Raw genomic sequence first — 81402 nt, forward strand, 5'->3', positions numbered from 1 at the left:
GAAATCGGCATCCACGCGCCCCTCGGCGGTGGTCACGCGGGCGGGCGAACCACGTTCCAGCCCAGTCACGGCGCTGCCCTCGTGAATCTCCGCGCCGGCGCGTTGGGCGGCAGCGGCGACGCCCAGAGTGTAGTTCAGTGGGTGGAGATGACCGGCCTCGGGTTCGTGCAGGCCGCCGATGTAGGCGTTGCTTCGGACCCGCTCGTGGAGCGCTTCCCGGTCGAGCCAGTGCAGGCCATGGTAGCCGTAGACCTCGGCCATCTCGCGCTGCCAGGCTTGGAACTCACGCAGGTGGCGGGGCTTAAGGGCGGCGTGGACCGCGCCCCACTTGAGATCGCAGGGAATGTCGTGGCGCTCGACGAGCTCCGCGGTGAGCCGCACCGCTTCGCGTGACATTTCCCACGCCTGCTGCGCGCCGGCGGTGCCCACGGCATTGGCGATGACCTTCAGGTCCGTGCCGAATCCCGGCATGATCTGCCCGCCGCTGCGCCCGGAAGCGCCCCAGCCGATACGCTGGGCCTCCAGCAGCTTCACGCGGTAGCCGCGCTCGGCGAGATGCAGCGCTGCCGCGCTACCGGTGACGCCACCGCCGACGACACAGACATCGGCACGGTGCGTACCGTGCAGTGGTTCAGTATTGCTGAGCGACACGCGCTGGGTGTCGCGATAGTACGAATCGACGTAAGCAGCCATGTAATCCGTCCGAGAGTTTGTCTCGTGGAACTTTGTATTTAGCTACCGACCGGCCACTTGACGACTCGCTTTGTGATCACATTTACCCGTCCACTTGGATGCTGTCAATCCTCCGCGGGCAATCTCCGATGAGCCGGCGGACGTGCGTAGAGAGCGTCGAGGAACGTCTCCAGCACCAGGTGTGGCCGTCGGCCGCGGCGCGTGATGGTGCTGTAGTCCACCTGGTAGTGCCAGGCGTCCGGGCGCAGCGCGCGTAGCCGCCCCTCGTCGACCCATCGCGCGGCGAAGTGCTCGGGCAGGAAGCCGATGTATCGCCCGGTGAGCACCAGGAAGGCGATACCTTCCCGGTCCGTTGCGGTTGCCGTGCCCTGTAGCGGCTCGTGGCAGCGCTGGCCGTCCGGGGGGAGCGCGAAGGAGGGCACCACCGCGTCGGCTGCCGCGAGCTCGGCATCGGAGATCCCGGCGTCGTCGCGCTGGAACAGGGGATGCGCCTCGCCACAGTAGAGCTGTACCGTCTCGCCGTAGAGCGGACGGTAGTCGAGACCGGCCAGCGGGCCGATGGTCGGCACCACGCCCACGTGGAGGTGGCCGTCCATGACCCCCACCTCCACCTCGCTCGGTGGGATCATGTGGATGTTGATGCGTACCTCCGGTCCGGCCTCCTTGAGCGCGGCGAGGGCGTGGGTGATGCGCATGTGGGGAAGGCTCACCAGGTTGTCGGTGATGCCGATGTTGAGCTCGCCGCGCAGGTGGCGATGCAGGGCGTTGACTTCGGTGCGGAAGGTCTCCATCGCCGCGAGGAGCTGCAGCCCTGCGCGATAGACCTCGCGGCCCTCCTCGGTGAGGGCGAAGCCCGAGCGCCCGCGCTGGCAGAGCTTGAGCCCGGTGCGCGCTTCGAGATCCCCCATGTGGATGCTGATGGCCGAGCGGCTGATGCCGAGCACCGCCTCCGCCGCGGTAAAACCGCCGCTGTCCACCACCGCCTTGAACACGCGGATCAGGCGCAGGTCGAAATCACTGATCTGGCCGAGCTGGGCGCCCTGACGTCTACTCATATGCACACCGGAAATTGTGATACCAAATTCGTTTACCAATTCTTAACGTAATCGCCAACTCGTGCCACTCCTCCCCCGACCGTTCACGTTAACCGGGACTAACGTGAAGGTGCGCAGTCCGGGATTTAACCGGCGCATTGCCCGCAGTAGCGTGCTTATAACGCCCCGTATCGCCGAGAGGAGGAGGAGTCATGAGTAATACCGCACGCCTGCATCCGGCCGTGAGCGATCTCGATGCCCGCGCCGACGCGCTCACCGCGGAACAGCTCGATGCCTACTGGATGCCGTTCACCGGCAACCGCCAGTTCAAGGACAGCCCGCGGCTGATTACCGGCGCGCGGGGCTGTCACTACACCGCCAAGGGGGGCCGGCGGGTGTTCGACAGCCTCTCCGGCCTGTGGTGCTCGAGCTTCGGTCACGGCCGTGAGGCCATCGCCGAGGCCATTGGCCGTACCGCTGCCGAGCTCGACTACGCACCCCCGTTTCAGTTCGGCCACCCCCTCGCCTTCGAGCTCGCCGCGCGTGTGCGCGATCTCACGCCGGTGGGGCTCGATCACGTGTTCTTCACCAACTCCGGTTCCGAGGCGGTGGATACCGCGCTCAAGGTCGCCCGCGCGTACTGGCACCGCCGGGGTGCCCCGGAGAAGACGCGATTGATTGGCCGTGTGAAGGGTTACCACGGCGTGAACTTCGGCGGCGTCAGCGTGGGCGGTATCGAGCCCAACCGAACCGGTTACGGCGATCTGCTCGCCACGGACCATCTGCCCCATACCCTGCTGGAGGAGAATCGCTTCAGTCGCGGTGTGCCCGAGCACGGTGCGGAGCTCGCCGACGCCCTGGAGGAGAAGATCCTCGCCCATGGCGCGGACAATGTCGCCGCGGTGATCGTCGAGCCCATGAGCGGGTCCGCGGGCGTGATCGTGCCGCCCAAGGGGTATCTCGAGCGCCTGCGCGCCATTTGCGATCGTCACGATATCCTGCTGATCTTCGACGAGGTGCTCACCGGTTTCGGCCGCATCGGGGCGTCCTTCGGCGCCGAGCGTTTCGGCGTCCGCCCGGACATCATGACGCTCGCCAAGAACCTCACCAACGGTGCCATGCCCATGGGGGCGACCGTGGTGAGTGATGCCATTTACCAGGCATTCATGGAAACCGGCGGCCCCGAGTACCAGATCGAGTTCTTCCACGGCTACACCTATTCCGCGCATCCGATTGCCTGCGCAGCAGGCCTGGCCGCTCTCGACATCTACGAGAAGGAGCGCATGGTCCAGCGCGCGGCGGAGCTGGCGCCGTACTTCGAGGAGCAGGTCCACAACCTGCGCGGACTGCGCCATATCACCGACATTCGCAACCTGGGCCTCGCCGCCGCCATCGAGATCGAGACCGTCGACAACGAGCCCATGCGCCGCCCGTGGGGCATCTCCATGGCGGCCTGGGAACGGGGCGTGTACCTGCGTTTCGGCGGCAACACCCTCCAGCTCGGCCCGCCGTTCATTACCGAGCGCGCGCAGATCGACGAGCTGTGCAATGTGCTCGCGGACGTCATCCCGGCGGTGAAGTGACGCGGAACGCGGTTGCCGGTGAGGATTCCGCGAGCTGCGGAGGGTGTTCGGGTGTCACGATGGAAGGCAAGGGGGCGCGATGGGCCGGGAGACGCTGTGAATACCTCAGCTTCGGCGGCTGGAAGCGCTCGCGCTTAGGCGTGCTTCACGCCCACGGCCCGGAGGCGGAGCGCTTCTATACCCGGATGGAGACCGTTAGCCAGCGCTGGCCCAAGGGCGCGCGCGAGGCGGGCAACCAGTTCGTGATGCCCACCATGGTGTAGGCGAGCCCAAAGCTGAAAGCTGAAAGTTGAAAGTTGCGGGTGGCGGCTGCCGTGCATCGCTTTGAGGCGGTGCACGGCGCCGCCACTTGCATCTTGCCACTCGCTGTTGCCTAGCGCTCAGCATCCGCGGTGACGATGTCGCCCTTGGTGGAGCCGATGATCTCCACCAGCTCGCGGGTTTCGCGTTCCGGCACGTCGTGTTCGGCGAGCACGTCCCGGAAGATTGCCACCATCCGGTCCCACTCGCGCTCGGTGATGTTCAGGTGAGCGTGGGAGGCCGCCATGGAACGGCCACGATACTCGCAGGGACCGCCGGTGACCTCGCACACCATCGAGGTTACCCGGTACTTGAGATAGGGAGCCGGGACCCGCTCCCGGGCGGCAGCGATGGCCGGATTCCGGTTGAGCAGCTCATCCGGGAGCATGGCCTCGATGAAGTCGTCCACAACTACCGAGATGGGCCCGAGCCCGCCCAGGCGATCGTAGAGAGACCGCTCGTCGTCGTTGCCCTGGCCGAATGCCAGCGCGGGGAGCGTGAGGCAAAGAGCGAGAAACGTCGCGGTTGCCTGGCGGCGTAGGTGGGTCGCAGCCATTTTCGTCTCCTCCTTCGGGGCATCACCCCGTGTCATCGAATGTAACGAGCCGGTGCCTGTTCGGTCTGCGCGGATCGCGAGCGGGTCTCGTCTCACCCGGGGTCGGTCAGCCGGTTTGGCGTCTTCCGGCGCAGGCGGCCGTCGTGAAGCACCGCTGCGGCGAGCAGCAGGAAGCCGGCGAGCTCCACCTCCAGCCGGTAGTCCACGAGCAGCGCGTAGAGAATCAGCCCGCCGCCGGCGAGCGCGCCAACACCGGGCAGCATTCCGCGGTGCATGCGGTAACCGGGGAGAACGGCGAGCACGGTGAGCACCGTGAAGAGCGTGATGGCGCCGCTCCAGACGGCGTCGTCGAGCACCAACCGCGCACCCACCAGCGGCAGCAGCAGGGTCAGTGCCAGCACGCCGTAACAGCTCAGCACGGCCAGCCCCATGGCGGCGGCGCCGATCGCGCCGCGCAGCCACAGCCGTGCGAGCGAGCGCCCGGAGAAAACCCGCAGTGCGCTCACGGCCGTGCCCCCCCGGTGCCGCGCTATGCCCGGGGCCGCTTCGCCGTGATGCTCCACGAGCTCGAGGGCATGACCACGCCCTCCTGCCCGTAGTAAGGAGCCAGGGCCTCGCGCATCGCGTGCTCGATCTTCCCACGCTGACGCTCGGCCTCCTCGCCCGCCTCACGGAAGACTTCCCCGGCGGGCCCGATGGCCAGCTGAAAGCGCACGGCATTCTCCAGCGAGGCGCCCACGGTGACGGGGCCGTCGATTCGCTCGAAGTGAACGCTGTCGAAACCGGCGATTTCCAGCTGCTTGGAGACCATCTCGGGATTGGCCATGGAGAACGGTCCGGGGCCGCAGGTGCGGGCGTCGTCGCCGGGCGGCTCCAGAAAATCGAGTACCACCTGCTTGGGCAGGCCCAGCCAGGGGTTGTCGTCGATGGTCCGCCAGACGATGAAGATCAGCTCGCCGCCGGGGCGCAACCCGCGGCGAATGTTGCGCATGGCGGCCACGGGGTTCTCGAAGAACATCATCCCGAAACGCGAGAAACACAGGTTGAAAACCGGCTCGAAGGGGTAACGTTCCACGTCCGCGGCCTCGAAGCGGACGTTGCGCACGCCGGCGGCTTCGGCGTCGCTTCGCCCCGCCTCCAGGAACTGCTCGACGCAATCCAGCCCCAGGACGAACCCGTCCGGCCCGGTTTTGCGGGCGAGCTGGATGGCAGTGTCGCCCCAGCCGCAGCCCACGTCGACGATCTGCGCGCCCGGCTGGACGCGGAGCGTTTCCAGCGGTATGCGGCTGTGGTAGCTCAGGCCATTCTGGAGAATCTCGCGAAAGCGGTTGAACTTCTCGGCGAGCGTGTCGTTCCAGAACGCCACGTAGGGGGTTTGTTCGGTGGTGGCTTCGACGGTCTGGTTCATGGTTCTCTCCTCCCGGCTTTGTATGTCCCGCCCGGTGCCGTATCGGGCGGTCGCCGCCAAGGACGCAGCGCAGGCGCGGATTGTTCCCGGGCCGGAGGCGGGAACCGTTCGGGCGCCGCATGCGTCCCTGGTCACGGGCGCTGTGCCAGCGCTGCGGCGTTGGCGATGGACTTCCGGGCCGGCAGCGCGCATGGTGCAAGGAGGCCTCGCCGCGGGCAGCCGGATCACGCCGTAAGGCGTCGCGGAGGGAGCTCCATGCCAGGAGCGAACGCTGACAAGCCACGATGCACCGAGCAGCGGCGCCGGTTGTTCCAGCGGGAAGTCGAGCGTCTGACCGACCGGCTGTACGGCACCGCGCTGCGGCTTACCCGTCATCCCGACGATGCCGAGGACGTGGTCGCGGAGGCCGTTGGCCGGGCCTGGAGCCGGCTGGACGAGCTACGCGATCCGCAGCAGCTCGAAGGGTGGCTGTTCCGGATACTGAACAACACGTTCATCAGCCTCTGGCGCCGCAGACGTTGCCGCCAGGATCGGGAAACCGAGCTGGATACCCAGGCTCAGGAGGCCGTCGAAGCGGGGCAGTTCTCGCTGTTCCAGCAGTTGCACCAGCCGTTTCTGCTGTGGTGGGGTACTCCGGAAGACCGGGTTGTCAATGGCTTGCTGCGCGAGGACATCCAGCGCGCGCTGGATGCTCTCCCCGACGCATTCCGGGTGATCATGGTGATGGTGGAGGTGGAGGGCTTTACGTACCGGGAAGTCAGCGAAACACTGGATATCCCGCTGGGTACCGTGCGTTCCCGCCTCAGCCGCGCCCGTTCGCTGCTCCAGGCCTCGCTGTGGGAACAGGCCCGGGAAGCGGGCTTGGTTCATGGCGCCCGGCAGTCGCCCGCCGGCGCGCATGGAGGTGATCGATGAGCGTGCACGACATCGATTGCGAGGCGGTCATCGAGCAGCTGTTCGACTTTCTCGACCGGGAGCTGGACGAGGAGCTCAGCGCCCGCATTGACCATCACCTGCAGCGTTGCCGGGACTGCTTCTCGCGTGCGGAGTTCGAACGCCGGCTGCGGGCCCGGGTTGGCGAGGCCGCGGAGCAGGAGGCACCGGAGAGGCTGCGGCGGCGTCTTCGTGCGCTGATGGACACGTTCTGAGGCAGGCTGCCGCGCGGGGAGGGAAGCCGCCATGGTCGCCATACTCGGTTACTCCCGCGAGCAAATCCTCGCCGCCGTCCAGGACATGTACACGGCGGTCGCCAGGCGCCCGGATGTTCCTTTTCACTTCCCGGTGGGACGTTCCGCCGCGAGTGTGCTGGGCTACTCGTCGGAGCAGCTGGACTCGTTGCCGCCGTCGTTGCTGGAGTCGTTCGCCGGCGTCGGCTATCCCTTTCGTGCCGGTGCGGTGAGGCCCGGAGACACCTGTGTGGACATCGGCGCCGGCGCCGGCGTCGACACCCTGATCGCAGCGCAGCAGGCTGGCCCGTCCGGCCAGGTCATCGCCGTGGACGTGACGCCGGCCATGTCACGAAAGCTCCAGCGCACCGCCAGCGAGGCCGGCATCGACAACGTCGCTGCGGTCGAGGCTTCCGCGGAATCCCTGCCGCTGGTCGATGCCTGCGTGGACAGCATTACCAGCAACGGCGCATTCAACCTGATTCCGGACAAGCGCCGTGCGGTGACGGAAGCGTTTCGCGTGCTGCGCCCCGGAGGGCGGTTGCAGATCGCTGACGTGGTCATCGGCAGGCCGGTGACCGTCGACTGCCATTCCGATCCGCGATTGTGGGTGGAATGCGTGGTAGGGGCGACTATCGAGGAGCGGTTCCTGGCCTTGTTCCGTGACGCCGGCTTCGAGGACATCCGGGTTCTGCGCCGATTCGACTATTTTGCCCACAGTCCCAGCCGGCAGACGCGCGAGATCGCCGCCTCCTTCGATGCCCGCGCCGTGGAGGTGGTCATGCGCCGCGGCAAGCGCAAGCCGACGTGGCTGTGGCAGTGGCTGCGCCGGCTTGATCCGCGGCGAATGGCCGTCTCGCTGTGGCGGCGCGGGTTGGCCGGCGTAGCCGTTCTCGGCCTCGCGGTGCTGTCCTGCTACGGGGTCGTCGCCACCATGGGACTGTTGGCGCTGCTGGGGATCAGCATGGCCCTCAACGAGATCATCTGGGCGGGCACGATCGCCGTGTTCACCGTATTGGCCACATTGTGTATTGCCGCCGGCGCCAGACGGCATCGCTCGCTCGGGCCGCTCGCCCTGGCGGTCGCCGGGGCCGCCGGCGTGCTCTACACCCAGGTCGTCAGCTACCAGGTGCTGGTGGAACTCGCCGGATTCCTGTTGCTCGGCGGCGCGGTTGCCTGGGACGTATGGCTGCGCCGTCGCTGGCAGGCGCGCGTGCTCGGGCTCGAGTAGGGTCTCGGCAGGGCGTGTGACGCCGGAGCGGGGCCGACGGGGGCCAGGGAGCCCCCCCTTCGACGCCGCGCGCTCAGGCGGTGGCCGCCTGCCGGCCCACCGCCGCGTGGATGGCCTCGCGGAGGATGCCGCAGGCGCGGTCGACGTCCTCGTCGGTGGCGGTCAGCGGCGGCAGCAGGCGGATGACGTTGCCGTGGATGCCGCAGGAGAGCACCAGCAGGCCGCGTTCCCGGGCCGCGGCGACCACCGCACCGGTGTATTCCGGGGAGGGCCGGCCATCGTCGAAGAGCTCGAAGGCGACCATGGCGCCGAGGCCGCGCACGTCGCCGATGGCGTCCACCTCGCCGGCGACGGTCTTAAGCGTCTCGGTGAGGCGCTCTCCGATGGCGTTGCTGCGTGCAACGAGCCCTTCGTCATCGATGACGTCCAGCACCGCCAATGCCGCGGCCGCGGAGAGCGGGTTGCCGCCGTAGGTGCCGCCGAGCCCGCCGGCATGGGGGGCGTCCATGATCTCCGCGCGGCCGGTCACCGCGGCGATGGGCATGCCGCCGGCGAGGCCCTTGGCCATGGTGGTGAGATCCGGCGCCACCCCGCTGTGCTCCATGGCGAAGAGCCGGCCGGTGCGCGCGAAGCCGGTCTGCACCTCGTCGGCGATGAGCACGATGCCGTGGCGGTCGGCGATCTCGCGCAGGCCCTGGAGGAATTCCGCCGGCGCGGCGTAGAAGCCGCCTTCGCCGAGCACCGGCTCGATGATCATTGCGGCGACACGCTGCGGGTCCACGTCGAACTTCAGCAGCTCCTCCACCGAGCGCAGGGCGTCGGCGACGGAGACGTCGTGCACGTCATTGGGGTAGCGGGCGTGGTAGATCTCCGCCGGGGAGGGGCCGAAGCTGGTCTTGTAGGGGTGAACCTTGCCGGTCAGTCCCATGGTGAGCGTGGTGCGGCCGTGGAAGCCGCCGCCGAAGGCGATCACTGCGGAGCGCCCGGTGTACGAGCGGGCGATCTTCACGGCGTTCTCCACCGCCTCGGCGCCGGTGTTCACCAGCGCGGTCTTCTTGGCGAAGTCGCCGGGTACCAGCGCGTTGAGGCGTTCGGCGAGCTCGATGTAGGGCTCGTAGGCCAGCACGTGGAAGCAGGTGTGGGTGAACTGCTGGAGCTGCTGCTCTACGGCCGCCTGCAGCCGCGGATGGCGATGGCCGGTGTTCACCACGGCGATGCCGGCGGCGAAGTCGACGTACTCGCGGCCTTCCACGTCCCACACACGGGCGTTCTCGGCGCGCTCGGCGGCGACCGGATGAATGCTGCCCACGCCGCGTGCGACGGCGTTGGCGCGGCGCTCGAAGATCTCGTTGTTCGTGGTCATGACGGGGTCTCTCCTGGGTTCGTCTGTTGGTGATTGCGCGTCGGACGATGTCGGTAACCCGGCGGTCTTCTCGCGACACGTCCGCGGTCTCCGGGGTGACGGTTAACACCGAGGCAAGGGCCGGAGGCGGACGTTGCGGCGGGAGACGCGGTGAATCCGTCCCTGGACGCTCGAATGCCGCCGTCCGTGGCGGCATACGCTCCCGCCGCAACGCCCGCCTCCGGCCTCCGCAACCGCATCGGGCGCGTCCGCGAGCTTGGTGGCACGGCCGCGTTGGGTCCGGCACTTTGAACTTGAAACTTACGACTTGCCGCTTAGTAGCTGCGGCAGGCACTGCGTTGCGGCATCGACCCTGCCGGTCGCGGCTCCGGGTCCGCTGTTGTCAGTCAGCGGCTATTGAATACCCCCGAAGCACAGGTACTTGGTCTCCAGGTACTCGTCGATGCCGTGGTGGCCGCCCTCGCGGCCGAGCCCGGAGGCCTTCATCCCGCCGAACGGTGCCTCGGCAGCGGACATGAGCCCGGTGTTGATGCCCACCATGCCGTATTCCAGCCCCTCGGCGACCCGCCACAGGCGGGCGTTGTCACCGCTGAAGAGGTAGGCGGCGAGGCCGTACTCGGTGTCGTTGGCGAGCTGGACTGCCTCGGCCTCGGTGTCGAACCGGAACAGCGGTGCCACCGGGCCGAAGATCTCGTCGTTCGCGAGAGCCATGTCCGCATTCACGTCGGCGAGCACGGTAGGCTCGAAGAACGTGCCGCCCCGGTCATGGCGGCTGCCGCCGCAGAGCGTGCGCGCGCCCTTGTCGCGGGCGTCGCCGAGGAGGCGCTCGACCTTGTCGATGGCCGCCGAATTGATGAGCGGCCCCTGATCGACGCCTTCCTCGCGGCCATCGCCGACGGTGAGCCCCGCCTTCACCGCTTCGGCGAGACGCTCGGCGAATTCCCCGTAGATGCCGGACTGCACCAGGATGCGGTTGGCGCACACGCAGGTCTGGCCGGAGTTGCGGAACTTGGAGTCGATGACGCCCTGAATGGCGGCGTCGATGTCGGCGTCGTCGAAGATCAGGAAGGGCGCGTTGCCGCCGAGTTCCAGGGACAGCTTCTTGATGGTGTCCGCGCACTGCGCCATCAGCTTCCTGCCCACGGCGGTGGAGCCGGTGAAGGAGAGCTTGCGCACGGTGGGGCTGGCGCAAAGGGTTTCGCCAATGGGGGCGGGCTCGCCGGTGACCACGTTGAGCACGCCTGGTGGGATTTCCGCGCGATGCGCCAGCTCGGCGAGTGCCAGAGCCGTCAGCGGGGTGGCCTCGGCGGGCTTGACCACCATGGTGCAGCCGGCGGCGAGCGCCGGGGCGACCTTGCGCGTGATCATCGCCGCCGGGAAGTTCCACGGCGTGATCGCCGCGCACACGCCCACCGGCTCCTTGCTCACCGCGATCCGCCGGTCGGCCGCAGGGGTGGGAATGAGCTCGCCATAAGTGCGGCGGGCCTCCTCGGCGAACCACTCCACGTACGAGGCAGCGTAGGCGATCTCACCACGGGCCTCCGCCAGGGGCTTGCCCTGCTCGGCGGTCAGGATCTCGGCGAGGTCGTCCTGGTGGCTCAGGAGCAGCTCGTGCCAGCGGCGCAGCCGCGCCGCGCGCGCCTTGGCCGTGAGTGCCCGCCAGGCAGGATAGGCCCGTTCGGCGGCGTCGATGGCACGATGCGTCTCGGCGGCACCCATCGCTGCCACTGCAGCAAGGCGTTCGCCGGTGGCGGGGTCGTGGACTTCGAAGCTGGCGCCGCTGTCGGCGTCCCGCCAGGCACCGTCGATGTAGGCCCGTTCGCGCAACAGCGCGCCATCGGTGAGCTCGCGCATTATCTCCTCCCGTCTCGGATTCAGGGCTGCCGGCCGTACCGGTGTGTAGACGGCATTACAACGCATTTTGGCTCCTCCAATGGGGCCAATGCGTTAGACTAAACGGAACCAATCGCTTCGCCGTGGACGCATCGTGCTGATCGCCGATCTGGTGCTGCAGAGTCTCCAGCAGCAACGTGACCACCGCCGTTTGACCCTGAAACGCCGCGTCTATGCCGCTCTGCGCGCGGCCATTCTCGATGGTCGGCTGCCGGCGGGAACCCGCCTGCCGCCGACCCGTGAGCTGGCCCGGGATCTCGGCATCGGCCGCAATACGGCGCTGCGCGCCTATGACATGCTGCTTGCCGAGGGCTATGTGGAATCCCGCGTGGGGTCCGGGACGTTCGTCAGCGAGAGCCTGGTGGAGCCGCCCCCCGCCGGGCGGCGAGGCCTGACCCATGCGGCGCCCGTGGTGCCGCGGCTATCCCGTCGCGGCCGGGCCATCGCCCGTCACTCGTCGAGCAGCGAGATACAGTACGGCGCGTTCATGCCGGGTATTCCCGACGTCGAGGCGTTTCCGCACGCCACCTGGCGCCGGCTCGTCGGTCGCTACCTGGATCGCCGCCACGCGCGACTCATGCAATATGCTTCCGGCGGCTATGGCCCGCTCAAGACCGCCCTTGCCGAGCACTTGCGGGTGTCCCGGCTCATCGACTGCGAGCCGCGGCAGATCATGATCGTCGACGGGGCCCACCAGGGTCTCGATCTCTGTGCGCGCATGCTCGCCGATCCCGGCGAAACCGCGTGGATCGAGGATCCGGGGTACTGGGGCGCGCGCAACGTGCTGCGCGGCGCCGGCTTGCGCCTGCGGCCCGTGCTGGTGGACGGGGAGGGCATTGCGCCGGCCGACGACGACTGGGCGCGACCGCCGCGGCTCATCTTCACCTCACCCTCCTACCAGTACCCCACCGGTGCGGTTCTGAGCCTCGCGCGCCGGCGCCTGCTGCTGGAACGCGCTGCCGCCACGGGCGCGTGGATCGTGGAGGACGACTACGACAACGAGCTGCGCTATCACCGCGAGCCCATCGCCTCTCTCTACGGTCTCGCCCCGGCGGGGCAGGTGATCTACGTGGGCACTTTCAGCAAGGTCATGTACCCGGGCCTGCGACTGGGCTACCTCGTGGTGCCGCCGGCGCTGGTGGATGCCTTCGCCACCGCCAACGCCGAGCTCTTTCGCGAAGGCCGGCTGGTGGAGCAGGCGGCGCTCGCCGAGTTCATCGAGGAGGGCCACTTCGACGCCCACATCCGTCGCATGCGGGGCCTCTACGCCGAACGCCAGAGCGCCCTGCGCGAGCGCATGGATGCCCTGCTCGGCGACCGCGTGAGCCTGAGCGGTGGCCAGGCCGGCATTCACCTGCTCTACCGCCTGCCCGACACGGTGGACGACAAGGCGCTCGCGCGCGAAGCTCTCGCCAATGGCGTCATCTCCCGTCCGCTGTCCCTCTACTACCACGACGCCGGTGCAGCTCGGCCCGGCCTGGTGCTCGGCTACGCGGGGGTGTCGACCGAGCGTATTCCGCTAGCGGCGGAGCGTTTGGTGGAGGTGGTGGAGCGGTATATCGGTGGTGGTCACTGACTGGTCGCCGTCTCGACGTAGCGGCGGTCGTACGCGTGTCGCTGTCGTGCGGCACATGACCGCGGCGCCTGCCAGTGCAGATCGAATCGTCGGTCTTGCCTGGCCGCCGGCCGCATGCACCGCAGTAGCCGGGTGCTTACCAAGAGTACCGGCCGCTCGGTGCCCATGCGCTGGACAAAAAAAAGCCGACCTGTGTCGGTCGGCCAAGAGGAGGAGAGGCGGTGTTGGCGGGTCGTCCCCGCCAAGATGATGCGCATGGTAACGATCGGGCTTCGGGCTGCGAAGCCCGTTCCCTGGAAGAAGTCCTGTGCCGCCTGGTTGAAAATGGGCGACGTCGTCGACCGGCTGTGCGCGACGAGCACGCGCATCGTCACCCTGACGGTTATCGAGAAGGGGTACTTTCTCTCCCCCGCCGAAGGCCGGCTGCTGCACGAGGATCCCGCGATCGCCGCCGACACTGAGCAACCCGCGGCGCCGTGCACCGCGCTGCGCTGCGACAACATGCCTGACAACGGCAGGCGCACCCGCGCCGTCGTGACCCAGCTGGCCGCCTGCCGGGACCCCGCGCTGGCGCGGTGGATCGAGCAGGAGGTCGCTTTCCCCGGCAGCATGGTCGACCGCATCGTGCCCGCCACCACGGCCGCCGACCGCGAGCGACTCGCCGAGCTCGGCGTCGACGCTCCCAACGCCGTCGTCTGCTACAACTTCACGCCGGTGCTCGACTGGACACGCACCGACCTGGCGTATCGACTGCCCGATGGCGGGCTCGCGCTGCGCTTCGACCAGACCGCGTTCGCTGCATTCGACCTCTTCCTCCTGGAGCGCCCCGGTGCCGGGCAGGAATACGACGATGCCGAGAAGCAGGCCGCGAGGCACAATCTCGACGGGCTGACCCTTGCACAGCGCGAGCGGCTGGTGAACAACGTCATTGCCGGACTGCCCGGCGCCGAGGAGCACTACACCCTGGAGCGCTTCCGGGAGGTCCTGGCGGCGTATGCCGACATCGACGGTGAACGCCTGCGCGAGCATCTCGGCTATTTCCTGAACGCGATCATTCCGGTTGCCGACGAAGTGGGCGTGCGCATGGCGATTCATCCCGACGACCCGCCACGGCCGATGTTCGGGCTCCCGCGCGTCGTTTCCGGTCCGGAGGACGTGCAGTGGCTGTTCGACGTCGCTCCGGGCCCGGCGAACGGGCTGACCCTGTGCTCCGCCACCTATGGCCTGAGGCCGGACGTGGACGTGGCCGGGATGACGCGGCGTTTTGTCGCGTGCATCTACTTCGCTCATTTGCGCCCCACCCAACGTGAGAGTCCGGATCCGCGCTCTTTCCATGAAGCCCATCCACCTGGGCGGGGGCACGGACATGGTGGCCATCATGCCGCGCTGGTGGCCGAAGAGTGGCGCCGGGAGCGGGAGGGTGGTCCGCGTCTGCCGCTGCGCCCGGACCATGGCCACCACATTCTTGACGACCAACGTCGCGACACCCGTGCCGGCTATCCGCTGTACGGGCGGCTCAAGGGTCTGGCGGAGCTGCGCGGGGTGGACTGCCGCCACCTGCACGCCGATGCGATGTATCCCACCGGGTTGATGTTCAAGGAGCGCGCCGAGGCCGGCGCCGATCCCCGCACCGAGTATTTTCGCCGCGGCAGTGCCGCCAGCCACCTGTCGCCGGCGGACGCGGTGGGTGTGGATTTCGCTGCCGCCCGGCATCTGCATGCCACCGGCATTCCCCCGGCGGTCTCGGCGAGTTGCCGTGAGTTGTCATGGCACATGCTCGATCAAGCCAGAGCCGCCGGTGCCAGCATCTCTTTCGATCCGAATCTGCGCCCGGGCCTGTGGCGCAGCGAGGTGGAAATGCGCGATACCCTCAACGCGATGGCGGCTCGGTCCGACTGGGTGCTGCCCGGGCTGGCCGAAGGCCAGCGGCTGACGGGCCGGGAAACGCCCCAGGATATCGCCGGCTTCTACCTGGACCGGGGCGCCAGGGCGGTATTCATCAAGCTGGGCCCGGAGGGTGGCTATTACCGTGGCGAGTTCAACGGGGGAGGCGAGCAGAGTGGCACCGTGGCGGGCTTCCCCGTCGTCGAGGTCGTGGATACGGTGGGCGCCGGCGACGGCTTCGCCGTCGGCGTGATCAGTGCCCTCCTGGACGGCGTCGCGCCCCGGGCTGCGTTACGGCGCGGCAACCTCGTCGGTGCCGAAGCGGTTCGGGTGATTGGTGACATGGAAGGACTGCCCGGCCGGGAGCGCCTGCATGCGCTGGAGGCCGGGTACGGCGACGCGAACACATCGATCGTTTCCGATGACGCATAATGCGCCGACTTTCCGACGCAATGAACACGAGGCCGCGATGACGCCACCGCTCTGCCTGCTCTTCGATTCCGACGGCACGCTGGTCGACAGTGAAGGCCTGCTGGCGACTGTCATGGGGACGGTGCTACCGCAGTACGGTCTGCCGTTCAGTGCCGCCGAGTACATGGGGGATTTCCGCGGGGTGCGTTTTCTGGACATCGTGCAGACCCTGGAAGCGCGCCATGGCGACCTGGCGGCGAATGTCCGGCAGAGCCTGGAGGATGACGTACGTGGCCTGATGGAAGCTCGCATGCTCGAAGAGCTCCAACCCATGCCCGAGATGCCCCAGGTGCTGGAGACGCTCGCGGATTATCCCTGCGCCGTGGTGTCCAATGGGCCGGAGCGCAAGATCCGTTGCGCTCTCGACAGCACCGGCCTGGCCCATCACTTTCGGGACAACCTGTTCAGTGCCTACACCCTGGGTTGCTGGAAGCCGGATCCGGCCATCTATGCGAGGGCCGCGTCCGCCATGGGATTCGCGCCAGAACGTTGCGTGGTGATCGACGATGCCGCAGTCGGCGTTGCCGCCGGACTGGAGGCCGGCATGCAGGTGGTGCATTTCAATCACCTCGGCGAACCGGAGACGACGCCTGCTGGCGCGACTGCCATTGCCCATGCCAGCGAGCTGCCTGCTGTCGTCGCCATGCTGGCGGGGCGCCAGGTGCCGGCTCCCGCCAGTGCCGAATAGCCCGGGCAAGGCGGATCGTATTACGTCGGCCGTGTGAGACGGACAAAAAAAAGCCGACCTGTGTCGGTCGGCCAAGAGGAGGAGAGTCGGTTCGGACGGGTCGTCCCCGTCAAGATGGTATGCATGATAACAATCCAAGTCGGGACCGCGAAGCCGGTCGCATGGAAGAAGTCCTGTGCACAGCGGTTGAAAATCCGTGAGACGGTCAGCCGAGCACGACGTTGCCATGGGGGTAGCGGATGCGTGCGGTGGCGGGGGTGGCGAGCACGAAGCCCAGGGCGAGGGGACCGAGGCGGCCGACGAACATCACCGCCATGATCAGGCACTTGCCCAGCGCGTCCAGCTCGGGGGTGATGCCCTGCGATAGCCCCACCGTGCCGAAGGCGGAGGTCACCTCGAAAGCGATGGGCAGGAACTCACCCGGGTGGTGCATGACCAGTACGAAGGTGGCGAGCATCACCAGCAACAGACTCATGAAGGTGAGCGCGAGGACCTTGAGCACGTCCTCGCCGCTGATGCGCCGTCCAAGCATGCTGGGTTCGCGGCGCCGGCGCAGGAAAGCGAGCGTTGCGCCGATGAGCACCATGAGCGTGCTTACCTTGATGCCGCCGGCGGTGGAGGTGCTGCCGCCGCCGACGAACATGAGCGACATGTAGGTGAGCGCCGTGGCGTCCCTGAGATCGCTCAGGTCCACGGTGTTGAATCCGGCCGTGCGTGTGGTCACGCCCTGAAACCACGCGGCCCACAGGCGTTCGCCGGTACCGGCGAGTCCGCCGAGCGTGGCCGGGTTGTCCCATTCGAGCCAGGCGGTGGCGACCACTGACCAGACGATCAGTATGCCCGTGCCGAGGAGCATCAGCCGGCTGTGCAGGGTCAAGCGCCGCCACGGACGGCGCTCGCGCAGCTCGCTCAGGACGTTGAAACCGAGTCCACCCAGGATGAACAGCGCCGGCATCACCAGGTTGATCACGGGGTCGGCGACCCAGCGACTGAGGCTGTCGGGCCATAGCGCGAAACCCGCATTGTTGAACGCCGAGACCGCGTGAAACAGCGCGAGCCACAGGCCGTGGGCGAGGCCGTATTCGGGCACCCAGCGTAGTGCCAGCGCCAGCGTGCCGATGCCCTCGAGGGTAAGCACTACCGCGAGCACCAAGCGGATGAGGTGGGCGAGACCGCCGAGAGAGGTCTGGTTGAGATCGGCGCCGAGCATTACCGACTGCCGCAGGGACAGGCGCTGGCCGAGCAGCAGCGTGGTCATCACGGCGAACGTCATCAACCCGAGTCCACCGAGCTGGATGAGCAGCAGGATCACCGCCTGACCGAACGCGGTGAAGTGGCTGGCAGTGTCCACGACCACCAGTCCCGTGACGGTGATCGCCGATGTGGCGGTGAATGCTGCCTGCAGCCAGGTCAGCGGCGCGGTGGTCGCGAACGGCAGCTGCAACGCGAGAGTGCCGGCCGCGATCAGACCGAGAAACAACAGCGTGAGCACAGTCGGCGCCGGCAGGCGCAGGCGTCGCGTCCGGCGCTGCGACGGTGTGCCGCGGCTGGGCAGCCAGCGTTTCAAAGCTTCTTCCCCAGCGCGCGCAGATTGTCGAGCGCGCCGATGAGCACCAAGCGTTGACCTTTCTCCAACGGCTCGTCGTCGGGTTCGTACTGGGGCTTGCGGGCGCGTTTGAGTGCCACCAGGCGGATGTCGAGCTCGTCCAGGCCCAGCGCGCTCACGGGCTTGCCGGCGACGGTGTCGGTGACCTCCAGCTCGACCACGTAATAGTCGTTACCGAGGGGGATGTAGTCGAGCACGTAGGGGTAGTTGAGGGTCTGGGCCACGTGCACGCCCATCTCGTGCTCCGGATGGACGATGCGGTCGGCGCCGAGTTTGCCGAGAATGCGGTGGTGGCTTGGCGTCACCGCTTTGACCCAGACCTGGCGCACGCCGGCGCTCTTCAGGCCGAGGGTGCAGAGGATGTTGGATTCCAGATCCTCGCCGATGGCCACGACCACGGCGTCATAGTCCGCCAGGTCCAGCTCCTCGACGGTGCGCTCGTCGCGCACGTCGGCGACCACGGCGTGGGAGAGGCGGTCGGCGAGGTCGTCCACCCGGGCCTGGTCCCGGTCGATGCCCAGGACCTCGTTGCCCAGTCGTTCCAGCTCAAGCGCTACGGTGGTGCCGAAGCTCGCCAGCCCCACCACCGCGTATTTGCCATGCCCGGCGCGTGCCATAGCGGGCGCTCCCTGACGTCAATGGCATATCAGCATACTAAATGTATGCGGCGATTCTGCGCGTCTGTGGATGATCTGAGTCAGGTCGGCGCTGCCGCGAGGCGCGTTAGAATGTTTCCATGGGGCGTGGGATTCGACCTATTTGCTGGCTGTTGATGATCGTGGTGGCGCTGCACGCGGCCGCCGCGGCAGGTGGCGTGCCGCCGGACGATGAGTCCGTCGTGCTCGCTCACGTCGCGGGCTGTCACCGCCAGGCGCATGGTCCCGGCCTGCTGGGCATCACGGTTGTTTCGGCGACCGCCCCGCCGGCCATGTTGCCGTGCCACAATGAACCGAGTTCGCGTGGCCGGGGTTTGCGCCCGCCGCTGCCGCCTCCAGCCCCTTGAGCTTCCGTCTGCGCTCCCGCGATTCGAGAACCCAGGAGGCTCAATGCATCATCACCAGCACGATCACTCCAACGGCGGCCACGAACAGGGGGGCAGTGGCAGCCGCGCGTTGCTCATCGGGCTGCTGGTCACCCTTGCCTTCGCGGCGGTGGAGCTCGTCACCGGCGTGCTCGCCGGCTCCCTCGCGCTCATGGGCGATGCCGGGCACATGGTCACGGATGCTGCCGCGCTCGGTCTCGGCGCTATCGCGGCGCGGTTGAGCGCGGCGCCCCCGTCCAGCCGTCACAGTTTCGGGCTGCAGCGTGCGGAGATCGTGGGGGCGTTGGTCAACGCCGTGTTCATGCTGGCCGTGGTGGGCTGGATCGCCTACGAGGCCATTGAGCGTCTGCTCGAGCCGCAACCGGTACAGGGCGTTGCCGTGCTCGCCGTGGCCGCGCTCGGCTTGGTGATCAACCTGGTGGTGTTGAAAGTGCTCCACGGCGGCGCGCAGACACTCAACACCCGCGGCGCCATTCTCCATGTGATGGGGGATCTGCTGGGCTCGGTAGCGGCGCTGGCGAGCGGTCTGGTGATTACGCTTACCGGCTGGACACCCATTGACCCGATCCTCTCGCTGGTGATCTCGGCGCTCATCCTGCTGTCCACCTCGCGCTTGCTGCGCGAGGCCGTGCACGTGGTCATGGAAGGGGTGCCGCGCCATATCCGCCTGGCCGAGGTGGGGCGGCGACTGGCCTCCGTGCCCGGGGTACTCGACGTGCACGACCTGCATGTGTGGACGATCGCCTCGGGCAATCACGCCCTGGCCGCCCACGTGCGGGTCCAGTCGCTGGAGCGCTGGCCGGAGCAGCTCGCCGCCATGGAACGGCTGCTCGCCGAGGAGTTCGGCATCGATCACACCACACTCCAGCCGGAACCGCCGTATCAGGTGACGCTGGTGGACCTGCCGGGGACGTCGGCGCGACGTGGCGGGGAACCCAGCGGTCTCGGAGGTGGTCGGTGACAAGCGAGGGAGCTGCAGGCGTGAATGACGGTCGGATGCGAGGCGCTGGACAGCACGGGTGCATTTTCGCACACTGGCGCCGCACCGCGAGTGGAATCATGTACCTGCGCCGATTGTCGCCAGCAAACGCCGCCGCAGTGGCGGTGTTGGCGCGGGGGTCGCCCGGCGGAGCCGGCGCGACAGTGACCGTGTTCGGGCGCCGTGCGTGCTGCCGGCCAGACCTACCCCGGTCCGTAGCCATCGAGGGCTCCTTCTTCCAGAAACAGCGGGGCGCGCCGCGGGCGCGTCAGCGCACCGATTGCCACCATCGGTGTCCGCCAGCATGCGGCGACAGATCGAGACGAGCGAATGAGCAGACAACGACCCCTGCGCCGATGTCCGAGCGCGGCATCCGGAGGTAATCGATAGCACCATGTGGGCCTGGTTTCACCGCCTCGGATCACCCCCGCACTTCTATCGCACGGCCGGACGCTGGGCGCGCTGGTTCGGCGTGGCGAGTGCGCTGCTGTTCGCGGTCGGCCTCTACGACGGGCTCGTGCTGGCGCCGCCGGACTACCAGCAGGGGGAGAGCTACCGAATCATCTTCATCCACGTGCCGGCTGCCTGGATGTCGCTGATGGTCTACGTACTGATGGCCATCTCTGCGGCCATCGGTCTGATCTGGCGAATGAAGGTGGCCGAGGTGATGGCGCGCGCGGCGGCACCGCTCGGGGCGTCCTTCACCTTCCTCGCGCTCGCCACCGGCTCATTGTGGGGCAAGCCCATGTGGGGCACGTGGTGGGTGTGGGATGCGCGGCTGACTTCGGAACTCATCCTGCTTTTCCTCTATCTCGGCTACATGGCGCTCAATGCCGCCATCCCCGACCCGCGTCAGGCCGCGCGCGCGTCGGGTGTGCTGGCGCTGGTGGGTGTGGTGAACATTCCCATCATTCATTATTCAGTGGAGTGGTGGAACACGTTGCATCAGGGGCCCACGGTCACCCGCCTCGATGCGCCGGCGATCGATACCGCCATGCTGATTCCGCTGCTGACCATGGCGTTCGCCTTTATGGCCTACTTCGCCGCGGTGTGGCTGCTCAGAGCACGCTGCGAGCTGCTCCAGCGCGAGCGCCGCAGCCGCTGGGTGGAACGGGTCGTCCTGGAGGAGTCGGCATGACGGAGTTTCTCGCCATGGGCGGCTACGCGGTCTACGTATGGCCGTCATACGCCCTCGCGGCGGTCGTCCTGATCGCCAATCTGGTGGTGCCGTTGCGCCGCCGTCGTGTCATCGTGCGTCAGCTCTCGCGCAGGAGGCGTTCATGACTCCAGCACGCAAGAAGCGTCTGACCCTGGTCGGGCTGCTCGTCGCCGGCATGGGCGTTGCCGTCGCGCTCATGCTCTCGGCGTTCCAGGAGAACATGCTCTACTTCTACGCGCCCAGCCAAGTGGCTGCCGGCGAAGCGCCCACCGGCTATCCGTTCCGCATGGGCGGGATGGTGGCCGACGACAGTGTGGAGCACGGCGAAGGCGTGCAGGTGCGCTTCGCCGTGACCGACGGGGCCAAGGTCATTCCGGTGACCTATGAAGGGGTGCTGCCGGATCTCTTCCGCGAAGGCCAGGGCGTGGTCGTGCGCGGGCGTCTCTCCGAGTCGGGGCGCTTCACCGCCGACGAGGTGCTCGCCAAGCACGACGAGAACTACATGCCGCCGGAAGTGGCGGAGTCCATGGAGGCGGCCAAGGCCGCCGAGGCAAAGGCGGCTCGAACGGTCGAAGGAGGCGGGCAATGATTCCCGAGCTTGGACAGTTCGCATTGGCACTGGCGCTCGCGCTGGCGCTGGCACAGGCGGTGGTGCCGTTGCTCGGCGCCTGGCGCGGACAGGTCGCCTGGATGGCCGCTGCCCGGCCGATAGCCGCCGGCCAGTTCGTATTCCTTGTGACGGCGTTGGGCATGCTGACGTGGTCGTTCTACGCGAACGACTTCTCCGTACTCTACGTCGCCAACAATTCCAACAGCGCCCTGCCGTGGTATTACCGGCTCTCGGCGGTGTGGGGCGCGCACGAGGGGTCGTTGCTGCTGTGGGCGACGGTGCTCGGCGGCTGGACCGTGGCCGTGGGCGCATTCAGCCGCGAATTGCCGCTGGCCTTCAGCGCGCGGGTGCTCGGCGTGCTCGGCGCGGTGGCGTTCGGCTTCCTGTTGTTCACCATTGCCACCTCGAACCCCTTCGAGCGGTTGCTGCCGGCTGCCGGTGACGGACGGGATCTCAATCCGCTGCTCCAGGATCCGGGCCTGATCTTCCACCCGCCCATGCTCTACATGGGCTACGTGGGTTTCTCCGTGGCATTCGCCTTCGCCATCGCGGCGCTGCTGGGCGGGCGCCTGGATGCAGCGTGGGCTCGGTGGGCGCGGCCATGGACCTCCATGGCGTGGATCTTTCTTACCCTCGGCATCACCCTGGGGAGCTGGTGGGCGTACTACGAGCTCGGCTGGGGTGGCTGGTGGTTCTGGGATCCGGTGGAGAACGCCTCGTTCATGCCCTGGCTGGTGGGCACGGCGCTGATCCATTCGCTGGCGGTCACGGAGAAACGCGGCGCTTTCCGGAGCTGGACGGTGCTGCTGGCGATCTTCGCCTTCTCCCTGTCGCTGCTGGGTACCTTCCTGGTGCGCTCCGGGGTGCTCAATTCCGTGCATGCTTTCGCCACCGATCCACAGCGGGGGCTGTTCATTCTCGCACTGCTCGCCGTCGTCGTGGGCGGCTCGCTCGCTATCTACGCCTGGCGGGCGCCGCGGCTGGCCGGCGGCGGCAGCTTCGACCTCGTCTCCCGTGAGACGACACTGTTGCTCAACAACGCCGTGCTCACCGTGGCTGCCGCCACCGTGCTCGCCGGCACTCTCTATCCGCTGGCCACCGACGCGCTCGGGCTCGGCAAGATCTCGGTGGGGCCGCCGTACTTCGACACGGTTTTCGTTCCCTTGATGCTGCCGTTGCTCGCGCTCATGGGTGTCGGTGTCCTGATCCGGTGGAAACGTCACGAAACCAGCTCCCTGGCGCGCACCCTGCGATGGGGACTGCTCGCCACCGTCATCGCCGGCGTGATCGCGGCGTGGTGGCTCGGGGGGCTGCATCCGTTGGGCGTGATCGGCATCGCCCTGGGTATCTGGATGCTTTGGGCGAGCGTTCAGGCCATCGCCGAACGGGTACGCGGCCGTCGCGATCCCTGGCGGGCACTGCGCGCCATCCCACGCGGGTTCTGGGGCATGAGTCTCGCCCACATGGGCGTCGCGGTGTTCGTGCTCGGCGTGAGCGCGGTGGGGAACTTCGACGTGCAGGCGGATCTGCGCCTCGCTCCCGGGGAGGCGCACAGCGCCGCGGGCTATACGTGGCGGTTGGAGGCGGTGCGGGACGTGCAGGGTCCGAACTACACGGCCAAGGAGGGCGAGGTGACCATTCTCCGCGACGGAGAGCCGGTGACCACCCTGTACCCCCAGAAGCGCCGCTATCCGGTGCAGGGCAGCGTCATGACCGAGGCCGGCATCGACGGCGGGCTCACCCGCGATCTCTTCGTGGCGCTGGGTGAGTCTCTCCCCGATGGCAGCTGGACCTTGCGTGTGCAGTACAAGCCGCTGCTGCGCTGGATCTGGGGCGGAGCGATGTTGATGGCACTCGGTGGTTTGCTCGGCGTCACCGACCCACGCTACCGCCGCCTGCGCGCCCGGGAACAGCAGACCCGGCGCGCTGCCGGTGGTGAGGTGGCGGCCGCATGAAATGGGGGCTGATTCCGCTCGCCGTCTTCGCGGCCCTTGCCGCGATGCTGTACGTCAGCCTCGGCGGGAACAACTCGGAGGTACCCTCGCCGCTGGTGGGCAAGGCGGCGCCCGCAATCGACGGCCCGCGCCTGTTGCAGCCGGACAGCCGGCTGACCCTGGCGGATCTGCGCGGCGAGGTCGCGCTGGTCAACGTGTGGGCGAGCTGGTGTGCGGCCTGCCTGGACGAGCACGCCTACGTATCCGCGCTCTCCGAGCGCGGCGTGCCGGTCTATGGGCTCAATTACAAGGATGAGCGTCCTGCCGCGAAGGCCTGGTTGGAGCGCTACGGCAATCCGTATACCGCAAGTGTGTTCGACGGCGATGGTGCGATCGGACTGGATTGGGGCGTATACGGGGTTCCCGAAACGTTTCTGCTGGATGCCAGCGGCACCATTCGTTACAAGCACATCGGCGCGATCACCCAGCAGGCCATGGACGAGGAGATCCTGCCGCGTATAGAGCGTCTGCGCGAGGAGGCCGGGACATGAAGCGGTTCGTCGCCGCCATGATGGTGGCATGGCTGCTGGCGACGGCGACCGCCGTGCTCGCCGCCGGCACCGTCTACGAGTTCGACACGCCGGTCGAGCGGGAGCGTTACACCGCACTCATCCACCAGTTGCGCTGCCTGGTCTGCCAGGGTCAGAGCATCGCCGAGTCCAACGCGGACCTCGCCAAGGATCTGCGCGCGAAGGTCCACGAGCTCATCCAGGCCGGAAAGGGTGACGAGGCCATTATCGACTACATGACTGATCGCTACGGGGACTTCGTTCTCTACCGTCCGCCGGTGGATGCGCGCACCTGGTTGCTGTGGTTCGGCCCGTTCGCGCTCATCGTCACCGCAGCAGCAGCGATGATCGTCGCCGTGCGCCGCCACCGCGCCCGCGGTAAGCCCGCCGGCCTCACGCAGGCAGAGCACGAGCGCGCCGAACGACTGCTGCGCGGCGACGAGCCGGACTCCGGGGAGCGCGGCGAATGAGCGGTGTCATCTATGTTCTGGCAATGGCGGTCGCCGCAGTGGTGGCCGTCGCGTTCGTGGTCACGCCATTGCTGCGCCGGCGCCGTGCGGAGGCCGTCAGCGAGCGCCAGGCCGAGCTGGCTGCGCACCGTGCCCGCTTCGTGGAGCTGGAGGCGGACCGCGAGGCGGGCAACCTCAGTGAGGCGGAGTATCGTGAGGCCCGCGAGGAGCTCGAGCGCCAGCTCCTCGACGGCGTCGAGACGGCGGCAGGGGATCGCGGGCGCGGCGGGGGTCGGGCCATGGCCGTGGTTGCCGGCGTGGTCGTGCCGGTGTTCGCGGTCGGCGTGTACCTGCTCGTTGGCCGGCCCGAAGCGGTCTGGCCGCCCTCGACGCCACAGCCGCAGATGGCTGCCGGTGAGCAGTCCCCCGAGCGCAGCCGGGCGTTCATCGAGGACAACCTCACGGAGTTGCAACAGCGTGTCGAGCAGCGTCCGGAGGATGTCGAGGCGGCGCGCATGCTCGCGCGTGCCTACCTGGTCCTGGATCGACCGAGCGAGGCCGCCTCGGAGCTTGATCGCATCATGGCGCGAACCGGCGAAGAGCCGGTGCTGCTGGTAGACCGGGCGCGGGCGCTGGCTCTGGCCGACCAGGGGCGTTTCACCGGTGAGGCGCGAAAATTGCTGGAGCGCGCCCTGGAGCGTGCTCCGGCTTACCCGGATGCGTTGTGGTTCGGTGGTCTGGCCGCTGCCCAGGCGGGTGACACCGCCCGTGCGCGAGCGCTGTGGCAGCGGTTGCTCACGGAGATGCCGCAGGGCAGCGAGGCCGCCCAGCGTCTGTCCACCGCCATCGAGCAGCTCGGTGGCGGCGCGAGTGGATCGGGGGCGGATGCCGATCCCGCGGCACGGGTCGCGGTGCGTGTCCGTGTGGATGACGCACTGGCTACCGACCTGCCGGCGGACACCACGGTGTTCGTGTTCGCGCGCGTGCCAAACGGGCCCCCCATGCCCGTTGCCGCCCAGCGTCTCACACTGGGGGACCTCCCCACCCGCGTGACACTGGACGATTCCATGGCGATGGCGGGCCGATCGCTGGCGGACGTCGAGGAAGTCGAGCTCATCGCCCGTGTCTCGCGCTCCGGGCAGCCGACCCCGTCGCCAGGGGACCTGGAAGGGCAGATCGGCCCGATCACGGTGAATGCCGAGGGGGCCGTGGAGCTGGTGATCGACCGGCGCCGCTAGTCACGACCGGCATCCAACAGGGACGTTCACATGATCGAGTTCGTCGCGGTGCTAGGTGTGATCCCGGTGGCGGCGTTGCTCGGGCGCCGCTTCCGGCGACTCGATGTCCCCATCGCGCGACTGCTGCTCTTCGTATTTGTGCCCGTGGTGATCGTGCACGCCATTGCGACTTGGCAGGGCAGCGTGGCCAAGATCCTCGGCTTCGCCGTCGCGCTATCCACCGTCATGGGCGTGGTGGGCCTGATGTTGCCGCTGCGCGTTCGCCCGTCCCTTCGGTTCGCGGCATTCGCGTACTACAACATCGGCTGGCTCGGCATACCGCTCGCTCATCTGCTGCTTGGCCCGCCGGCCGTACCCGTCATGGCATCGGCTTACATGGGTGGGCTGCTATTCGGCAACAGCGTCTGTCTCGGCGCGCTCGCCGGGGAGGGCGTTATCGGCGGTATGCGCCGGGTGCTCGCATTGCCGCCACTTTATGCGTTCGCGCTGGGACTCGTGGACCGGCACTTCGGGATGCTGCCGTGGGCGGCATTCGAGCCGATGATCGTCGCCGCCCGGGAGGTGATGTCGGTGCTCGGTATGGCGCTCATCGGTATCGGCCTGGCGCGCGTGCCGCGCGCGGGGTGGCTTGATGCGGTGGTGTTTTCGGTCAGCCGGCTCGCCGCTTCCGTCGTCGTGGGTGTGGGCGCGCTGTGGCTGCTTCGGGGCGTCTTTTCATCCGTGGAGTGGCAGGCGCTCGCCTTGCTGTGCCTGCTGCCCGTGGCCGCCAACGTCGTCGCCTTGAGCCGCGCGCTGGGTCACGACCTCGCCGCCCCCGCCGCGTTGGTGGGGGCCTCGACGCTGGTCTCGGGGGCCGGTATCGCAGCGTGGGCGTTCGTGACTGCGATCTGACGAGCTCCGAGTCCCGAGTTGAACGTTTCGAGTTTCGCGCGGCCATGTCATGGGGGCGACCCAAGGCCGAAGCCTACCGTGCGCCCGTCGGTCGAGGCCCCGCAGTGGCTGATCGCGCTGGAAACACGACGCGTTCAACTTTCTGCTCGGATCCCCCGCTTCAGTCCAGGCTGATGCGCAACCCCGCGGCGGCGGCGATGGGGGCCAGGGTGAGCGCGAGCACGCTCATGGCGCCGAGGAGCTCGAGCTGACCGATGACCGGCAGGCCGCTCGCAGCGGCGTCGGCGGAGCCTGCCCCGAATATGAGCACGGGGATGTACAGCGGCAGCACCAGCAGCGCGAGCAGCAGGCCGCCGCGGCGTACGCCCACGGTGAGTGCCAGGCCCACCGCCCCGAGCGCGCCGAGCACCGGTGTGCCCAGGGCGAGTCCCGCCATGAGCTGTGGCACTGCCGTCCACGGATAGTTCATGAACAGTGCGAGCAGCGGCGATACGAGCACCAGCGGCAGACCGGTCACCAGCCAGTGCGCGAGGAGCTTGGCGAGGACGAGCCAGGCGAGCGGTTGGGGGGCCAGGGCGAACTGCTCGAGCGTGCCGTCTTCGAAGTCCCCACGGAACAGCTGCTCCATGGAGATGAGCGAGGCCAGCAGCGCCGCCACCCAGATGACGCCCGGGGCGATCTGGCGGAGCGTCTCCGGTGCCGCGCTCACCCCGAGGGGGAACAGCGAGGCGATCATCAGAAAGAATATCACCGGGTTGGCGAGCTCTCCGGGGGCGCGGAGGGCGAGCGCGAGATCGCGGCGCAGGACGGCGAAAAACGCGCCGAACAGTGGAAAGTCACCCATTGCCGAGCTCCAGGTGGCGCACGGTGAGGCCGTCGAGCTGCACGGGTTGGTGCGAAGTGAGCACGGTGATGCCGCCAGCGCCGGCGTGTTCCGCCAGCCGCGCCTCCAGGGCTGCCACGGCGCTGCGATCCAGCGCGGTGAACGGCTCGTCCAGGATCCACGCCTCCGCGGGCTCGCACAGCAACCGGGCAAGGGCTACGCGCCGACGCTGGCCGGCGGAGAGGTGACGGCACGGTAGTGTCAGCCGTTCGCCGAGGCCGATGCGGGTAAGTGCCTCTTCCGGTGCCAGCGACGGGCTGCCGTGCAGGTGGGCGAAAACCCGCAGGTTCTCGGTCGGGGTCAGCTCGAGCTTGATACCGGGCTGGTGTCCGACCCACAGCAGTGCCGCACGAAACGTGCCGCCGTCGCGTCGAATGTTCTCGCCATGCCAGCACACGGTCCCTTCTTCCGGGAGGGTCAGGCCGGCGAGTGTGCGCAGCAGCGTGGTCTTGCCGCTGCCATTGGGGCCGGTGACGTGTAGCACTTCGCCGGCGTTGACCCGGACGTCGAGTTCGTCGATGAGCAGCCGTTCGCCGCGGGAGATGATGAGATCGGTGGCTTCCAGCACGGTTGTCGTTCTGCTGCGTGCGCGATTATGGGGTCATGCCTGCGCAGGCCCCGGAGCGTGACCAGTGGCGCCGAAAGGGTACCACTTCACTCTTCCACGGTGTCGACGGCAAGCCCGTGTTGCATTGATGTTTGCCCGGTTCGGCCGGAAAAGTCCTGGTTGCCCGGCCGGTGTGGTCGGCGCACGGTACGTGCAGGAGGAGAGGCCGCCATGCTGGTCGGGGCCGCTTGCAGCGGTGCCGTTGGCCTTGCCAGGGCGATTGCCGGCCCATGGGGCTCGCCTCAAGCACTGCCACCCATCGCCGGGGCGGGGCTGGTGACCCGGCGGCGGCCGAGCCAGAGCAGGGCGCTTGCGGCGAGCGCGAGTAGCGGCACTGGCAGCAGATTGACCGCCGCCCAGCCCAATCCCGTTTCCACGGCGCCCGAGGCGAGGCTCGCGCCGGTCACTGAGCTGAAGATCAGGAATTCGTTCACCGCCTGTACGCGGGCCCGCTCGGCGGGTCGGTAAGCATAGGTGAGCAGGTCGGTACCGCCGATGAAAAGGAAGTTCCAGCCGACACCGAGGAATACCAGGCCGATCCAGAAGTGAGTGACACTGGTGCCCGACAAGTTGATCGTGACGGCACCGGCTAGCAGCACGACTCCGGCCCACAGAACACGCATCAATCCCAAGCGATGGATGAGGTGGCCGGTGACGAACGATGGTGCGAACATCCCGAGCACGTGGCTCTGGATGACGAACGCCGTACTCGCCATGGTGTGGTCGTGGTGACGCATGGCAAGTGGGGTCGCCGACATGACGAAGTTCATCGCGCACCAGCCCACCACGGCACAGACCACGGCTACCACGAACACCGGCTGGCGGGCGATTGCGCTGAACGGCCGTGCCTCGCCGTCCGCCGTGCGGGTGCGGACGTCGGGCAGGCGCATGCAGGCAACCGCGGCGAACCCGACGGCGTAGACCGCGAGCAGCGCGGCGAAGCTCGCGGCGAACGGACGCTCGAGCAGCGTCCGCGTTGCCGTGGCCAGATTGGGGCCGATGAAGGCGGCGGCAACGCCGCCAGCGAGGACCAGGGAGATGGCACGGGCGCGGTAACGCTCCGGGGCGACTTCCGCGGCGGCGAATCGATAATACTGGCCGCTCGAATTGAACAGGCCGAGCAGCATCGACGCCAGACAGAACGCCACGAAGTCGTCGGCGAGAATCGCCATGGTGGCGAGCCCCGCACCTGCGGTGGCGCAGGCGAGACCGGTGAGGAAGCCGGCGCGCCGTCCGATACGTCCCATGAGCAGCGACATGCCCACGCCGCCGGCCATCATGGTGAGAAACTGCAGCGCCACCGGCAGCGTCGCGAGCGCGGGCGTGGGCGCGAGCAGTTCTCCCACAAGCGCTGCGGCCGTGATGAACAACGACGAGCTGGTCAACAGCACGGCCTGGGCCAGCGAGAGCAGTCCGATCTGGCGCCGATAGGAACCTGACATCGCTAGGCGCCCAGCATGCCGCGGCCACCCACCCAGAGCAGGCGCATGCCCGTGATAATGAGAAATCCGTAGCACAGCGCGTAGAACACGGATTGCGAAACCCGATGATGCATCCACGCGCCCAGGAGCACGCCAACCGGGGCGAGCGGGAGCAGGATTGCGGCACTTGTGAGGTTGGTGACGTCGAACTCGCCGAGCAGGGCGTACGGAACCAGCTTGAGATAGTTGACCACGGCGAAGAACACGATGGTCGTGCCGGCGTAGAGCGTGCGGTCGAGGCGCTGGGGCAGCAGATAGAAGTTCAGCGGCGGCCCCCCGGCGTGGGCGACGAAGCTGGTGAACCCGGATACCGCCGACCAGATGCTACCACGCAGGCGGTTTGCCGGGCGCGCCGGTGGCGCGGGGGTCAAGTAATACAGGGCACCGAAGATCACGGCAATGAGCCCCAGACCCACGCGGATGGCCGCTTCGCTCACGTAGCCGAAGGTGAAGGTGGCGATGACGATGCCGAGCGCCGCCCCCGGCAGGATGATGCGCAGGTTACGGGCATCGACCCGGCCGCGAAACGCCCAGAGACCCACGAGGTCCATGACGCAGAGTATCGGCAACAGGATGGCCGCTGCCTGCAGCGGCGGTATCGCGAGCGACATCAGCGGTACCCCCACGACACCGAGACCGCCACCGAATCCACCCTTGGAGATGCCCACGATGAGCACTGCCACCGCGGCGATGGCGTAGAAGAACGGATCCGTGATCATGGCTCGCGCACCGGCCCGTGCGACCTCTCGGTCGTGGTGGCTGCGTGCCGGGAAGGGGCGTCGGCGTCCGCGGTGGTCGGAATGTCGATAAGCACGGTCATATAGGATCATGGGTCGGCGCGGAACGCCGATAGTAACCGAACGGCCTGCGGGATTCATTGGCGCGGTGGCCACTCCGGGGCCCGGCCCTGGTGAATGCATCGGCGCGCGATGGGCCAGCCGGCGGGAATCAATCGCCGGCGGGCTGACGTCCGTACGGTTTCAGCGCGCAGTGTCTTCCGCCATCACGGCGTCGCGGCGCGCGAGGCTCTCTGCGGGCCAGTAGTGGTCACGGTCATAATACTCGGCCACGGCCGGAACGTCCGCGGGCAGGGGGACCCAGCGCTGCTTGTATGCCGTGAAGATATGGATATCGGGTGGCAGATGGTCCGGCTCATCCAGACTTCCCACGCGAACGAAGCGGATCCGGTCGCCGGAGCCGGCGTAGTTGCTCCACACGGCGATACGGCAGTATGGGCACCGCGCGATTCGCTGCCCCCTGCCACTGGCCGACGGCGTGATGACGATCTCCGGCGTGTCGTCCAGGGAAACCACCCGGTCCGCCTCGATCAGGGCATTCACGGCGAATGCCGCGCCGCTCTCGCGCTGGCACCACCGGCAGTGGCAGCAGTGAACGAAAAGCGGCGGGGTTTCCAGTCGATAGCGGACGCGACCGCAGTCACAGCCACCGTAAAGCGGATAGACGACCGACTGTGGCACGGCGATGACTCCTCTTCTATCCACCCACGTTTTCTGCCGCTGTCCCAGGGCAGCAAACCGGACTGTAGCAGCGTTGTGTACGCCCAGGCAGGTGGCCGCGACGTCTTGGGCGGTTCGGTCGACGGTGCATCAGCCTGCACAACGCCGTCCGGCGTCGTGGACAGGCGCGCAGACGTACTGGGATGTGGCAGTCCCCATCCCTGCGTTAGTATGCTAAGCGTCCGTCACCCTGGCATCGTCCGGGGGACGCATGCCTGCCCATGGCTGCTGTAGCGATCCGCAGGGCGATCACAGAACCGGCCGGTCACGCCGGGTGTGGCAGGCAGACGGTCGCTTGGCATCCGTCGGCGATGTCGAGTCAGCCCGGATGTACATCCTGCGTACCGGCACGGTGCCCGAAAAAGGGCGGTAGTGATCACTCCACAGGGAACAGTGAGGTGTGTCTTGTCTCCGATAGCCGTCATTCAGCGTCTGATCGAACGTGTCCGTCGTCGGGGAGAACCGCACGGCAATCGTGAGGGCGCCGGTATCCCGCCGACGCCCGCGCCGGGTCCCCGGTCCGGCAATGCCGAATCGAAGCGCTCGCGGACTGGTGATCACCAGTCGGTGCCGAGCGCCAGTGTGCGCCAGCCGACCGCCACGCCCGGCGATTTCGAGGCGCAGAAGGACAAGGCCTGGGCGCTGCTCGGGCTCGGCAGGCTGGACGAGGCGGAACGGGCGTTCGAATGCCTGGTGGAACGCCACCCGAACAAGCCCAACGCGTATCTGGGTCGCGCGGAAGTTGCGATGCGTCAGAAGGACTGGACATCCGCGCTCGAGCGCTGGAGAGCCGCCCTGTCGCGCTTCCCGGGCAATGTCCGGTTTCAGGTGGGCGAGGCGAGGTCGTTGTGGAAGCTCGGCTATGCCCGTGAAGCGGAAATCCTGTTGAAACGGACGGTGGTGGAGCGTCCCGACAAGCCCATCGCTTATTTCGCGCTGATCGACGTGGCCACGGGGCATGGCAACCACGCGCTCGCCGCCGAGATGTCCCAGTCTGCCCTGGATCGTTTTCCGAACGACAGCCGAGTGTGGCTCGCGCGGGCGAGGGCCCTTATGGCGATGAAGGAGTACGAAGCGGCATTGGCGTGTATCGCCGAAGGCAAGCGCAGGTTGCCGCATTCGCCGAACCTCTTCCTCGCGGAAGCTTCTTTGCACGAGCGCCTATTCGAGTACTGTGAGAGTATCCGAACGCTGGAAGAGGCCGCCGATTGTTGGCCATCGGATGTGGCGATAGCGCTGCGCCTGGCCCTGAATTACCTCAACGTCGGCGCCTACGACGACGCCCGCGCGCGGCTGGAGCGGATCGAGCCCGACGTCGATGCCGACAGGGAGGAGCCGTTCGCGCGTGCCTATCTCCGTGTGCTGAGCCACAACGGTGATATCGATCGAATCCAGGGTTGCCTGAATCACTGGTTCCGGCAGGGCAAACAGTGGCCGACGCTCTACGAGTGGCAGGCAACCGTGTGCGTCAGGCGTGGCGATTATGGGCAGGCGCGGGCGAAGCTGACGGAGTTCCTGGATATTCGCGGCGATAGTGCTGACGTATTCGGTGCCCAGCTTCGGTGTTTCACGCTACGCGAGCGGGTCGACGGTGTGCGCAGGCTCGTGGAAGCAAGCGATTACGGGGATTTCGCGCACGCGTTTTCCGGCTGGAAGGCGGATGCGTATCAGCGACTGCGCCGCTATCGGACACGGCAGCCCGATCACGCGCGGATCAATCCTCATCTCGATGAGGTCGCCGGCCGAATCGCGGATATCGCGGGTCATTTCGATAACGACTATTCGGATGCATCGGTCTGTCCGATGCAAGCCTACGAAACCGTGGTGAAGGTGCTTCAGTGCATTTCGGTTGGTGTGCCGATGTCACTGATCCGGATAGGGGACGGTGAAGGGAATTTCCTGGACTATCGCCGGGAATGGTCCGAATTCGAGGCGAGCGACCGCGAGGAAGTACAGAAGCTGTGGTGGGGAAGCGTGCGAATCGGAGCCCACGAGTGGCAGCGGTTGCGTGGCTCCTACCTTGGGGCCGTGAGCCGTGCTGACATCCTGGGTGTGCCCGATTTCATGTGGCGGTTTCTGATAACCGCGCAGGAGTTCATTCGATCGGACACGCTAATGCCCGCCCAGCGGGGTATTCTCAATGCCGTGGACAGGTTGGGTGAAATCGAATACGCCGCGGACGAGCCGGCTGATCCCCATGGTGGCCGGTGCATCACGACGGCCCACCTGCACTACGACCTCGCTTTCTGGGGGTTGTACGAGCTCATCTTCGAGTATTGTCAGCGATGCTCGTTCATAACCTGTCACAACGACATGGAAGGCGTCATGCGGGCACGCTACGGCGTCGAGGTCGACCGGGTATATCAGGTGCCTGCCGAGTTCCGCTGGCGGGAAATGTTCAGACGGGATGACGAACGGCGTCCGAGCCATTACCCGCATGCTTTTGAACGCCTATGCGAAAGTGTCGAGGTGGCGTACCCGGGCGAGGTCTTCTTCGTGGCCGCCGGCTTTCTCGGCAAAATATATTGCGACGTGATAAAGGCCCGTGGCGGTATCGCGCTGGATGTCGGGAGCATCGTGGACCAATGGGTCGGCCACGACAGCCGGGGCGCTCAGTGGTATGACGAGTTTTCTGGACAGTATACGGAGCATTTCCGGCGGATCGTCGCAAGTGACCCGAGGATGAATGCCGGAGGCGGGACGCAGCGGCGGGCCACCGTCGCCGGGGGGTGAAGCACTACTAACGCGCGTGATAGCGCGAAAGGGCGGCGGTGGCGTCCGTCGAGGCGTGCCGGCTGAGCATCGGGGACGACCGGCCACCCGGGTGGACGTCGATACGGCGGGACGGCCCATCTTCGTCCGACGGTGGCGACGCAAGCGCAACTGCCCTAAGCTCACCCGACCAAATCGCCCGTCGCCATGCAGGCCTTTGCGCGCGTGGCGGCTGGGATCCGGGGATTGACTCGAAACATGAGGAGGGGGCATGCGAAGGACGGCACGTTTGCCGTTGTGGTGGGCGGCTTTGATCGCCGCGCTACTGCTGGTGGCCGGCTGCGGGAACGACGTGGTCGGCAAGAAGGCCGCGCAGATCGATGCGGAGATCGAGGTGCTCAACGCCGATCTCCACGGCGGTGAGCTGCTCTATGCCACGCTGCTCGAAGGCTACGCCAACTGGGTGATCCGCCATCGGCCCGAGCACGCGGATTTCGCGCGCGGCGCGCTGGCGCGCACCCGAGCCGGCAATGCCTTTATTCGTCAACTCAAGCAGCGCCTGCGTCAGATTCCGGATCGGTATCGATCCACCAACGGCCAGATGGATGCGCTATACGCCGTGGAGGCGGATGTGCGCAACTACGAGGCGGAGCTGCGGGACAACGCCAACACGCTGGCGGCGTTCTCCGATGGTGAGTTGCCGGAAGTTCCGCCGCTGGAACGCCTCACTGCCGAGGAGCTGCGCGGCAACCCGGCATTCGGCGAATACCGTGAGGACGCCTCGGGCAATTCCTTCTGGGCCTGGTACGGCCAGTACGCCCTGTTCTCGGCGCTCATCGACGGGCTGGACGATCTCGTAGACGCCAAGCACAAGTACAAGGGGCACTATGCGCGGATCCCGGGTGCCTATCGCAAGGCTTACCGGCGGGTGAGCGACCAGCGCTACGTCCGTGACGACCCCAGCCGCTTCAAGTCCGTTTACTCGAACGACGGTGGCAGCGGCGGCGGTATGTTCGCCTCGAGCTACAGCCGGGCGGACACCCGCTACAGCAACGCGCGCAGCAGCTCGCGGTTCACCTCGCGCAGCTTCGGCGGCTTCAGCGGCAAGTAAGGGGGCAGGGATGAACTGGCTGGATACGCTAACGCTCTACTTCTACGACAGCTACGGTGCCTTTCCCGCGGTCGCGCTGGTGAACCTGGCGGTGGCGCTGCTGGTGATGGTCTTCGCCCGGGCGGTCGCCGGGCTCACTCAGGGCGTCAGCGCCCTCGCCGAGCTTCACGAGCGCGACAACCCGGCTTTCGGGATTGCCGTCGCCGGCCTGCTGTTCGCGCTGGCGACGCTGCTCACCGGTGCCATGTACGGCGAGGCCGCCGATACGCTCTGGCTGGAGTTCGCGGTCATGCTCGGCTATGGCGTCTACGCCCTGGCGATGATGTTGTTGGCGGGGCTGGTGCTCGAGCACGTCACGCTTCATCAGTTCTCGGTACGTGCCGAGATCCAGGGGCGCAACGTGGCCGTGGGCATCGTCCACGCGGGGAACCTGATCGCCACGGCGCTCATCATCCGTTCGGCGATGCAGTGGCAGGCGGCTTACGGCTGGGCGGACGTGTTGCGGGTGCTCGGTGCGTTCGTCGTCTCCCAGGCGATTCTCCTCGCCGTGGCCCGTTACCGGGGCCTGGTGTTCGCGCGACGCAATGCCGGGGCGGACTTCGCCGAGGCGCTCAAAGACGGCAATGTGGCGCTCGCGTGCCGTTACACGGGGCATCAGATTGGCGTGGCTCTGGGCATCACCGCGGCGAGCTCTTTCGCAGACATCGAACTCGGCTGGTTGAGCGCCGTCGGGACCTGGGCGATCGCCGCGCTGATCGCGACCGTCGCGGTTTCACTCATGGCGATCGTGCTCCGGCATGCGGTGCTCTTCCGCGTGGACGTGGGCGACGAGGTGGATCGTCAGCACAACGTTGCCGTCGGCGCCATCGAAGGTCTCGTGTATCTCTCCGCCGGCTGGCTGCTGGTGGGGTTGTTCGCCTGAGGTAGCAGTGGCGGTGCGGCGATTGCGCGACGTTTACCTGATCGTCGCCACCGGCCTTCTCGCCGGTTGCGGACTGGTCTATGAGTATCTCATGGCCGCCTATGCCGGCCGGGTGCTCGGGGCACTGGAGACCGTCGTCTTCGCCATGATCGGCCTGATGATCCTGGCGATGGGTATCGGCGCCTTCGCCGCCCGCTGCTTCCGCCGTCCGCTTACCGCCTTCGCGGTGTTGGAGCTCGCCATCGCTTTCGTCGGCGGCGGTGCGGTGCTCGCCATCGCCGCGGTCAATGCGCTCGCCTACCTCGCACCCGTGTGGTTCGCCGACTTCCTCGGGCTGCCCGACGGTGTCGATTTGCGCGGCGGGGCCATGGCGGCGCTGGAGTCGCTCGCCGGGGTGTTGCCCTATGCGATCGGCGCGCTGCTCGGGATGCTGGTTGGCATGGAGATCCCCCTGATCGCGCGCATCCGCGAACAGCTTCATGGGCATGCGCTCTCCCACAACGCGGGCACCGTCTACGGAGCGGACTACATCGGCGCCGGTGTCGCTGCCGGCGTGTGGATCGGCGGCATGATGCTGCTGCCGGCGCCGGTGGCGGCAGCGCTCACCGCGGGCGTGAATCTGCTCGTGGGAGTGGGGTTCCTCGTGCTCTTCGCCCGCTGGCTGGGTCGGCGTACCGTGGTGCTCGCCGTGGGCCATGCGGCGGTGGCGGCGATGGCGGTCTGGGTGGGGGTCAACGGCCAGGATCTCGAGGCACGCCTGGAGGATATGCTCTATCTCGACCAGGTGGTCTACAGCAAGAACACGGCGGTGCAGCGTTTCACTGTCACGCGGCGGTACGTGGGGCCGGAGCGCGCCCCCGTGTATACGCTCTATCTCAACGGCCGGACCCAGTTCGCCTCGGTGGACGAGTACATCTACCACGACCTCCTCGTGCACCCGGCGCTCGCCGCCAGCGCCCGCCAGGAGCGCGTGCTGGTCGTCGGCGGCGGCGACGGCCTGGCGCTGCGGGAGATCCTCAAGTGGGATCCGCAGTCGGTGACCCTGGTGGATCTCGATCCGGAGCTCGTTGAGTTCTTCAGCGAGCCGGTGCGTGCCGGCGCAGAGGTGGTCAACGCGCCACTGCTCGCGCTCAATGAGCACAGCTTCAACGATCCCCGCGTGAAGACCCGATTCGGCGACGCTTATCTCATCGTCGACGAGCTCATCGCCGCCGGGCGTCGCTTCGACGCGATCGTGGTGGATCTGCCCGACCCCTATCACCCGGACCTGAACCGTCTGTACGCGAGCCGTTTCTACGCGAAGCTGCGTCATCTTCTCGCCGGTGATGGTGCACTCGCCGTGCAGTCCACCTCGCCGTATCATTCGCGTTCGGCGTTCATGTCCATAGGCCGGACCCTGGAGCATGCGGGGTTCGCCCACGTGGAGCCCTATCACGCCAACGTGCCCACTTTCGGGGAGTGGGGCTGGCATCTCGCCGTCCCCCGTGGACGGCCGGGCAGCGCGCGCGTCGCCGAGCACGAGCGCCTCCCCGTGGAGACCCGTTGGGCGGAGCCGGCGACCATCGCCGCGGCGTTCGCCTTTCCGGGCGATTTCTTCGCCGGGCGCGATGACATCCTGATCAACCGCCTGGGCAACTACGCTGCCTATCGCTATCACCAGCGTGCCTGGGAAGAAGGTGCGCTGCTGCCCGAAACTCATGCGGTGGCGCAGGCGCCGCCGGCCGAGATCCCGTGAGCCAATGACCAGGGAGAGGAGCCCATGACCGAGAGTCTGCAAGCCGTCGAGCAGCGCCTCGCCGAACACATTGCCGCCGAGGCGCTGGCGTTGACCGTCGAAAGCCCTGACGAGGGTGAGGTGTTGCGCGTACGTCTGGCCGAGTACGAGGACCTGCCCGTTACCGTCGTCGCGCAGCCGGCGGAAGTGTTGTGCATGGTGCCGCTTTTCGAGCGTGGCGAGATCGCACCGGGCAAGGAGGCCGAATGCATGCAGGCCATGCTCGAGCTCTCCACGGCGCTGCCGCTGTCCTTCTGTGCCGCCTACCGAAGCCGCTACTGGCTCATGGGCGCGGTGAAAGGGGATGCCACCGGTGAGGAAATCGCTCACGAGGTGATCACCCTTGTGCACAATACCGAGGACGCCGTCGTGCGGCTCGCCGAGTACATGCAGTAGGCCAGCAGGGAGACATTGCGATGAGCCTTATCAGCAAGCTTTTCACCGCCATCCGCGGTGCCGGGCGTGAGGCCGGCGAGGCGGTGGTGGATGCCAATTCGCTGCGGATCCTGGAGCAGGAGATCAAGGACGCCGAGCGTGATCGCGATCGTGCCAAGAACGCTCTGGCCGACCTCATGGCCAAGCAGATGGCCGAGGAGCGCAAGGCCAACGAGCTCGCCGAGCAGATCCGCGAGTACGAAACCCATGCCAAGAAGGCCCACGAACAGGGTAACGCGGAGCTGGTCGAGGACGTGGTCGGCCGTATCTCGGAGCTGGAGCAGCAGCATGGTGAGCATGATGCCGCGGCCCGCGCCTATGCCGAGCGCGCCGAAACCATGAAGGCGCAGATCCGCAAGGTCGACTCGCGTGTGCGCGAGTGCAAGCGCGAAATGGAGATGGTCCGTTCCACCGAAGCGGTGCAGAAAGCGGAACGTTCGCTCTCCGACAACGTGCTCAACTCCGACTCGAGCATGAATTCGGCGATGGGGTCGCTGGAGCGCATCAAGCAGCGCCAGCAGCAGCAGGCCGATCGCCAGAAGGCGGCCAACATCCTCTCCGAGGAGGAGACCGACGATCTCGACCACAAGCTCAAGGAGGCGGGCATTAGCGGCGACAAGCGCGCCAGCAGTCAGGAGGATATCCGGGCACGCCTGGGGCTGAAGTGATGTTCGCCAAGCTCGCACGCCTGTTTCGGGGCGCGACCGCCGGCAGTTCCACGCCTCGCGGGCTCGACCGTGTCGAGGACCTCCAGGCGGGGGATCTCGTGCAGTTCGCGTTGCTCGACCTTCCCGAGCTTTCCGGTCAGCGTCTCGAGGTCACTGCCGTGAACACCTATCGCTACGGCGGCGGGCCCGAAGAACACGAGTGGCAGCTCACCGGCCCCGCCGGAGAGGTCCTCTATCTGGCGGTGGAGGCTGACGACGAGCGCTGGCTCGCCGTCAGCCGCAAGCTCTCGCGCGCGGAGGTTGCCGGACTGTTCGATCTGGATGCCTTCGCCGGGGTTTTCGACGGCCCCGGCAACATCGAGCTGCGGCGCAACGCCGGGGTGGCAGCGCTCGCGGCCTGGACGGTGGACGCCTATCACCAGGTCGCTTCGGCCCAGCGAGGCGAATTCCGCAGCGGGCGAGGCGGCGTCGAGCGTTTCGATTACTACGCCCTCGAAAGTGCGGATGAGCGCTTCTTCGTCGACGCCGAGGTCTACGCCGACGGCGAGACCGAAGTGGCGGCCGGCTGTTATCTCCCGCCGCGGGCTATCGAGCAGCTCTGGCCGCGTGCCGGTGGCAGGGGCTCTCGGTGATGTTGCATCTGCTCAAGCGCCGCCGCCACCGGTTGCCGGTGGTAACGACGCAAACGCTGCGGCACAGCCTCATCCGCACCGGCGTGATGCTGGCGGCCGTGGTGGTCGCCCACGTGCTCGCCATGATGGCCTTCGAGGGACTGGCACCGTGGCCGGCGGTGTGGCTGACCGCCACCACGCTGACCACGGTGGGTTACGGTGATCTGTCGGCGACGACGCCGCCCGGGCAGTTCGCCACCGTGGCGTTGTCGTACGCGCTGGGCATTTTCCTGCTGGCGAATCTCGCCACCTACTGGATCGATTACCGCGCCGAGCGCCGCGCACGCATGCTGCGCGGCCAATGGAGATGGGGCATGGAACATCACATTGTCATCCTCAACGCGCCGGCGCGCCGTCCGGCGCGCTATTTCGAGCGCCTGGTGCAGGAGATCCGGCACTGGGATGGGTTTTCGGAAACGCCCGTGCAGATCGTCACGGAGGCGTTTCCCGACGGCCTGCCGGCCACGCTGCGTGAGAATGGCGTCGTTCACTACCACGGCAATCCGGACGATCCGGACGTGCTGCGCGCGGTGGACATCCATGCCGCCGATCATATCGTCGTGCTCGCCGAGGCGGAGGACGACGCCCGTGCCGATACGCTCTCCCTCGGTCTGGTGGACCGCTTGAGCGATGCGGGCGTTACCGGGCATGTCATCATCGAATGCGTGACCGACCGCAACCGCGCCCGTTTCAAACGTTTCATGCCGGCTGCCACGATCCTGCGGCCGGTGCGCGGTTACCCCGAGATCCTGGCGCGCGCACTTGCCGCCCCCGGTACCGAGCGGGTGCTCGAGGATCTGTTCCAGCACCAGGGCGTGCACCCGCGGCGGTACGATGCCACCTTTGACAGCCTGCACTGGGCGGAGCTCGTCACCCGGTTCGTCAACGCGGGCTATGGCACGCCGCTGGCGTATCTCGATCGTTCCGGCGAGGTTGTCTCCAGCCCGTGTACGGCGGAAATGCTGTCCGGTTCAGCGGTGTTCGTGTTGGTGGACGAAGCCCGCGCACCCGGTGCCGACCAGGTCCGGGCGCTGCTCGGGTGATCCCGGCCCACTCGATGCGTGCACTCGGCTACATTGGGGGAAACACCATTGCTGCGGCGCGAACGATGTGCCGGAAGCGCTTCAAGGAGGATTCCATGACGAACATGCGCCCCATTGCACTGGCGGTTGTGTTGCTGCCGCTGGCCGCCTCCGCCGACACGGGGCTCGACAGCGCCTTCGGCATCGCCTTCGGTGAAGCCTATGCGCCTCCGGAGACGGCGACGGACAAGGCGCTCCCCGATGGCGGTCATCTCTATCGGCTCGACAATCCGCCCCGGCCCTATCCAGTGCTCGACGACTACCGCGTGCGCACCGGCAGCGACGGCCGCGTCGCCGAGATCGTCGCTACCGCGAGCCTGGCGTCGGCCGAGGCGTGTGCCCGCGAGCAGGACGTCATCGCCGATGCTGTCGCGAACAAGTACGAGGAAGTCGCGCGCGTGACCACCGGCGACGAGCTGTTGCGGCGCACCGCACTGCGCATCGGCCCGGACCGCGTGGAGGTCGTGTGCGTTGACGATGCGCTGGAGCTGCGTTACTTGAGTGCGTCCGCCGGTGCCGCTGACTCGACGGAGGCCGTCGGCGCGCAAGACGAACGAAACGCCGAGGATGGGCCACCGGCCCGGGACACCTCTCCACTGTAGGAAACAGCGGTCCATGGGTCCCTGCCACGCGCTTTCGTGGCAGGGCAAGGCGCCGGTGCGGGTCATTCAACCAGGTTGCGGCGGTGGGGCACGGCTTAGGCGTTCGCGGAACCCGCCATCTCCGTTTCCTCGCGTCGAATGCTTACGCCCGGTAAGCTGACGGTGGTTTATTGAGCCATCGATTGCGTCCGAAGCGTTGCGTCAAGCGCAACACACACAGCGTTGAGGGGGCAACGAAGGCGGCATTACGGTTGTCCGAGGTCCCGGCGGGGCCGGGTTGTATGGGGCGTCTCGGGAGGCTGTGCGTGCACGTTCTGGTTATCGGCGGTGGCGTCATCGGGGCCACCACGGCGTATTTTCTCACCGAGGCGGGTCACGAGGTCACGCTGGTGGACCGCCAGCCCTCTCTGGCCGCCGAAGGCAGCTTCGCCAATGGTGGCATGGTACACGCCAGCCACACGGAGCCCTGGAATACCCCCGCGGCGATCCGTCAGCTCGTGCGCTGGATCGGCCGCGAGGAGTCACCGCTGCTGCTGCGGCCGTCACAGATTCCCAACCTGATCGGGTGGGGGCTCGGTTTTCTGCGTTACAGCAGTGCCCGTCACCATGAGCGCAGCACGCGGGTGAACACGCGTCTGGCCGTCTACAGTCAGCGCATGCTCGCCGACATCCGCGCGCGTACCGGCATCGATTACGAGGCCGAGCAGCGCGGCATCATGAAGATCTTTCGCGACCGTGCCGAGCTCGAACACGCAATCACCGCCTCCGCGCTCACCGAGTCCCTCGGAGTGCGCTACGAGGCGCTGGACGTCGACGGCGTGGTGGCGCGGGAGCCGGCGCTCGCCGACGTACGCGACGAGCTCGCTGGCGGCATTTACTACCCCGATGACGAGTCGGGAGATGCCCACCTGTTCACCGAGGCGCTCGCTGCCGTTGTCAGCGAGCGTGGCGGCTCGCTGCGGCTCGGCGAGCAGGTGCTGCGGCTGGAAGGCGGTGCCGGCGGGGTCGACCGCGTGGTCACTGACCAAGGGGAGATCACCGCCGATCGCTACGTGCTCGCCGCCGGTGTGGAAGCGCCCGTGCTCGCCAAGCCGCTAGGGGTGCGACTGCCCATCAAGCCAGTAAAAGGGTATTCCGCCACACTGCCGGCGGCAGGGCATCCCGGGGTACCCGCCACACCGATCATCGATGAGGGCCAGAAGGTGGTGATCACCCGCCTGGGCGAGCGCCTGCGGGTGGCCGGAACCGCCGAGTTCGCCGGTTACGACCGCAGCATTCGCCAGCGACGCGTGGAGATCGTCGTGCGCCAGGCGCTGGCGAACTTCCCGCAATACGCCGGCAGCGTGGATACGACGGCCGCGGAGCCCTGGGCCTGCCTGCGCCCGATGACCATGGACGGGCCGCCGCTGCTGGGCGCAAGCGGCGTTCCGAACCTGCTGCTCAACACCGGACCGGGACATCTCGGCTGGACGTTCGCCGCCGGTGCGGGCCGAGTCGTCGCCGACCTGGTGGACGAGCGCACGCCGGAGATAGACCTGGAAGGCCTCACGCTCGCGCGCTACCGGCGATGAACCACGCGGTGGCCCACGGCGCCCGGGAGACGCACTCGTGAACCGCCTTAGCCCGCGTGCGCTGCGCTATCTCTACGAGGTGGATCGCCTGTGCTCCCTGCGCCGGGCCGCCGCCCATCTCGGCGTGGCGCCGTCGGCGGTTAGCCGTGCGATCGCTGCGCTCGAGGCGGAGCTCGACACGGTGCTCATCGAGCGCTCGCGGCGTGGCGTGCGCCTGACCAGCACCGGTGCCATGGTCGTCGATTACTACCGCGACAGCCGTGCCAGCGAGCGGGCGTTGCTCTCGCGCATTCAGGCGGTGCAGGGACTGCGCCAGGGCGAGATCAGCATCGCCCTCGGTGAGGGCTTCATCGCCGATCTCATCTCGGCACCTCTGCGAGCATTCATGGCCGCGTATCCGCAGATCGTTCTCACCGTCACCATGGCCGGTGCCCATGACGCGATCCGCCAGGTGGTCGACGATCAGGTGGACTTCGCGCTGGTCTACGCGCCACCGCCGGACAGCCGTTTGCACACCCACGTCGCGACCCGCCAGCCCCTGGATCTCATCGTGCCACCGGGACATTCGCTTGCCGGCGGCGGCCGTGCGGTGACGCCCGCGGCGGTGCAGGATTATCCGCTTGGGGTGATGGAACGGGGCTTCGGCATGCACCAGCTCATCGACGTGCTCGCTTATCAGGATCGCCTGCGCTTCGCACCGGCATTGCGCACCAACTCCGTCGCGGTGCTCAAGAATTTCGTGCAGTCCGGCATGGGCGTGGCGTTCATGCCGCAGCTGACGGTGGAGGCGGAGCTCAACCGTGGCGAGCTCGAGCTGGTGTTGGTGGATCATCCGGTTCTCGCGACGGCAGAGGCCTGCATCGTCAGCCGCCGCGGTCGCCCGCTCAGCGTCGCCGCCGAGCGCATCATGACCCACCTCACCGAGGGGATGCGCTTTTTCAGCGCGGATGCACCCGTACGCCTGGGCTGAGCGGGCGCTGCACGCGGTGAAGGCACTGTGCAGAGAGCGTGTGCGCCTCTGAGTAATGCGTTGCGCACAAGGCAACACGTAAAGCATTGCAGAGGCAACAACGTGCACACTACGGTTGCCTACAGTCCTTTGGCTCGTGCGGCCGCAACGCTCGGTTCGCAGGGCCCGGGGCTAATCGTTGGATGGAGGAGGAAGAACGACATGGCCCTTAACCGCCTGCTCAAGCGTCTCGCCGTTGCCGGCGTGGCATTGGCCCTCAGCGCCGGTGCCGAGGCTGCCACTACGGTGAATCTCAGCTATAACGGCGCCCCGGACGCGGACAAGAACGCCGTTCACTTGTTCGCCAGCAATTTCAAACGCCTGGTCGAGGAGAAGACCGACGGCGCCATCGAGATCAAGCTCTACCCCAACAGCATGCTCGGCGAGGAGCAGGCGCGCATGGAGCAGGTGATGAACCAGCCCATGCTCAACGTCGCCTCGTTCGCCGGCGTTTCCCCACTTTTCCCCGAAATTTTCGTCACCTCGATTCCGTTCCTGTTCGAGGACTTCTCCGCCGCCCGCCGCTTCTTCGACGAGGGCGAGTTCTGGCGGACCGCCCGCGAGGAGTGGCGCGATCGCACCGGCACGCGCATGCTCGCGGTGGTCGAGGAGGGGGGCTTTCTCGCATTCACCAACAACGAGCACCCGATCCATGACCCCTCGGACTTCGATGGGCTGCGTTTCCGCGCCATGGACAAGAGCCAGGTGGCACTCTTCGAGGCCTTCGGCGCCTCGGGCACGCCGATTCCTTGGACGGAGGTCTACATGGCGCTGCGCACCGGTGTGGCGGATGGGCAGATGAATCCGCCCATGTACATTATCCTGGGCAGCCTCCATGAGGTGCAGAAGTACCTCACCCTCGCCAACATCCAGTACTCCGACCAGTTCCTGGTGGCCAATGACGCCCTCATGCAGGGGCTCTCGGAGGACGAGCGCCAGGCCGTCGAGGCCGCCGCCGCCGAGGCGAATCGCATCAACCGTGAGGCGGTACAGGCGAAGGTCGCAGAGCGCGTGGACTTTCTCGCCGAGAACGGCATGGAGGTCTATCGCCCCACCGACGAGGAGCTCGCGCGTTTCCGCGAAGTGGGCCAGCCCGCCTACATGGATTGGTTGCGCGACCAGGGCATCGACGAGCGCTGGATCGAGATGGCCCTGGACGACGCCGGCCTCGACGCCATCGCGGCCGAGTGACCGTCCGCGGGGGCTTCTGCCCCCGCGCCCCCGCTGGACAGCCGACGGACTCCACTGATGCGTGACCGAGTCGCCAACTATCTGCGCATGGCTGCACTCGCCATGGCCGGCGTGCTGCTAGTGATCAACCTGGCCGTCGTGAGCCACGGTGTCATTACACGCTACGTCATGGGCGGTTCGCCGATCTGGAGCGACGAGCTCTCGCGCTACCTCATCATCGCCACGGTCATGCTGGCCGCGGGTGCGGTATGGAGCGAAGGGCTGCACATGCGCGTGGGCATCCTCGAACGCCTGCTGCCTGGGCCCGCCGGACGCGTGGTCCGGGCCTATCAGTGGCTGCTGACCCTGGCACTCGCCGGCTTCGGCGCCTGGATCGGCTGGCAGTACGCGTGGTCGGTGAGCGCATTCCGGACCATGGGCCTGGGCATCAGCCGTACGGTGCCGTTGTTGTGCGTGCCCGTCGGCTTCGCCCTGCTGTTCGCTCACGCGCTGCTGCGCGGACCGCGGCCGCTGCCCAGTGCCACCGACACTGATACCGACACGCCGGCGGATGGGGAGGCGACATGATCTGGACCATGCTCGCCACCTTTTTCGCCCACATCCTGCTGGGCGTGCCGCTGTTCCTCGCGTTGCTCGCCACCGCCGTGGTGGGGTTCGCGTTCGTGGATTTCTCGCTGCTGCCACGCATGCTGCCGCAGCAATTCTTCGGCGGCATCAACGCGTTCTCGCTCATGGCGATCCCGCTGTTCATTCTCGCGGGCAATCTGATGAACGCCACGAGCCTCACGCAGCGGTTGATGGATCTGGCTCGCGCCCTCGTGGGGCATCTCCGCGGCGGGCTGGGTTACGTGAACGTGGTCGCGAGCGTGTTTTTCGCCGGCGTCAACGGCTCGGCGGTGGCGGATACCTCCGCGCTCGGCACGCTGCTCGTACCGGCCATGCGCCGCGAGGGCTACAACGCGCCCTACGCGGCGGGGCTGACGGCGGGCAGTTCGCTGATCGGGCCGATCATCCCGCCGAGCATCTTCATGATTCTCTACGCCGCGCTCACGAATACGTCAGTGGGGGATCTCTTCCTCGCCGGTGTCGTGCCTGGGCTGGTGCTGGGCGCGGCGTTCATGGCCATGAACTACGTCTACGCGCGCCGTGCCGCGATACCCGTGCGCGCGCAGCGTCCCGCCGCCGGCGAGCTCGGCCGCGCGTTCGTGGCGGCGCTGCCGGCGCTGGCGGCACCGTTCATCATCGTCGCCGGCATTGTCGGCGGCGTGGTCACGCCCACCGAGTCCGGTGCGCTGACGGCCCTGTACGTGCTCGTGGTCGGCAGCCTCATGGGCGGAGCCTCGTGGCGCGCGGTGATCGCCGCGGTGATGGATACCGTGCGGCTGACCTCTGCCATCTTCCTGATTATGGCGGCGGCGGCCGTGGTGAGCTGGCTGTTGTCCTACGCTCAGGCCCCCGAGCGCTTCGCGGCGATGCTCGCGCCACTCGCCGACCGGCCCGTGCTGGTGTTGTTCGCGTTGAGCGCGATTACGTTCGTCACCGGCATGTTCATGGAAGAGATTTCCGCGCTCATGCTGTTGACCCCGGTATTTCTGCCCGTGGCGATGAGCGCCGGCATCGATCCGGTGCACCTGGGGATCGTGGTCACGCTCAATATCACCATTGCGCTCATCACGCCCCCCATGGGGGCCTGCGTATTCGTCGCTGCCGCGGTGAGCCGCCTCGATATCGCAGCGCTGTTCCGTACGATCTGGCCGTTCGTGCTGGTGGCGCTCGCGGTGCTGGTTGTGCTGATCTGCTTTCCCGCGTTGTCGCTCACTTTGCCGGGGCTGTTTCACTGACCCACTGCCGAGCAATACCTCGTTAACTGCACTATGGACATGACTTTCCCCCCGATTCCCGAGTTGTCCGAGCCCGAGTGGCCCGCTGTCGGCCGGGTGCCGATTGACGAGTGCGACGAACCCCTGGTGCCGCTCGGGCTCGCCCCGGAGCGCATCCAGGTGCTGCCCGCGTATTACGTCGACGGTATTCCCGGGGCAGTGCCCGTGTGCTATGCCCGCGCGAGCGTCCGCGAGCGCCTGCTCACCGTGGCGGACCGCCTGCCCGCGGGCTTGCGCCTGGTGGTGCTCGATGCCTGGCGGCCTTTCGGCGTGCAGCAGTATCTCTACGATCATCTCCAGACGGTGCTGCGTGAAATGCGCCCGGATCTGGACGACAACGAGATCGCGCGGCGTACCCGGGAATTCGTGGCACCGCCGAGCCGTGACAGGAGCGCGCCGAGCCCTCATCTCACGGGCGGCTCGGTGGACGTGACCGTATGCGACGCCGACGGCCGCATGCTCGCAATGGGCAGCGATTTCGACGAGATTACGCCGCGATCGCATACGCGCCACTATGAAGGGAGCGGGGATGCGTCGACGGTGCGCGAATACCGGCGCATGCTCTACCACGCCATGACGGCGGCGGGCTTTACCAACCTGCCGAGCGAGTGGTGGCACTACGACTTCGGCAACCAGCAGTGGGCCTGGTATCACGGCGAGCCCCGCGCCCGTTACGGCCTGGCGCAACCCGAGGGCATCGCCGAGAGCTGGCGGCGCCAGCTATCCGCAGGCGATGCCGGTCGCTGATCGCAAGCCGGTGTGCAACGGCGCCCGGGCTGGGTGACAATGATGGATCGACGGTGGCTCATCCGGCCACCGGTCATCATTCATCGTTACCCGGGAGCGCTTCATGGCCGACGACGGCGCGCTGGTGTTGTTCTCCGGCGGGCAGGATTCCGCCACCTGTCTTGCCTGGGCGCTCGACCGTTTCGAGCGCGTGGAGACGGTGGGCTTCGACTACGGTCAGCGCCATGACGTGGAGATGCGCTGTCGTGACGAGGTGCGCGCCCGTCTGCCGGCGGTGACGGCTGCGTGGCGCGACCGCCTTGGCGATGATCACCTCGTCGACGTGCGCGGGCTCGGTGCCTTGAGCGAAACCGCGCTGACCCGGAATGCCGAGATCACCATGGGCGAATCCGGGCTGCCCACTACCTTCGTGCCCGGGCGCAATCTGCTGTTTCTCACTTATGCCGCAGCACTCGCCTACCGGCGCGGGCTCCGGCATCTGGTGGTCGGGGTGTGTGAGACCGACTACTCCGGATATCCCGATTGCCGTGATGACACCATGAAGGCCATGCAGGTGGCCCTGAACCTCGGCATGGAGCGCCGTTTCGTGGTCCACACGCCGTTGATGTGGATCGATAAGGCCGAGACCTGGGTGCTCGCCGAGCGCCTCGGCGGCACCGATCTGGTCGACCTCATCGTCGAGCACACCCATACTTGCTACATCGGCGACCGCGACCGGCGGCACGACTGGGGCCATGGCTGCGGCGAGTGCCCGGCCTGCCGGCTGCGCGCCGAGGGCTGGCGCGGCTACCGTCGCCGGAGCTCATGACATACAGCGTCAAGCACGTTTTCTACACGCTCCAGGGCGAGGGCGCACAGGCCGGTCGGCCGGCGGTGTTCTGCCGCTTCGCCGGCTGCAATCTGTGGTCGGGCCTCGAGCGTGACCGCGCCACCGCCCGCTGCACGTTCTGCGACACCGACTTTGTCGGGGTGGACGAACCGGGCGGTGGCAAGTATTCCAGTGCCGGTGAGCTCGCGGCCGTCGTCGCCGCGCACTGGCAAGGGGCGGGCGGCCGCCCCTACGTGGTGTGCACCGGCGGTGAGCCGCTGCTGCAGCTCGATGCGCCGCTAATCGATGCCTTCCACGCCGCTGGCTTCGAAATCGCCATCGAAACCAACGGCACCCTGGCGGTTCCCGCCGGGGTGGATTGGATATGCGTCAGCCCCAAGGCAGGCAATCCGTTGGTGGTGGAGGCGGGCGATGAGCTCAAAGTGGTCTACCCACAACGCGATCAGAATCTGGTGGCCCTCGCCCGGCTGGCGTTCCGGCACCACTTCATCCAGCCAATGGACGGCCCCGAGCGTGCGGCCAACGAGCGCGCGGCGGTCGAGTACTGTCTCCGCCATCCCCAGTGGCGATTGAGTCTGCAGACCCACAAGTACCTGGGTATCGAATGAGTCAGCACACCATTACCCGGCGTCTCGAGATCGACGCCGCTCACCGGATTCCGGGTCACCACGGCAAGTGCCGTCATCTGCACGGCCACCGCTACGTGGTCGAGGCCACCTGTGCCCAGGAACATCTCCAGTCCACCGGGGCGCAGCAGGGCATGATCATCGATTTCGCCTTCCTCAAGGAGGAGATGCTCGAGCTCATCGATGCGCCCTGCGACCACGGCCTGATCCTGAGCGTCGCCGACGAGGCCCTGCTGACGCTGTTCGCGCCGGGCGACCCGGAGCAGGCGCGGGCCTGGTTCGAGTCATTGCGCGCCGAGGTGGCGAACGCGGGTTTCTGCGCCACCGTCGAGCCGCGTCTCGGTGGGCGACTCTACGTCATCCCGGACCCGCCCACCGCCGAGGTTCTCGCGCGGCACTGGTTCGAGCGTCTGGCCCCACGCGTGGGGGCTCGCAGTGACCAGGCCGCTCGTCTCACGGCGGTGACCGTCTGGGAGACCCCGAACTGCCGCGCGTGCTACGAGGGTATGGACTAACCCGGCGGTGGTCGTGCGCCGACGGCCCCGGCAGGGGCAATCCGGACCGGGGAATTGCGCATGGCCCGACTGGCCGGCATCCTAGTCCCTTTCCAGGGGATCTCGCCCGTGCTGGGCGGGCAAGGATGCAGGGCCGAGCCATGAGCGCTTCACCACAAGCACAACTTTCCCAGCTCTACAAGAACATCGCTCAGGTGATCCTCGGCAAGCGTGACGCGGTGATGCTCACCATCGCCGCCTGTATCTGCCGTGGACACGTGCTCGTGGAGGACGTGCCCGGCACCGGCAAGACCATGCTCGCCCGGGCGCTTGCGAAATCGATGAGCGCGGAGTTCAAGCGCCTGCAGTGCACACCGGACATGCTGCCCACCGATGTCACGGGCGTGTCGGTGTTCAATCAGCAGGCCGGTGAGTTCGAGTTCGCCCCGGGGCCGGTATTCACCAACATCCTGCTGGCCGACGAGGTCAATCGCACGACCCCGCGCACGCAGTCCGCGTTGCTGGAATGCATGGCCGAGGGACAGGTCACCGTGGAGGGGCGTACCCACCGCATGGAGGATTTCTTCATGGTGGTGGCCACCCAGAATCCGGTGGAGTTCGCCGGCACCTATCCGCTGCCGGAGGCGCAGCTCGATCGTTTCTTCATGCGCATCCGCCTCGGCTACCCGTCGCTGGATGACGAGGTCGGGGTCATGAGCGCCCAGCGGCATACGCACCCCATCGACAGCCTGCAACCGGTCCTCGGACCGGATTCGTTGCTCGCGATCCAGCGCGCGGTGGCCGATGTCACCGTGAGCGCGGACGTGCAGCGGTATATCGCCCGCATCGTGCGCGCCACGCGGGAGCACCCGGATCTGGAGCTGGGGGCGAGTCCGCGCGGGTCCATCGCGCTCATGAAGGCCGCCCAGGCGGTGGCTCTCATTCGCGGGCGGGATTTCGTCGAGCCGCGCATGGTCAAGCAGGCGGCACTGCCGGTGCTCGCCCACCGTCTCATCCCCAGGGCGGGTATCCAGGCCACCGGCAAATCCGCCGAGGCGGTACTGCGCGGTATCCTCGCGGAGATCGAAGTCCCCGCCTGATGAACGCACAACGCTGGCTCAGCCTGCGAACGGCATTGCCCGTGCTGGCAATGGTCGTCTTCCTCATGGCCTGGAACCGGGGGATCGCGCTGCTTTACGGGATGTTCGCGCTGGTGGTGGCGACATTCATGGTGGGCTATCTCGCGCCCTGGTGGAATCTCCGGGGGCTGCGGGTGTCCCGGTCGCATCCGGCGACGGTGAACGCGGGAGAGGCCCTGCCGCTACGTCTGACCCTGTCCCGGCAGGGGCGCCTCAAGCGTTACCTGATCGCAGCCACCGATCGCATTCCGTGTGCCGAGCCGGGAGAGGAGGCGCCGATGATCTTCGTCGAACGCGTTGGCCGCGCCGTCGAGGTGGCGTTCCCGGTGCCCTGCGATTGGCGTGGGGAGCACCGCCTGGGGCCGCTGGCGGTGGAGACGGCCTTTCCTCTGGGCATCCACCGTGTCCGGCGGGATGTACCCGCCAGTACTTCCTCGGTGCTGGTCTATCCGGCTGCCCGCGAGATCCCGTGGTTTCCGGGTCTGGCCGCCGCCCAGGCGGCTCCCAGCGGTGGCGGCCGCACGGCGGTGGCGGGTGGGGCCACCGAGTTCATGGGCGTGCGCGAGTATCGTCGCGGGGACAGCCCGCGGCACGTGCACTGGGGACTGTCCGCCCGTCGCGGTGAGCTGATGGTGCGGGAGTTCGAGTTCGTGAGTACCGCGCAGGTCTGCCTGCTGCTGGATCTTGACGCCGGTGCGGTCCATGGCGAGGGTCGCAACTCATCGTTCGAGCACGCCGTGACCGTCGCCGCCGCCGTCGCCCGATATGCCCTGGCGCAGGGGCATCGTGTCCAGCTGCTGGGCTACGGCGAGCAGCCGGTTACGGTACCGCCGGGGCATGGCGAGAGCCAGCTGCATCGCATCCTGGAAGCCCTCGCGCGAGTGCAGCCCAACGGAGAACTGCCCTACCGGCAGGCGGTCCTCCGGGCCCAAGGCACGATTCCGCCCGGGAGTACGCTGGTGACCTTCGAGCGGGCGAACCGCGACGGTTCGCCGGTGGAGGTGTTGCCCCTGTCATCCAGGGTGCACCCGGTGCGCCTGCTCTTCGACGGCTACAGTTACGATTATCCGCTCGCGCGGTCCGAGCCGGTCGCCCAGCAGCCCACCGCCAGGGTGCCGCAGTACGTGCTGCGCCACGGCGACGACCCCGCCACCGTGTTCAGGAGGCCCGCATGACCCTGCGTGGCGGCGGTCTTTACGCGAGCCTCTGGGCGTTGATGACCGTCGCTGCCATGGCCCGCGGCGCCGTGGGCGAGGGGCTGTTCGGTCTGGCAGCGGCCGCCGGATTCTGGGCGCCGCTGTTCGCGGTGGGGCTGTGGATCGGCCATGCCAATGCCCGTGCTGGCCGGAAACCGCTCAAGCGGGTCACCGAAGGCGTTGCGGCCGTGGGGTTGGGGGTGTTTCTGCTGCTGCTCGCGATTGCGGGTCTCGTGCCGGCGTTGCTCACGCTGGTGCTGTGGATTCAGGCGGCACAGAACTTCTCGCTTGCCCGGGAGCGCGATGTCTACTTTGCGCTGGCCATTTCATTCGCCGTGTTTATTTCCGCCGCTGCCGAGAGCAAGACTACGGTCTTTCTCGTGTGGGTGGTGCTCTACGCGCTGGCGGCGACGTTCGTGTTGGTGGGGCTGCACAGCGAGCACGAAGGCGGTCGTGCGCGGGCGGTGGCAGGGGCGAACCGCCGCCTGCCCCTGCCGGCGGGCACCGCCTTTCTGACCACGAGCATCCTCGCCATCGCGTTGACGCTGTACCTGTTCGTGCCACAGCCACCGGCCAAGGGCGTCGGCGGTTTCTACGCCGGCGGAGGCCCGTTCTACGAGAACGAGCAGTGGGAATCCGAGGCCGAGGCGCGGGAGAGCGGTGGCAGCGACGCTATGGGTGACGGTTCCGGTGGTGGTGGTAGTGGTCCGGAAGACGCATCCGGCGATACACGTGGCGAGGAGGGACAGGTACCCCGGGCTGGTGACCAATCCCGGGGCGAGGCGAGACAGCCGTCGGACTACCGCGGATTCGACGACACCCTGCCCATCGAGAACCCGGGCCGTGGTGGCCAGGGCGGCGAAAGCGGTGGAGTGGGCAATGGCATCGTCATGTACGTCCGCGCCGATCGTCCGCTCTACCTTCGTGGCCGGGTCTTCGACACCTTCGCGGACGGGCGTTGGAGCACCCGCCACACGTGGGAGGAGAAGCTGCCGGTGGACACAGGCGGCCTCAAGCTGCGCCCGCATCCGGACGGCGCCGGCGTCAGCTACACGGTGGAGGTAGCGTCACCGAGTAGCGACCTCGTCTTCGTGGTGCCGCAGGCGCTGGCCCTCAAGTTTCCGGGCACGGCCATCGCCCGCGATGTCCACGGCAGTCTGCGGGCCCCGGATACGCTCGAAGCGGGCACACGCTATTCGGTACGCTCGCGCATCGAGACAGTCGATGGCCACCCCAAGGGCGCCCAGGCGTCCATTACCGACCCGGCGGCGTATCTCCAGCTGCCACCAGGGCTCGACGCCCGTATCGAGCGGCTCGCCCGCGAAGTGGCGGACGGCCGCGACGGTCTGGAGGCCGCGCTCGCCCTGGAGTCGCACCTGCGTACGAGCTACGAGTACAGCTTTCGCAGCGTCTTCACGTCGCAGGGCTACACCCCGCTCGAATACTTCCTCTTCGAGGCCGAACGCGGACACTGTGAGTACTTCGCCAGTGCCCTGGCCGTGATGCTGCGCACGCTGGACATCCCCAGCCGCCTGGTCACCGGCTTCTCGGCCACCGACCGCAACCCGGTGACCGGCTACTACGAAGTGCGCGGCCTCGATGGCCATGCCTGGGTGGAGGCGTACTTCCCGGAGCATGGCTGGGTGCAGTTCGAGCCCACGCCTTTCTACGCCCTGCCGAATCAGGAGCGCCAGGCCGATACCGTCGGTGCCGGTTTGCTGGACTACCTGCGTGCGATGACGCGCAATGCCCGACAAGTGGCGCCCGAGGCGGAGAGCACGCAATATCTGGTCTCGCTGAACGACTGGCTGGAACGTCTTCAGGCCTGGTACCGCAGCGCGATGGAGACCCTGCGCGCTGCCTTGCCCGCGCTGGGGCTTTGGCTGCTGCTGCCCGGCGTATTGGCGGTGGCGGTCCTCGCGGGGCTGTGGGCCGGCTGGCGCCACCTGCGCCTGCCCATCGTGCGCCGGCTCGCACGCTGGCGCGTGGAGCGGGCCCGGCGTGCCGGGCCAAAAGCGCTGGTGCTGGCTTGTTTCCGCGAGGCGGAACGGATGCTCGCCTGCGCCGGCTACCCGCGGGACCGGGCTACGACGGTCAGCGAGTACACCGAGGGCATTATCAACACCGAAGTCCGGGGTCTTGCCGACCCACTCGCGGTGATCGGCGAGGCGTTCATTCTCGCCCGCTACAGCGACCGGAACGTGGCCGCCGAGGACGCCGATCGGGTTTACCGGGCGTTTCGGGCTCTCATGCAGGGCACGGGCGCCGGCCGGCGCCGAAGCGTCTAGCCGCGAGCCCGGGGCATCCGCTGCAATCGCCTCGGCCGTTTCCCTTGACCCGCGGTGCCGAGCGCTGGGGCACGTTGTACTTGGTTTACGCCTAGCTCACCCTTTTGAGCTTGCCTTGATGCCGGCGACCAGCTCGTCCGGTGGCGTGACACTCTCGTGATGGCGTCCGCGGCCGGCCACGCTAGGCTTGTCACTGACCCGCACTATGCGGCGTTGGCAGCCTGCGGGGAGGCGTAGGGGTCATGGGCGAGGCGCATCGGATCCTCTGCATCGAGGACGATTTGCAGATCGGCACCCTGGTGCGCGATCAGCTCCGGGATCTCGGCTATCGCGTGGAGTGGCTGGTGGACGGCGCGGCCGGGTGGGCACGGTTCAACACCGGTGGCTACGATCTGGTAGTACTCGATCTCATGCTCCCGTCGCTCGACGGTCTCGAGATCTGTCGGAGGATCCGGCGCACCGACGGCTACACCCCGATTCTCATGCTCACGGCCAAGGCGTCGCTCGAGGACATTGTGGTGGGCCTGGAGCTGGGGGCGGACGAATACGTCACCAAACCGTTTCGCGTTGCCGAGCTGGTCGCGCGCATCGGCGCGCTGTTTCGCCGTCTCGAGGCCGATCACCGTCATGGCGCGGCCGCCCCGGCCGAGCCGATGTTGCGGCGCGGCGCGCTTATCATCGATTCTGCCAAGCACCGGGTGACGCTGCACGGCAAGGCGGTGGCATTGACCGCCAAGGAGTTCTCCCTGCTCGCCACTTTCGCCCGGGAGCCGGGACGCAGCTTCAGCCGCGGCGAGCTCCTCGAACGGGTATGGGGCTCGGAGTTCCAAGGCTTCGACCACACGGTGAATACGCACATCAACCGCCTGCGCAACAAGATCGAGCCCGATCCCGGCTGCCCGCACTACATCCGCACTGTCTGGGGGGTGGGCTACCGCTTTGCCGATCTCGGTGAGCTGGAGGCGTGATGCGTCCATGGAGAAGCCTCTACGCGAGAATCGCAACGGTCTACCTCGTGCTTCTGCTGCTGCTCGCCGTAATCACGGTATGGGTGACATTACGCGAGTTCGATCGTTTCAACCTGGAGCTCGAGCAGCGGGTGAACATTCCGTTGGCCGAGAATCTCGCAATGATCCTGGAACCGCCCATTGCCGCGTCCGGTGTGGACAGCGAGCGTACTCGCGAGGTCGCCGCCCACATCACCGCCATCAACCCGGCCTTGGAGCTCTTCGTCCTGGATGGAGGCGGTCGGGTACGGGCGGCTTTCGCCCACGAGGGGTGCGGAGCGGGCGCACGCGTTCCTCTCGCGCCCATACGCGACTTTCTCGCCGGTGAGGCCATGTTGCCGTTGATGGGCACGATGCCCTGTACGGGTGCCTCGACCATCTTTACCGCCGCGCCCATCGCGTTGGCGAACGGCGGTCGTGGCTACCTTTACGTCGCGTTGCACGGCCGCCCTTATCGCTCCGCCGCGGAAATGCTCGAGGAGAGCTACATCGCGCGTAGCCTCGCGGTATCCGGACTCGTGGCGCTGCTGCTCGCCGTGACCATCGGGCTCGTATGGTTTGCCTGGCTGACGCGGCGTCTGCGTGGACTCACCGCTACCGTCGAGGCGTTCTCGGCGGGTGACTATACGCGGCGCATTGCCCGGCCGGGTGGTGACGAAGTCGGTGTGCTGGGGCGAGCCTTCAACGAAATGGCCGGTACCATCGAAGCACAGGTAAACGCGCTACGCCGCAGCGACGAGCTGCGCCGCGATCTGGTGGTCAGCATCTCCCATGACTTTCGCACCCCGCTTACCTCGCTGCGCGGTTTCGCCGAACGCCTGGCCGCGGAAGGTGACGCGCTGCCGGCTGCCGATCGCGCTCAGTACCTGCGCGGCATGATCAAGAGCTGCGAGCAGCTCGCACGCCTCGCCGGTCAGCTGTCGATGCTCTCGCAACTGGATCCCCACCACGGGGCGCTGCGGACCGAGCCGTTCTCCGCGGCGGAGCTGGTGCACGATATCGTTCTCAAGTTCCAGCCCCAGGCGCAGGCGCTGGGCGTGCAATTCTCACTCGCGCCGGTGCCCGAGCTCCCCGCCGCGGTCGCCGATATCGGGCTCATCGAACGGGCCGTTTCGAACCTCGTGGACAACGCGCTGCACAATACCCCGCCGGGCGGTGAAGTGGTGTTGACGCTCGGCGAGCGTGGCGGGCGGATCATGGTGCGGGTGCGCGACACCGGCTACGGTATTGAGCCCGACGAGCTCGCGCTGGTCACGCAACGCTTCTACCGCACGCGCCGCAGCCGCTCCCGCTCGGGTGGTGGCACCGGGCTCGGGCTCGCCATCGCCGGCGAGATTGCCGACATGCACGGCGTGCGCCTGGACCTGACAAGCGATCCGGGCCGCGGCACCGTCGTGGCCTTCGAGTTGCCCACCGACGCTAGCTGAGTATTCGCTGTGTGTGGACGCCAACGCATTGCCATTGCCGGATTCCCGCGTGGGTACGGGTGTGCGGTGCAGGGGGTGGCCCGCCCCGGCGGTGCCGGGGCGGACGTCGGGACTATCGCAGGCGGGTGATCGTGACCTGGATCGTGGGGTTGTCCCAGCGATTGAGGCCCGTGAGCACGGAGCTGGTGAGGCCGTCGTCGGCGGTGACCACGCCGCTGTGTGCACGCACATCGTCCACCGGGTCGTCACGCACTGCGTTGAAGCCTTCCTGCACGCCGCCCGCCGCGGCCGGCCCGGGCACGGTGTCGGCGGTCTCCGTGTTGGCCTCGGTGCCGGCATCATAGCTGTTGCCGATGAGGGTGACCCGATCGCCAACGACGAGCTCACCCACGGGCACGGAGTCGAGCCCCGTGAAGGCGTCGTTGGTATTCACCAGCATGCTGGCGAGGCTCAACCACAGGGTGCGCGGGTTCCTTGTCGTTGCTTTGATGATCAGCGTTCCGCTTCCTCCCGGGCCTACCGGGCCGCCGGCCGACTGGGTCGCCAGTACCGCCGTCGAGCCCTCGGCTTCGGCAAGGAAGTCGCCGTTCGCACCGCCCTCGGCGAGCACTTCCAGTCCCTGTGAGGCAGTCATGCCGGTGGTGAACGGGGTATAGTCCGCACGGTGCAGCACGAGCGCTGGCGGCGAGAGCGGCTGTCCGGCGGTCAGGTTGGTGGTCGTGACCTCGAAGCGGGCGGTGACGGCGAACGGGTCGTCGTCGCCGTTGCAGCCGGCGATCGCAATGGCCGCTAGAGCGGTGAGCCCTGCGCCGGTCAATGGGTGTGTTCGCGAGCCCATGACCCTTCCTCCCTCACCGCCGACTCACGGTGATCCGAACGACCGGGTTGAGCCACCGTTGCCGGCGGCTGTCGACGTCTGTGGCGCCTCCGGTGGGATTCGTGTCCCCGAGCTGGCCGCGGTGGACATGGACGAAGCCCTCCGCCGCCGCGGCCAGGCCGCTGCCGCCGCTGTCGACGACCGGGTCCATGGGCGGCGGTACCGGGATGCCCGGCTCGTTGGGAACCCCGCTTCCCCGCACCTCGTCGTTGCCTTCGGTGCCGGCGTCGTAAGCATTGACGTGGAACACGTGAGTGCCCGGCTTCACCGGCAGGGAAACGGCATTCAGGCCGATGAAACCGTCGTTGGTCGGCAGCATCATTGCCACGATCGACAACTGCGTGTTGGCTGCCGCGTTGTCGGTTGCCAGCACCAGCGTCGTGGTAGTGCCGGGCTCCGTGACCGGTGCGCCGGAGGGGTTCGTCACGACACTCGCCCCGAGCGCTTCCAGGTCGTCGGCCAGAGGCGCGATGTTGCCGCCTTCCGCCATGGCCTGAAGGCTCAGCGACGCGCTCGTTCCGGGCTCGAATATGCCTGTGTCTGAGCTGTGCGCCGCCACCAGCAGTGGCGTCAGCCAGATGCCGCGGGTGAGGTTGTGAATGCTGATGTCGAACTCGGCGGCTGTCGCGCCGCCCGTGCCCAGCGCCAGAGCGACGCCGATGCCCACGATGGACGTTCGTACGCGTTGCATGATGAGACCCTCCGTGACCGCGGACTGTCGTGCCCACGCTGTCAGTCTCGAAGAATGCGGTGCGTCATGTATCACGGAACCGTCACGACTACCCGCCACCGCCGCAATGGCACTGGCTGGTCCCGGGTCGGGCGGCTAAGCTCAGGAACAAGGGGAGCTCTCGCTCCGCCGAGCACGGGGGCACGGGCGTACCGGGTACGTGCGTGACCGGCAAGTTGGGGGAGAGGTTGACATGAAGCTGACGCGGTATTTCTTCATCAGCGATGACCTCGACGATCTGGAGCGTTTCGAAGAAGAGCTCGAGTCGGCAGGGCTGGTGACGCCCCAGATCCATGTGCTAACGCTCGAAGAAAGCGAGGCCGACCATCACCATCACCTCCACAAGGTGACGGCGTTCATGAAGAAGGACGTCATTCATTCGACCCTCATGGGCGCGGGCGTCGGCGTGGTCATGGCGATACTGGTGCTGGTGATCGCGTATCTTGCCGGCTGGACGGACACGCCCGCGGGCTGGCTACCGTTCACCTTCCTGGCACTCATTACACTCGGCTTCTTCACCTGGGAAGGTGGCCTGTGGGGTATCGATACGCCTAACGTGCACTTCCGCAATTTCGAGAACGCCCTGCAGCAGGGCAGGCACGTATTCTTCGTGGATGTGCAGCCGCACCAGGAGGAAATCGTCAGAAACCTGGTCGACAATCACCCCACCGTCGAGGCCGCCGGCACCGGACGCGCGTCACCGCACTGGATCGTGCGCTGGCAGGACGGCATCAAGCGCTTCTTCACGCAGACGTTTCCGTAGGCGCAGCCGGGTTCACCGATGCGGCGAGCCGAAGAGGGTTGCGGCCTGGTGCTGGGGGGATGCGCGGACTGAGTGCCACGCAGGCTGCGAGTCGAAAGTGGAAAGTATCAAGTGAAAAGCGTGGAGCCACTGGGGCGTGGCAGCCATATGGCACGATAATCGACGCTGGCTCTTGAAACTTTCGACTTTTGGCTTACCGCTTCTTTCAACGTCAGTTGAGAAAGAACACCAGCCGCGTGAAGAGGGTGTAGTTCGCCTCCAGCGCCATCAGCAGCGTCATCACGAGCAATACCCCGGGCGGTACCAGGACGGCAGCCATTATCGCGAGCCGTTCCCAGGCCATGTGCATGAACACCGCCACGATCAACGCTGCTTTCAGGATCATGAACAGCGTGATCAGAAACCACCGGAGAAAGCCCTCGAAACCGGCGTAATCGACCAGGTAGGAGAATACGCTGAGGACGAACAGCAGCCCCCAGATGGCCAGATAGATGCCAATCGGGTGTTGCTGTTGCTCGGCTTGTTCTTGGGCCATGACCCACCTCCTACCAGAGATAGAAGAACGCGAAGATGAACACCCAGACCAGGTCGACGAAGTGCCAGTACAGACCGAGCGTCTCCACCATCTCGTAGCGGCCGCGACGACCGGTGAGAAAGCCCGGGCGCTCATCGTCGAGGGCGCCGCGGATCACCTTGGTGGCCATGATGATGAGAAAGATCACGCCGAAGCTCACGTGGGTGCCGTGGAAGCCGGTGATCAGGAAGAATGACGCACCGAACTGTGGCGCCCCCCAGGGGTTACCCCACGGGCGTACGCCTTCGTGGATGAGCTTGGTCCATTCGAATGCCTGCATGCCCACGAACGAGGCCCCGAGTATCGCGGTGAGCACGAGCAGGATCGCGGTCATGCGGCGGTTCTTCTCATAGCCGTACTTCACCGCCAACGCCATGGTCCCGCTGCTGCTGATGAGGATGAACGTCATGATCGCGATGAGCAGCAGGGGAACGTTCTGGCCGCCGAGGTGCAGGGCGAACACTTCGCTCGCGTTGGGCCACGGCTGCGTGGTGGCAATGCGCACCGTCATGTAGCCGACCAGGAACAAGGCGAAGATGAAGGTATCGCTCAGCAGAAAGATCCACATCATTGCCTTGCCCCAGGGCACGTTCTTGAACGCGCGCTGGTCGGAGGACCAGTCCTCCACGAGCTCCCTGACGCTGGGCGGGAGCGAGGTGTCGGTGGGTTTCGTCTGCGCCACGGCGTCTGCCCTCCCCCTAGGTGTTCAGGAGCAACGCGAACAGCACTGCCCAGAGCACCAGCAGGTAGTGCCAGTAGATCGCGCACAGCTCCACGCTCGCGCGCACTTGCGCCGGCGAGGCACCTCGCCACACCGCCGCCACGGTGCGGCCCCAAGCCACGAGTCCGCCGAGGAGATGGGCGGCGTGCAACGCGGTGAGCAGGTAGAAGAACGCGTTGGCCGGGTTGGCCGCGAGTCCGTAGCCGGCGGCGTCGAGCTGGCGCCAGACAAGGTACTGCCCCACCACGAATGCCACGGTGCAGGCGCCGCCGGCGGTGAGCGCCCGCCAAAGGGCCCGTGCACGGCTGCGCTTCGCCGCGCCCCAGGCCCACTGCAGGGCGACGCTGGCGAGCAGGAGAACCCCGCTGTTCAGCCAGAGCAATGACGGTTCGGGCAGAGCGCGCCAGTCGCCGCCGAACTCCATGCGTATGGAGTAGGCGCTGATGGCGAGCGCGAACAGCGAGCTGACCACCGCGAGAAAGACGGCCAGCCCGACGCGGGGGGCCGTAACGCCCTGCGGCATGTCGTGAACGGGCGCGGTACGCGCCGATTCGGCCACCCACGGCTGCACATTCACCGACTGGCTCACGAGCCAGCCGGCGAACACCGCCATGAGCACGGCGAGGAAAACCAGCGTTACCGTCATGAGCGCTGCCCCTCGCCGTCGTCGGGTTCGACCTGTTCCGGCGGTACGTTCTGTGGAATGAAGTCATCCCGCGCGCCCGGCACGCCGTAGTCGTAGGCCCAGCGGTAGACTACCGGCAGCTCGTCGCCGAAGTTTCCGTGGCGTGGCGGCGTGTGCGGTGTCTGCCATTCCAGGGTGGTGGCGTGCCACGGATTCGGGCCCGCCTCCCGGCCACGGAAGTAGCTCCAGACCAGGTTGTAGAAGAACAGCGCCTGGACCAGGGCCACCACGATGGCGGCGATGGTGATCGCGACGTTGAGCTGTGCCACCGAATCGGAGATGAAGGCGGTCTCGCCGTAGGCGTAGTAGCGCCGCGGTACGCCCTCGAGGCCGATGAAGTGCATCGGATAGTAGATGGCGTAGGTGCCGAGGAAAGTGACCCAGAAGTGGATCTTGCCCAGGGTGTCGTTGAGCATGCGTCCGGTGATCTTCGGGTACCAGTGATAGATTGCGCCGAAGATCACCAGAATCGGCGCCACGGCCATCACCATGTGGAAGTGACCGACCACGAAATAGGTGTCCGACAGCGGCACGTCCACGGTCACGTTGCCGAGGAACAGGCCGCTCAGTCCGCCGTTGACGAAGGTGAAGATGAATCCGATGGCGAAGAGCATGGGCACGGTGAGGCGGATGTTGCCGTGCCAGAGTGTGAGGACCCAGTTGTAGACCTTCAGTGCCGTGGGCACCGCGATCACCAGGGTCGTGGTGGCGAACAGGAAGCCGAAGTACGGGCTCATGCCGCTGACGTACATGTGGTGCGCCCACACCACGAAGCTCAGCGCCCCGATGATGATGATCGCCCAGACCATCATCCGGTAGCCGAAGATGTTGCGCCGCGCATGAGTTGCGATGAGATCGGATACGATGCCGAATGCGGGCAGGGCCACGATGTAGACTTCGGGGTGGCCGAAGAACCAGAACAGGTGCTGGAAGAGAATGGGGCTGCCGCCCTGGTGGGAGGTGGTTTCTCCGCCCATGGCGAGCATCTCCGGCATGAAGAAGCTGGTGCCGAGCAGCCGGTCGAACAGCAGCATGAGCACGGCGACCAGCAGCGCCGGAAAGGCGAGCAGCGCCAGTACCGTGGCCATGAATATGCCCCAGACGGTGAGCGGCAGGCGCATCAGGGTCATGCCGCGGGTGCGCGCCTGGAGCACGGTCACGATATAGTTCAGCCCGCCCATGGTGAAGCCGATGATGAAGATGATCAGCGATAGCAGCATGGTGATCATGCCGCCGCCGACACCCGGTGTGCCCTCGCTGATCGACTGGGGCGGGTAGAGGGTCCAGCCGGCGCCCATGGATCCGCCGGGGACGAAGAATCCTGCCGTGAGCACCAGTACCGAGGCCAGGTAGAACCAGAAGCTCAGCATGTTGACGTACGGGAAGACCATGTCCCGCGCGCCGCACATCAACGGGATGAGGTAGTTACCGAAACCGCCGAGAAAAAGGGCGGTGAGCAGGTAGACCACCATGATCATGCCGTGCATGCTCACCGACTGCAGGTAGCTCGACGGGTCGATCAGCGAGAAGGTGTTCGGGAAGGCGAGCTGCAGGCGCATCGCGATGGACAACACCAGCGCCACCAGGCCGATGGCGATGGCGGTAATGCCGTACTGGATCGCGATGACCTTGGCGTCCTGGCTCCAGATGTATTTCCCGACGAAGGTCTTGGGGTGGACCAGCTCCATGTCCTCCGTCTCGGCCGGCGGAGCGTGCGAGACGGCGTCGTGCGCGCGTTCAACCATCGTCATTCCTCCCCGCGAGCGTGGCTCCGCCCGCCTTTGCCGGGGTCGGCGGCAACGTGTCGATGTAGGCGATCACATCGCGCACGGCCCGCTGGTCGGTGAGCATCTCCGACATCGAGGCCATTTGCGCGCCGTAGAAATCCTCCGGGTGATGGCCGCGGACCCCCTGGCGGAAGTGCTCGAGCTGGCGCAGCAGGTACCAGTCGCTCATGCCCGCGAGTCTCGGGGCGTTGGTGGTCCGCCGCCCCTGCCCCTGGGGGCCATGGCAGGCGCTGCAGGTCCGGTAGAGGCTCTCACCGCGCGCGGCATTGGCCGAGACGGTCTCTTCCGCGGGGTTGTCGGGCAGGGTGGCCACGTAGGCGGCGATGTCCGCCATTGCGGCGCGGTCGGGCAGGCGACCGGCGAACGGACGCATGCGCTGGCCCGGCGCGTCCTGCTTGTGGGTGCCGCGCAGCCCGTCCTTGAACTTCTGGAGCTGGCGGATCAGGTACCACGGCTCGAGCCCCGCGATCTTCGGCGCTTCCACCGCCGGGTTGCCTTGCCCCTGTTGACCGTGACATCCGGCACAGGCGGCGAATTGTGCTTCGCCGGCCTGTGGGTCGCCGTCGGGGCGGGCTGCGACCTCGCGGTAGGTGGGGTGCGAGGCCAGCCACTTGTCGAACGCCGGGCGTTTCACGACTTCCACCATGCCCCGCATGGCGAAGTGGGCGATGCCGCAGAGCTCCGCGCAGAGGATCTCGAATTCACCCGTGCGGGTGGGCGTGAGCCACAGATAGGATACCTGACCGGGCAGCAAGTCCATCTTGGCCCGGAACTGTGCCACCTGGAAATTGTGGATTACGTCCTTGGAACGCAGCAGCAGCTGCACCGGCTCGTCCACGGGCAGCACGAGCCTGGGGCTGCTGACCAGGACATCGTCCTTGCCCGCCGGGTCGTCCGGATCCATGCCGAAAGGGTTGTCGGCGCTGACGAGCCGTGCATCGACGCGGCCGAGCTCGTCGTCTTCGCCCGGGAACCGAAAGCTCCAGTGCCACTGCTGACCCACCACTTCCACCTCGTGGGCGTCCTCCGGAACGCTAACGAATGCCCCCCAGACGAACAGCCCCGGTGCCAGCAGTGCGGCAATGCCCACGGTAGTGACCCCCGTGAGCCAGATTTCCAGCTTCTTGTTCTCGGGTTCGTAGCGGGAGCGGCGGTCACGTTTGTAGCGGTAGCGGATGATGGCGTAGGCCATGAACAGATTGACTGCCGCGAAGATCAGGCCCGTCACGGCCCAGGTGATGTCGATGGTCCCGTCCATGGCCCCCCAGTTGGATGCCAGTGGCGTCAGGTGCCAGGGACTGACGAAGTAGAACACCACCGACGCCACGAGCAGGACGATCAGTACGATCGCAATGACCATTCACAGCCCTCCGCGTCCGCCGCACGGCCGAGGTACGTTGAGACGGCGCTCCCACTCCTGAGCATAGCGGGGCATTGGCCGGCGGCCACCCGCGGTGGTCCGCGGTATCGGCGCCAGGTGGTTGCCGGCACGCAGCCGCAACGCACTTGCCGGGAATGATCCGGGGTGGAGGAGGTTGTCCGCGAGGCGCCGCCGGAGCGGGCCGCACCGGCGGCGTGTGCGCGACTGCACCCGCGCCCGTTGCCCCCGCGGTGTCGGGGGCAACGGGCACGCGACCGCCTCGTGCGCCCCCGGTCTCGAAGGAACCACCGTGGCGTCAGCCACCATGTCTCCCCTCCTCACGCGTCGAAGTAGTGGATGTAACGACGCGTGGCTACTGAAAAAACTAGAGGGCGGCGGGGGGGAATGCAAACGACACCCATGCTGGTGTCCTGAATCAGAAATCCGCTGTATTCCTGCGCGTCATGGCGCCGCCGTCGCTAGGCGTCGGCGCCCGGCGCGGGGGATCGGGAAGTCCACGCGGGAACGGAGGGCGTCTCTCGCCGCCTCGAGGTCCTCATCTCGATGTCGGGAAAAGCACGTGGCCACTGCCGGAGGCGCCGGCAGCTGGTGCTGCATGGGCGCCACGGCGTTGACGTGCATCAAGGCCGGGAATCGCAGGGGCGCCTAGCCTCCACGACCAGGCGCCGGTGTGAACACGTGACCCGCGTTAGTATCATCCGCGGCTGTCTCGTAGTGACTAATCAGGGAGGATGCGATGGCCATCGGAAAAACCCGGCTTGCGCTGTACGCGCTGTACGCGCTGTCGCTCGTCTGCATGCTGTTGGTGCCGGTTGCTTCGGCGAACGACAGCGGCCTCAGCGACGCCGAGGCGGTTAATGTCGCGGGCCGGCAGAGGATGCTGATCCAGCGGATGGTGCTGTCTTACGCGGAAATCGGCCAGGGGGTCGACACCGCCAACGCTCGTGAACGCCGCGAGAACGCGGTCGCCCGTTTCCAGGACCAGTTGACCGCCCTGGAAGCGTACACGCGGGGATCCGATGCGGCAGAGGCGTTCGCGCGGGTGGCCGAGCGGTGGGCGCCTTTCCGGGTGGCGGTCACGGCCGAGCCCAAGGCGGCTGCCGTGCAGAGGCTCCTCGAGCTGGAAGCGCCGTTGCTCGCGTCGGCAGAGGCGCTGGTCAAAGCCCTGGAGGAGGCGCACGGGCATGCACTCGCCCACCTCGTCAACGTATCGGGGCGCCAGCGCATGCTCTCCCAGCGCGTGGCGAAGTACTACCTGATCGAGGCGTGGGGTACGCGCACCGAGGCGATCCGTGAAGCGCTCGAAACCGCTACCGCCGAGTTTCGTGCCGGGCTCGAGGAGCTGCTCGACGCCCCGCAGACGGATCCCGAGCTGCGCGAGCAGCTTCGCCGCCTGGACGATGGCTGGTACGCCTTCGAGAAGATGCTGGCCCTCGAAGAGGGCGAGTATGCACCGCTGCTGGCGACCACGCTCGCCGAGCGCATCCTCGACTCGGCGGAGAAGGTCACCGCGCTGTATGCCCAGCGCCTGGAGGGGGCGAGTTCCTGAACCCGAGCCGCCCCTGGCGCGGCGGGCTGTCCCGCCCGGCGAGCCGCTTCCGGCATGCGCTACCCGGACGGTGCGTCCGGTGCCACGCGCACGGCGCACATCTTGAATCCGGGGATCTTCGCGTATGGGTCCAGGCTCGGGTCGGTGAGGGCGTTGGCCGCTGCCTCGCGGTAGTGCATGGGAATGAATACGGTGCCCACGGCTACGTCCGTGGTCACCCGCACCGGCAGGCGTACCTCGCCGCGGCGTGAGGTGACCCGTGCGAGCTCGCCGTCGGTGACGCCGAAATGGGCGGCATCGTCGGGGTGGACCTCGACGAAGGGGTCCGGCGAGAGCGTATCCAGTGCCCGTGAGCGCCGCGTCATCACACCGGTGTGCCAGTGCTCGAGCACGCGGCCTGTGTTGAGCACCAGCGGGTAGCCCTTGTCCGGCAGCTCCGGCGCCGGAGCGAGCTCGGCGGGCACGAAACGGCCGCGGCCGATGGGGAACGTCTCGGCAAAGAGCACCTGCTCGCCCTCGGAGTCCGGGTCCTTGCAGGGGGTGAATTTCCCGTAGGCGCCCAGGGTGGCGTGGCTCAAGTTCGCGTAGAGCGGCGTTACCGCCACCATCTCGTCGAATACCGCCGCCGGGTCGGGGTAGTCCCATTCGTGGCCCAGGCGTGTGGCGATCTCGCCCAGGATCTCCCAGTCCTGACGCGCATCGCCGGGCAGGGCGCGCACCGGCCGGCCGATCTGAACGCGGCGGTCAGTGTTGGTGTAGGTGCCGAGCTTCTCCATGAACGAGCTCGCCGGCAGCACTACGTCGGCGAACTCCGCCGTTTCGGTAAGGAATATGTCCTGAACGGCCAGAAAATCCAGACAAGTGAGCGCCTCGCGCACGCGGTTGACGTCCGGGTCGGAGAGGAACGGGTTCTCGCCCATGCAGTAGAGCGCGCGAATGCGCCCCTCCAGTGCGGCGTGACCGATCTCGGCCGTGGTGAGCCCCGGTCGATCGGAGAGCTCGACGCCCCATTGCGCCTCGAATTTCGCCTTCACGGCCGGGTCGGCCACGGATTGGTAGCTCGGGTAGTACATGGGGATGAGCCCGGCGTCGGAGGCGCCCTGGACGTTGTTCTGCCCACGCAGGGGGTGCAGACCGGTGCCGGGGCGGCCCACGTTGCCGGTGAGCAACGCCAGCGCGATCAGGCAGCGCGCGTTGTTGGTGCCGAAAACGTGCTGGCTGATACCCATGCCCCAGAAGAGCATGGCCGAGCGGGCCTCGCCGAAGGTGCGGGCGAAGCGCACGATCTCCCCGGCGGGCACGCCGGTGTGCTCGGCGGCCATCTCCGGGGTGTAGCGCTCGACGGTCTGGCGCAGCGCCTCGAAGCCCTCGGTGCGCTCGGCGACGAACTCGCGGTCGTACAGCCCCTCGTCGATCAATACGTGCATCACCGCGTTGTAGAAGGCGACATCCGAGCCCGGTTGGAACTGCACATACTGGTGGGCGTAATCGGCAATGCCCGGGCGGCGCACGTTGGCTACCAGGAGCTTCGTGCCGTTGGCCGCCGCCTGCTTCATGAACGTTGCCGCCACCGGATGGTTGGCGGTGGGGTTGCAGCCGGTGACAAGCGCCACGTCCGCCTTGGCGACGTCGCGCACGACATTGGTCACCGCGCCGGAGCCGATGCCCTCGATGAGTGCGTAGACAGACGAGGCGTGGCACAGCCGCGTGCAGTGATCCACGTTGTTGGTGCCGATCACCGCGCGCATGAGCTTCTGGAAGAGATACGCCTCCTCGTTGGAGCCCTTGGCCGAGCCGAAGCCGGCGATGGTGTCGGCGCCATGGCCGTCACGCACCTCGCCCAGGCGGCGGGCGAGGAGATCCAGCGCTTCCTGCCAGCTCGCCTCGCGGAAATGGGGCAGCACCTCGTCGTAGTCGACGATGCCGCCGGGCTTGCGTGGCCCGCTGGAGTCCGGCCGGGAAAAGCCCGACAGCGGTCCCTTGGGGTAGCTGTCGTCGCGGCGGATCAGCGGCTTCGTCAGCCGCTGCGGGTGCTGAGTGTAGTCGAAGCCGTAACGGCCCTTCACGCACAGGCGCTCGGCGTTGGCGGCGCCGTTGCGCCCGCGAGCGTAGAGAATATGATCGTGCTCGTCGACGCCATAGGCGAGGGCGCAGCCCACACCGCAGTAGGGGCAGAGGGTATCCACCTCGCGCACGGCCACGGGTTCGGTGACGGCCGCGGCGGCGTTGAACTGCTTCATGGCTCGTTTCCTCCCACTGCTCGTGGGATGAGCGTGCTGTGGGTGAGCGCGCCGGTGGGGCAGACCGCCACGCACTCGCCGCAGGACACGCAGGTGCTCTCGCCCATGGGGGTGTCCAGGTCGAAAGCGATGCGTGCGTCGTAGCCCTTGCCGGTGCGGGTGATGACGTCGTTGTGCTGGATCTCGTCGCAGCCGCGGATGCAGCGGTCGCAGAGAATGCAGGCCTGGTGGTCGACGGTGATTACCGGCGAGGAGTGGTCCTCCCCCCGGCGTCGCCCGGAGCCGCCGTCGGGCCAGGGAATCTCCGTGATACCTTCGGCCCGGGCGAGGGCGTAGAGGGCATCGTCGCCGGTGGTGAGCTCGCGCCGGCTCACCTCGGGCTGCTCGCTCAGCAGCAACTCGGTGAGCACGCGGCGGTGCTCGATGACCTCGTCGGTGGCCGTCTGAACGGTCATGCCGTCCTCGCAGGGGCGCACGCAGCTCGCCGGCAGGGTGCGCTCGCCGGTGTCCACCGCGCACACGCGGCAGACGCCCACCGGGCGCAGGCGCGGGTCGTGACAGAGCACGGGAATGTCGATACCGATATCGCGTGCCGCCTCCCAGATGGTGGTGCCCGGCGGTACCGTCACCTCGTGGCCGTCGATGGTGAGCGTCAGGCTATCGGTCATGCCGTCTCCCCCCGCAGGCGCCGGACTTCCGGCGCATCCGGGAATTTCTCGAAGAGATCCACCAGCGGCAGCAGCGCCACCTGGCCGAGCCCGCAGATCGAAGTGCGCGCGAGCGTCGCGTTGAGGCGTTTCAGTTCGTCACCGAGCTCGCTGCCTTCGGTGTCGAGGACTGCCTCCACCATCTCCACGGCTTTGTGACTGCCGATACGGCAGGGCACGCACTTGCCACAGCTCTCGTTGCGGAAGAAGCGCACCTGGGCCAGTGCGACGTCGACCAGGTCGCGGCCTTCCCCTACGAACACCAGCGCGCCGGTCCCGAGTCCGCTGCCGGCCTCGCGCAGGGCAGCGAAATCCAGCGGCGTGTGCATCTTCTCCGCTGGCAGGAACGGCGTGGACGCGCCACCGGGGGAGAACGCCCGCAACGCGCGGCCGTCGGCCATGCCACCGGCCTCTGCCAGGATCTCGGATACTGGCGTGCCCCAGGGCACGCAGTAGACGCCGGGCCTGGTCACGTCGCCGCAGACACTCACGTACTTGAGCCCCGTGTGCCCGCCTCGCCCCTGATTGCGCCACCAGTCGGCACCGCGTGCGACGATGGCGGGTACGGCGGCCAGGGTCTCGACGTTGTTGATGAGCGTCGGTTTGCCGTACAGGCCCACGTTGGTTGGAAACGGCGGCTTGTTGCGGGGCTCGCCGCGGCGGTCCTCCAGGGCCTCGAGCAGCGCGGTCTCCTCGCCGAGGATGTAGCCGCCCGGCGAGACGAACAGCTCCACGTCGAATCCGGAGGCGCTGTCCGCCCCCAGCACACCGCGGTCGTAGGCGTTCCCGAGCGCCGCCTGCAAGGCGCGGCGCGCGCGAGTGTACTCGTGGCGCAGATAAATGATGCCCCGGCGGGCGCCGATCACCGCCGCCCCCATGGCCATGCCCTCGATCACCAGGTGGGGTTGGTCCTCGAGAATGGCGCGGTCCTTGAAGGTGCCGGGCTCGCTCTCGTCGGCATTGCAGACGACGTACTTCTCCTCGCCGGCGGCCGCCCGGGTGAACGCCCACTTCTTCCCCGTGGGGAAGGCGGCGCCGCCGAGCCCGGCGAGCTTCACCTCGTCCAAGGTCGCGATCACCGTCTCGATGCGTGCTTCCCGCCCTGCGGTGTCGCCGGCGTCGCCGAGCAGCCACGCCAGCGTCGCGTAGCGCTCGCTCGCGTCGCGGTATGGATCGGTGGGCCAGGGTGGGCCGGGGCGAGCGTCGTTCGCGGTCGCGGACTCGTCGTTCGCAATCAGGGCAGCCACGGCCCGGGGCGCACCGTTGACGGGCTCGTCGTCCAGACTCACCGCCGGAGCGCGGTCGCACTGCCCGAGACAGGAGACCTCCTCGACCGCAACGTTGTCGTAACCGGCTAGGGCGGCACGCACGCGATCACAGTGGTCGGCCCCGCCGCGCAGGCGGCAGACCACGTCACGGCACACCCGTACCCGCCGCGACGGTCCGGGGGACTCGCGGAAGGTCGGATAGAAGCCGCGCAGCCCCTCGAGGCGGTAGAGCGGCGTGCCGGTCTCGGCGGCCAGGTGCCGCAGTGCGGCGTCGTCCACGGCGCCTTTGGCGTGCTGAATGGCCGCCATCCGCCTGAGTAGGTCCATCGTCGCTCGCTCCTCCCGGGCATCCGACGTCGGGATGCCGCTCGTGCCTTTGCGATGCCACGCCCGCCGGTGTAGTCCGCCTCCGCCCCAAAAATAGTCCACACGTCAGGACTGCGCCGCTTGGTCGCGGCAGTCCATTGCCATTATCGCCGCGACATCCAGGCGGGGAGTTTGCCGTGTGCGCCGCCAATGATGACGTGCGCGACAGCCGGTAACGTCAGGCGTTGTACCGCACGGTGGCGCAGCGGCTGACGTCATAGCCGCCGAGCGCAGTGGCGCGTTCGCGGAACGTCGTGCTTTGAACGAATGCCATCAGCCGCTGCATTGGCGCTTCGAAGTAACTGCGCCGGCGCATGGCGAGATCGAAGCGCTCCCGGGCGAGGGGGAGAAAGTCCAGGCCGTGGCGCCGTGCTGCCGCCTCCACGGCGAGTCCGCAGTCGGCACGTCCGTCGCGTACTTCCAGGGCGAGATCGTCCTCGGTCAGGGCCGGCCGCGGAGCGAGGGCGAGCGAACGCGGATCGATACCGGCCGTCTCCAGCAAATGGTGAAAAAGCGTTGCCGCGCCGGCGCCGTGCTGGCGCCGGGCAATGCGCACGCCGGGGCGCTGGAGATCGGCGATGGCGGTGAGGCCAAGCGGGTTGCCCGGTGCCACTACCAGCCCCTGCTCGCGCTCGGCCCATTCGATCATCACCAGGTCGCGCATGCCGCCGAGTCCGAGGCGCACCGGGTCGTTGTAGGCACCGCTCGCCGGATCGAGCACATGCAGGCCCGCGAGCTGGGCGCGTCCGTCGAGCAGTCGCTCCACGCCGTCACCGCTGCCCTGGCAGAGCAGCCCAAGGTCGGCATGACTCTCCCGCAGGGCCCACTCCAGCAGCGGGTCCTGGCTGCCGGCGTAAACCGGCGGGGGCGGGGTGGAGGTGGCGCTGTCCCCTTCCAGGTGGCTCATCACCCACAGATCGATCGCCTGGCGCGGAAACAGCAGCTTACCGGTGATACGAGCGCAGGGGATGGCGTGGTTGCGGGCGAGGTCGTAGACCTTGCGCTCCTTCAATCGCAGATAGTCGGCCACTTCGCGGGTGGTCAGGAACTCGGCCATGGTGCGCAGACCTGCAGGAACAGGCACATATTTCGTCGTTACCTGAAAGATAGCCACGAGCGGTACATCCTGCAGTCATGAACGGGGATGAGTCGCTGGTCGGGAACGCCTTCACGGGTGCACTGAAGCTGCTGCTCTCGCTCGACCCGGCTCTTTTCCGGGTGATTGCGCTGTCGCTGCAGGTGAGCCTCTCGGCGGTCGCCATTGCCACGGCGCTCGCGTTGCCGCTGGGTGCGGCGGTGGCACTGTTCCGTTTCCCCGGGCGCGGGTTGGTGGTCGTGGCGCTGAACGCCCTGATGGGGCTGCCCCCGGTGGTGGTGGGGCTCGCGGTTTATCTTCTGCTCTCGCGGGCCGGGCCGCTGGGGGCGGCGGGGTTGCTGTTCACGCCGTCGGCCATGGTGATTGCCCAGTGCGTGCTGGTGCTGCCCATCGTGGCGGCGCTTACGCGCCAAACGGTCTCCGACTTGTGGGAGGAGTACCACGAGCAGCTCCAGTCTCTGGGCTCGAGTCGGGCGCGGGCCATTCCCACCCTGCTGTGGGATGGCCGTTTCCGGCTCATCACGGCGGTGCTGGCGGGCTTCGGGCGTGCCAGCGCGGAGGTGGGCGCGGTGCTCATCGTCGGCGGCAACATCGACGGGTTCACGCGGGTGATGACCACCTCCATCGCCCTGGAGACGAGCAAGGGCAACCTCGGGATCGCCATGGCGCTCGGCATCGTGCTGCTGGCGCTGATCGGCGTGATCAACGGCCTCGCCTACGGCATCGGCGAGCTCGCGCGGAGGCACTACGGATGAGCACGCTCGACGACGGCTTTCTGCCCCTGGCGCTGGAGGGCGTAGCCTTTGAACGCAACGGTATGCGGTTGCTGGATGCGGTCTCGCTGGTGCTGCCGGCGCGGCGGCGCACACTCGTCATGGGCCCCAATGGCGCCGGCAAGAGCCTGCTCATGCGTGTCTGCCACGGCCTGCTCGTGCCCACCGGCGGCACCCTGCGCTGGGGCAACGGCCATCGCCCTTCTTCCCGCGAGATCCGGCGCCGGCAGGCGATGGTCTTTCAGCGCCCGGTGTTGCTGCGCCGCTCGGTGCTCGGCAACGTCACCTACGCGTTATCGCTGCGGGCGACGCCGCCGCGGGAGCGGCGCGAGCACGCCATGGCCGCCCTCGAGCTCTTCGGGCTCGAGCACTTCGCGCGGCGCTCCGCGCGGGCGCTCTCCGGCGGCGAGCAGCAGCGCCTCGCGCTCGCCCGGGCGTGGGTGCTGCGCCCGGAGATCCTCTTCCTCGACGAGCCCACGGCGTCCCTGGATCCTGCTTCCGCCGCGGCGGTGGAGGACGCCGTTGTCCGCTTCCACGAGCGCGGCACGAGCGTGGTGATGGCGACCCACGATCTCGCCCAGGCGCGCCGGCTCGCCGAGGACGTGCTCTTCGTTTGCGGCGGTCGGGTACTGGAGCACGTGCCCGCGGCGACATTCTTCGCCGAGCCGCGAACGCCCCAGGCACAGGGGTTCATCCGCGGCGAGCTGGTTCACTGAGTCGAAAGATCCAAGTTCAAAGTTCAAAGTTCAAAGTTCAAAGGCAAAAGGCAAAAGGCAAAAGGCAAAAGGCAAAAGGCAAAAGACGGAAGACGGAAGACGGAAGACGGAAGACGGAAGACGGAAGACGGAAGACGGAAGACGGAAGACGGAAGACGGAAGCGGGAGAGGCTGTCATGCAGCGTTGGATCGTGCTCGTCGGCGTCGCGGCCCTGGTCGCCACCGCGGGCGTTCAGGCCCGGGACGACAAGGCGTTCGTGCTCGCCTCCACCACTTCGACGCAGAGCTCCGGGCTCTTCGACCACCTCATCCCCAAGTTCGAGGCGAGCACGGGGATCGATGTGCGCGTGGTCGCCGTGGGCACCGGCCAGGCACTCACTCTCGGCCGCCGCGGTGACGCCAGCGCGCTGCTGGTGCACGCCCCGGCGGCGGAGAAGCAGTTCATGGCGGAGGGCCACGGCGTCGACCGGGTGGCGGTGATGCACAACGACTTCGTCGTGGTGGGGCCGGCGGACGACCCTGCCGGCGTCGCCGGGGCCGGGACGGCCTCGGAGGCGTTCAGCCGGATCGCCGAATCCGGGGCGCCGTTCGCCTCGCGGGGCGACGACAGCGGCACCCACAAGAAGGAGCGCGCCATCTGGGAGGCCGCCGCGGACGATCCCGGCGGCGGCTGGTACCGCGAGCTCGGCAAGGGCATGGGGGCGACGCTCAACACCGCCGCTGCCATGGACGCCTACGTCCTCACCGATCGCGGGACCTGGATCAGCTTCAACAATCGCCAGAACCTGGCGATCGTCCACGAGGGCGACGAGATGTTGTTCAACCCCTACCACAGCATGCTGGTGAACCCGGAGCGCCACGACGGCGTGCGCCATGGCCTTGCCCGGCGTTGGCAGCAATGGCTCGTCTCGCCCGAAGGGCAGGCGCTCATCGCGGACCATCGCCTCAAGGGCCAGCAGCTCTTCCATCCGGACGCCCAATAATGGCGTAGCCCGGGGACGCTGCCGCATCATGGTTGCAAAGGTATGCTGTCGATGGTGAGGGAGACGTCCATGACCGTCGCGGTTCTGGTGGGCACCCGGAAAGGGCTCTTCATCGCCCGTAGCGATGCTGCGCGCGAGAGCTGGCGCGTGGAAGGGCCGCATATGGCCGGCTACGAGATCCAGGCCGCCTGGCTCGACCCGCGCGATCCCCGGTGCGGCTACGCGGCGGCCCATCATCCGGTGTGGGGTATCCACGTCCACCGCAGCGACGACGCGGGGCATAGCTGGCAGCCTCTGCCGGATGTCCCCCGCCACTGTGAGGAGGACGACGACCCGGCGAGCCTGCGCATGATCTGGAGCCTGGCGCCGGGGGCGGAGTCCGAGCCGGAAACCCTGTACGCCGGCATCGAGCCGCCGGGCCTGTTCGTCAGCCGCGACGGCGGCGGGCGCTGGGAACCGCTGCCCGGCTTCAACGAGCACCCGGACCGCGCCACCTGGAGCCCGGCCAAGGGCGGTCTCGCCGTGCACTCCCCGAGCGTCGACCCGCAGCACCCGGAACGATTGGTGGTCGCCCTCTCCGCCGGCGGCGTCTACCGCACGGGCGACGGCGGCGGGACCTGGCAGGCCTGTAACCGCGGCGTTCGTGCCCCTTACCTGGCCGGTGATGCGCCGGAAAGCGGCCATTGCGTGCACCGCGTGCTCCGTCATCCAGCACGGCCGCAGAGGCTCTACCAGCAGAGCCATAATGGCACCTACGTCAGCGACGATACGGGCGACCATTGGCACGAGATCACCGCAGGGCTGCCCAGCGACTTCGGCTACGCCCTTGCCACCGACCCGCGCGATCCGGACACGGTCTATACCGTGCCCGAGCAGAGCAGTCAGCTCCGCGCCACCGTCGACGGGCGCCTGCGGGTCTATCGCAGCCGGGATGCCGGCGAGACGTGGACGGCCCTCACCGAGGGCCTGCCCCAGGAGAACGTCTTCGTCACCATCCTGCGCGACGGACTCGACAGCGACGACCTGGCCCCGCTCGGACTGTATCTCGGGACTTCCAGCGGGCATCTCTTCACGAGCCGCGACGGTGGGGACATCTGGGCGCTGGTGGCGGGGTTTCTGCCGGGAATTCTCAGTGTGCGGGCGCAAGCGCTGTGACAGGAGGTGGCATGGGTCGTCGCGTGGTGTGCAACGCGCTCGTCGAGATCAACGTCGTGCGGGTTGCGGCGCCGTGCCGGGGTGGCCGGGCGGTAGCCCGTTGCCGGACACGCCGTGAATACGTCCCTGTAGGCTCGTATGCAGCGTCCCTGCTGCATACGGTCCGTCAACGGGCTACCGCCCGGCCGCTTGCCACCCTTGTGCCACCCTGCAACCGGCGCGTTGCACACCACGCGACGCAGGCCGTGCCGCTGGCTTGTCTGTGGCATCGGCATGGTGAGGACCCGCATTGCCGGTGGCGTCTCGGTAGGTCGGCGAGCGCGAAGCGCTGGCCGACATCCCACGCATCGGGGTGTCGGTCGCCAGGCGCGATTTTCGTAGATCGGCGAGCGCTAAGCGCTGGCCGACGTTCCTCGTACGGGAATGCCGGCTGCCAGATGCAGCCGCAAGTCCGGAGGGCCTCGACAGAACGCTCACGTACAGCCCAGGTCGTGCCCCGACGTCGGGGAATGCCGGTTACCTCGCCGATTGCGCCGCCAATGCCCAGGGGTGGCTCATGACCAGCGCCGACATCGTGCACCTCCTCGGCGCCAGCGGCGGCGTCGTCTGCGCTGTGGGCGCCGGGGGCAAGAAGACCACCCTCTACCGCCTCGCCCGCCTGCACCCGGGGCGCGTGGCGCTCACTGCCTCCGTGTTCGCCGCGCCGCCGCCGCGCCGGGTCGTGGGCGCGCGCGTGTTCGAGCCGGAGACGGAGCTGGATGACGCGGTTCTCGCCGCCGCCGGCAGTCATCGCCGTGTGGCCTACGCTCACCCCTCGGACAAGCCCGGTCGCAACGCGGGCGTCGCGACCGACCGTATCGCCGAGCTCCACCGCGCGGGCGGGTTCGAGGTGACCCTGGTCAAGGCGGACGGCGCGCGCATGCGCGGTATCAAGGCCCCGGGAGAAGGCGAGCCGCAGCTGGTGCCGGGCACCGTCACCGTGTTGCATCTCACCTCCGCGGCGGTGCTCGGCCAGCCCCTGGACGAGCGTGTCGCCCACCGTCCCGAGCGTCTCGCCGCCCTGGTGGGCGCGGACCTTGGTGAGACCCTCACGCCTATGCATCTCGCCCGCCTGCTCGCGAGCCCCGACGGCGCCTGGCGCGGCGTGGGCGAGGCGCGGCTGATCCCGGTGATCAATCAGGTGGATGCGGCGGACCGGCTCGCGCCGGCGCGGGAGGCGGCGGAGCGTGCGCTAGCCGAGTGTTCCCGGCTGGAGGCGGTGGTGCTCGCCGCCATGCGCCGGGACGATCCCATCGTGGAGGTGGTGCGATGAGCGCGCGCAACCGGGTTTGTTACCATTGTGGACAACAGGCCCGAGTGGGAAGGCGAGAGTCATGAATGCGGTGTCCGTCCGGATTCCCGCTGCCCTGCACCCGTTCACCGGCGGTGAGAGCGAGCTCACCGTGGAGGCGGCGTCCGTCGGCGAGGCCCTGTCCGCCGTGGGGCGCCGCCACGAGGCGCTGCTGCCGCGCATCCTCACCCGCGGGGGCCGCCTGCGGCCGTACGTGAACGTCTTCCTCGACGATCAGGACATCCGCTCCCTCGACGGGCTCGATACCCCGCTCGCCGGGCATCGGACGCTCATCGTCATGCCGTCGGTGGCTGGCGGATGAGCGCGCTGGAGCGCCAGCTCGCGCGGCTGCGCGAGCGCATCCCCGAGATCGATGCCGCCGAGGCGGCGGCGCGGGTGGAGCAGGGCGCGCTGCTCATCGACGTGCGCGAGGCCGACGAGCTCGCCGAGGGCGCGCCCGAGGGGAGCCGCCATGTCCCGCGGGGTCAGCTCGAGCTCCGGATCGCCAGCGTCGCCCCCGACGTCGATACCCCGTTGGTGCTCATGTGCGCCGGCGGGACGCGCTCACTGCTCGCCGCCGATGCCCTGCAAACGCTGGGCTATCGCCGGGTCGCGAACCTCGCCGGCGGTTTCAAGGTGTGGAAGGACGCGGGGCTGCCGGTGCGCATGCCGCCTGCGGCAGCCGGTGACGATCTGCGCCAGCGCTACGCCCGCCAGATCAACCTGCCCGAGGTGGGCGAGGCGGGGCAGGCCCGGCTCGCCGAGGCCCGGGTGCTCGTCATCGGGGCCGGCGGGCTCGGCTCGCCGGCGGCGCTCTACCTCGCCGCCGCCGGGGTCGGCACCCTGGGCATGGTGGATGACGACGTCGTCGACCGCAGCAACCTCCAGCGCCAGGTCCTCCACGCCGAGGCGCGGGTGGGGATGCCCAAGGTCTACTCGGCCCAGGCGACGCTCCGCGGCCTGAACCCCGGCCTGCGCTTCGTCCCCCACGCAGTGCGGCTCACCGCGGACAACGCGGAGCAGCTGGTGAGCGACTACGACCTGGTGCTCGACGGCTCGGACAACTTCGCCACGCGCTACGCTCTGAACGATGCTTGCGTCCCGCGCGGCATCCCGCTCCTGCATGCCGCGGTCTATCGCTTCGAGGGCCAGGCGAGCGTCGTCTGGCCGGCCCGTGGCGGGCCCTGCTACCGCTGCCTGTTTCCGGAGCCACCGCCGGCGGAGCTGGCGCCGTCGTGTGCCGAGGCGGGCGTGCTCGGTGTGCTGCCCGGGCTGCTCGGCATGATCCAGGCCACCGAGGCGCTCAAGATCCTGCTCGACCTCGGTGAAGTTCCGCTAGGCCGGTTGCTGTGCGTGGACGCCCTGCGCTCGGAGTATCGAAGCCTGCAGGTCTTCCGGGACCCGGCGTGCTCCGTGTGCGGCAAGGCGGCCAATGCCCCGGTCGAGGCCGCGCCATGACCGACGCACCCGCCAGTGATGTGACGGCAGTGATTCTCGCCGGCGGGCGTGCCACCCGCATGGGCGGCGAGGATAAGGGCCTGATCCCGCTTGCCGGCCGTCCCATGATCGAGCACGTCCTCGCCGCCATTCGACCTCAGGTCGGCGAGGTGCTCATCAACGCCAACCGGAGTTGGTCGGCCTACGAAGCCTACGGCCACCCGGTAGTGGCGGACGATGTCACCGACTTCCCCGGGCCGTTGGCGGGCATGGCGGCGGGGCTCGCCACCTGCGCGACGCCGCTGGCGCTGTTCCTGCCCTGCGATGGCCCGCTGGTGCCGCGGGATCTGGTTGGCCGACTGTACGGCGCGCTGACCGCGAACGGTGCACAGGGAGCGGTCGCCCATGACGGCGAGCGGCTGCAACCGGTGCACGCCCTCCTCCAGCGGGAGCTGCTCGGCTCGCTGCGCGCCTTCCTTGCCGACGGCGGCCGGAAGGTGGCCCAGTGGTACGAAACGTTCGACACCACCGAGGTGGACTTCTCCGACCACCGCGAGCTGTTCATGAACGTCAACACGCCCGATGAGCGCGATGCCCTCGCCGCGCGCCTGGCAGCGGAGCGGCACGGTCCATGAACGAGTCACGGCGCAACCACGGCTGCGGCAGCCACGATGCCGGCGCGCTGAGGCTGGAGGAGGCGCTCGCGCGCCTGCGCGAGTTGCTCACGCCCATCAGCGATACCCACCAGTTGGCGGTACGGGACGCGCTGGGTCGTGTGCTCGGTGAGGACATCCACTCGCCGCACGACGTGCCGGCGCACGACAATTCGGCCATGGACGGCTACGCAGTGCGCCACGCCGACGCCGAAGCGGCGGCGGGCGACGGGCTGCGGCTAGTGGGCAGCGCCTTCGCCGGCCATCCCTTCGCGGGTGAGCTCGGCGCGGGCGAGTGCGTGCGGATCATGACCGGCGGCGTCGTCCCGGCCGGGGCGGATACCGTGGTCATGCAGGAGCACGCGCGGGTTGCCGACGAGCGGGTGATCGTCGAACGTTGGCCGCGGGCCGGCGAGCACGTGCGCCGCGCCGGCGAGGATCTCGCCCGCGGGGGCATCGTGCTGGCCGCCGGCCGCCGCCTGAGCGCTGCCGATCTGGGGCTGCTCGCCTCGGTGGGTATTCCCGAGGTGGCCGTGCGCCGCGTGCCCCGGGTGGCGTTCTTCTCCACCGGCGACGAGCTCAGGTCACTGGGCGAGCCGCTCGGTCCCGGCGAGATCCACGACAGCAATCGCTACACCCTGTTCGGCATGCTCACCCGCCTCGGTGTCGAGGTTCGCGATCTGGGCGTCGTGGCCGACGAGCGTGATGCCGTGCGGACGGCGCTCGACAGCGCCGCGCGGCAGGCGGACGTGGTGATTACCACCGGCGGGGTGTCGGTGGGCGAGGCGGATTATCTCACCGAGCTCCTGGCGGAAGTGGGCGAGGTCGGGTTCTGGGCCGTGGCGGTGAAACCCGGCCGGCCGCTCGCCCATGGCCGGATCGGTGAGGCCGCGTACTTCGGCCTCGCGGGCAATCCGGTCTCGGCGATGGTGACGTTCCACCAGATCGTGGTGCCGGCGCTGCGACACCTCGCCGGTGAAGCGCCGCGGCCACCGCGTCGCTTTCGCGTGCGCTGCCAGCAAGGCCTGCGCAAACGCCCCGGGCGGCTCGAGTTCCAGCGCGGTGTGCTGGTGCCGGGCGCCGACGGCGAAACCGAGGTCCGCCCGTTGGCGCAGCAGGGCTCCGGCGTGCTGCGCTCCATGAGCGAGGCGCACTGCTTCATCGTCCTGCCGTTCGACGGTGAGGACGTTCAGGCTGGCGAGCGGGTCGAGGTTGAACCCTTCGACGCTGTGCTGAGCGGCTGAGTATCGCTCACTCCAGGTGGATCTCGCCGTCCACCTCGTGGCGGATCCGCAAGCCTTCCACCTCCAGCGTTACCCGTACCGGCAGGTGCTCATCCCCTTTGAGACGGCCCTCGGCCACGGCCTCGCGCACGGCGGTCTCGATCTCCCGCTGCGAGGTGACGCCCACGCGCTTGAGGAACTTGCGCACGCTCATGTTGAGGCTTTCCTCGTCCATCACGCCGGCTCCCAGTTCGAACACGAATGAAGTCACCTTTCAGGGTAGGAGGCTCCGGGCGTTGCGTCACGACAGGCAATCGCCGATCGCGGACGCGAGCCATCGAAACAACCATGCCGACGGAATGTGTGGCCGGCGTTCGCGGGTGGCTCGGTGTCACCGGCGATGGCGGACTGGGTCTTTTCGTGTTGCACTGCGGGCAATATGAAACAGCATCTGACGAAATCGGACGAGCGTGCTCTTGCGACGGCCGGGAGTGAATCCCGCTTTTGGCGGGTGGCGCGGTGGGGAATGGCGTTGTTGCCTTTGTTCTGGGTCGTCACGGCTGCAGGGGAGTTGTCGGCCGCCCATCGGCTGGTGGCCACCTACCACGGCTACTCACCGTGGCAGCTCATCGGACTTTGGTATGCCCCGGACGCGGCGGAGACGTACACCGGCCTGGAGCTGCTCGCGGTCAAGCGTGTCGAAGCTGCGATGTGGCGGCTGATTGTGGCGTTCGTGTTCGGTGGATTTGGTGTCGCGGTACTGATGGATCTGAGGCGGAAGAAACGCCTCTACTTACTTCTTTATTCCAATGGGCTGATTGACGGAGAGAAGAAACAGGAGAATCCTGGCCGTGAATAGGCAGCCGGATCTGCAAACCCCAAGACTGCACCTCAGGCCGTTCCAGCGCGACGACGCTTCCTGGGTTCAGCAGCTTGCGGGCGACGAGCGTGTCGCCGATGTAACGGCGAGCATTCCACACCCGTATCCCCTGGAGGCCGCCGAAGCGTGGATCGCCACGCACGAGCAGGAATGGGCAGGCGGTAGCGGCATCATTTATGCGATCATCGGCAAGGCGGATGGGGTCCCCGTGGGTACCGTCAGTATCACGAATATCGGTCGCGGCAGCGGTGAGCTTGGCTATTGGCTCGGGGTGCCTTACTGGGGGCTTGGCTACTGCACGGAAGCGGCGAGAGCGCTCGTTCGGTTTGCGGCACAGTCTTGTGGTGTGCGCGAATTGTCCGCACGGCATGTCACACGCAATCCCGCCTCCGGAAGAGTGCTCCGCAAGGTTGGTTTCGTGCATCGCGACCAGTCGGTGGCGGCGTGCGGATATCGCCAAAATGTGGAGCCGATAGAGAACTACGTGCTTGAAACGCGAAATATCGTCGATATCTAGGCCCCAGGAGGAGGCATTTTCAGCCCAGGGAGGAAACGGTGACGACCGGCGGCTGGTACGACACATTCGCGCCATTTTACGATTTCGGCACACTGGGCGACTGCTTCTATCGCAAGGCTCGGAAATCGGCGATCTCGGAGCTCGCGTTGCGCCCGGGTGCGACGGTTTTCGATGTCTTCTGCGGTACCGGCACCAATTTTTCCTTGATCCGCAAGCAAATCGGAAAAGATGGCGATATCGTGGGTATCGACGGTTCCGATGGCATGCTGGCCCGTGCACGGGCGCGCGGTGAACGGCTCGGGCTGGCGGATACGGCGCTATCGCTCGTTCGTGCGGATCTCGCGAGCCGGGACGGTATCGAGCGGCTCCGTGCGGCGATTAGGGACGTACGGCCGGGCCATTTTCTGTTTACGCTCGGTCTGACGTGCCTGAGCAACTGGCGGACGTTCCTTGGCGAGATCATGGACATCGCGCCGGACGGCGCCCGTTTGTCCATCATGGACGTCTACAGCAGGCGGTTGACACTCGGGGCGCGTCTAATCAATTGGGTCGGCGCGGCGGATTGTCGTCGCCCCGTCTGGGAGGAACTGGTGCGCCGGGGGGAAGGGGTCGCCTGGCGTGAGTTCCGTCCGTTCAAGGTACTGGATGTATCGGTCTTCGTGGCCAGTGGCACCAAAGCCGCCGGCACACGGTAGCGTGGCCGGTCCGTTTGATGGGGGAAATACTAACCTTGCAGGAAATATTGTCAGGTCTCAGCGCCACTGCGCGGCGGCTCGGCAAGGCGCGTGAGCGCCGGCGT

General features: G+C 67.6%; 80 protein-coding genes (1 of these 80 cut by a window edge). 54 read left to right on the top strand and 26 right to left on the bottom strand.

Annotated elements, in window-relative coordinates; genetic code table 11:
* Both ACPEES_RS07725 and ACPEES_RS07730 read right to left on the bottom strand, forming a co-directional pair.
* Positions 1-693, bottom strand: partial view of an NAD(P)/FAD-dependent oxidoreductase gene (locus ACPEES_RS07725; protein WP_435102741.1) — the 5' portion only. The gene continues 588 nt to the left of window position 1, outside the view; the window shows 693 of its 1281 coding nt (coding positions 1-693); the start codon lies at positions 691-693; its stop codon lies beyond the left edge, outside the window.
* 104 nt (positions 694-797) lie between these two features.
* On the bottom strand, positions 798-1748 hold the full coding sequence (locus ACPEES_RS07730; RefSeq protein ID WP_435102743.1) for a LysR family transcriptional regulator: 951 nt from the start codon (positions 1746-1748) through the stop codon (positions 798-800).
* Positions 1749-1939: 191 nt separating this feature from the next.
* Here ACPEES_RS07730 and ACPEES_RS07735 point away from each other — a divergent pair, with 191 nt between their 5' ends.
* Positions 1940-3310, top strand: a complete 1371-nt coding sequence (locus ACPEES_RS07735; RefSeq protein WP_435102745.1) for an aspartate aminotransferase family protein — start codon at positions 1940-1942, stop codon at positions 3308-3310.
* Between the two features lie 59 nt (positions 3311-3369).
* The gene (locus ACPEES_RS07740) at positions 3370-3573 is read left to right on the top strand and encodes a hypothetical protein (RefSeq protein ID WP_435102747.1); all 204 of its coding nucleotides are present in this window, start codon (positions 3370-3372) and stop codon (positions 3571-3573) included.
* A 110-nt stretch (positions 3574-3683) separates the two neighbouring features.
* On the opposite strand, the gene ACPEES_RS07745 is transcribed toward ACPEES_RS07740, so the two are convergent.
* The 3 genes from ACPEES_RS07745 to ACPEES_RS07755 all read right to left on the bottom strand — a co-directional run bounded on the left by ACPEES_RS07745 (position 3684) and on the right by ACPEES_RS07755 (position 5574).
* Positions 3684-4166: a group I truncated hemoglobin gene (locus ACPEES_RS07745; protein WP_435102749.1), complete on the bottom strand. Its 483-nt coding sequence runs from the start codon at positions 4164-4166 to the stop codon at positions 3684-3686.
* A 92-nt stretch (positions 4167-4258) separates the two neighbouring features.
* A complete protein-coding gene (locus tag ACPEES_RS07750; RefSeq protein WP_435102751.1) occupies positions 4259-4672 on the bottom strand; it encodes a MerC family mercury resistance protein in 414 nt (137 codons plus the stop codon).
* A 23-nt stretch (positions 4673-4695) separates the two neighbouring features.
* Positions 4696-5574, bottom strand: a complete 879-nt coding sequence (locus ACPEES_RS07755) for a class I SAM-dependent methyltransferase (RefSeq protein WP_435102753.1) — start codon at positions 5572-5574, stop codon at positions 4696-4698.
* A 255-nt stretch (positions 5575-5829) separates the two neighbouring features.
* Here ACPEES_RS07755 and ACPEES_RS07760 point away from each other — a divergent pair, with 255 nt between their 5' ends.
* Genes ACPEES_RS07760 through ACPEES_RS07770 form a run of 3 tightly spaced genes read left to right on the top strand, consistent with a single transcriptional unit; the run spans position 5830 to position 7971 of the window.
* Positions 5830-6489 carry an RNA polymerase sigma factor gene (locus ACPEES_RS07760; RefSeq protein WP_435102755.1) on the top strand — a complete coding sequence of 220 codons (660 nt, stop codon included), beginning with the start codon at positions 5830-5832 and terminating at the stop codon, positions 6487-6489.
* Positions 6486-6722, top strand: a complete 237-nt coding sequence (locus tag ACPEES_RS07765) for an anti-sigma factor family protein (protein WP_435102757.1) — start codon at positions 6486-6488, stop codon at positions 6720-6722. Before ACPEES_RS07760 ends, ACPEES_RS07765 begins: the two co-directional genes overlap by 4 nt.
* A 31-nt stretch (positions 6723-6753) precedes the next feature.
* Positions 6754-7971 carry a MerC family mercury resistance protein gene (locus ACPEES_RS07770; RefSeq protein WP_435102759.1) on the top strand — a complete coding sequence of 406 codons (1218 nt, stop codon included), beginning with the start codon at positions 6754-6756 and terminating at the stop codon, positions 7969-7971.
* A 73-nt stretch (positions 7972-8044) separates the two neighbouring features.
* On the opposite strand, the gene gabT is transcribed toward ACPEES_RS07770, so the two are convergent.
* Both gabT and ACPEES_RS07780 read right to left on the bottom strand, forming a co-directional pair.
* Positions 8045-9334, bottom strand: coding sequence for a 4-aminobutyrate--2-oxoglutarate transaminase (gene gabT, locus ACPEES_RS07775; RefSeq protein ID WP_435102761.1), 1290 nt, complete (start codon positions 9332-9334; stop codon positions 8045-8047).
* Positions 9335-9727: 393 nt separating this feature from the next.
* On the bottom strand, positions 9728-11188 hold the full coding sequence (locus tag ACPEES_RS07780) for an NAD-dependent succinate-semialdehyde dehydrogenase (protein ID WP_435102763.1): 1461 nt from the start codon (positions 11186-11188) through the stop codon (positions 9728-9730).
* A 133-nt stretch (positions 11189-11321) separates the two neighbouring features.
* On the opposite strand from ACPEES_RS07780, the gene ACPEES_RS07785 reads away from it, so the two are divergent.
* The 3 genes from ACPEES_RS07785 (at position 11322) to ACPEES_RS07795 (ending at position 15846) form a co-directional block, all read left to right on the top strand.
* Complete coding sequence (locus ACPEES_RS07785; protein ID WP_435102765.1) at positions 11322-12803, top strand: PLP-dependent aminotransferase family protein; 1482 nt, start codon at positions 11322-11324, stop codon at positions 12801-12803.
* Between the two features lie 255 nt (positions 12804-13058).
* Positions 13059-15119: a mannonate dehydratase gene (gene uxuA, locus ACPEES_RS07790; protein ID WP_435102767.1), complete on the top strand. Its 2061-nt coding sequence runs from the start codon at positions 13059-13061 to the stop codon at positions 15117-15119.
* Positions 15120-15156: 37 nt separating this feature from the next.
* The gene (locus ACPEES_RS07795) at positions 15157-15846 is read left to right on the top strand and encodes an HAD family hydrolase (RefSeq protein ID WP_435102769.1); all 690 of its coding nucleotides are present in this window, start codon (positions 15157-15159) and stop codon (positions 15844-15846) included.
* A gap of 205 nt (positions 15847-16051) precedes the next feature.
* Here ACPEES_RS07795 and ACPEES_RS07800 read toward each other — a convergent pair whose 3' ends face one another.
* Positions 16052-17413: a TrkH family potassium uptake protein gene (locus ACPEES_RS07800; protein ID WP_435102771.1), complete on the bottom strand. Its 1362-nt coding sequence runs from the start codon at positions 17411-17413 to the stop codon at positions 16052-16054.
* Positions 17410-18069, bottom strand: coding sequence for a potassium channel family protein (locus tag ACPEES_RS07805; RefSeq protein WP_435102773.1), 660 nt, complete (start codon positions 18067-18069; stop codon positions 17410-17412). Before ACPEES_RS07805 ends, ACPEES_RS07800 begins: the two co-directional genes overlap by 4 nt.
* Positions 18070-18498: 429 nt before the next feature.
* Between ACPEES_RS07805 and ACPEES_RS07810 the strand changes: the two genes are divergently transcribed.
* The 9 genes from ACPEES_RS07810 to ACPEES_RS07850 all read left to right on the top strand — a co-directional run bounded on the left by ACPEES_RS07810 (position 18499) and on the right by ACPEES_RS07850 (position 26323).
* Positions 18499-19455 (top strand): cation diffusion facilitator family transporter, encoded by a 957-nt coding sequence (locus ACPEES_RS07810; protein WP_435102775.1) that lies wholly within the window; start codon positions 18499-18501, stop codon positions 19453-19455.
* A 412-nt stretch (positions 19456-19867) separates the two neighbouring features.
* On the top strand, positions 19868-20611 hold the full coding sequence (locus ACPEES_RS07815) for a heme ABC transporter permease (RefSeq protein WP_435102777.1): 744 nt from the start codon (positions 19868-19870) through the stop codon (positions 20609-20611).
* Complete coding sequence (gene ccmD / locus ACPEES_RS07820) at positions 20608-20757, top strand: heme exporter protein CcmD (RefSeq protein ID WP_435102779.1); 150 nt, start codon at positions 20608-20610, stop codon at positions 20755-20757. Before ACPEES_RS07815 ends, ccmD begins: the two co-directional genes overlap by 4 nt.
* Positions 20754-21221, top strand: a complete 468-nt coding sequence (ccmE, locus tag ACPEES_RS07825; protein WP_435102781.1) for a cytochrome c maturation protein CcmE — start codon at positions 20754-20756, stop codon at positions 21219-21221. Before ccmD ends, ccmE begins: the two co-directional genes overlap by 4 nt.
* A complete protein-coding gene (locus tag ACPEES_RS07830; RefSeq protein ID WP_435102783.1) occupies positions 21218-23197 on the top strand; it encodes a heme lyase CcmF/NrfE family subunit in 1980 nt (659 codons plus the stop codon). Before ccmE ends, ACPEES_RS07830 begins: the two co-directional genes overlap by 4 nt.
* The gene (locus ACPEES_RS07835; RefSeq protein ID WP_435102785.1) at positions 23194-23727 is read left to right on the top strand and encodes a DsbE family thiol:disulfide interchange protein; all 534 of its coding nucleotides are present in this window, start codon (positions 23194-23196) and stop codon (positions 23725-23727) included. Before ACPEES_RS07830 ends, ACPEES_RS07835 begins: the two co-directional genes overlap by 4 nt.
* Complete coding sequence (locus tag ACPEES_RS07840) at positions 23724-24215, top strand: cytochrome c-type biogenesis protein (RefSeq protein ID WP_435102787.1); 492 nt, start codon at positions 23724-23726, stop codon at positions 24213-24215. Before ACPEES_RS07835 ends, ACPEES_RS07840 begins: the two co-directional genes overlap by 4 nt.
* Positions 24212-25432, top strand: coding sequence for a c-type cytochrome biogenesis protein CcmI (ccmI, locus tag ACPEES_RS07845; RefSeq protein ID WP_435102789.1), 1221 nt, complete (start codon positions 24212-24214; stop codon positions 25430-25432). The genes ACPEES_RS07840 and ccmI overlap by 4 nt, the downstream gene beginning before the upstream one ends.
* 30 nt (positions 25433-25462) lie before the next feature.
* On the top strand, positions 25463-26323 hold the full coding sequence (locus ACPEES_RS07850) for an AEC family transporter (protein ID WP_435102791.1): 861 nt from the start codon (positions 25463-25465) through the stop codon (positions 26321-26323).
* A gap of 160 nt (positions 26324-26483) precedes the next feature.
* Here the strand turns inward: ACPEES_RS07850 and ccmB are convergent, their stop codons facing one another.
* The 5 genes from ccmB to ACPEES_RS07875 all read right to left on the bottom strand — a co-directional run bounded on the left by ccmB (position 26484) and on the right by ACPEES_RS07875 (position 30772).
* Positions 26484-27167 carry a heme exporter protein CcmB gene (ccmB, locus tag ACPEES_RS07855; protein ID WP_435102794.1) on the bottom strand — a complete coding sequence of 228 codons (684 nt, stop codon included), beginning with the start codon at positions 27165-27167 and terminating at the stop codon, positions 26484-26486.
* Entirely contained in the window at positions 27160-27774 is a 615-nt protein-coding gene (gene ccmA / locus ACPEES_RS07860; protein ID WP_435102797.1) for a cytochrome c biogenesis heme-transporting ATPase CcmA, read from the bottom strand. Before ccmA ends, ccmB begins: the two co-directional genes overlap by 8 nt.
* 281 nt (positions 27775-28055) lie before the next feature.
* Positions 28056-29255, bottom strand: coding sequence for an MFS transporter (locus ACPEES_RS07865; protein WP_435102799.1), 1200 nt, complete (start codon positions 29253-29255; stop codon positions 28056-28058).
* 2 nt (positions 29256-29257) lie between these two features.
* Entirely contained in the window at positions 29258-30013 is a 756-nt protein-coding gene (locus tag ACPEES_RS07870; RefSeq protein WP_435102801.1) for a sulfite exporter TauE/SafE family protein, read from the bottom strand.
* 261 nt (positions 30014-30274) lie between these two features.
* Positions 30275-30772: a GFA family protein gene (locus tag ACPEES_RS07875; protein WP_435102803.1), complete on the bottom strand. Its 498-nt coding sequence runs from the start codon at positions 30770-30772 to the stop codon at positions 30275-30277.
* A gap of 621 nt (positions 30773-31393) precedes the next feature.
* On the opposite strand from ACPEES_RS07875, the gene ACPEES_RS07880 reads away from it, so the two are divergent.
* The 23 genes from ACPEES_RS07880 to ACPEES_RS07990 all read left to right on the top strand — a co-directional run bounded on the left by ACPEES_RS07880 (position 31394) and on the right by ACPEES_RS07990 (position 56192).
* Entirely contained in the window at positions 31394-33544 is a 2151-nt protein-coding gene (locus ACPEES_RS07880; RefSeq protein ID WP_435102805.1) for a tetratricopeptide repeat protein, read from the top strand.
* Positions 33545-33794: 250 nt separating this feature from the next.
* Entirely contained in the window at positions 33795-34634 is an 840-nt protein-coding gene (locus tag ACPEES_RS07885; RefSeq protein ID WP_435102807.1) for a hypothetical protein, read from the top strand.
* A 10-nt stretch (positions 34635-34644) separates the two neighbouring features.
* On the top strand, positions 34645-35556 hold the full coding sequence (locus ACPEES_RS07890) for a DUF350 domain-containing protein (RefSeq protein WP_435102809.1): 912 nt from the start codon (positions 34645-34647) through the stop codon (positions 35554-35556).
* Positions 35557-35563: 7 nt separating this feature from the next.
* Positions 35564-37291, top strand: coding sequence for a polyamine aminopropyltransferase (locus ACPEES_RS07895; RefSeq protein ID WP_435102811.1), 1728 nt, complete (start codon positions 35564-35566; stop codon positions 37289-37291).
* 24 nt (positions 37292-37315) lie between these two features.
* Positions 37316-37726, top strand: coding sequence for a DUF2170 family protein (locus ACPEES_RS07900; protein ID WP_435102813.1), 411 nt, complete (start codon positions 37316-37318; stop codon positions 37724-37726).
* A gap of 20 nt (positions 37727-37746) precedes the next feature.
* Complete coding sequence (locus tag ACPEES_RS07905; RefSeq protein WP_435102815.1) at positions 37747-38433, top strand: PspA/IM30 family protein; 687 nt, start codon at positions 37747-37749, stop codon at positions 38431-38433.
* On the top strand, positions 38433-39065 hold the full coding sequence (locus tag ACPEES_RS07910) for a hypothetical protein (protein ID WP_435102817.1): 633 nt from the start codon (positions 38433-38435) through the stop codon (positions 39063-39065). The genes ACPEES_RS07905 and ACPEES_RS07910 overlap by 1 nt, the downstream gene beginning before the upstream one ends.
* Positions 39065-40147 (top strand): potassium channel family protein, encoded by a 1083-nt coding sequence (locus tag ACPEES_RS07915; RefSeq protein ID WP_435102819.1) that lies wholly within the window; start codon positions 39065-39067, stop codon positions 40145-40147. The genes ACPEES_RS07910 and ACPEES_RS07915 overlap by 1 nt, the downstream gene beginning before the upstream one ends.
* A 95-nt stretch (positions 40148-40242) precedes the next feature.
* Entirely contained in the window at positions 40243-40788 is a 546-nt protein-coding gene (locus ACPEES_RS07920; protein WP_435102821.1) for a hypothetical protein, read from the top strand.
* Between the two features lie 281 nt (positions 40789-41069).
* Positions 41070-42359 carry a D-amino acid dehydrogenase gene (locus ACPEES_RS07925; RefSeq protein ID WP_435102823.1) on the top strand — a complete coding sequence of 430 codons (1290 nt, stop codon included), beginning with the start codon at positions 41070-41072 and terminating at the stop codon, positions 42357-42359.
* A 37-nt stretch (positions 42360-42396) separates the two neighbouring features.
* Positions 42397-43329, top strand: a complete 933-nt coding sequence (locus ACPEES_RS07930) for a LysR family transcriptional regulator (RefSeq protein ID WP_435102825.1) — start codon at positions 42397-42399, stop codon at positions 43327-43329.
* 201 nt (positions 43330-43530) lie between these two features.
* Positions 43531-44559 (top strand): TRAP transporter substrate-binding protein, encoded by a 1029-nt coding sequence (locus ACPEES_RS07935; protein WP_435102827.1) that lies wholly within the window; start codon positions 43531-43533, stop codon positions 44557-44559.
* A 57-nt stretch (positions 44560-44616) separates the two neighbouring features.
* Entirely contained in the window at positions 44617-45126 is a 510-nt protein-coding gene (locus tag ACPEES_RS07940) for a TRAP transporter small permease (RefSeq protein ID WP_435102829.1), read from the top strand.
* Complete coding sequence (locus ACPEES_RS07945; RefSeq protein WP_435102831.1) at positions 45123-46400, top strand: TRAP transporter large permease; 1278 nt, start codon at positions 45123-45125, stop codon at positions 46398-46400. The genes ACPEES_RS07940 and ACPEES_RS07945 overlap by 4 nt, the downstream gene beginning before the upstream one ends.
* A gap of 39 nt (positions 46401-46439) precedes the next feature.
* Entirely contained in the window at positions 46440-47186 is a 747-nt protein-coding gene (locus ACPEES_RS07950) for a M15 family metallopeptidase (RefSeq protein ID WP_435102833.1), read from the top strand.
* A 103-nt stretch (positions 47187-47289) separates the two neighbouring features.
* Complete coding sequence (queC, locus tag ACPEES_RS07955) at positions 47290-47994, top strand: 7-cyano-7-deazaguanine synthase QueC (protein WP_435102835.1); 705 nt, start codon at positions 47290-47292, stop codon at positions 47992-47994.
* Complete coding sequence (queE, locus tag ACPEES_RS07960; protein WP_435102837.1) at positions 47991-48623, top strand: 7-carboxy-7-deazaguanine synthase; 633 nt, start codon at positions 47991-47993, stop codon at positions 48621-48623. The genes queC and queE overlap by 4 nt, the downstream gene beginning before the upstream one ends.
* The gene (locus ACPEES_RS07965; protein ID WP_435102839.1) at positions 48620-49156 is read left to right on the top strand and encodes a 6-pyruvoyl trahydropterin synthase family protein; all 537 of its coding nucleotides are present in this window, start codon (positions 48620-48622) and stop codon (positions 49154-49156) included. Before queE ends, ACPEES_RS07965 begins: the two co-directional genes overlap by 4 nt.
* A gap of 140 nt (positions 49157-49296) precedes the next feature.
* A complete protein-coding gene (locus ACPEES_RS07970; RefSeq protein ID WP_435102841.1) occupies positions 49297-50235 on the top strand; it encodes an AAA family ATPase in 939 nt (312 codons plus the stop codon).
* Complete coding sequence (locus ACPEES_RS07975) at positions 50235-51449, top strand: DUF58 domain-containing protein (protein ID WP_435102843.1); 1215 nt, start codon at positions 50235-50237, stop codon at positions 51447-51449. The genes ACPEES_RS07970 and ACPEES_RS07975 overlap by 1 nt, the downstream gene beginning before the upstream one ends.
* On the top strand, positions 51446-53758 hold the full coding sequence (locus ACPEES_RS07980) for a transglutaminase TgpA family protein (protein WP_435102845.1): 2313 nt from the start codon (positions 51446-51448) through the stop codon (positions 53756-53758). The genes ACPEES_RS07975 and ACPEES_RS07980 overlap by 4 nt, the downstream gene beginning before the upstream one ends.
* Positions 53759-54000: 242 nt before the next feature.
* The gene (locus ACPEES_RS07985) at positions 54001-54726 is read left to right on the top strand and encodes a response regulator transcription factor (protein WP_435102847.1); all 726 of its coding nucleotides are present in this window, start codon (positions 54001-54003) and stop codon (positions 54724-54726) included.
* Positions 54726-56192: a sensor histidine kinase gene (locus ACPEES_RS07990; protein WP_435102849.1), complete on the top strand. Its 1467-nt coding sequence runs from the start codon at positions 54726-54728 to the stop codon at positions 56190-56192. The genes ACPEES_RS07985 and ACPEES_RS07990 overlap by 1 nt, the downstream gene beginning before the upstream one ends.
* Before the next feature lie 112 nt (positions 56193-56304).
* On the opposite strand, the gene ACPEES_RS07995 is transcribed toward ACPEES_RS07990, so the two are convergent.
* Both ACPEES_RS07995 and ACPEES_RS08000 read right to left on the bottom strand, forming a co-directional pair.
* Positions 56305-57030: a spondin domain-containing protein gene (locus tag ACPEES_RS07995; protein WP_435102851.1), complete on the bottom strand. Its 726-nt coding sequence runs from the start codon at positions 57028-57030 to the stop codon at positions 56305-56307.
* A 13-nt stretch (positions 57031-57043) separates the two neighbouring features.
* The gene (locus ACPEES_RS08000) at positions 57044-57760 is read right to left on the bottom strand and encodes a spondin domain-containing protein (protein ID WP_435102854.1); all 717 of its coding nucleotides are present in this window, start codon (positions 57758-57760) and stop codon (positions 57044-57046) included.
* A gap of 232 nt (positions 57761-57992) precedes the next feature.
* On the opposite strand from ACPEES_RS08000, the gene ACPEES_RS08005 reads away from it, so the two are divergent.
* Positions 57993-58562, top strand: a complete 570-nt coding sequence (locus ACPEES_RS08005; RefSeq protein ID WP_435102857.1) for an NAD/FAD-utilizing enzyme — start codon at positions 57993-57995, stop codon at positions 58560-58562.
* A gap of 211 nt (positions 58563-58773) precedes the next feature.
* On the opposite strand, the gene ACPEES_RS08010 is transcribed toward ACPEES_RS08005, so the two are convergent.
* Genes ACPEES_RS08010 through ACPEES_RS08030 form a run of 5 tightly spaced genes read right to left on the bottom strand, consistent with a single transcriptional unit; the run spans position 58774 to position 63689 of the window.
* Positions 58774-59097: a cytochrome C oxidase subunit IV family protein gene (locus ACPEES_RS08010; RefSeq protein WP_435102859.1), complete on the bottom strand. Its 324-nt coding sequence runs from the start codon at positions 59095-59097 to the stop codon at positions 58774-58776.
* A gap of 10 nt (positions 59098-59107) precedes the next feature.
* On the bottom strand, positions 59108-59818 hold the full coding sequence (locus ACPEES_RS08015; RefSeq protein WP_435102861.1) for a heme-copper oxidase subunit III family protein: 711 nt from the start codon (positions 59816-59818) through the stop codon (positions 59108-59110).
* A gap of 16 nt (positions 59819-59834) precedes the next feature.
* A complete protein-coding gene (locus ACPEES_RS08020) occupies positions 59835-60503 on the bottom strand; it encodes a cytochrome c oxidase subunit 3 (RefSeq protein WP_435102863.1) in 669 nt (222 codons plus the stop codon).
* On the bottom strand, positions 60500-62287 hold the full coding sequence (locus tag ACPEES_RS08025; protein ID WP_435102865.1) for a cytochrome c oxidase subunit I: 1788 nt from the start codon (positions 62285-62287) through the stop codon (positions 60500-60502). The genes ACPEES_RS08020 and ACPEES_RS08025 overlap by 4 nt, the downstream gene beginning before the upstream one ends.
* Positions 62280-63689, bottom strand: coding sequence for a c-type cytochrome (locus ACPEES_RS08030; RefSeq protein ID WP_435102867.1), 1410 nt, complete (start codon positions 63687-63689; stop codon positions 62280-62282). The genes ACPEES_RS08025 and ACPEES_RS08030 overlap by 8 nt, the downstream gene beginning before the upstream one ends.
* Before the next feature lie 757 nt (positions 63690-64446).
* On the opposite strand from ACPEES_RS08030, the gene ACPEES_RS08035 reads away from it, so the two are divergent.
* Complete coding sequence (locus tag ACPEES_RS08035; protein ID WP_435102869.1) at positions 64447-65259, top strand: type IV pili methyl-accepting chemotaxis transducer N-terminal domain-containing protein; 813 nt, start codon at positions 64447-64449, stop codon at positions 65257-65259.
* Positions 65260-65318: 59 nt separating this feature from the next.
* Here the strand turns inward: ACPEES_RS08035 and fdhF are convergent, their stop codons facing one another.
* The 4 genes from fdhF to ACPEES_RS08055 form a co-directional block, all read right to left on the bottom strand.
* Positions 65319-67499 carry a formate dehydrogenase subunit alpha gene (gene fdhF, locus ACPEES_RS08040; protein WP_435102871.1) on the bottom strand — a complete coding sequence of 727 codons (2181 nt, stop codon included), beginning with the start codon at positions 67497-67499 and terminating at the stop codon, positions 65319-65321.
* Positions 67496-68167, bottom strand: coding sequence for a 2Fe-2S iron-sulfur cluster-binding protein (locus ACPEES_RS08045; RefSeq protein WP_435102873.1), 672 nt, complete (start codon positions 68165-68167; stop codon positions 67496-67498). The genes fdhF and ACPEES_RS08045 overlap by 4 nt, the downstream gene beginning before the upstream one ends.
* Positions 68164-69801 carry an NADH-ubiquinone oxidoreductase-F iron-sulfur binding region domain-containing protein gene (locus ACPEES_RS08050; RefSeq protein WP_435102875.1) on the bottom strand — a complete coding sequence of 546 codons (1638 nt, stop codon included), beginning with the start codon at positions 69799-69801 and terminating at the stop codon, positions 68164-68166. Before ACPEES_RS08050 ends, ACPEES_RS08045 begins: the two co-directional genes overlap by 4 nt.
* 217 nt (positions 69802-70018) lie before the next feature.
* Entirely contained in the window at positions 70019-70897 is an 879-nt protein-coding gene (locus ACPEES_RS08055; protein WP_435102877.1) for a substrate-binding domain-containing protein, read from the bottom strand.
* A gap of 77 nt (positions 70898-70974) precedes the next feature.
* On the opposite strand from ACPEES_RS08055, the gene ACPEES_RS08060 reads away from it, so the two are divergent.
* The 9 genes from ACPEES_RS08060 (at position 70975) to moeA (ending at position 79227) form a co-directional block, all read left to right on the top strand.
* On the top strand, positions 70975-71691 hold the full coding sequence (locus ACPEES_RS08060) for an ABC transporter permease (RefSeq protein ID WP_435102879.1): 717 nt from the start codon (positions 70975-70977) through the stop codon (positions 71689-71691).
* Positions 71688-72425: an ATP-binding cassette domain-containing protein gene (locus ACPEES_RS08065; protein ID WP_435102881.1), complete on the top strand. Its 738-nt coding sequence runs from the start codon at positions 71688-71690 to the stop codon at positions 72423-72425. The genes ACPEES_RS08060 and ACPEES_RS08065 overlap by 4 nt, the downstream gene beginning before the upstream one ends.
* Positions 72426-72601: 176 nt before the next feature.
* The gene (locus tag ACPEES_RS08070; RefSeq protein WP_435102883.1) at positions 72602-73408 is read left to right on the top strand and encodes a substrate-binding domain-containing protein; all 807 of its coding nucleotides are present in this window, start codon (positions 72602-72604) and stop codon (positions 73406-73408) included.
* A gap of 69 nt (positions 73409-73477) precedes the next feature.
* On the top strand, positions 73478-74563 hold the full coding sequence (locus tag ACPEES_RS08075) for a WD40/YVTN/BNR-like repeat-containing protein (RefSeq protein ID WP_435102885.1): 1086 nt from the start codon (positions 73478-73480) through the stop codon (positions 74561-74563).
* A gap of 556 nt (positions 74564-75119) precedes the next feature.
* Positions 75120-75875, top strand: coding sequence for a selenium cofactor biosynthesis protein YqeC (yqeC, locus tag ACPEES_RS08080; RefSeq protein ID WP_435102887.1), 756 nt, complete (start codon positions 75120-75122; stop codon positions 75873-75875).
* A 61-nt stretch (positions 75876-75936) separates the two neighbouring features.
* Positions 75937-76215: a MoaD/ThiS family protein gene (locus ACPEES_RS08085; RefSeq protein ID WP_435102889.1), complete on the top strand. Its 279-nt coding sequence runs from the start codon at positions 75937-75939 to the stop codon at positions 76213-76215.
* Positions 76212-77351 (top strand): molybdopterin-synthase adenylyltransferase MoeB, encoded by a 1140-nt coding sequence (gene moeB, locus ACPEES_RS08090; RefSeq protein ID WP_435102891.1) that lies wholly within the window; start codon positions 76212-76214, stop codon positions 77349-77351. The genes ACPEES_RS08085 and moeB overlap by 4 nt, the downstream gene beginning before the upstream one ends.
* Entirely contained in the window at positions 77348-77965 is a 618-nt protein-coding gene (gene mobA, locus ACPEES_RS08095) for a molybdenum cofactor guanylyltransferase MobA (RefSeq protein ID WP_435102893.1), read from the top strand. The genes moeB and mobA overlap by 4 nt, the downstream gene beginning before the upstream one ends.
* A complete protein-coding gene (gene moeA / locus ACPEES_RS08100; protein ID WP_435102895.1) occupies positions 77962-79227 on the top strand; it encodes a molybdopterin molybdotransferase MoeA in 1266 nt (421 codons plus the stop codon). The genes mobA and moeA overlap by 4 nt, the downstream gene beginning before the upstream one ends.
* Positions 79228-79234: 7 nt before the next feature.
* On the opposite strand, the gene ACPEES_RS08105 is transcribed toward moeA, so the two are convergent.
* Entirely contained in the window at positions 79235-79465 is a 231-nt protein-coding gene (locus ACPEES_RS08105) for a DUF6494 family protein (protein WP_435102897.1), read from the bottom strand.
* Between the two features lie 141 nt (positions 79466-79606).
* Here ACPEES_RS08105 and ACPEES_RS08110 point away from each other — a divergent pair, with 141 nt between their 5' ends.
* From ACPEES_RS08110 to ACPEES_RS08120, 3 genes are read left to right on the top strand one after another with little or no spacing between them, the layout of a single operon-like run.
* A complete protein-coding gene (locus ACPEES_RS08110) occupies positions 79607-80065 on the top strand; it encodes a hypothetical protein (protein WP_435102899.1) in 459 nt (152 codons plus the stop codon).
* Positions 80058-80603 carry a GNAT family N-acetyltransferase gene (locus tag ACPEES_RS08115; protein ID WP_435102902.1) on the top strand — a complete coding sequence of 182 codons (546 nt, stop codon included), beginning with the start codon at positions 80058-80060 and terminating at the stop codon, positions 80601-80603. The genes ACPEES_RS08110 and ACPEES_RS08115 overlap by 8 nt, the downstream gene beginning before the upstream one ends.
* A gap of 38 nt (positions 80604-80641) precedes the next feature.
* Entirely contained in the window at positions 80642-81298 is a 657-nt protein-coding gene (locus ACPEES_RS08120) for a class I SAM-dependent methyltransferase (RefSeq protein WP_435102904.1), read from the top strand.
* Positions 81299-81402: the final 104 nt, after the last annotated feature.

Origin of the sequence: Arhodomonas sp. AD133, assembly GCF_051195215.1 — a bacterium.
In the GTDB taxonomy this organism is placed as follows: domain Bacteria; phylum Pseudomonadota; class Gammaproteobacteria; order Nitrococcales; family Nitrococcaceae; genus Arhodomonas.

Coding starts and splice junctions, on each gene's coding strand:
- ACPEES_RS07740 (WP_435102747.1), top strand. CDS start 3,370: ATGGAAGGCAAGGGGGCGCGATGGGCCGGGAGACGCTGTGAATACCTC.
- ACPEES_RS07795 (WP_435102769.1), top strand. CDS start 15,157: ATGACGCCACCGCTCTGCCTGCTCTTCGATTCCGACGGCACGCTGGTC.
- moeA (WP_435102895.1), top strand. CDS start 77,962: ATGAACGAGTCACGGCGCAACCACGGCTGCGGCAGCCACGATGCCGGC.
- ACPEES_RS07755 (WP_435102753.1), bottom strand. CDS start 5,574: ATGAACCAGACCGTCGAAGCCACCACCGAACAAACCCCCTACGTGGCG.
- ACPEES_RS07780 (WP_435102763.1), bottom strand. CDS start 11,188: ATGCGCGAGCTCACCGATGGCGCGCTGTTGCGCGAACGGGCCTACATC.
- ACPEES_RS07850 (WP_435102791.1), top strand. CDS start 25,463: ATGATCGAGTTCGTCGCGGTGCTAGGTGTGATCCCGGTGGCGGCGTTG.
- gabT (WP_435102761.1), bottom strand. CDS start 9,334: ATGACCACGAACAACGAGATCTTCGAGCGCCGCGCCAACGCCGTCGCA.
- ACPEES_RS07835 (WP_435102785.1), top strand. CDS start 23,194: ATGAAATGGGGGCTGATTCCGCTCGCCGTCTTCGCGGCCCTTGCCGCG.
- ACPEES_RS07975 (WP_435102843.1), top strand. CDS start 50,235: ATGAACGCACAACGCTGGCTCAGCCTGCGAACGGCATTGCCCGTGCTG.
- ACPEES_RS07945 (WP_435102831.1), top strand. CDS start 45,123: ATGATCTGGACCATGCTCGCCACCTTTTTCGCCCACATCCTGCTGGGC.
- ACPEES_RS08010 (WP_435102859.1), bottom strand. CDS start 59,097: ATGGCCCAAGAACAAGCCGAGCAACAGCAACACCCGATTGGCATCTAT.
- ACPEES_RS07735 (WP_435102745.1), top strand. CDS start 1,940: ATGAGTAATACCGCACGCCTGCATCCGGCCGTGAGCGATCTCGATGCC.
- ACPEES_RS07870 (WP_435102801.1), bottom strand. CDS start 30,013: ATGATCACGGATCCGTTCTTCTACGCCATCGCCGCGGTGGCAGTGCTC.
- ACPEES_RS07935 (WP_435102827.1), top strand. CDS start 43,531: ATGGCCCTTAACCGCCTGCTCAAGCGTCTCGCCGTTGCCGGCGTGGCA.
- ACPEES_RS07985 (WP_435102847.1), top strand. CDS start 54,001: ATGGGCGAGGCGCATCGGATCCTCTGCATCGAGGACGATTTGCAGATC.
- ACPEES_RS08045 (WP_435102873.1), bottom strand. CDS start 68,167: ATGACCGATAGCCTGACGCTCACCATCGACGGCCACGAGGTGACGGTA.
- queE (WP_435102837.1), top strand. CDS start 47,991: ATGACATACAGCGTCAAGCACGTTTTCTACACGCTCCAGGGCGAGGGC.
- ACPEES_RS08065 (WP_435102881.1), top strand. CDS start 71,688: ATGAGCACGCTCGACGACGGCTTTCTGCCCCTGGCGCTGGAGGGCGTA.
- queC (WP_435102835.1), top strand. CDS start 47,290: ATGGCCGACGACGGCGCGCTGGTGTTGTTCTCCGGCGGGCAGGATTCC.
- ACPEES_RS07865 (WP_435102799.1), bottom strand. CDS start 29,255: ATGTCAGGTTCCTATCGGCGCCAGATCGGACTGCTCTCGCTGGCCCAG.
- ACPEES_RS07950 (WP_435102833.1), top strand. CDS start 46,440: ATGACTTTCCCCCCGATTCCCGAGTTGTCCGAGCCCGAGTGGCCCGCT.
- ACPEES_RS07915 (WP_435102819.1), top strand. CDS start 39,065: ATGTTGCATCTGCTCAAGCGCCGCCGCCACCGGTTGCCGGTGGTAACG.
- ACPEES_RS07805 (WP_435102773.1), bottom strand. CDS start 18,069: ATGGCACGCGCCGGGCATGGCAAATACGCGGTGGTGGGGCTGGCGAGC.
- uxuA (WP_435102767.1), top strand. CDS start 13,059: ATGGTAACGATCGGGCTTCGGGCTGCGAAGCCCGTTCCCTGGAAGAAG.
- ACPEES_RS08030 (WP_435102867.1), bottom strand. CDS start 63,689: ATGGTCATTGCGATCGTACTGATCGTCCTGCTCGTGGCGTCGGTGGTG.
- ccmD (WP_435102779.1), top strand. CDS start 20,608: ATGACGGAGTTTCTCGCCATGGGCGGCTACGCGGTCTACGTATGGCCG.
- ACPEES_RS08000 (WP_435102854.1), bottom strand. CDS start 57,760: ATGCAACGCGTACGAACGTCCATCGTGGGCATCGGCGTCGCTCTGGCG.
- mobA (WP_435102893.1), top strand. CDS start 77,348: ATGACCGACGCACCCGCCAGTGATGTGACGGCAGTGATTCTCGCCGGC.
- ACPEES_RS07925 (WP_435102823.1), top strand. CDS start 41,070: ATGGGGCGTCTCGGGAGGCTGTGCGTGCACGTTCTGGTTATCGGCGGT.
- ACPEES_RS07970 (WP_435102841.1), top strand. CDS start 49,297: ATGAGCGCTTCACCACAAGCACAACTTTCCCAGCTCTACAAGAACATC.
- moeB (WP_435102891.1), top strand. CDS start 76,212: ATGAGCGCGCTGGAGCGCCAGCTCGCGCGGCTGCGCGAGCGCATCCCC.
- ACPEES_RS08020 (WP_435102863.1), bottom strand. CDS start 60,503: ATGACGGTAACGCTGGTTTTCCTCGCCGTGCTCATGGCGGTGTTCGCC.
- ACPEES_RS07890 (WP_435102809.1), top strand. CDS start 34,645: ATGAACTGGCTGGATACGCTAACGCTCTACTTCTACGACAGCTACGGT.
- ACPEES_RS08070 (WP_435102883.1), top strand. CDS start 72,602: ATGCAGCGTTGGATCGTGCTCGTCGGCGTCGCGGCCCTGGTCGCCACC.
- ACPEES_RS07745 (WP_435102749.1), bottom strand. CDS start 4,166: ATGGCTGCGACCCACCTACGCCGCCAGGCAACCGCGACGTTTCTCGCT.
- ACPEES_RS07920 (WP_435102821.1), top strand. CDS start 40,243: ATGACGAACATGCGCCCCATTGCACTGGCGGTTGTGTTGCTGCCGCTG.
- ACPEES_RS07770 (WP_435102759.1), top strand. CDS start 6,754: ATGGTCGCCATACTCGGTTACTCCCGCGAGCAAATCCTCGCCGCCGTC.
- yqeC (WP_435102887.1), top strand. CDS start 75,120: ATGACCAGCGCCGACATCGTGCACCTCCTCGGCGCCAGCGGCGGCGTC.
- ACPEES_RS07990 (WP_435102849.1), top strand. CDS start 54,726: ATGCGTCCATGGAGAAGCCTCTACGCGAGAATCGCAACGGTCTACCTC.
- ACPEES_RS08005 (WP_435102857.1), top strand. CDS start 57,993: ATGAAGCTGACGCGGTATTTCTTCATCAGCGATGACCTCGACGATCTG.
- ACPEES_RS07940 (WP_435102829.1), top strand. CDS start 44,617: ATGCGTGACCGAGTCGCCAACTATCTGCGCATGGCTGCACTCGCCATG.
- ACPEES_RS08060 (WP_435102879.1), top strand. CDS start 70,975: ATGAACGGGGATGAGTCGCTGGTCGGGAACGCCTTCACGGGTGCACTG.
- ACPEES_RS08025 (WP_435102865.1), bottom strand. CDS start 62,287: ATGGTTGAACGCGCGCACGACGCCGTCTCGCACGCTCCGCCGGCCGAG.
- ACPEES_RS07900 (WP_435102813.1), top strand. CDS start 37,316: ATGACCGAGAGTCTGCAAGCCGTCGAGCAGCGCCTCGCCGAACACATT.
- ACPEES_RS07730 (WP_435102743.1), bottom strand. CDS start 1,748: ATGAGTAGACGTCAGGGCGCCCAGCTCGGCCAGATCAGTGATTTCGAC.
- ACPEES_RS08055 (WP_435102877.1), bottom strand. CDS start 70,897: ATGGCCGAGTTCCTGACCACCCGCGAAGTGGCCGACTATCTGCGATTG.
- ACPEES_RS07810 (WP_435102775.1), top strand. CDS start 18,499: ATGCATCATCACCAGCACGATCACTCCAACGGCGGCCACGAACAGGGG.
- ACPEES_RS07760 (WP_435102755.1), top strand. CDS start 5,830: ATGCCAGGAGCGAACGCTGACAAGCCACGATGCACCGAGCAGCGGCGC.
- ACPEES_RS07910 (WP_435102817.1), top strand. CDS start 38,433: ATGTTCGCCAAGCTCGCACGCCTGTTTCGGGGCGCGACCGCCGGCAGT.
- ACPEES_RS07965 (WP_435102839.1), top strand. CDS start 48,620: ATGAGTCAGCACACCATTACCCGGCGTCTCGAGATCGACGCCGCTCAC.
- ACPEES_RS07830 (WP_435102783.1), top strand. CDS start 21,218: ATGATTCCCGAGCTTGGACAGTTCGCATTGGCACTGGCGCTCGCGCTG.
- ACPEES_RS07905 (WP_435102815.1), top strand. CDS start 37,747: ATGAGCCTTATCAGCAAGCTTTTCACCGCCATCCGCGGTGCCGGGCGT.
- ACPEES_RS07765 (WP_435102757.1), top strand. CDS start 6,486: ATGAGCGTGCACGACATCGATTGCGAGGCGGTCATCGAGCAGCTGTTC.
- ACPEES_RS07885 (WP_435102807.1), top strand. CDS start 33,795: ATGCGAAGGACGGCACGTTTGCCGTTGTGGTGGGCGGCTTTGATCGCC.
- ACPEES_RS08035 (WP_435102869.1), top strand. CDS start 64,447: ATGGCCATCGGAAAAACCCGGCTTGCGCTGTACGCGCTGTACGCGCTG.
- ccmB (WP_435102794.1), bottom strand. CDS start 27,167: ATGGGTGACTTTCCACTGTTCGGCGCGTTTTTCGCCGTCCTGCGCCGC.
- ACPEES_RS07995 (WP_435102851.1), bottom strand. CDS start 57,030: ATGGGCTCGCGAACACACCCATTGACCGGCGCAGGGCTCACCGCTCTA.
- ACPEES_RS07840 (WP_435102787.1), top strand. CDS start 23,724: ATGAAGCGGTTCGTCGCCGCCATGATGGTGGCATGGCTGCTGGCGACG.
- ACPEES_RS08110 (WP_435102899.1), top strand. CDS start 79,607: ATGGCGGACTGGGTCTTTTCGTGTTGCACTGCGGGCAATATGAAACAG.
- fdhF (WP_435102871.1), bottom strand. CDS start 67,499: ATGAAGCAGTTCAACGCCGCCGCGGCCGTCACCGAACCCGTGGCCGTG.
- ACPEES_RS08050 (WP_435102875.1), bottom strand. CDS start 69,801: ATGGACCTACTCAGGCGGATGGCGGCCATTCAGCACGCCAAAGGCGCC.
- ccmI (WP_435102789.1), top strand. CDS start 24,212: ATGAGCGGTGTCATCTATGTTCTGGCAATGGCGGTCGCCGCAGTGGTG.
- ACPEES_RS07815 (WP_435102777.1), top strand. CDS start 19,868: ATGTGGGCCTGGTTTCACCGCCTCGGATCACCCCCGCACTTCTATCGC.
- ccmE (WP_435102781.1), top strand. CDS start 20,754: ATGACTCCAGCACGCAAGAAGCGTCTGACCCTGGTCGGGCTGCTCGTC.
- ACPEES_RS08075 (WP_435102885.1), top strand. CDS start 73,478: ATGACCGTCGCGGTTCTGGTGGGCACCCGGAAAGGGCTCTTCATCGCC.
- ACPEES_RS07980 (WP_435102845.1), top strand. CDS start 51,446: ATGACCCTGCGTGGCGGCGGTCTTTACGCGAGCCTCTGGGCGTTGATG.
- ACPEES_RS08085 (WP_435102889.1), top strand. CDS start 75,937: ATGAATGCGGTGTCCGTCCGGATTCCCGCTGCCCTGCACCCGTTCACC.